Annotated in this window: 85 protein-coding genes (1 of these 85 running past the window's edge); 61 read left to right on the top strand and 24 right to left on the bottom strand. The window is 43.1% G+C overall.

The window, feature by feature from the left end; all coding sequences use genetic code 11:
* A protein-coding gene (gene proS, locus CHA01nite_RS10460) for a proline--tRNA ligase (RefSeq protein WP_146941262.1) crosses the window boundary here: on the bottom strand, window positions 1–1,076 show its 5' portion. It extends 400 nt beyond the left edge of the window; 1,076 of the gene's 1,476 nt are visible here — the first part of the coding sequence; the start codon lies at window positions 1,074–1,076; its stop codon lies off the left edge, out of view.
* Between the two features lie 147 nt (window positions 1,077–1,223).
* Here proS and CHA01nite_RS10455 point away from each other — a divergent pair, with 147 nt between their 5' ends.
* Window positions 1,224–2,321, top strand: coding sequence for a prolyl-tRNA synthetase (locus CHA01nite_RS10455; RefSeq protein ID WP_146941261.1), 1,098 nt, complete (start codon window positions 1,224–1,226; stop codon window positions 2,319–2,321).
* Between the two features lie 50 nt (window positions 2,322–2,371).
* On the top strand, window positions 2,372–3,754 hold the full coding sequence (locus CHA01nite_RS10450) for an OmpP1/FadL family transporter (protein WP_146941260.1): 1,383 nt from the start codon (window positions 2,372–2,374) through the stop codon (window positions 3,752–3,754).
* Between the two features lie 218 nt (window positions 3,755–3,972).
* Here CHA01nite_RS10450 and CHA01nite_RS10445 read toward each other — a convergent pair whose 3' ends face one another.
* On the bottom strand, window positions 3,973–4,701 hold the full coding sequence (locus CHA01nite_RS10445) for a ZIP family metal transporter (RefSeq protein ID WP_146941316.1): 729 nt from the start codon (window positions 4,699–4,701) through the stop codon (window positions 3,973–3,975).
* Window positions 4,701–5,429 carry an SAM-dependent methyltransferase gene (locus tag CHA01nite_RS10440; RefSeq protein ID WP_146941259.1) on the bottom strand — a complete coding sequence of 243 codons (729 nt, stop codon included), beginning with the start codon at window positions 5,427–5,429 and terminating at the stop codon, window positions 4,701–4,703. Before CHA01nite_RS10440 ends, CHA01nite_RS10445 begins: the two co-directional genes overlap by 1 nt.
* Window positions 5,430–5,551: 122 nt before the next feature.
* On the opposite strand from CHA01nite_RS10440, the gene CHA01nite_RS10435 reads away from it, so the two are divergent.
* Both CHA01nite_RS10435 and CHA01nite_RS10425 read left to right on the top strand, forming a co-directional pair.
* Window positions 5,552–6,712, top strand: coding sequence for a THUMP domain-containing class I SAM-dependent RNA methyltransferase (locus tag CHA01nite_RS10435; RefSeq protein WP_146941258.1), 1,161 nt, complete (start codon window positions 5,552–5,554; stop codon window positions 6,710–6,712).
* 683 nt (window positions 6,713–7,395) lie between these two features.
* The gene (locus tag CHA01nite_RS10425) at window positions 7,396–8,400 is read left to right on the top strand and encodes a glycosyltransferase family 2 protein (RefSeq protein WP_146941256.1); all 1,005 of its coding nucleotides are present in this window, start codon (window positions 7,396–7,398) and stop codon (window positions 8,398–8,400) included.
* A 155-nt stretch (window positions 8,401–8,555) separates the two neighbouring features.
* Here CHA01nite_RS10425 and CHA01nite_RS10420 read toward each other — a convergent pair whose 3' ends face one another.
* The gene (locus CHA01nite_RS10420) at window positions 8,556–9,782 is read right to left on the bottom strand and encodes an aminotransferase class I/II-fold pyridoxal phosphate-dependent enzyme (RefSeq protein WP_146941255.1); all 1,227 of its coding nucleotides are present in this window, start codon (window positions 9,780–9,782) and stop codon (window positions 8,556–8,558) included.
* A 155-nt stretch (window positions 9,783–9,937) separates the two neighbouring features.
* Between CHA01nite_RS10420 and CHA01nite_RS10415 the strand changes: the two genes are divergently transcribed.
* Complete coding sequence (locus CHA01nite_RS10415; protein ID WP_146941254.1) at window positions 9,938–10,396, top strand: Lrp/AsnC family transcriptional regulator; 459 nt, start codon at window positions 9,938–9,940, stop codon at window positions 10,394–10,396.
* 260 nt (window positions 10,397–10,656) lie between these two features.
* Here the strand turns inward: CHA01nite_RS10415 and CHA01nite_RS10410 are convergent, their stop codons facing one another.
* Both CHA01nite_RS10410 and CHA01nite_RS10405 read right to left on the bottom strand, forming a co-directional pair.
* Window positions 10,657–11,688 (bottom strand): bestrophin family protein, encoded by a 1,032-nt coding sequence (locus CHA01nite_RS10410; protein WP_146941253.1) that lies wholly within the window; start codon window positions 11,686–11,688, stop codon window positions 10,657–10,659.
* Between the two features lie 669 nt (window positions 11,689–12,357).
* Window positions 12,358–14,430, bottom strand: a complete 2,073-nt coding sequence (locus CHA01nite_RS10405; protein ID WP_146941252.1) for an alpha-ketoacid dehydrogenase subunit alpha/beta — start codon at window positions 14,428–14,430, stop codon at window positions 12,358–12,360.
* A gap of 545 nt (window positions 14,431–14,975) precedes the next feature.
* Here CHA01nite_RS10405 and dnaE point away from each other — a divergent pair.
* From dnaE to CHA01nite_RS10385, 4 genes are all read left to right on the top strand, one after another.
* The gene (gene dnaE, locus CHA01nite_RS10400; protein ID WP_146941251.1) at window positions 14,976–19,655 is read left to right on the top strand and encodes a DNA polymerase III subunit alpha; all 4,680 of its coding nucleotides are present in this window, start codon (window positions 14,976–14,978) and stop codon (window positions 19,653–19,655) included.
* Between the two features lie 343 nt (window positions 19,656–19,998).
* Window positions 19,999–23,211 (top strand): fibronectin type III domain-containing protein, encoded by a 3,213-nt coding sequence (locus CHA01nite_RS10395; protein WP_146941250.1) that lies wholly within the window; start codon window positions 19,999–20,001, stop codon window positions 23,209–23,211.
* A gap of 313 nt (window positions 23,212–23,524) precedes the next feature.
* Window positions 23,525–26,731 (top strand): fibronectin type III domain-containing protein, encoded by a 3,207-nt coding sequence (locus CHA01nite_RS10390; protein ID WP_146941249.1) that lies wholly within the window; start codon window positions 23,525–23,527, stop codon window positions 26,729–26,731.
* 175 nt (window positions 26,732–26,906) lie between these two features.
* A complete protein-coding gene (locus tag CHA01nite_RS10385) occupies window positions 26,907–28,841 on the top strand; it encodes a T9SS type A sorting domain-containing protein (RefSeq protein ID WP_170234719.1) in 1,935 nt (644 codons plus the stop codon).
* A 161-nt stretch (window positions 28,842–29,002) separates the two neighbouring features.
* Here the strand turns inward: CHA01nite_RS10385 and CHA01nite_RS20495 are convergent, their stop codons facing one another.
* Together CHA01nite_RS20495 and CHA01nite_RS10380 are read right to left on the bottom strand one after the other, a co-directional pair.
* On the bottom strand, window positions 29,003–29,161 hold the full coding sequence (locus CHA01nite_RS20495; protein WP_170234718.1) for a hypothetical protein: 159 nt from the start codon (window positions 29,159–29,161) through the stop codon (window positions 29,003–29,005).
* Between the two features lie 42 nt (window positions 29,162–29,203).
* On the bottom strand, window positions 29,204–30,031 hold the full coding sequence (locus tag CHA01nite_RS10380; RefSeq protein WP_146941247.1) for an ion transporter: 828 nt from the start codon (window positions 30,029–30,031) through the stop codon (window positions 29,204–29,206).
* Window positions 30,032–30,378: 347 nt separating this feature from the next.
* Between CHA01nite_RS10380 and CHA01nite_RS10375 the strand changes: the two genes are divergently transcribed.
* A complete protein-coding gene (locus CHA01nite_RS10375) occupies window positions 30,379–31,476 on the top strand; it encodes a Nif3-like dinuclear metal center hexameric protein (protein WP_146941246.1) in 1,098 nt (365 codons plus the stop codon).
* Between the two features lie 3 nt (window positions 31,477–31,479).
* A complete protein-coding gene (locus CHA01nite_RS10370) occupies window positions 31,480–32,256 on the top strand; it encodes a zinc ribbon domain-containing protein (RefSeq protein ID WP_146941245.1) in 777 nt (258 codons plus the stop codon).
* A 324-nt stretch (window positions 32,257–32,580) separates the two neighbouring features.
* Here the strand turns inward: CHA01nite_RS10370 and CHA01nite_RS10365 are convergent, their stop codons facing one another.
* Window positions 32,581–34,359 (bottom strand): AMP-dependent synthetase/ligase, encoded by a 1,779-nt coding sequence (locus CHA01nite_RS10365; protein WP_146941244.1) that lies wholly within the window; start codon window positions 34,357–34,359, stop codon window positions 32,581–32,583.
* A gap of 242 nt (window positions 34,360–34,601) precedes the next feature.
* Between CHA01nite_RS10365 and CHA01nite_RS10360 the strand changes: the two genes are divergently transcribed.
* The gene (locus CHA01nite_RS10360; protein ID WP_146941243.1) at window positions 34,602–35,741 is read left to right on the top strand and encodes an acyl-CoA dehydrogenase; all 1,140 of its coding nucleotides are present in this window, start codon (window positions 34,602–34,604) and stop codon (window positions 35,739–35,741) included.
* Between the two features lie 730 nt (window positions 35,742–36,471).
* Here the strand turns inward: CHA01nite_RS10360 and CHA01nite_RS10355 are convergent.
* Window positions 36,472–37,404: a DUF4349 domain-containing protein gene (locus CHA01nite_RS10355; RefSeq protein ID WP_146941242.1), complete on the bottom strand. Its 933-nt coding sequence runs from the start codon at window positions 37,402–37,404 to the stop codon at window positions 36,472–36,474.
* 790 nt (window positions 37,405–38,194) lie between these two features.
* On the opposite strand from CHA01nite_RS10355, the gene CHA01nite_RS10350 reads away from it, so the two are divergent.
* Both CHA01nite_RS10350 and CHA01nite_RS10345 read left to right on the top strand, forming a co-directional pair.
* Window positions 38,195–38,464 carry a hypothetical protein gene (locus tag CHA01nite_RS10350; RefSeq protein WP_146941241.1) on the top strand — a complete coding sequence of 90 codons (270 nt, stop codon included), beginning with the start codon at window positions 38,195–38,197 and terminating at the stop codon, window positions 38,462–38,464.
* Between the two features lie 58 nt (window positions 38,465–38,522).
* Window positions 38,523–39,290, top strand: a complete 768-nt coding sequence (locus tag CHA01nite_RS10345) for a GLPGLI family protein (RefSeq protein ID WP_146941240.1) — start codon at window positions 38,523–38,525, stop codon at window positions 39,288–39,290.
* 47 nt (window positions 39,291–39,337) lie between these two features.
* Here CHA01nite_RS10345 and CHA01nite_RS10340 read toward each other — a convergent pair whose 3' ends face one another.
* Window positions 39,338–40,933, bottom strand: a complete 1,596-nt coding sequence (locus CHA01nite_RS10340) for a peptide chain release factor 3 (RefSeq protein WP_146941239.1) — start codon at window positions 40,931–40,933, stop codon at window positions 39,338–39,340.
* Between the two features lie 602 nt (window positions 40,934–41,535).
* Complete coding sequence (locus tag CHA01nite_RS10335; protein WP_146941238.1) at window positions 41,536–42,723, bottom strand: MFS transporter; 1,188 nt, start codon at window positions 42,721–42,723, stop codon at window positions 41,536–41,538.
* Window positions 42,724–42,880: 157 nt separating this feature from the next.
* On the opposite strand from CHA01nite_RS10335, the gene CHA01nite_RS10330 reads away from it, so the two are divergent.
* The 8 genes from CHA01nite_RS10330 to CHA01nite_RS10295 all read left to right on the top strand — a co-directional run bounded on the left by CHA01nite_RS10330 (window position 42,881) and on the right by CHA01nite_RS10295 (window position 55,568).
* Complete coding sequence (locus tag CHA01nite_RS10330; protein ID WP_146941237.1) at window positions 42,881–43,708, top strand: CPBP family intramembrane glutamic endopeptidase; 828 nt, start codon at window positions 42,881–42,883, stop codon at window positions 43,706–43,708.
* A gap of 102 nt (window positions 43,709–43,810) precedes the next feature.
* Window positions 43,811–44,398: an RdgB/HAM1 family non-canonical purine NTP pyrophosphatase gene (rdgB, locus tag CHA01nite_RS10325; RefSeq protein WP_174771816.1), complete on the top strand. Its 588-nt coding sequence runs from the start codon at window positions 43,811–43,813 to the stop codon at window positions 44,396–44,398.
* Window positions 44,399–44,508: 110 nt separating this feature from the next.
* Window positions 44,509–45,423, top strand: a complete 915-nt coding sequence (locus tag CHA01nite_RS10320) for a ribonuclease Z (RefSeq protein ID WP_146941235.1) — start codon at window positions 44,509–44,511, stop codon at window positions 45,421–45,423.
* A 9-nt stretch (window positions 45,424–45,432) separates the two neighbouring features.
* Window positions 45,433–46,200, top strand: a complete 768-nt coding sequence (locus CHA01nite_RS10315; protein ID WP_146941315.1) for a TIGR02757 family protein — start codon at window positions 45,433–45,435, stop codon at window positions 46,198–46,200.
* A gap of 13 nt (window positions 46,201–46,213) precedes the next feature.
* Entirely contained in the window at window positions 46,214–46,744 is a 531-nt protein-coding gene (locus tag CHA01nite_RS10310) for a DUF1003 domain-containing protein (RefSeq protein WP_146941234.1), read from the top strand.
* A gap of 183 nt (window positions 46,745–46,927) precedes the next feature.
* On the top strand, window positions 46,928–49,294 hold the full coding sequence (locus CHA01nite_RS10305) for a choice-of-anchor L domain-containing protein (RefSeq protein ID WP_146941233.1): 2,367 nt from the start codon (window positions 46,928–46,930) through the stop codon (window positions 49,292–49,294).
* A gap of 198 nt (window positions 49,295–49,492) precedes the next feature.
* Window positions 49,493–53,068: a choice-of-anchor L domain-containing protein gene (locus tag CHA01nite_RS10300; RefSeq protein ID WP_228458394.1), complete on the top strand. Its 3,576-nt coding sequence runs from the start codon at window positions 49,493–49,495 to the stop codon at window positions 53,066–53,068.
* Window positions 53,069–53,186: 118 nt separating this feature from the next.
* Window positions 53,187–55,568: a choice-of-anchor L domain-containing protein gene (locus tag CHA01nite_RS10295; protein WP_146941231.1), complete on the top strand. Its 2,382-nt coding sequence runs from the start codon at window positions 53,187–53,189 to the stop codon at window positions 55,566–55,568.
* Between the two features lie 325 nt (window positions 55,569–55,893).
* On the opposite strand, the gene rsmA is transcribed toward CHA01nite_RS10295, so the two are convergent.
* Window positions 55,894–56,667: a 16S rRNA (adenine(1518)-N(6)/adenine(1519)-N(6))-dimethyltransferase RsmA gene (gene rsmA, locus CHA01nite_RS10290; protein WP_146941230.1), complete on the bottom strand. Its 774-nt coding sequence runs from the start codon at window positions 56,665–56,667 to the stop codon at window positions 55,894–55,896.
* A 92-nt stretch (window positions 56,668–56,759) separates the two neighbouring features.
* Here rsmA and CHA01nite_RS10285 point away from each other — a divergent pair, with 92 nt between their 5' ends.
* The 7 genes from CHA01nite_RS10285 to rluF all read left to right on the top strand — a co-directional run bounded on the left by CHA01nite_RS10285 (window position 56,760) and on the right by rluF (window position 61,680).
* Window positions 56,760–57,659 carry a cell division protein FtsX gene (locus CHA01nite_RS10285; protein ID WP_146941229.1) on the top strand — a complete coding sequence of 300 codons (900 nt, stop codon included), beginning with the start codon at window positions 56,760–56,762 and terminating at the stop codon, window positions 57,657–57,659.
* Between the two features lie 2 nt (window positions 57,660–57,661).
* On the top strand, window positions 57,662–57,961 hold the full coding sequence (locus CHA01nite_RS10280) for a DUF3098 domain-containing protein (RefSeq protein WP_146941228.1): 300 nt from the start codon (window positions 57,662–57,664) through the stop codon (window positions 57,959–57,961).
* A gap of 89 nt (window positions 57,962–58,050) precedes the next feature.
* Window positions 58,051–58,869, top strand: coding sequence for an undecaprenyl-diphosphate phosphatase (locus tag CHA01nite_RS10275; RefSeq protein WP_146941227.1), 819 nt, complete (start codon window positions 58,051–58,053; stop codon window positions 58,867–58,869).
* A 6-nt stretch (window positions 58,870–58,875) separates the two neighbouring features.
* On the top strand, window positions 58,876–59,649 hold the full coding sequence (locus tag CHA01nite_RS10270) for a hypothetical protein (RefSeq protein ID WP_146941226.1): 774 nt from the start codon (window positions 58,876–58,878) through the stop codon (window positions 59,647–59,649).
* Window positions 59,650–59,690: 41 nt separating this feature from the next.
* On the top strand, window positions 59,691–60,389 hold the full coding sequence (truB, locus tag CHA01nite_RS10265) for a tRNA pseudouridine(55) synthase TruB (RefSeq protein ID WP_146941225.1): 699 nt from the start codon (window positions 59,691–59,693) through the stop codon (window positions 60,387–60,389).
* Window positions 60,386–60,958: a hypothetical protein gene (locus tag CHA01nite_RS10260; RefSeq protein ID WP_146941224.1), complete on the top strand. Its 573-nt coding sequence runs from the start codon at window positions 60,386–60,388 to the stop codon at window positions 60,956–60,958. The genes truB and CHA01nite_RS10260 overlap by 4 nt, the downstream gene beginning before the upstream one ends.
* Window positions 60,958–61,680, top strand: a complete 723-nt coding sequence (rluF, locus tag CHA01nite_RS10255) for a 23S rRNA pseudouridine(2604) synthase RluF (RefSeq protein WP_146941223.1) — start codon at window positions 60,958–60,960, stop codon at window positions 61,678–61,680. Before CHA01nite_RS10260 ends, rluF begins: the two co-directional genes overlap by 1 nt.
* A gap of 30 nt (window positions 61,681–61,710) precedes the next feature.
* Here rluF and CHA01nite_RS10250 read toward each other — a convergent pair whose 3' ends face one another.
* Both CHA01nite_RS10250 and CHA01nite_RS10245 read right to left on the bottom strand, forming a co-directional pair.
* Window positions 61,711–63,045 (bottom strand): helix-hairpin-helix domain-containing protein, encoded by a 1,335-nt coding sequence (locus tag CHA01nite_RS10250; protein ID WP_228458393.1) that lies wholly within the window; start codon window positions 63,043–63,045, stop codon window positions 61,711–61,713.
* A gap of 100 nt (window positions 63,046–63,145) precedes the next feature.
* Entirely contained in the window at window positions 63,146–63,490 is a 345-nt protein-coding gene (locus CHA01nite_RS10245; protein WP_146941222.1) for a MerR family transcriptional regulator, read from the bottom strand.
* A 160-nt stretch (window positions 63,491–63,650) separates the two neighbouring features.
* Here CHA01nite_RS10245 and CHA01nite_RS10240 point away from each other — a divergent pair, with 160 nt between their 5' ends.
* Entirely contained in the window at window positions 63,651–64,532 is an 882-nt protein-coding gene (locus tag CHA01nite_RS10240) for an AraC family transcriptional regulator (RefSeq protein ID WP_146941221.1), read from the top strand.
* A 2-nt stretch (window positions 64,533–64,534) separates the two neighbouring features.
* On the opposite strand, the gene ccoG is transcribed toward CHA01nite_RS10240, so the two are convergent.
* Window positions 64,535–65,977, bottom strand: a complete 1,443-nt coding sequence (gene ccoG / locus CHA01nite_RS10235; protein ID WP_146941313.1) for a cytochrome c oxidase accessory protein CcoG — start codon at window positions 65,975–65,977, stop codon at window positions 64,535–64,537.
* A gap of 344 nt (window positions 65,978–66,321) precedes the next feature.
* Between ccoG and CHA01nite_RS10230 the strand changes: the two genes are divergently transcribed.
* Window positions 66,322–67,137, top strand: a complete 816-nt coding sequence (locus CHA01nite_RS10230) for an SMP-30/gluconolactonase/LRE family protein (protein WP_228458392.1) — start codon at window positions 66,322–66,324, stop codon at window positions 67,135–67,137.
* Between the two features lie 66 nt (window positions 67,138–67,203).
* On the opposite strand, the gene CHA01nite_RS10225 is transcribed toward CHA01nite_RS10230, so the two are convergent.
* On the bottom strand, window positions 67,204–68,511 hold the full coding sequence (locus tag CHA01nite_RS10225; protein ID WP_146941219.1) for a DEAD/DEAH box helicase: 1,308 nt from the start codon (window positions 68,509–68,511) through the stop codon (window positions 67,204–67,206).
* Between CHA01nite_RS10225 and CHA01nite_RS10220 the strand changes: the two genes are divergently transcribed.
* From CHA01nite_RS10220 to CHA01nite_RS10195, 6 genes are all read left to right on the top strand, one after another.
* The gene (locus tag CHA01nite_RS10220; protein WP_146941218.1) at window positions 68,496–70,556 is read left to right on the top strand and encodes a DNA methyltransferase; all 2,061 of its coding nucleotides are present in this window, start codon (window positions 68,496–68,498) and stop codon (window positions 70,554–70,556) included. The two genes, CHA01nite_RS10225 and CHA01nite_RS10220, sit on opposite strands and share 16 nt — an antisense overlap.
* 4 nt (window positions 70,557–70,560) lie before the next feature.
* Window positions 70,561–73,113 carry a DEAD/DEAH box helicase family protein gene (locus tag CHA01nite_RS10215; RefSeq protein WP_146941217.1) on the top strand — a complete coding sequence of 851 codons (2,553 nt, stop codon included), beginning with the start codon at window positions 70,561–70,563 and terminating at the stop codon, window positions 73,111–73,113.
* A 183-nt stretch (window positions 73,114–73,296) separates the two neighbouring features.
* Complete coding sequence (gene rpsA, locus CHA01nite_RS10210) at window positions 73,297–75,102, top strand: 30S ribosomal protein S1 (RefSeq protein WP_146941216.1); 1,806 nt, start codon at window positions 73,297–73,299, stop codon at window positions 75,100–75,102.
* Window positions 75,103–75,316: 214 nt separating this feature from the next.
* Window positions 75,317–77,908 (top strand): T9SS-dependent M36 family metallopeptidase, encoded by a 2,592-nt coding sequence (locus CHA01nite_RS10205; protein WP_170234717.1) that lies wholly within the window; start codon window positions 75,317–75,319, stop codon window positions 77,906–77,908.
* Window positions 77,909–78,036: 128 nt separating this feature from the next.
* On the top strand, window positions 78,037–79,014 hold the full coding sequence (locus CHA01nite_RS10200) for an EamA family transporter (RefSeq protein ID WP_146941215.1): 978 nt from the start codon (window positions 78,037–78,039) through the stop codon (window positions 79,012–79,014).
* Between the two features lie 126 nt (window positions 79,015–79,140).
* The gene (locus tag CHA01nite_RS10195) at window positions 79,141–80,079 is read left to right on the top strand and encodes an alpha/beta fold hydrolase (protein ID WP_228458391.1); all 939 of its coding nucleotides are present in this window, start codon (window positions 79,141–79,143) and stop codon (window positions 80,077–80,079) included.
* Between the two features lie 129 nt (window positions 80,080–80,208).
* Here the strand turns inward: CHA01nite_RS10195 and rplS are convergent, their stop codons facing one another.
* Window positions 80,209–80,565 (bottom strand): 50S ribosomal protein L19, encoded by a 357-nt coding sequence (gene rplS, locus CHA01nite_RS10190; protein ID WP_034709455.1) that lies wholly within the window; start codon window positions 80,563–80,565, stop codon window positions 80,209–80,211.
* Between the two features lie 283 nt (window positions 80,566–80,848).
* Window positions 80,849–81,229: a DoxX family protein gene (locus tag CHA01nite_RS10185; protein ID WP_146941213.1), complete on the bottom strand. Its 381-nt coding sequence runs from the start codon at window positions 81,227–81,229 to the stop codon at window positions 80,849–80,851.
* 551 nt (window positions 81,230–81,780) lie between these two features.
* On the opposite strand from CHA01nite_RS10185, the gene CHA01nite_RS10180 reads away from it, so the two are divergent.
* Window positions 81,781–82,482 (top strand): CoA transferase subunit A, encoded by a 702-nt coding sequence (locus tag CHA01nite_RS10180; RefSeq protein WP_146941212.1) that lies wholly within the window; start codon window positions 81,781–81,783, stop codon window positions 82,480–82,482.
* Window positions 82,483–82,867: 385 nt separating this feature from the next.
* On the opposite strand, the gene CHA01nite_RS10175 is transcribed toward CHA01nite_RS10180, so the two are convergent.
* Window positions 82,868–84,658, bottom strand: coding sequence for an ABC transporter ATP-binding protein (locus tag CHA01nite_RS10175; RefSeq protein ID WP_146941211.1), 1,791 nt, complete (start codon window positions 84,656–84,658; stop codon window positions 82,868–82,870).
* A 109-nt stretch (window positions 84,659–84,767) separates the two neighbouring features.
* Between CHA01nite_RS10175 and CHA01nite_RS10170 the strand changes: the two genes are divergently transcribed.
* A complete protein-coding gene (locus CHA01nite_RS10170) occupies window positions 84,768–85,421 on the top strand; it encodes a 3-oxoacid CoA-transferase subunit B (RefSeq protein WP_146941210.1) in 654 nt (217 codons plus the stop codon).
* 294 nt (window positions 85,422–85,715) lie between these two features.
* The gene (locus CHA01nite_RS10165) at window positions 85,716–86,810 is read left to right on the top strand and encodes an NAD(P)-dependent alcohol dehydrogenase (RefSeq protein WP_146941209.1); all 1,095 of its coding nucleotides are present in this window, start codon (window positions 85,716–85,718) and stop codon (window positions 86,808–86,810) included.
* Window positions 86,811–87,087: 277 nt separating this feature from the next.
* Here the strand turns inward: CHA01nite_RS10165 and CHA01nite_RS10160 are convergent, their stop codons facing one another.
* Entirely contained in the window at window positions 87,088–87,465 is a 378-nt protein-coding gene (locus CHA01nite_RS10160; RefSeq protein WP_228458390.1) for a nuclear transport factor 2 family protein, read from the bottom strand.
* A gap of 95 nt (window positions 87,466–87,560) precedes the next feature.
* Here CHA01nite_RS10160 and CHA01nite_RS10155 point away from each other — a divergent pair, with 95 nt between their 5' ends.
* Window positions 87,561–87,923, top strand: coding sequence for a winged helix-turn-helix transcriptional regulator (locus CHA01nite_RS10155; protein WP_146941208.1), 363 nt, complete (start codon window positions 87,561–87,563; stop codon window positions 87,921–87,923).
* Between the two features lie 294 nt (window positions 87,924–88,217).
* Here CHA01nite_RS10155 and CHA01nite_RS10150 read toward each other — a convergent pair whose 3' ends face one another.
* Window positions 88,218–89,018: a DUF4197 domain-containing protein gene (locus CHA01nite_RS10150; RefSeq protein WP_146941207.1), complete on the bottom strand. Its 801-nt coding sequence runs from the start codon at window positions 89,016–89,018 to the stop codon at window positions 88,218–88,220.
* A gap of 103 nt (window positions 89,019–89,121) precedes the next feature.
* Here CHA01nite_RS10150 and CHA01nite_RS10145 point away from each other — a divergent pair, with 103 nt between their 5' ends.
* The 20 genes from CHA01nite_RS10145 to gldG all read left to right on the top strand — a co-directional run bounded on the left by CHA01nite_RS10145 (window position 89,122) and on the right by gldG (window position 114,745).
* Complete coding sequence (locus CHA01nite_RS10145; protein ID WP_146941206.1) at window positions 89,122–91,380, top strand: glycoside hydrolase family 20 protein; 2,259 nt, start codon at window positions 89,122–89,124, stop codon at window positions 91,378–91,380.
* Window positions 91,381–91,402: 22 nt separating this feature from the next.
* Complete coding sequence (locus CHA01nite_RS10140; protein WP_146941205.1) at window positions 91,403–92,026, top strand: Crp/Fnr family transcriptional regulator; 624 nt, start codon at window positions 91,403–91,405, stop codon at window positions 92,024–92,026.
* A 77-nt stretch (window positions 92,027–92,103) separates the two neighbouring features.
* Window positions 92,104–92,898, top strand: coding sequence for a sulfite exporter TauE/SafE family protein (locus CHA01nite_RS10135; RefSeq protein ID WP_146941204.1), 795 nt, complete (start codon window positions 92,104–92,106; stop codon window positions 92,896–92,898).
* A gap of 173 nt (window positions 92,899–93,071) precedes the next feature.
* The gene (locus tag CHA01nite_RS10130; RefSeq protein ID WP_146941203.1) at window positions 93,072–94,484 is read left to right on the top strand and encodes an MBL fold metallo-hydrolase; all 1,413 of its coding nucleotides are present in this window, start codon (window positions 93,072–93,074) and stop codon (window positions 94,482–94,484) included.
* A gap of 261 nt (window positions 94,485–94,745) precedes the next feature.
* Window positions 94,746–95,342 (top strand): YeeE/YedE family protein, encoded by a 597-nt coding sequence (locus CHA01nite_RS10125; RefSeq protein ID WP_373869023.1) that lies wholly within the window; start codon window positions 94,746–94,748, stop codon window positions 95,340–95,342.
* A gap of 10 nt (window positions 95,343–95,352) precedes the next feature.
* Window positions 95,353–95,835, top strand: a complete 483-nt coding sequence (locus CHA01nite_RS10120; protein ID WP_146941201.1) for a DUF6691 family protein — start codon at window positions 95,353–95,355, stop codon at window positions 95,833–95,835.
* 92 nt (window positions 95,836–95,927) lie between these two features.
* The gene (locus tag CHA01nite_RS10115; protein ID WP_146941200.1) at window positions 95,928–96,923 is read left to right on the top strand and encodes an isoaspartyl peptidase/L-asparaginase family protein; all 996 of its coding nucleotides are present in this window, start codon (window positions 95,928–95,930) and stop codon (window positions 96,921–96,923) included.
* An 11-nt stretch (window positions 96,924–96,934) separates the two neighbouring features.
* Window positions 96,935–97,468, top strand: coding sequence for a hypothetical protein (locus CHA01nite_RS10110; protein WP_146941199.1), 534 nt, complete (start codon window positions 96,935–96,937; stop codon window positions 97,466–97,468).
* Between the two features lie 11 nt (window positions 97,469–97,479).
* Window positions 97,480–98,142, top strand: coding sequence for a copper homeostasis protein CutC (locus CHA01nite_RS10105; RefSeq protein ID WP_146941198.1), 663 nt, complete (start codon window positions 97,480–97,482; stop codon window positions 98,140–98,142).
* 408 nt (window positions 98,143–98,550) lie between these two features.
* Window positions 98,551–101,034, top strand: a complete 2,484-nt coding sequence (locus CHA01nite_RS10100) for a beta-mannosidase (RefSeq protein ID WP_146941197.1) — start codon at window positions 98,551–98,553, stop codon at window positions 101,032–101,034.
* 135 nt (window positions 101,035–101,169) lie between these two features.
* Window positions 101,170–101,784 (top strand): NHL repeat-containing protein, encoded by a 615-nt coding sequence (locus CHA01nite_RS10095; RefSeq protein ID WP_146941196.1) that lies wholly within the window; start codon window positions 101,170–101,172, stop codon window positions 101,782–101,784.
* A gap of 44 nt (window positions 101,785–101,828) precedes the next feature.
* Complete coding sequence (locus tag CHA01nite_RS10090; protein WP_146941195.1) at window positions 101,829–102,737, top strand: AEC family transporter; 909 nt, start codon at window positions 101,829–101,831, stop codon at window positions 102,735–102,737.
* An 842-nt stretch (window positions 102,738–103,579) separates the two neighbouring features.
* Window positions 103,580–106,027 carry a replication restart helicase PriA gene (priA, locus tag CHA01nite_RS10085; RefSeq protein ID WP_146941194.1) on the top strand — a complete coding sequence of 816 codons (2,448 nt, stop codon included), beginning with the start codon at window positions 103,580–103,582 and terminating at the stop codon, window positions 106,025–106,027.
* A gap of 162 nt (window positions 106,028–106,189) precedes the next feature.
* Window positions 106,190–107,662 (top strand): D-alanyl-D-alanine carboxypeptidase/D-alanyl-D-alanine endopeptidase, encoded by a 1,473-nt coding sequence (dacB, locus tag CHA01nite_RS10080; protein WP_146941193.1) that lies wholly within the window; start codon window positions 106,190–106,192, stop codon window positions 107,660–107,662.
* Window positions 107,663–107,746: 84 nt separating this feature from the next.
* Entirely contained in the window at window positions 107,747–109,669 is a 1,923-nt protein-coding gene (locus CHA01nite_RS10075) for a M1 family metallopeptidase (protein WP_146941192.1), read from the top strand.
* 86 nt (window positions 109,670–109,755) lie between these two features.
* Window positions 109,756–110,952 carry a glycine C-acetyltransferase gene (gene kbl, locus CHA01nite_RS10070; RefSeq protein WP_146941191.1) on the top strand — a complete coding sequence of 399 codons (1,197 nt, stop codon included), beginning with the start codon at window positions 109,756–109,758 and terminating at the stop codon, window positions 110,950–110,952.
* Between the two features lie 118 nt (window positions 110,953–111,070).
* The gene (locus CHA01nite_RS10065) at window positions 111,071–111,457 is read left to right on the top strand and encodes a toxin-antitoxin system YwqK family antitoxin (protein WP_146941190.1); all 387 of its coding nucleotides are present in this window, start codon (window positions 111,071–111,073) and stop codon (window positions 111,455–111,457) included.
* 235 nt (window positions 111,458–111,692) lie between these two features.
* Entirely contained in the window at window positions 111,693–112,244 is a 552-nt protein-coding gene (locus tag CHA01nite_RS10060) for a CopD family protein (RefSeq protein ID WP_146941189.1), read from the top strand.
* Window positions 112,245–112,341: 97 nt separating this feature from the next.
* Window positions 112,342–113,070, top strand: a complete 729-nt coding sequence (locus CHA01nite_RS10055; RefSeq protein ID WP_146941188.1) for an ABC transporter permease subunit — start codon at window positions 112,342–112,344, stop codon at window positions 113,068–113,070.
* Between the two features lie 4 nt (window positions 113,071–113,074).
* Window positions 113,075–114,745, top strand: coding sequence for a gliding motility-associated ABC transporter substrate-binding protein GldG (gene gldG, locus CHA01nite_RS10050; protein WP_146941187.1), 1,671 nt, complete (start codon window positions 113,075–113,077; stop codon window positions 114,743–114,745).
* A 128-nt stretch (window positions 114,746–114,873) separates the two neighbouring features.
* On the opposite strand, the gene CHA01nite_RS10045 is transcribed toward gldG, so the two are convergent.
* Window positions 114,874–115,104 carry a type II toxin-antitoxin system RelE/ParE family toxin gene (locus tag CHA01nite_RS10045; RefSeq protein WP_228458389.1) on the bottom strand — a complete coding sequence of 77 codons (231 nt, stop codon included), beginning with the start codon at window positions 115,102–115,104 and terminating at the stop codon, window positions 114,874–114,876.
* The coding region (locus tag CHA01nite_RS20490; RefSeq protein WP_170234716.1) for a hypothetical protein at window positions 115,095–115,343 on the bottom strand (249 nt) is incomplete at its 5' end. The genes CHA01nite_RS10045 and CHA01nite_RS20490, both read right to left, overlap by 10 nt.

The raw sequence follows: 115,343 nt of genomic DNA, 5'->3' as shown, positions 1-115,343 counted from the left end.
ACCGGCACGCCTTTCAGTTCATATTCTGCAAACTTCCAGCCCGGCTTGTTCTGGGTATCATCATCGAATTTTACGGAAATTCCCCTGGTTCTCAGCCTGGCCTGGATGTCCAGGGCCACTTCACTGATTTGGGCCAGTTGTTCTTCTCCTTTGAAAATAGGAACAATAACCACCTGGATCGGAGCCAGCGTAGGAGGTAGTACCAATCCGAAATCATCGGAATGGGTCATAATCAACGCACCCATCAGACGGGTCGAGGTTCCCCAGGATGTCGCCCATGCATGCTCGATTTTTCCTTCTTTATTGGTGAATTTAACGTCGAAGGCCTTTGCAAAGTTCTGCCCGAGGAAGTGGGACGTTCCGGCCTGTAAAGCTTTACCGTCCTGCATCAAAGCTTCGATACAGTAGGTTTCGTCAGCTCCCGCAAATCTCTCGGAAGGCGTCTTCAGTCCCTGGATGACCGGCATTGCCATAAAGTTTTCTGCAAAATCCGCATACACCTTATTCATTTTTTCCGCTTCTTCTACTGCTTCATCTTTAGTGGCATGCGCCGTGTGGCCTTCCTGCCATAAAAATTCTGCCGTTCTAAGGAAAAGACGCGTCCTCATTTCCCAACGAACCACATTCGCCCATTGGTTGATCAGGATCGGAAGATCCCTGTAGGACTGGATCCAGTTTTTATACGTATTCCAGATAATGGCTTCGGAAGTAGGGCGTACAATCAGTTCTTCCTCCAGTTTGGCATCCGGGTCCACAATCAGTTTGGAAGGATTATCAGGATCCGTTTTCAGACGGTAATGCGTTACTACGGCACATTCTTTAGCAAAACCTTCTGCATTTTTCTCCTCAGCCTCAAACAAGCTTTTGGGTACAAACAGCGGGAAATAAGCATTTACGTGACCCGTTTCCTTGAACTTCCGGTCCATTTCATCACGCATTTTCTCCCAGATTGCATAGCCGTACGGTTTAATCACCATACACCCCCGCACTCCTGAGTTTTCAGCTAAGTCGGCTTTCACCACCAACTCATTATACCATTTGCTGTAATCTTCGCTTCTTGAGGTTAATTTTGCCATTAATTTTTTTTTAATATTTTTAACTTATTCCAATTATTGTTATCTAAAAATAAAAATCTATTTTTGATAGATTTTTGTACCTGTGCTGATGGTACATTTTTGGTACAGACTGCAAATATAATTTAAATAAAAAATTTTTACGTTATCATGAAAAAAAATATACATAAAAATTTGCTTGGCATGCTGAAATCCAAAGGGATTCTTACCATCGCCGGCGGATTGATCTTAATGTCCTGCGGTGCCCAGATGGGTGGCTACAGCGAGACCGACGGTGTCTATTATGACCCGAATAAAGACACTCTTCCTGAAGGAGTAATTATCAATGACAGAGGAAACAGAGTAGGGGAAGAATACAATTATTATCAGGATGACACCAACGTGGTTCAGAATGCAGAAATGAATTCCAGAGAAGGAAAATATGATGCATGGAACAATTATTCTTGGAACAATACCGCAACCGATTCAGACTGGGGAAGCTATGCCGGAAGCCAGACAAATTATTATGGCAATTCCTGGGGCTGGGGTGGTCCTTGGGGCTGGGGCGGTATGTACGGCGGCTATAATCCCTACTGGGGCTGGGGCGGCTATGGCGGTTACGGCTGGGGTCTCGGACTTTCATGGGGAGGCTCATGGGGCTGGGGCGGCTACGGTGGCTGGAACATGGGATGGGGATATCCTTACGGTGGATGGTATGGTGCCTATAACCCCTATTGGGGCTGGGGTGGCTACGGCGGTTACGGCTGGGGCTACGGCGGCGGCTATTGGGGCGGCGGCTATTATGCACCGAACTACCGACGAAGCGGAGCCAATGGAAGAGGATTCAATACGTATAACGGAAGTTTTGCCAATAAGTATGGCGTAACCTCCGGAGGAATGAGAAGAAGCAATACCAATACAGGAGGCTTCAGAAACTCAGGTTCCGGGATGAATAACGGAGGATACCGCGGCAACAGCGGCGGATTCAGACAGGGGAATACCAACGGCGGCGGATTCAGAAGCGGACAAAGCGGAATGAGACCTCAGGGTGGTTTCCGTACCCAGGGACAGCCAAGACCAAGCTACAATTACCCACAACAATCCCAGCCGAGAAATGACGGAGGATTCAGAAACAATGGCGGAGGATTCAATAATTCCAACAGCGGCGGCGGCTTCCGGTCAGGAGGCGGTGGCTTCGGTGGCGGAAGCGGCGGTGGCGGCTTCAGATCCGGTGGCGGCGGTGGCGGCGGTTTCCGTGGTGGCAGATAATTACAAATAATAACTATTAAAAAATAATGTTAAAAAAATCTTTAGCAATAATGAGCATCTCTGCGGCATTTTTTGCACAGGCTCAAGATGTTTCCGTGATTAGAAATACCATAGACGTTTATTCTAATGCACCGAATGTAGGTTCTGCTAAGTTTAATGCGATGGGAGGTTCCAATGGAGCCCTGGGAGGCGATGCCAATTCGCTGCTTACCAATCCGGCCGGACTGGGTGTTGCTATTTCAGGAGAAATTTCAGGAACCTTATCGGTTACCAACAATAAAAATACCTCTTCTTATGCGGGTTCCTCTTACGGATACAGTATCAATAAAGGAGACCTTGGAAATTTGGGAGCGGTCATGACTTTTCAGCTGATGACGGAAAGCGCCTGGAAATTCATTAATATCGGGGTTAATTACTCCAACCAGTCAGTTGAAAATTATATCGAGACTCCTGGTAACAACAATCTGGTCTACGATTTTCCTGACGGCGGAAGTTCTTCATTCGGAAGACATGCTTACGACAGGTATGGCTATTTATCCAAGACGAGCTTTGGGGTAGGAGCAAACTACAATAACAGTTTTTATCTTGGAGCCGGCTTAAATTTCCTGAATACTTCTATCGATCAGTCGGATACAGCAATTTTTAATTCCTTGGCAGACGGAAGCTCAGAATACTTCAGCAAACAGAATACACCTTTTACCGAAAAGGCAAACGGATTTTCAGCTTCATTAGGAGTAATCGGAAAATTAAGCCCGAATTTCAGGGTGGGAGCTTCTTTGGAAACCCCTACTTTCTGGGATATCGACAGAGGGTATAACTATTACAACGATCCTATTTCCGGAGATGATTTCGGTACAGAAAACAGAAAGCTGACCACTCCGATGAAGGCTACGGTAAGCGCTGCATTCATTGCCAGCAAAAGCTTTGCATTAAATGTGGATTATACTTTGGGATTAACGAGACCTAAGTATAAAGTATATGGCGACGCCGAAACAGAACTGAACGATTTCTTTAAGGATCATTATAAAAATTTATCTGAATTAAAGATCGGTGCCGAATACAGAATCAAGCAGTTCAGGTTAAGAGGAGGGTATTCATATGCTTCCAGCCCGATTGATGCACTTACGGTAAAGGGAAGGTATAACAATGACGGAAGCATTACGGAAAACCAGTCCTATAGCAACCTGATCTTAAATGACAGAAATGCTTTGTCGTTCGGTTTAGGATATGATTTCAGGTCTTTCTATATTGATGCTTCCTATCAGAATATCTCTTCAAAATACAGCAACCCGTTCTTGTATGGAGAGGTAAACAATAATTACGAAGCAGGATATTATTCTCCGAACCGTCTGATCTCCAGCGATGCTTCTGCGGTATCGGATGTGAAGAATATCAGGAATAATTTCTTCCTTACATTCGGATGGAAATTCTGATTTAGACCATTCTTAATATCAAAACAAAAGGGTCCTGAATACAATATTCAGGATCTTTTTTATGTTCTAGATTTATTTTATCGATACGAATTAAATCAACTGTTTTCGTAAAGAACAGATAAGACTTACTATTCAAACCTTCGTCGATGTGCTGACTGATAAAACATCCATCCTTCAGCTCCCATCTTCCAGCCATCAATACTATGGCTTACATTAAATCAATGATGGTGCCCTGCATGAGGATGGCTGTGAAACAGGTGCATCACCAGTGCCAGGGAAACCCCTAAAATGACCAGTCCGATTTTTATCCAGTCAATATTGTGGTTTTTATTGCTTTCAAAAATAATGACGGATGAAATATGCAGGAAAATACCACCGACGATGGCCAGAAAATAAGGCTGCAGATCGGGATTAAAATAGTTTCCTAACAACATTCCCATCGGGGAAGCCAATGCGAATAAAGCAACAATCAGCATGGAAGGATAGGAGGGAGCTGATTTTGCTTCCTGCTTTCGGTTGAATAAAAAAGCACCCAGTATAAAGGAAATCGGAAGATTGTGGAAAACAATTCCCAAAAGGTAGGGTGAAAAATCATGCTCTTCGTTTGCCAGAGGGATCCCTTCAATAAATGCATGAATAAAAAGCCCGACCATCAATGCAGCCGGCAGAATATTATGCTCGCTGTGATGATGGAAGTGGCCGTGCTCAAAACCTTTGGTTAATGCTTCAAGAACCATTTGCAAAAGGACTCCGCCAATGACAAAGATCCCTAAATTGCTGCCTGTTTCAGAAGTATAGACCTGCGGAAAGACTTCATTAAGACAGATCGTAATCAGAAATCCGGCACTCAGAATAAGCAGGTTTTTTGCCAGCTTTTCTTTTTTACCGAAATGCTTTCCCAGAAATACCCCTGCCATGACACTGGCGATCAGTAAAAGTACCGTTATCATGATTTTTTTCTGAATAAATTAATGCAGCGCGTGGATGTTTCTTTATTAAATTCGTTAAGCTGATAGTCGCCCCAGGTTTTTATACTTTCAAAACCGCATTCAGCAGCGTAAGCATTAATGGCTTCCAGGGTATGAAGTTTTACCTTTTCAAAGAAATGAAAAGACCTGCCGTCTGCTTCAAACCGGATATCTTTTACAATATGCCGGCCTTCGATCTTTTTCAGGATTTTAAACTCGATGCCTTCCCGTACGACCGTAGCCTCCGGAACCATACTTTTCCGTACATATTCTTCATTCAGATAATCAAGGACAAAAAAACCACCGGGCTTCAATACCTGATACACCGACTGAAAAACTTTTTTATCATCATTTTCATTGTCAAAGTATCCGAAGCTGGTAAAGAGATTGAACACGGCATCCATAGGATCTGCATCAATCGGGTTTCTCATATCGTGAACATCAAACAACAGGGTCTGGTTTTCAAACTGCTTATCGAATTCGATGCTCTGCCTTGAAAGGTCCAGTCCCAAAACATCATAGCCGAGTTTATTGAGGAAAACCGAATGCCGTCCCTTGCCGCATGCCAGATCGATGATCCTGGATTTCGGGGGAAGCTGAAGATCCTGTGTAAGTTTCGTAATGAAGTTTTCTGCTTCCGTATAGTCTCTGTTGCTGTACAGTACATGATAATAAGGGGTATCAAACCAAGATTCAAACCATTCCATGCTGCAAAAATAGTGTTTTTTGCCCGACTGTCCATAGCGGTAAACCCACGGTTTTTACAGCTTGCCGTGATTTCTCTCATGGGTAAGCTGATAACCAACAACTAAAATCGTATTTTTGCATCATGAATACAGAAAATATAAAGATCCAGATAAAAACATTCTTCGGATTGGAGCAGATTCTTGCGGAAGAAATCAAAAAGCTGGGCGGACGGAACGTTGAGGTAAAAAACCGGGCAGTGAACTGCGAGGGCGATTTAGGCTTTTTATATAAAATCAATTATTCTGCCAGGACGGCACTGAAAATCCTGGTGCCGATCCATGAATTCAAAGCTTTCAACCAGCATCAGTTTTACGACCGGCTTTTCAAATTCAACTGGGAGGAATTCATGGATGTGGACCAATCGTTTGCCATTGATTCGACGGTGAATTCCGAGACGTTCAAGCATTCGCAGTTTGTGACTCTAAAGATGAAGGATGCCATTGTGGATTATTTTCAGGATAAATTCAAAAGACGGCCGAATGTGGAAACCCGCAACCCGGATATTAAGTTCCATCTTCACATTGACCGTGAGCTGGTGACCATTTCCCTGGATTCCTCAGGTGATCCTTTGTTTAAAAGAGGATACCGGCGGGAACAGGGTGAAGCGCCGATTAATGAAGTACTGGCCAGCGGCATGCTGCAGCTCGCCGGATGGGACGGGAAAGGAAATTTCCTGGATCCGATGTGCGGTTCCGGAACCCTTCTGATAGAAGCGGCGATGATTGCCCTCGATCTGCCTGCCCAGATTTTCCGGAGAGGCTTTGCTTTCCAGAACTGGAAAAATTACGACGCCGATCTGTTTAAGAAAATCAAGGAATTCCGGATCAACCGGGTAAAAGAATTTACCGGGAAGATTGTAGGGTACGATATCGATGCCCGCATGCTGAATGCTGCCCGGACGAATATAGAAGCGGCAGAAATGGAAGATGTCATCGAAGTGAGGAAACAGAATTTCTTCGATTCGAAGAAAGAACTCTTCCCGCTGCTGATGGTTTTCAATCCGCCTTACGATGAGCGGATTTCCATTAACGACGATGATTTCTACAAAAAAATAGGTGATACCTTCAAAACCCATTACCCGAATACCTTAGCCTGGCTGATCTCCTCCGACCTGGACGCCCTGAAAAAAATAGGGCTCCGTCCGTCAAGAAAAATCAAGCTTTTCAACGGAAAACTGGAAACCCGGTTTTTACAATATGAAATGTATGAAGGCACGAAGAAGGTGCATAAACTGGAAAATTAATATTGACATAACCTTTCGCATTGCGGAAGGTTTTTTTATTTTTGTTAAAACTTAAATCATGAATTGGGATTTTCTAGATGTTTTTGATATACTTACAGATGTTCCGGATTTATTGGGAAATACATCAGCTTCATCAGAAAGTAGCTGCGAACAAGAATCACCGGTAAGAAAGAAAACAAAGTACCTTACTGAAAAGATAAGTGCAGTACTGCTGTTATTTTCTGCCGTTCTGCTGTTCTTCGTTTTTAAAAATCCGTTACCTGCAGAAAATTATATACCGACCCTGATGGTTTGCTCATTGATCGGATTAGCCGTTTCACTTGTCTTTTTCTTTCTTTTGTATTCGCTGGAGAAATATTATTTTAAAAATATTTTTCAGTGGATTTTCTTCAGTGGATCGGTTATATTGTTTTCTGTTTCACTGGTTGGCTTTTTTTATTTTAAATCCGGGATATTTATCTGAATATAAACTTAATTCCGGTCAGTATCAACTCTATGTCATCCTGAGGTTCTCGAAGTATTTTACACCGCCGGCACCATTGAATATTGCTTCTTTATACAGTGATTGTAAAGGCTTCGAGAGCCTGACAGCTTATCCGAAAAAAAAAGTTTCTGATTTATAAATTATCATAAATGCTTTGCGCATTCCTCCGTGAATAAGTAATTTTGAAAAATTTTCAGATTTGAACCCTACCATTTCCATTGTTGTTGCTATCTTTAACCGAAGAGACGAACTTTTTGAACTGCTGACTTCTCTTACCGCACAGACTGACCGGGCGTTTGAAATTATTATTGTCGATGACGGATCGATGATCGACCTGAAACCGACGGTTGAAAATTTTTCAGGTTTCTTAAAAATAAAATATTTCCGGAAAGATAACTCAGGGCCCGGATTGTCCAGGAATTACGGTGCCAGGAGAGCGGAAAACGAATGGCTGGTTTTTGTAGACAGCGATGTGATCGTGGAGAAAGATTATATTGAAAATATTAAAAAAGACATCTTGGAAATTCCATGTGATGCCTTCGGAGGTGCGGATAAAGCCCATAAAGGATTCAACCTGATGCAGAAAGCGATTTCCTATTCCATGACTTCGGTTTTTACCACCGGCGGAATTCGGGGCAGTAAAAAGGCGGTTTCAAAATTCCAGCCCAGAAGTTTCAACATGGGAGTAAAAAAGGAAGTATTCGAAAAAGTGGGCGGTTTCTCGGAAATGCGGATCGGTGAAGATCCGGATCTATCCATGACGCTTTGGGAGAACGGTTTTACCACGGCATTTTTTGATGACATCGCAATTTATCACAAACGCAGGGTGGATTTTGGAAAGTTTTCACGGCAGGTGTACCAGTTCGGCTGTGCCCGTCCGATCCTCAACCAGCGGCATCCGGACTATGTAAAAATTTCCTTTGCATTTCCGACTCTGTTTCTTATCGGTTATATCATGGGGTTTGTGGAATATTTTATTCTTGGAAAAGGGGTTATTCTTGCTTTTTACGGGCTGTATACCTTCATGGTGTTTTTCCATGCTTTATGGGTAACAAAAAATATCAGCATTACCGGGATGGCCGTTATTTCCACCTATATTCAGATGTTTTCGTATGGTTACGGGTTTTTAAAATCGTGGGTGCTGCTTAATATTTTGAGAATGAAACCTGAAGAAGCGTTCCCGAACCATTTCCATAAAATTTAATTGTTATTTTCTCTGAATAAACTTAGTAAGCTTCTATAAGTGTAACGGCTTTGGAGCCTTAAAAGCAGTCAGTATTCAAAGAAACTTAGTGAGCTCCGTATTCGGCATCTTTCAAAGAAAAAAGCTGTCGAATCAACAACAGCTTTCTACAATAATTAGGATATGGAGATGGTTTCATGGTTGAGAACGCCTGTTTTGAGCATGCATTCCCTCATCTTTTCGTAGGTTCGTTCGATGTCGTGATCCAGCCCGATGGAGAATCGGATCAGTCCGTCGGAAATTCCCATGGCGGCGCGTTCTTCTTCCGGAATTTCGGAGGAAGTAGAGCTTCCGGAGCATGAGAATAAAGTTTTGTAAAAGCCTAAGCTTACGGCAAGGTAGCCGAGGTTTTCCTGCTGCATCAGTTCCATCAGCTCATTGGCTTTCTCTGTGGTACCGGCATCTAAAGTAAGCAGGCCGCCGAAGCCGTATTCTTCGTGCATCATGCTTTTCATCAGTTCGTGGTGCCTGTGGGATTTTAAGCCCGGATAAACCACGCGCAATCCGTCTTCTTCAAATCTCCGGGCCAGGAACATAGCATTGTGGCTGTGTTGTTTCATCCGGATATGGAGTGTCCTCAGATTCTTCAGAATGCTTGCCGAACGGAAGCTGTCCATGGTCGGGCCCAGCAGCATACAGGCGCCGCTGTTTACATTTTTGGTATCGTTGATAAATTCCTGGGTACCGCAATAGACCCCGCCTACCGTATCACTGCTGCCGTTAATGAATTTCGTCAGGGAGTGGATTACAATGTCTGCACCCAGTACAGTGGGAGAAACGGAAAGCGGTGAGAACGTATTGTCTACAATCAGTTTTAAGCCGTGCTTTTTGCAGATGTCGGAAAGTTTTCTTAAGTCGGCCACTTCCAGGAGAGGGTTGCTGACACTTTCGCAATAGATGATTTTCGTATGTTCATTAATGGAATTCTCAATAGATTCGAAATTGCTGATGTCTACGAAAGTTGTACTGATATTAAAAGGTGGCAGAAAATTCTTCAGAAAAGCATAGGTTCCGCCGTAAATCGTCCGGCTGGAAATAATATGGTCGCCGCTTTTGCATACCTGCATCAGTACCGAGGTGATCGCACCCATACCTGAAGCAGTTACATTGGCTGCTTCGGTATTTTCAAGCTTGGCCAGTGCCTGGGCAAGGTAGAGGTTCATCGGGGAGGAATGACGGGAGTAGAGATAACATCCTTCCGCATTGCCTTCAAAAGTATCGAACATCGTCTTGGCAGACAGGAAAGTGTAGGTAGAGCTGTCTGAAATGGAAGGATTTACTCCTCCGAACTCCCCAAAATACTGTAAATCCTGAATTTCGTTAGCCGCATTAAAGTCTTTCATATCGTCCTGTTTTTTTATGGTGTAAATATGATCAACCTTCTTACGAATTACAATATAATTTTAAAATAATGGAATATAAATCTAACAATGTTTAAATACATAGAAAAAAAGTTTATTACATTTGAATAAAATAAACTTTTAACAAAAATTTATCTATGCATTTTGACGAAACCGATAAGAAACTGCTGTTTTTTCTTCAGCAAGATGCCAAGCAGACCACCAAAGAACTTTCTTACAAGCTGGGATTATCAATTACGGCAGTCTATGAACGCATCCGGAAAATGGAAAATACAGGGGTGATTTCCAAATACGTAGCATTGCTGGACCGTCAGAAAATCAACCGGAATTTTATTGTACTGTGTCATATCAAGCTGGCACAACACAAAAAGGAATACGTGCTTCAGTTTGAAAAGGAAGTCATGAATCTGGAGGAAGTCACCGAATGTTTCCACGTAAGCGGCGACTATGATTATATTTTAAAAATCGGTGTAAGGGATATGGAAGATTACCGGAATTTTATGCTTTCAAAACTTACGACGCTGCAGCATATTGCCAGTACCCACAGTTCGTTTATGATCTCGGAAGTAAAGAACACTACCGCCATTGTGCTATAGTATCCTGCAGATTACATTTCCCACAGATTGCATGGATTTTAACAGATGATTACGTTTATTTTCAACCCATAAGTCACATTAAAAGCCCGGATAGCCTGGAAATATTTTAGAATACATCAGATTACTTGAATAACAAAAGTTCTAATTGATCATCAAGATCTCTGATGGCATCCTCAGAATGAGAAACTTCCGGCATCCAGCTTCCCTCTTCCAACCTGTTGATCCGAATTATTCTTCGGATTCATGTCAATTTTAAATTTCTAGATCAACACCCCGTTTTTAGAAGGGATCGGATCTGGCAGGTCGGTTTCTCCGGTCATCTGGAGGAGGTCAATTTCAATGGTCCGGCAGATGGAAAGCATCGGAATGTCAAACATCAGCCCTTCGAAAGGATTTTCGGAATAATCACCCACAAGTTCCATGATAATATAGATCCATCCGATGATGATACAGAACGGGATGGAAACCCAGATTCCCCAGTCTCCCAATTTGGCAAATTCACTCACCAGGCCTAAAGGAAGAAGCATGATAAAGATGATATTGAAAACAAAAGCCGTACTGGCAAACTGTCTGGGTAATGGGAATTTTTTAATTCTCTCGGCCTGCCCCTGCAGGGTGTAAAATTCATTAAGGCAATCCTGCAGCTGCTTTTGGTTGAAATCTGAAATCACCTTCCTGTTTTTCAGTTCGTTTACATCTTTCGCTTGCTGCGCCACCAGATACGTCGCAAAATTCTTGTATTGAGGCTGTACATTGAGCTCTTCTTCGGATAAATATTTGTTAAGGAAAATAGGGGTTCTGCCATAATCCGGGAAGCCTGCCCTGATTAGCCGGTTCCGTTTGTGGTCGATGCTTTTAAACTGCGCTTCCTCTACCTTGATATGTTCCCATTCGGTGGGAATCAGAAGCTGTTCGCGCAATTGGTACAGCCAGGCGATATGTCGGCAGACAATTTTCTTCCGGCGGTCTTCCAGGTCAGATGTTTCCGCCTCTTCGCTGTTGGTTTGAAATGCGTAGACCATTGATCCGAGCATCCGGCTGGAATTCACGATGCCGCCCCAGATTTTTCTGGCTTCCCACAAGCGGTCGTAGGCCTGATTATTTTTAAAGCCCACCAGGAAAGCTTCTGCCGTACCGATCAGTGCTACCGGGACCCATGGAATAATCATCCAGTCCCAATGGAAAAAATGAAAAAGTATGGCAATTAATGTACACCAAATGGAAATCATAATCATATGAAATCCCGATAAATTAAGAATCTGTTTGTAATTGACGTATTTTGTTGTAATCATGAGGGGTGTAAACTAATTGAAGTCAGCGAAACAGGAAGCAAAATAGATACCATGTTAAAAGGCCGGAGGAGGGCAGCCTGATGCCGGAAGCTTTCCCTGTTCACATCGTATCCCGGAAACCTGATGGCCAAATGATATTTTTGGGGAACCGGTTTGGAAAAATCCTCTTACCTATGATTCATGGAATCAGTGATTAAAATGAATTCAATAGATCTACCTTTTATTATTTAACGTGAATTCGACCGTATCAACATTATATTCAGCCGATTATTTAATTCAAAAATAAAAATGAGACTGATGCAGTCAGGATTTTAAATAATACTCATTTTGCCGGAACAAATACACGGTTTATGCTTCTGATAGGGTTTTATCCTATCCTGTACTAAGCCGTCCTTTCAGGACTTTAAAACAACAGAAATCTGTCCGTGATTGAAAAAAAAGGCCGGTTATTCAGGATTGAATAATAACCCCTCTGGTAAAGCGATAATTTATTTAGTTTGATGATCAGGATCTTTGATCCTATGACTGATAAGAGAAACTTCCGGCATCCGGCTCCCTCTTCCAGCCTTTATTTACGGTTTATACCTAAAATTCACGTTATTTAAATACAGAATTAAAAAAGGCCATAAAAAAACCTCCGGTATCCGGAGGTTGATTATTTCATCTGAATTAAGAGTTCAGCATTTCTTCAATTTTTGCGCTCAGCTTTTCTGCATTCGGCAGCATTTCCTTTTCCAGAACGAGATTGATCGGCACTGCCGGAACATCCAGCGACCCCATGGTTTCTACCGGAGCATCAAGGTAGCGGAAGCAGTTCTTGGAAATCCGGTGGGCGAAAGCTTCTGCGAAAGAATTGTTCAGTTGCTCTTCCGTGAGTACAATGCATTTCCCGTGGGCCTTCACTTTTTCAAAAACCAGTTCTTCATCCAGAGGAATCAAGGTTCTGAGATCGATTACCTCAACTCTGCCATTGAATTTTTTCACCGCTTCTTTAGCCCAGTAGACCCCCATTCCATACGTAACAATCACTAAAGTTCTTCCTTTTTCAGTTTCCTCCCTGTCGGCTTCGACGATAACTTTTCCTTTTCCGAAAGGCAAAATATAGTCTTCTGCCGGTTCGATGGTTTTGGCATCTTCAGTTCCGGGAACTTTGCTCCAGTACAGGCCTTTGTGTTCCAGCATGATGACCGGGTTCGGATCGTAATAGGCGGCTTTCAGCAAGCCTTTGAAGTCTGCGGCGTTGCTTGGATAAGCAATTTTAATTCCTTTGATGTTGGCTAAGATGCTTTCCACGCTTCCGCTGTGGTAGGGTCCGCCTCCGCCGTAGGCCCCGATCGGCACACGGATGATATTGCTGACAGGGAATTTTCCCTGGCTTAAATAACTTGACTTTGAAATTTCGGTAATCAGCTGGTTGAGGCCCGGATAGATGTAATCGGCAAACTGCACTTCTACAATCGGTTTCAGGCCGACAGCGCTCATTCCTGTGGTGGAGCCGATGATATAGGCTTCCTGGATGGCGGTATTGAAAACCCTCTTACTGCCGAATTTCCTGCCTAAAGTTACCGTTTCCCGGAAAACCCCGCCGATTCGTTCTCCGACGTCCTGCCCGTACAGTAAGGCTTCCGGATGTTTCCACATCAGCTCCTGGATGGCATGGATGGCAGCATCCACCATTACGATTTTTTCTCCGCCCTGGGGTTCGCGGGTCCCGCTTTCTTCGGTTATCGGCGTGGGTGCGAAAACATGCTGCATAACGGTTTCCGGCTTCGGGTCTTCTGCCTTCTGAGCTCTCTCGAAAGCTTCTTCCGCTTCCAGGCGGGCTTTTTTCGTAATCTGCTTCAGGAGATCCTCATCCACGCCCGATTCAATCAGGTGGTTTCTGAGGATTTCTCCCGGATCTTTGGACCGATGCTTGGTCAGGTCTTCTTCATCCCGGTAGAACTCGCGTCTTACCCCGGACGTATGGTGTCCGATCAGAACGGTTTTTGCACATACCACCAATGGTTTTCTTTCATTCCTTACAAAATCTACCGCTTTCTTCATCACCTCGAAACTTTCAATAAAATCGGTTCCGTCCACCCTCATTCTGCTCAGTCCGGTAAAGCCGGCTACAAATTCGTAAGCGTCACAGGTTCTTGCCTCATCTTTGGTTACGGAAATTCCCCATTCATTATCCTGTACCAGGAAAATGATAGGAAGCTGGTGAAGGGCGGAAAACTGAAGTGCTTCACTCACTTCGCCTTCCGTTACGGAATTGTCTCCCAGGCTGCAGATGACTACGGGATTGTTTTCAAACTGCTGCAGATTGAAATCCTGAATGTACTTGATTCCCTGGGCGACACCTGCTGTAGGGATCGTCTGCATTCCTGTTGCCGAACTCTGATGAATGATTTTCGGTTTGTCTTCATCCCGGCTTGAAGGATGGGAATAATACGATCTTCCTCCCGAAAAAGGATCATCAGCTTTGGCCAATAACTGCAGCATCAGTTGGTAAGGTTCGAAACCGATTCCCAGAAGAATGCTTTCGTCCCGGTAATAGGGGGACACCCAGTCTTCTTTTTTCAATTGATATGCGGTGGCCAGCTGAATGGCTTCATGTCCTCTTGAAGTACTGTGTACATATTTGGTAACATTTCTGTTCTCTTCATAAATGTCCGCCATCGCTTTGGCAAGCATCATATGGTTATAGGCCTTTAGCAGAATATCCTGAGAAACTTTTTCGTGAAGTGTATTTTCCATAGAAGGCAAAGATAAACAAAAAATTAAAACACTAACAACCGTTAGTGTTTTCCGGTTTTTAATGCGGTAAAAGATTTAAAATCTTTGATTTAATTGGTTTTTAAGTCCGTGTTCCGGACGGTTTTATTTTCCTGCAGCTTCATCCGTCTTCCGTTTTTCCCGTATGAATGAACGGGCATAGCCACCCGTCCATCTGAGGCTATGCCACGTGCCCGTCCATAGATACCCCACGCGTCCGTCCTCAGGCATACCACGTGTCCGTATAGGCCGGATCTGTCTTTCTGATATCAGCGATACGCGGATGTCAGTCAGTATCCGGAACGGCTTGTCAGAGAACGAAATTCTTTAAATAACCCGGTACAAAAGTCTGATGAAAGTAATGTCTAAAAAAGAATGGTTTGCAGGTTTAAACAACATCGGGGATTTGTCATTTCATTCTGGGACAAGTGTCATTATATCAATTAAAAACACCCCTGTTTTAACGGTAACATCAAAAAAATGAAGTAACTTTACATTCTCTTTTTAAATAAAAGCTGAAATAGTACATGTATTTAGTTTTTGACACAGAAACCACAGGGTTACCAAAGAATTTCAACGCTCCGCTTTCAGACTCAGACAACTGGCCAAGAATGGTCCAGATTGCGTGGCAGCTGCATGATGATAACGGAACGTTAATTGAAAATCAGGATTATATTATAAAACCGGAAGGGTACGATATTCCTTTCAACGCAGCAAGGATACACGGGATCACCACCAAAATCGCCAATGAAGAAGGGCGCGACCTGGAAGAAATCCTGCACGAATTTTCCAAAGTGCTGGAAAGGGTGAGGGTTGTTTCCGGGCACAACGTAGAGTTTGACTACAACATCGTAGGGGCCGAATTTTACAGGAAAAATATGAAGGACAACCTTCAGGAAAAACCCAGGGCCGATACCATGATCCTGGGAACCGATTTCTGCAAGCTCGGCGGCGGAAGAGGGGGGAGGTACAAATCTCCGAAACTGGAGGAACTGTATGAAAAACTGTACGGGCACAAGTTTGACGAAGCCCACAACGCGGCAGCCGACGTAAACGCCACGGCGCAGGTTTTCTTTGAAATGATGAGAATCGGGATTATCCCTGCCGAAGTACTGAAGGTTTCGGAAGACCAGCTGGCGTATTTCAAAACACTGCATCCGGATCCGGTTAAGCCTTTCAATATTGTGATCAGAAGGCAGGTTGCGGATTTCAATAATAAGAAAAAACAGAAGGATTTCGGTAATATCGATGAGATTGATCTCGGAAAATATTTCAATTTCAACAACCACAGTGTTTTTTCTACGCTGACTGCCACTTCGAGCATCAATGATTTAATTAAAAAAGCAACGGAAGAAAATTTCCCTGCCGTCGGTATGGTGGACCTTGGAAATATGATGGGGGCCTTCAAATTCGTTTCGGCGGTAGAAGGGGCCAATGGCGACCGTGCTAAAAAACATAAAGAATATTTGGCCAAAAAGCAGGAGGCGGAAGAAAACGGAACCGAATTCAATGAGCCGGAGCCGGTTTCACAACCCCTGATTCCTGTCGTAGGCTGCGAATTCTATATTTCGGAGCGTTATGAACAGAAGCAGTTTACCAAAGATGATCCCGACCGGAGGACACAGGTGGTCCTGCTGGCCAAGGATTTTAACGGATATAAAAATTTAGCCAAGCTTTCCAGTATCGGGTTCCTGAAAGGATTCTATTTCGGCGTGCCAAGGATAAGCCGGGATCTGATTGCCCAGTATAAGGAAGGGATTATTGCCCTGACTTCAGGAATCCACGGGGATATTCCCGATGCGATCCTGAATACCGGTGAACAGAAGGGGGAGGAGCTCTTCAGATGGTGGAAAGATACTTTCGGGGATGATTTCTATGTTCAGCTCCAGAATCATAAACTGCCGGAGGAAGAACATTTGAATGATGTATTGCTGCATTTTGCCGATAAATACAATGTAAAAATATTAGCCCAGAATGAAACGTTCTATACCAACAAGGACGATTCCAACATTCAGGATATCGTAAGCTGCATCAAGGATGGTGAGAAGCTGTCGACGCCTGTAGGAAAAGGTTTCGGGAAGAGAAGAGGGCTGGCAACGGAAGAGTATTACATCAAAAATTCAGATGAGATCAAAGAAGCTTTCCTTGCTTATCCGGATGCTTTTGATACCTATGAGGAATTTTTTGCAAAATTCAGTCCTTATACTTTAAAACGTGACGTTTTGCTGCCGAAATTCGATATTCCGCAGGAATTTATTCATCCCGAAGATGATGTGGACGGCGGAAAACGCGGAGAGATGGCCTATCTTACTTATCTTACGTACGAAGGGGCAAAAAGAAGATACGAACCCACAGGCGGAATTACCGATGAAATCAGGGAGCGTCTCGACTTTGAGCTGGAAGTTATTGCCAATACCGGATATCCCGGTTACTTCCTGATTGTTCAGGATTTCTGTAACGAAGCCCGGAAGATGGGCGTCTGGGTAGGGCCCGGCCGTGGTTCCGCCGCAGGTTCTGCCGTGGCCTACTGCATCGGGATTACCAATGTGGATCCTATTAAATACGATCTCCTTTTTGAGCGTTTCCTGAACCCGGAAAGGGTTTCCATGCCCGACATCGATATCGACTTTGATGATGAAGGCCGGGATAAGATTATCAAATGGGTGATTGATAAATACGGGCAGAACCAGGTGGCACAGATCATTACCTATTCCGTTCTCGGAGGGAAATCGGCCATTAAAGATGCCGGAAGGGTACTGGATCTCCCGATTCCCGATACCAACAACATCGCCAAGCTTATTCCTTCCGTTCCGGGGATGAATATCGCCAAGGCTTTGGCCAAATATGATAAATTAAGGCCTGAAGATCAGATGCTCGTGGATGAAATGCGGTACGTACTGGACAGTTCTTCAGATCCGCGGCACAGTGTGCTTGCCAGTGCCAAAAAAATGGAAGGCTGTATCCGGAATACCGGAATCCACGCCTGCGGGGTAATCATTACGCCGGAAGATGTGAGCAACCTGGTGCCTGTGACCATTGCAGCAAAAGATGCCGATATTCTGGTTTCACAGTTCGACAACTCGGTAGCCGAAAGTGCTGGTCTTCTGAAAATGGACTTCCTGGGTCTGAGGACCCTGACCATTATTAAGGATGCCCTGAAGCTGGTAAAAGAAAGGTACGGGCTGGATATCGATCCGGATGAGATTCCGCTGGATGATACCAAAACCTATCAGCTCTTTAAAGAAGGTAGGACCATCGGGATCTTCCAGTATGAAAGCCCGGGAATGCAGAAGTACATGCGGGAGCTGAAGCCAACGGTTTTTGCCGATCTTATCGCTATGAACGCCCTGTACCGTCCGGGTCCGATTAAATACATCCCGAATTTCATCAACCGGAAACACGGGATTGAAGAGATTGTCTACGATTTACCCGAGACCGAAGAATATTTAAAGGAAACCTACGGGATTACCGTCTATCAGGAGCAGGTGATGCTGCTTTCCCAGAAACTGGCCAACTTTACGAAAGGGGAAGCCGATACGCTGAGAAAAGCGATGGGGAAAAAGCAGATCGACGTCCTGAATAAAATGTACCCCAAATTCATCGAGGGCGGAAGAAAGAACAACCTTGATGAAGGCAGGCTGGAAAAGATCTGGAACGACTGGAAAGCTTTTGCCGAATATGCGTTCAACAAATCCCACTCCACCTGTTACGCATTCGTTGCCTACCAGACCGCTTTCCTGAAAGCCAATTATCCGGCGGAGTACATGGCCAGCGTCATGAGCAACAACATCAACAATACCGAGTCGATTACCATGTTCATGGAAGACTGTAAAAGTATGGGGGTGGATGTACTGGGACCTGATGTGAATGAATCGCAGTATAAATTTTCGGTAAACGAAAAAGGCCAGATCCGTTTCGGGCTCGGGGCCATCAAAGGAATCGGGGAGGGGCCGAGTGAAGCCATCACCAGGGAAAGAAAGAACGGAAGATTTAAAAATATCTATGATTTTTTCGAAAGGATCCTGCCTTCGCAGATGAATAAAAGGGTAGCGGAAAGCCTTGTGCTGGCCGGTGCTTTTGATGAATTGGATTCTTTCCACCGCGGTCAGTATTTCGATATCGACATGGCCGGAAAAACCAACCTCGAGCGACTGATCCGCTACGGACAGAGTTTTCAGGAGAGCAAGAACGAGATGGAATTTTCACTTTTTGCCGATTTTGCCGATGAAGTACAGATCGAGCAGCCCAAGCTTGCCCCATGCCCGGAATGGCCGAATATGCATAAGCTGAACAAAGAAAAGGAAACCATCGGCTTTTACCTGTCTGCGCACCCGCTGGATGAGTTTAAGTTCCAGTTCCGGTTCATGCAGGGCCAGCTTTCCAAAAAGGCAGTTCTGGAAAAGGAGGAGGAAGTTAAACTGGTAACGGATGAAGTTCCGGTTCTCGAACAGGAAACGCCTGAGGATGTTGCCGACCTGGTAGAAATTGTTTCCGACGAGCCGCTTACCGGGGAAGAGGAAATTATAGAAGAAGTCACGAAAAAAGCCGAGCCGAAAGGCGCCTTCCATTTCCTGAATCTCGATGAGGTGGATGCTTACAAAGAGCAGGCATTTGCCAACAAGCAGGAAGAGCTGTTTGAGGAAAAGAAAAAAGACTGGAAAACCATACAGAAAGAAAGGGAAAACGGCGGTGGCGGAAAAGAATACACGGTGGCCGGGCTGATTACGGAATATCGGGTACAGGACGGTTTCAGGAGCGGCGAAAAAGTAGCTTTTGTAACCCTTGAGGATTACTCGGGATCGTATTCTTTCCGTTTGGGTGACCGCGATTATATGAAGCTGAAAGAAAAGCTGGAAGTTCAGCGGTTCGTGATCTTTAAAATTAAATTTGCCCAGGTAAAAGACGGCAGGGTCTTCGTAAATGTAAATGAAGTGATTGAGCTGCAGGAAGCCTTTGAACGGTTTGCAAAAAGCATTTCGCTGGTCATGGATGTGATGGATTTCCGTCCGGAAGACCTCCAGTTTTTCAGAAACGTGCTGGAGAAAAACCAGGGGAACCAGAAGCTGAAATTTTACATTAAAAACGTAGAAGAAGATGCTGCGGCTGAACATCTCGAAGTACAGTCGATGAAACATTCGGTCAATCTCAGCGGTGAACTGATCAAAGAGATCCAGCTGCTGAACAAATATGAGTTCTATTTAAATTAAAAAAAACAATTCTGATTTAAATTTTTAATGTAAAAAGAAATAGTGACTAATATTGTCACTATTTTTTTTAGTTAAATAAAAAAACAAAAGCAATGCAGTGCATAATTTACAGGTGGCTGTATCATGCTAATTCTCAATTTTGGGATTAAAATACAACAGGCTTATTTGTAGTGATTTATAATTTTTACTTAAGTTGCGTTTTTATTAATAAAATCAAATGTTTGTTTGTTTTTAGTTTAAAATATTCTTCTTTATTTGGTGAATTAATAAAATAATTAACCATTAAGTAAATTAATTGTGGTTTATTCCTATCTTAGTAGCCCTAATTTTAATTTGCTAAATAATGAGAAAATTTCTACTCACCTGTGCGGTGGCTCTAGGCGTGGGGCTATCTGCACAGACCAACATTGCCGGCTATTCTTTTACCAAGAACACCGCGGCAGCTTACACTCCCATTACCGGTGGAACGGTTTTTACGTCGGGAACATACGATAATTCCGTTTCTCCCGCGATTACCCTGAGTTCGCCTTTTCCTTTCGGAGGGACTACGGTTACTACCTGTTACATCAGTACCAACGGATTCATCACTTTTGGTGCTGCACCGGCAGCTACGAATTATACCCCTTTGTCAACCCTGGAAACGGGTTCATTAGGTGCGGTTTCTGCTTTCGGACAGGATGCCGGGACAGATCCGACAACCAATACGACAGCCTCTCCTGAAATCCGGTATCAGGATCTGGGAACTGAGTTTGTGGTACAGTATAAAGATCACGCCAATTACTTTAATAAATCAACGGAAAAGTTAAATTTCCAGATTCATCTGGTGTACGCCACAGGTGAAGTTAATATCGTTTACGGAAACAACAGCAACCCGGGAACCACATCCACTTCCGGAACAACGCCTCAGGTAGGTATCAGAGGAAACTCTGTAACGTATACTACCAACGTTAATAACCTGATGATCGGCAATGTACCTGCCGGCACAACCTGTGACTGGTCGAAAGCCGTAACCGGTTATGCAAACAGCAGTACCATGCTTTTTTCCGGTACGACAAACGCTAACGTTAAAATTCCTACCGGACTGAAATATACATGGATGCCGGGAACCCAGTTGCCGGTGAGAACTTTTACCGCTACGTCAGCAGTTACCAATAACGGTGCAACGCTTAGCTGGACCGCTCCTGCCGGTGCTACGGGATACAATATCCAATACAGGGCACTGGGAAGCTGTGACTGGACAAACTTCAGCGGAAATCCCGTTTCGGCCGCTACTGCCACACTGACAGGTCTGGCACAGAATACTGTTTATCAGGTGCAGGTGCAGACTCTGAACGGGACTGCCCAGTCTATCTATTCTCACATTCCTAATGCGGCAGGTACGGGAAGCGGATATGCAACAGCCGGATCTTTCACAACATTGGCCAACTGTACCAGCACGGTTACCGGACTTGCCTCGTCTGCACTTACTCCGGAAACGGCAACCATCAGCTGGACCGCTTCAACAACTCCTCCGGCCAGCGGGTATGAATACTATTACAGTACTTCTTCTACTGCGCCTACCAACACCACTGTACCTTCAGGTTCAACAGGTGCCGGCATTGTTACGGCTAATATTTCGGGACTTACCCCAAGTACAACCTATAATTATTGGGTAAGAGGAAACTGTAATGGAACGGATAAAGGCGTATGGTCCAGCTCCGCCACATTTACTACACTTTCTTTATGTCCTACCGTATCAGCTCCTGCGGCGGCGGCTGTGGATGTAAGTACCAATCCAACGATAACCTGGACGGCAATTAACGGCGTAACGGGCTACAAGTTACGGGTAGGTACTACTGCAGGAGGAACGGATGTTCTTAATAATATAGACCTTGGAAATGTTACTTCCTATACTTTTACGTCTCCGCTGAGTTCAGCAACAAAATATTATTATTCGGTAAGCGGCTATACGGCAACAACGCCTGCAGCAACCTGCAGTGAAAGGTCTTTCACAACTGCATGCGGTGCTGAAAGTGCGCCGACAGCCAACCAGGCTTTCACCGCTTTCGTACCGAACTGCTGGAGTCTGGCTAAAGGCGATGTGACAGCCAATTCTACACTAACCTATGTTACCAACAAATGGCTTGCAGAAGCAGGTTTCGCAAACACAGGTTCTAATGCTGCCGTAAGAATCAATCTGTACGGAACCAATACCGGTGACTGGCTGATTTCCCAACCGATCAATCTTGGAACCACTGCCGGTCTTTACCGCGTGAAATATAAAATGGCGGTTACCAGCTATCTGGGTACCACTGCACAGACTAACCTTGGAACGCATCTGGTACGGATGATTATTTCTACCGATGGCGGAACCACATGGAGCAATGCCAACGTTTTAAAAACCTATACGGGTACAGGATCTTATTCAAATACAGGTCTGACCGAAACGGTAAATCTTACCGGTTACAGCGGAACGGTTAAAATCGCCTTTGTAGCAAGTACGAGCTCTACTTCGCCGGATATCGATTTCCATATTGATGATTTTGTTGTGGAAGCAATTCCTTCCTGTCTGGAACCTACCGCAATACTTGCAAATAGCATAACTTCCAGCGGAGCTACAATTTCATGGACTGCTCCGGCAACCGTACCGGCTAACGGATATCAGTTGTACTACAGCACTTCGAATACAGCACCTACAGGTACCACTACTCCTAACTTAACAGGTATTACAGGAAATTCGCAAGTGTTAAGCGGACTTGCTCCTGCTACGATGTATTATGCTTGGGTAAGATCCAACTGCAGTGCATCATCAACCAGTGCCTGGTCAAATGTTGTCAGCTTCACTACATCATGTACTGCTGTAGCTACATTAAATGAAAATTTCGATACGACTGCCACGGGAAGTCTTCCGGTATGCTGGACCAGTATAGGATCTACTGCCAGTTATGCAGCCGTAAACGCCAGCAGCGTAATGAGTGCTCCGAATGTTTTATACCTTTATACCAGCGGCAGTTCTACCGGTATGGCTGCTACACCTGAGCTTTCCAATTTACAATCGGGTAATTATACCCTTAAGTTTAAAGGAAGAGCCAATTTAACTGCCGGAGGAATCGTTCAGATCGGGTATCTTACAAATCCAGCAGATACTTTTAGTTTTGTAGCATTAGGAAGCTATACTTCCACCAGTACTACGGCTATCGATAATTATTCACTGGATATCACCGGAGTGCCTGCAGGGGTTAATAAACTTGTATTCAAGCATACCGGAGCACCTGCCAACAGTGTGCTTATCGATGATGTTACCTATCAGCTGAACCCTAACCTGGCAACTTCTGAAGCATCGGTGAAAAACAACAGTATTAAAACATATCCGAATCCGTTTTCCGATGTGTTGAATATTTCCGATGTTTCAAATGTGAAAAACATTATGGTAACGGATGTTGCAGGAAGACTGGTTAAGACCATCAGCAATCCTTCCTCTGAACTTCAGTTGGGAGAACTGAAACAGGGACTGTATCTGATAACTTTAGAAATGAAAGATGGTTCCAAACAAGTGATTAAGACCATTAAGAAATAAAATAAATTTTCAGATAGATATTTTAATTATCAGAATAGCGGCAGTTTTTGCCGCTATTTTTTTTGATTTGTCTAAAAGGGATAAATTCTTAATCGCTGTAAATCAATCATTTGTGATAAATATATAACTATTTGATTCATAGCGTATTATAAATTAATTAGAATTATTAGATATTCATCTTATTGTGATAAATTTTGTTATTTAATCAATATTTTACATTAAAAATTAATTAAAATTTAATATTATATAATTTATGGTGCTTTTTATTTAAAATTATTTAATAATTTTATGGTACTAATTTAATTTACATAGAATGAAAAAACTTTTACTCACGTGTATGATATCTTTAGGGATAGGGCTGTCTGCACAGACCAACATTGCCGGGTATTCTTTTACCAAGAGTACGGGGGCTGCGTACACTCCGATCACGGGTGGGACGGTTTTTGCCTCGGGAACCTATGATGATTCGGTTTCCCCTGCCATTACCCTGAGTTCGCCCTTTCCGTTCGGCGGAACTACGGTTACCACGTGCTACATCAGCACCAACGGCTTTATAACTTTTGGCGGTGCACCTTTAACTTATACGTACTCACCCTTATCGACTTTGGATACAGGTACGTTGGGAGCGGTTGCGGCTTTCGGACAGGATGCGGGAGCGGACCCGACCATGAATACGTCGGCTTCTCCTGAAATCCGATACCAGGATCTGGGAACTGAATTTGTGGTTCAGTATAAAGATCACGCCAACTATTATAACCGGTCTACTGAAAAGTTGAATTTTCAGATCCACTTGGTCTATGCTACGGGTGAAATTAATATCGTTTACGGAAACAACAGTAACCCGGGAACGGTATCCACTTCAGGAACGACTCCTCAGGTAGGTATCAGAGGCAATTCTGTTGCTTATGCTACCAACGTTAATAACCTGATGATCGGTAACGTACCTGCCGGAACTACTTGTGACTGGTCGAAAGCGGTAACCGGTAATGCGAATACAAGTACCATGCTCTTTTCCGGAACGGCGAATGCCAATGTTAAAATTCCGACCGGACTGAAATATACCTGGATGCCGGGAACCCAGCTGCCGGTAAGAACTTTTGCCGCTACAACAGGGGTTACCAACAGCGGTGCGACTCTTAACTGGACTGCTCCTTCCGGTGCAACTGCTTATAATCTGCAATACAGGGTTGCAGGAAACTGCGACTGGACCAGTTTCCTGGGAAATCCTGTTTCAGCCGCTACAGCTACACTTACCGGGCTTGCTCAAAATACTACCTACCAGGTACAGGTGCAGGCGCTTAACGGTAATGCCCAATCCATCTACTCTCATATTCCCGATCTGGCAGGTACCGGAAACGGATATGCGGCGGCAGGATCTTTTACAACCGTGGCTAACTGCCCGAGTGTAGTAACGGCACTTACCTCATCCAACGTCTCAACCACCACAGCAACAATAGGCTGGACTGCCCCTGCTTCCGTACCGGCCAGTGGTTATGAATATTACTACAGCACTTCACCTACGGCGCCGTTCAATACAACGCCGGCTTCCGGTTCAGTGGCAGCAGGAGCAGTTACCGCGAATTTATCAGGTTTAACGACGGCTACCCAGTATTATTTCTGGGTAAGAACAAACTGCAACGGTACCGATAAAGGTTCATGGGTAGGATCATCATCATTTATTACCTTATGTAATCCTTTTCCGATCCCATATTCTGAAAACTTCGATACTACTCCTGTAGGATCATCAACAAATACCAACGCCCCGACATGCTGGAAGTATCTTGAGCCTTCAGGCTGGGCCGGCTATGGCTATGTTTACGGCAGCTATTATACGTCTGCCCCTAACGGGTATTATATTTCCAGTGACGCGGCATCTACCGGTGGCGGAATGTTGGTTTCTCCTGTTACTACAAATTTAATGAGCGGTTCCAACAGGGTGCGGTTCCAGGCAAATGCCGGCGGTTCCGGATATACCATGGAAGTGGGAACACTGTCCGACCCGAATGATGCAAGCACATTTACAGCTATCGGAAGCCCTATTGCCTTAACGACAGCCTTCACTCAGTATGTGGTTAATATTCCTTCAGGAACCAGTCAGTATCTTGCATTCAGACATTCCGGAGGAGGAACGTACCGTTCAATCCGTTTAGATGATATCAATGTGGAGCCTGTACCTTCGTGCCTGGAGGTATCCGGATTAGCATCTGCAAATGTTTCCGCATTACAGGCCTCTTTGAGCTGGAATGCTTCCGCATCGGCTCCTGCAAACGGATATGATATTTATTACAGTACAGCCAATACGGCTCCTTCGTCCACCACCACACCTACTGTGAGTGCGAATTCCTCAACTACTTATACGGCATCAGGCCTTGCACCTTCTACTGCTTATTACGTTTGGGTAAGGTCAAATTGCAGTGCAACGAATAAAAGTATCTGGACCGGACCTGTTTCATTTACAACATCTTCTTTATGTCCTGCCGTAACTGCACCGGCTTCAGGTGCTCAGGGATTATCCACAGCTCCTACCATTACATGGGATGCCATGCCTTCTGCTACAGGGTACAGATTGACGGTAGGAACTACTTCCGGAGGTACCGATGTGCTGAATAACGTGGATCTTGGAAATGTAACTTCCTATACATTTGCGGCTCCGTTGGCTGCAAATACCAAGTATTATTATGTGGTAAATGCATATGCCGGAAATGCAGTATCCTCATCCTGTACCATCAGGAACTTTACGACTGCCTGCAGCAGTACAATATCAAGTCTTCCATGGACTGAGAATTTTGACGGTTTAACCACATTGGGCTCACAGATAGCGCCATCCTGCTGGGTAGTGGGTGCCGGTACGAAATCATGGACTTCCATGAATGCTTCATCGACTTCCTTTAATACACCGAAGTCAGCACCGAATTATATGACCCTACAATACGGATCAACGGATCCAAGCCAATTGTGGACTCCGATCTTCCAGTTGACGGCAAATACCTCATACACCTTCTCGTTCTATTATAATACCAACGGTACTTCATCCGGTTTCATAGGGTATACGGGAAATGTGGTTGTTAATAATACTCAGAGCATGACCGGCGCTACGGATCTTGGTACATTTATTACTGCGACCCAGGGAACAACCGCTTATACCCAATATACGGTAAACTTTACACCGTCTGTAAGCGGAAAATACACCTTTGGAGTGAATGTTTCTTCTACGGGAAGCCCTTGGTATCTGGGTGTTGACGACTTCAGCCTGACCCAGTCAACATTAGGGACTTCAGAAGTTGCGGCCAATGATAAAAATGTAAAAGTATACCCGAATCCTTTCTCAGAAATCTTGAATATCTCTGATGCAACAAATGTAAAGAATATCCTGGTAACGGATGTTGCGGGAAGATTGGTTAAAACTATTGCCAATCCTTCTCAGGAACTCCGTCTGGGAGAGCTGCAACAGGGAATGTATCTGATAACCCTGGAAATGAAAGACGGTTCGAAACAAACCGTAAAAGCAATTAAAAAATAAATTTTAATAAACGTATGATTAAAGCAGCAACTAAAAAAATCAGTTGCTGCTTTTTTTAATATTAAAATGAAAATTCGTTTTAATATTGAATTATTATTATTAATTTAGTACCTATCACAGAAATACTTTATAGTTTATGACAAAATTTCTACTTTCATGCTTATTATTTTTAAGTATGACTCTTTCTGCCCAGATCAGTCTTGGGGCCGGAAGCACCAACCTTGGAGTTGCTCCTGTAAGTACCTACTATGGGTATTCTTACGTGCAGCAGATCTTTACCAAACAGGAAATCAATGCCAATGCGGCAGGAAACATCACGGGACTTAAGTTCTATCTGGACCCGTCGGCCACGATCGCAAACTCGTCACAGTGGGTGATTTACTTGGGAATGACAACAAAATCCTCTTTTGCATCGGATTCAGACTGGATCCCGTCTACTCAGCTGACGCAGGTATTTTCAGGAACCGTAACCAATGCAAATGGGGTAATCAGTATTACTTTGCCTACCCCCTTCGCGTATAACAACTCTTCCAACCTGGTGGTAGCGGCGGAAGAAAATTCAGCAGGATATGATTCGAACAACAGCCAGGAAGCCATGTACGTTTATCCGGGTGCCCAGAATTCTACGCTCTGGTACCGGAACGATTATACCGATCCGGATCCGGCTTCTCCTCCGGCAGGCAATGAGAGAGCCAATTATAAATCCGTCATTACCATTGAAGGCCTTGCCCCGAATCCGATTCCTGCCTGCCCTGTTGTAATTTATCCTGATGCCAATGCCGGTTTTATACCGCTTACTCCAACCATAACGTGGGGTAACGTATCGGGAGCAACCAGTTATAAAGTATCTATCGGAACTACTCCCGGCGCAACGAATGTGGTTAATCAGGCCTCGGTAACTACTAACAGTTTCACGCCTTCTGCACCACTGGCAACGGGAACCAATTATTATCTTAAAGTAACGGCTGTGGGTTCGGGAGGCGAATCTGCAGGATGCAGCGAGAGAATGTTTTCTACCGTGCCGCCCCCGCCGTCCAATGACGAATGTGCCGCGGCCATTACCCTTACGGTAAATCCTGATCTTAACTGCGGAGCAGTAACTTCCGGATATACGTTGGGGGCAACGGATTCCAATGTGGATCCGGCTCCTTGTTACGGAACTGCAGATGACGATGTATGGTTTAAGTTTACAGCAACGGCCACCAGACATAGAATTTCTCTGCTGAACGTTGTTTCTACCGGAACCACCGTGGATACCGATACCTATTTCCAGGTATTCAGCGGAGGATGTGGTGCGCTAACCAGCGTCTTCTGCTCGGATCCTACTTCGGCTATGGTATCCGGACTTACCGTGGGGCAGACTTACTGGGTAAGAGTATATAGCTATTTCGGGGCAGGCAACAGCCAGGGCTTTGATATCTGTATAGGAACCCCTCCTCCTCCTCCTGCAAATGATGATTGTTCAGGAGCGCTTACGGCAACAGCTTTCCCTTATACTTACACCCAGAATGATGCTGCCGGTGCAACCAACAACGGAGGATTTGTTACGGTATGTACCAACAGCGGAATGAACGACGGAACCTGGTTTAAGTTTACAGGTGACGGGGATACTTATAATATTACGGTGACGATGCCGTCAGGAAGTACTTTCGATCCCAAAATCGGTGTATTCAGCGGAAGCTGTTCATCCCTGGCTTGCGTGGATACTAGAGATAATGCAGCAGGAGGCGGTACCGAAACCATTTCCATCCCTACCACAGCGGGAACTGTCTATTATGTGAATGTAGGACAGTACAGTGATTATATTGATGAGCCTGAAGATGTTTTCACCATCAACATGACCAAAGGAGTTTTGGCTGTTTCGGATGTAAAAGCAGATCTTAAGAATACCATCAAGCTGTATCCTAACCCTTTCAGCGATGTACTGAATATCTCGGATGTCGCCAAGGTAAAATCCGTCTCGGTATCTGATATTTCGGGAAGATTGCTGAAAACCATTGACAATCCTTCTTCCGAACTTCATCTCGGAGAATTGAAACAGGGGGTCTATATGGTAACACTTTCCATGAAGGACGGTTCCAGACAAACTGTTAAGGCAATTAAAAAATAAATAAATGATCTCATGAATAAAGGCGGCCCCCTCGGGGCCGCCTTTATTATTTAAGATATTCAGATGTTAAAATTACCGGTAGTCCGGTTTTAATAAATCGAAGAGCTGCATTTTTATCCTTGAGTCCTGTAACCTGAATAATTCAGATAAAATCTGCTGATTTATTTATCAGAAACAGGTTGTATATCCCCGGTACTGAGTCCTGAGAAAACGGCAGGAAAAAAGGTGACAAGGATAAAATAAATAACCACCATTAGTACAATTGCCGAAAACAGTACAACGACCAGCATATTCGGCTTATTTTTCTTTTTAGGTTCCATGATTCCGTAGTATTTTAATTAATAGATTACTGATATTTTCTATTAAGCTAATTTCTTGCCACATTGCTTGCAATACCGCGCATCGTCGTCAATATCCTCATTTCCGCACCGTTCGCATACCTTTTCAAGATTCTGTCTTTTGTTCCTCATCTCTGCCGTTACAATTCCCGTAGGTACGGCAATAATGGAATACCCGGCCAGCATCAGGACTACGGCAAAGAATTTTCCCAATGGGGTAATAGGGGAAACGTCACCGTATCCGACCGTCGTTACCGTTACCACCGCCCAGTAGATCGATTGAGGAATGGTTTCAAATCCCGGCCGTCCGCCTTCCACCATAAACATCAGCGAACCCACAATGACCGAGAAAATGATCAGGAACAGCAGAAAGATGTATATTTTCCGGGAACTGTTCCGCAATGCACGCACGATCACGGTCCCGTCGTTCATGAAATCCAGGAGGTTGAATACCCGGAATACCCTGAGCATTCTCAGCATCCTGAAGATCAGGAAATATTTGGTCACCGGAAAAAGAAAGCTTAGGTAGAAAGGGACCAGGGCAAAGAAATCGATAATTCCGAAAAAGCTGAAAATGTAGCATTTTTTGTTTTTAACGACGGCAATCCTCGAAAAATATTCTGCAGAGAAAAAGATGGAAATGATCCATTCCAGGATAATAAACGTATAATGGAATCTCTTATCCAGCTTTGGAATACTCTCCATCATGATAATGAAGGTACTGATGAGAATGAGTACAAGCAATATGATATCAAAAAGTTTTCCGAGCCTGGTGTCGGATCTGTAAATGATTCGGTATAAATGTCTTTTCCATAGCTGGTCTCCGGGAATCAGCTGATGCTCCTTTTCCATTCAGTAATTGTTTATCATAACGAAGTTAATCATTTTCGGAGGGAACATGATGAAGAAAACGGTGTTAATTTCTGAGGCTTGATTGCAGGCACTTCCTGCCGGATACTTTATTATAATCAGGCTGATTAATTAAAAAATTAAATTAAGGCTCATCCAGTCAGCGTTTTTAAATAGAATTTTCTTTAATAAAGTGAAAAAATGTTTGTCTGCTCATCAGGATCTTTGATCAAATTTTTGGTAAGAGAAGCTTCCCGCATCCAGTTTCCATCTTCGGACTTATTAATCCGGGTTCTTCTTCGGGTTCACGTTAAAAATTAATATCTTCGTCCTGTTACAAATAGTAAATCATGAAACTAAGAACAGTAATTTCAAAAATAGAGGAACGCATTAAAATAAGCCAGGCGGAAGATTTCGATAATGTGGGTCTGCTGTGCGGATCATGGGACCGCGATGTCAGCGGAATCCTGGTCTGTCACGACGCGCTGGAGCAGGTGGTGGAAGAAGCCATCCTTAAAAACTGCAACCTGATTGTATGCTTTCATCCGATTATTTTTTCAGGGTTAAAATCGCTTACCGGGAAAAATTATGTGGAGAGGGCTGTTATTAAGGCTATTGAAAATAAAATAGCCATTTATGCCGTGCACACGGCTTTCGACAATGATTTCTCCGGAGTCAACCGCGGAATCTGTAATCAGCTGGGATTAAAAAACCTGAAAATACTACAGCCTAAAAAAAATAACCTCAAGCAGCTTACGGTTTTTGTTCCTAAGGAATATTCGGGCAAAGTAAGGGAAGCGCTTTTCAGTGCCGGGGCGGGAAACATCGGTTTCTATGACGAATGCAGTTTTACCATAAACGGAGACGGCACTTTCAGGCCTGTTGAAGGTTCAAATCCTTTTTCGGGACAGCAAAACGTAAGGGAAAATGCGGATGAAGATATGGTGTCTGTGATTTTTGAAGATTATAAACAGGGACCGATCGTCAATGCCATGAAAACAGCTCATCCTTATGAAGAGGTGGCGCATCAGATCTACAGCCTCGACAATACCAACCCGTATTCCGGGCTCGGGATGTACGGCGATTTTGAGGAACCGATGGAGGAGCATGATTTCCTGAAATATGTAAAAGAAAAATTCGGGCTCGAAGTCATCAGGCATTCCGGCTTCAACAGCAAAAAAATAAAAAGGGTAGGGGTACTCGGCGGTTCCGGAGCCGGTGGTATCCGCTCTGCAATTTCCAAAAAATGTGATGCTTATCTTACGGGAGATGTCAAATACCATGATTTTTTCCTCGCAGAATCCAAAATGCTGATCTGCGATATCGGGCATTTTGAATCAGAACAATTTGTAACTCAACAATTATTTGAAATTTTATCACAAAAATTTAGTACCTTTGCAATCTCAAAATCTATTGAGAAAACAAACCCGGTAAATTATTTCATTTAAAATATGGCAAAAACCAACGATATTTCAGTTGAAGAGAAGTTAAGAGCTTTATACGATTTGCAGATCATTGATTCCAGATTGGACGAAATCCGAAATACCAGAGGAGAATTGCCAATCGAAGTAGAGGATCTTGAGATTGAAATCGAAGGTCTTGAAAAGAGAGCTGAAAAATTTCATGCAGACATTAAAGATCAGGACGACCAGATCAAAACAAAGCACGAAGTGATCAACCATGCAAGGACTTTAATTGAAAAATACAAATCTCAGCAGGACAGCGTAAGAAACAACAAGGAATTTGAAGCATTAAGCAAGGAGATGGAATATCAGGAACTTGAGATCCAGCTTGCTGAAAAGAGAATCAAAGAATTCGGTGCTAAAATTGCTCATAAAAACGAAACGCTGGACGAATTGAATTCCAAGATCGACGATCTGAAGAATCACCTGAAGTTCAAAAAAGAAGAGCTTGAAGGCCTGGTGGCTGAAACGAAGAAAGAAGAGGAATATCTGATAGAACAGTCTAAAGAATACGCCGGAAAAATCGATGAAAGATTACTGGCTTCTTACAACAGGATCAGAACCAACTCACCGAACGGTCTTGCCGTGGTAGGTCTTGAAAGAGGAGCTCCGAAAGGATCTTTCTTTACCATTCCGCCTCAGAAGCAGATGGAAATCGCCCAGAGAAAGAAAATCATCATCGATGAACATTCAGGGAAAATCCTGGTGGATGACGAACTCGTGATGGAAGAAAACGAAAGAATGAATGCGGTGATTAAATTCTAATTTAATTGCATTTTACAATATAAAATCTGCCTTAATTGAGGCAGATTTTTTTGTTTGCAGGATATCAAAAAACAAAGTCCGGATGATTGATTAATTTTCAGTCTGATCATCCGTATTATTGTCATTAATAAGGTCGAATCTACGATTTCTGTAGGAGAGAATCTCAACCCGAATCTTTCCATACGATTCTCTAATGCTATGGCTGGATTCCTGCGGAAATCGAAGATTCGACGAAGTCAATGACAAACAGTGCATTAGACTATGAAAAGCTTTTAATTTGAATTTAATCCAAAAAAAACCGCTCCGAAAGAAGCGGTATGTATTTTATTCACGATGCTCATACATCTTATTGTAAAGGCTGATGAACTTTTCCTTGATGGCTTTCCTTTTCAGTTTCAGCGTTGGGGTAAGCAGTCCGGTGTCGACGGCCCAGATTTCCGGGGTCAGTTCGATTTTTTTAATCTGCTCCCAGTTTCCGAGGTGCTCGTTGATGCCGTCGATCTCTTTCTTGATCCGGTCTTTCAGCTCTGCACTTTCTGCGATTTCCTGGGGCGTCGTACCGATGTTGAGATTATTTCTCATCGCCCAGCTTTTTGCAAATTCAAAATCCGGCTGGATCAGGGCACACGGCATTTTCTCACCGTCGCCGACCACCATAATCTGTTCGATGAATTTGGAAGCCTTCGCCTGGTTTTCGATGGTCTGGGGAGCAATGTACTTCCCGCCTGATGTCTTAAACATCTCCTTTTTACGGTCGGTGATCTGCAAAAATCCGTCGCTGTCGAGGTGGCCGATATCACCTGTTCTGAAGTAGCCTTCCTCGGTAAATACCTCTTTCGACATTTCTTCGTTTTTGAAATATCCTTTGAAAACCGAAGGGCCTTTCACGGTAATTTCACCGTCTGCCTGAATCTTAACATCCAGATTGTCCAACGGCAGCCCTACGGTTCCGATCTTCATCTTCTCAAAGCTGTTGACGGAAATCACCGGTGAAGTTTCCGTAAGCCCATAGCCTTCCAAAATAGGGATGCCTGCATTCTGGAACATCAGGTTCAGACGGGTGGATAAGGCGGCAGAACCTGACACCAGGGTAATGATCTCACCTCCTAGTCCTTCTCTCCATTTTTTGAATACCAGCTTATCGGCAATAATTTCTTTTAATCCCGAAGGTTTGGATACGGTTTTCTTTTTGGAAATCAGGTCCAGTGCCCAGAAAAAGATCTTCTGCTTAAGGCCTCCCGCAGAGGAACCGGTTGCATAGATTTTATCGTATACTTTTTCCACCAGTCTCGGCACAACGCTCATGTAATGGGGCTTTACCTCCTTTACATTTTCGCCCATCTTGTCAATGCTTTCCGCAAAATAGATGGAAAAACCGTTGTACTGGAAAAGGTAAAAAAGCATTCTCTCGAAAATATGGCAGATCGGCAGGAAGCTCAGCACCCGGGTGTCTTTGTAATCCAGGCTTTTCTTTTTGGGAATTCTCGGTACGGAACCCAGTACATTGGAAACGATATTGTGATGGGTGAGCATGACCCCTTTCGGTTTTCCGGTAGTTCCCGACGTATAGATAATGGTGGCCAGGTCTTCGGAATTAATGGCCTTCGAAAGGTCTTCCACTTCAATCTGGGTAGAGTCGTCTTCACCAAGATCAATGATTTCTTTCCAGCTGGCTGCTCCGGTAATGGGGTCGAAAGTAAAAATACCCTGTAATGACGGAATGTTATGTTTTACTTTCACCACTTTACCCAACAGGTCCTTATCGGAAACAAAGCAGTATTTGATTTCGGCATTGGTAAAGATGAATTCATAGTCTTCCGGCGAAATATTCGGATATACAGGAACCGACACCACGCCGATCTGGGAGATTCCGAGATCCATAATGGCCCATTCGGTGCGCGAATTGGTGGTAATTAAGGCGATTTTATCACCAGGCTTTATTCCAAGTTTCAGAAGGCCCCTTGAAATTTTGTTGGCCTGGTTGATGAATTCCTGCGTAGATGTTTTTTTCCACTCCCCATGATCCTTCGTCACAAACATGTCTTGCTTAGGATATTTCTCTAAAGCATGGTGTGGTATATCGAATAACCTTTTGATTGCCATGATTCTTATTATATGATTTTAATAATTTTAAATATAAGCATTTTTTTTAATTAAGGAAATCATAAATGTTAATTAGAAATTAATAAAAGGGAAGCCTTAATCGATTTAATAATTCAAACTTAATTTATATCTGATGAATATTTATAAATTACCGTTTTTCATTGTTATCCTCTAATTTATCATTCTGTTTTCAGATTTGATCAAAAAGTGTAAATTAGCGACCATCTAATTATTATTTTTTTATGGACTTTAATTTATCAGAAGAACAGCTGATGATTCAGCAGGCAGCAAGGGATTTTGCTCAGAACGAACTATTACCGGAGGTTATCGAGAGAGACCGCGACCAGAAGTTTCCTGCCGAACAGGTGAAGAAAATGGGAGAAATGGGTCTTTTGGGAATGATGGTGGATCCTAAGTACGGAGGTGCCGGAATGGACAGCGTTTCTTATGTTTTGGCTATGGAGGAAATTGCCAAGATCGATGCTTCTGCCGCTGTAGTGATGTCCGTAAATAATTCATTGGTTTGTGCCGGTCTGGAAAAATTCGCTTCTGAAGAGCAGAAAATGAAATACCTTACCCCGCTTGCAAGCGGACAGGTAATCGGGGCTTTTGCCTTATCGGAACCAGAAGCGGGATCTGATGCCACTTCACAGAAAACAACTGCTGAAGACAAAGGAGATTATTATTTGTTAAACGGAATCAAGAACTGGATCACCAACGGTGGAACGGCTACTTATTATATCGTGATCGCCCAGACGGATCCTGAGAAAAAACATAAAGGAATCAACGCATTTATCGTGGAAAGAGGATGGGAAGGTTTCGAGATCGGGCTGAAAGAAGACAAACTGGGAATCAGAGGAAGCGATACGCACTCTTTGATCTTCAACAATGTGAAAGTACCGAAAGAAAACAGAATCGGGGAAGACGGGTTCGGATTTAACTTTGCCATGGCAGTTTTGAATGGCGGGAGAATCGGGATTGCTTCCCAGGCATTGGGAATTGCTTCCGGAGCTTACGAGCTTGCACTGAAATATGCAAAGACGAGAAAAGCGTTCAAAACGGAAATTATTAACCACCAGGCGATCGCGTTTAAGCTGGCTGATATGGCTACCCAGATTACCGCAGCAAGAATGCTTTGCTTTAAAGCCGCTGTAGAAAAAGATGCCGGAAAAGATATCTCTGAAAGCGGTGCAATGGCTAAGCTTTACGCTTCTCAGGTGGCAATGGATACAACTATTGAAGCTGTACAGATCCACGGAGGATACGGATATGTGAAGGAGTACCATGTGGAAAGGATGATGCGGGATGCGAAAATTACCCAGATCTATGAAGGAACTTCCGAGATCCAGAAGATTGTTATTTCAAGAAGCATTGCAAAGTAATTGCTTAATTATACGGAAATAGTAAAAGGCTCTCAATATTGGGAGCCTTTTTACTTCACACGAACCACAAAATATTAATAATATATATCTTTTATTTTAAAATCAAATCTGATCAGCTTTATCTATTGGATGGCCATTTTTGCCGAAGGTTAAATTTTCATTTACATTTTTTTATCCGCCTCATGATTATGATGTAAAAGTAAGGATAAGAGTTTTTGTGAAAACGGATTTCTGATTAAAATATTATTAAAATAACATGAATCTGACTGTATCCACATCATATTCAGCCGATTATTTAATTCAAAAATAAAAATGAGAGTGATTCAGTCGGGATTTTAAATAATACTCATTTTGCCGGAACAAATACACGGTTTATGCTTCTGATAGGATTTTATCCTATCCTGTACCAAGCTGTCCTTTCAGGACTTTAAAAACAAGAGAAATCCGTCCATGATTGAAAAAAAAGGCCGGTTATTCAGGATTGAATAATAACTCCTCTGATAAAAGCGATACCCTATTCAGTTTGATGATCAGGACCTTTGATCCTATGCCTGACAAGAGAAACTTCCGGCATCCAGCTTCCATCTTCCAGCCTTTATTTACGGCTTGTACCTCGAATTCACGTTAAAATAATAGAATTTTTATTTAAAACTTTAAGATAATATCAGTGGAAACAGGCATTTCCGTTCAGAAACAGCCAAAACTTCCCGCTTCCCGCCGACAAATCGGGTTAATGAGGATCATGACGGTTTGTGCTTTTACCTCTTTTCTTATAAAAATAATAGCCGGCTCCGCCCAGTAAAAGCAGAGGCCAGAGCGGAAGGATAAACAGGAAAATGGACGTGATCACATTCCAGCCTGAAGAAACGGCCGCGAAGGATTTTTCACCGAAGGTTTCCGGCTCTTTCCGTACTCCATGATTTTCCTCTTTTCCATACAGTGTAATATCAATATCGCAGAGGGTGTTTTCCGCAACTTCCTGTCCGGTCACCTCAATGCTTTTGTTTTCAACGTCGCCTAAGTTATAGCTCAGATCGCTCATCAGGTCATCGAATTTCTGGAGCGGGACCCGTACTTTCAGATAAGCCATTTTTTTATCATCGCTGCTTACCGAAATATTTTCGCTCCTAATGAATCCTTCGTATTGGGCTACTTCTTCCTTTACAATTTCTTTTGCCGTTTCAGCATTGTTTACATAGAGCTCGAGCGTCCCTGTTTTTACCATTCTGTTTTTCGAGACCGTCTGTTCAGCATTTTCCTTTTCCTGCTGTTTTTTGTACACCACTTTGGTTTCCCGGATTACTTTTGGTGCTGGAACATTCACTACGATCTTCTGATTTTTTGCAGCGGAATCTTTCTTTTCCGATTTGGATTCCAGAGCCACATGGGAAATCTTATCCGACAGGGAGTCTACCATTTTTGAAGTGTTCTCGATTTTATCCCTTACCTCATTTTTGGCATTTTCAAAATCTCTGATCCTGACACCGGCAGAATCCAGGGCCGCATGTGCCTGATCACTTACTTTGTCCAATTGTTCAGAAGCTGCCGAAACGGTGCTGTCTGCCGAATGAATGGTGTTTTCCATATTGGAAGCTGCGGTTTCTCCTTTTTTACACATAATGAACGTACCGGATACCGCAACGAGTAAAATGAATTTTTTCATAACATTAATTTTTCGATGAAGTAAAATTAGGAGCGGGACGGTTGTAATGATTGTACAGGAGTTGTTTTGCTTATGTAAATTGATAAAGGATTGATTTTTAATGTTTTGTAAAATATAAGATAATCCTTTTACAAAATTTTTTGAAAAATACATCCACCAAATCTTATCTGGAATCTGATTTCGTTATTCTTCTTTTCAGAAATCGAAAATTTTCACTGAATATCTATCCATGAGGCTGAAGTGCTTAGAGATGATATCTTTGAGAAATGACATTAAAAGAAAAAATCCGCAGATAAACTCCTGCGGATTTAATAAAATAATCATTTAATTATTTTCAAGTTTATTTTTAATAACACTCACCAAGTCCTCAACGCTATTTTTGTCAGTAATAATAAGGATTGCACCATTTAAGATAGATGTTTCTTTACCTTCGTTGTGATTATTTTGAATAATTTCAATTTTGTGATCCGAATCATGGAACAGATCTTTTATTTCAACTTTAAAAATAGAGGCGAGTTTTGGAATGTATTCTGATTTTATATCATTTTGATCATTTTCCCAATTGACATAAGTTTCCTGTCAATATTAAGTAGATCAGCAATTTCTTGTTGAGATTTATTCTGACGTGTTCTCAGTTTTCTAATAGTAGATCCTACGCTCATATTTGTTAATTTTCGTCAAAAGTAATAAATATGTACGAAAAGTTCCACAAAATTTGTAGAACTAATTGTATATTAATTTACTGGACAGACAGCTATATTTGTAATGTTTAACATTAAAAATAAATACAATGAAAAAATTATTATTGTTTTCAGCATTTATGATTGCTGGAATTATTTCTGCTAAGGAAATTGCTTTATGTAGTTCCCATTCTAATGAACAAATTAAAAAAGATTTTGTTTTTAAACAATACAGAATTACCATCAAGACTGTATGTGGAACAACTTATCAGACAATTTTTGATGACCAGTTTGATTCTATAGATTGTCTTTATAATGAATGGGAAATGTATAACAATCAGGATTGTGGACATTCAAGCTATGAAAATCCGATGACTTAACAAAAAATAATAGGCTGTTTAAAAAGACAGCCTATTTAATGATATATTTTAAATATTTATGAAACTGCTTTTAAGAATTTTCCTTTCATTTATTTGTATAAATTATGCAAGGAGTCAAGTTAAAAAAGATTCTTCTGAAATTGAGGTAAAATATAATTACATTTTTGTGCAGGATACTTTAAACAGATCATCATCAATATATGAGCCGATGGTATTGCTTACTAACGGAAAGAAATCTATTTATTATAGTGAAAATTATAAGGAAGCTGTTGATGGTTTTGGAAAAAAGCTGGAAGATGCCATGAAAACAGGAAATGTTTTAGATCCAGGTGCTCTTCCAAGATCTAAGGTGAAACATAACGTATATAAAGATGAAATTAAAACTTATATATCAAATTATTTAGGAAAAAATTATTATACATACGAAAGCCCTGACAAACTTAATTGGAAAATCAATAATAATAGTATTTCTACTATTGGTGGTTATAAATGCTATAAGGCAATTGTTGAAGCGGGAGGAAAGAAATTTGTAGCATGGTTTACTTATGATATTCCTATCAGCGATGGCCCTTATAAATTTAGAGGTCTCCCTGGTCTTATTTTAAAACTTAATGAAATAAATAATTATATAAATTTTGAGTTGATCTCCGTCAATAAAAAAAGTTTGCCGATAGAACAGAAGAAAGGAATAACAGTTACAAAAGATCAATATTTATTAAAAAGAGAAGAGTATGTAAATGATCCGTATCAGGGAAAAGTTAATAATCCTGAATACCGGAAAATGGTTGAAGAAAACAAAAGAAAATATAATAACTCTTTAGAATAATAAATTTAATTTAGAGACCGTTCAAAAGCAAACGGTCTCTAAATTAATTAAGCATTCTGAAACTCACTAATAAAATGCAGCTTCACATTCGGGAATTTCTCCTGCGTCATGTGGATCGTGAATGAAGAATCGGCTAAGAAAACCAGTTGGTTGTATTTATCTCTTGCCAAAAACCGTTGCTTTAACCTCGCAAATTCCTTAAACTCCTCAGATTTTTCATCGGCTTCCACCCAGCAGGCTTTGTGCATGGAAAGCGGTTCGTAGGTACATTTTGCTCCGTATTCATGTTCCAGACGGTACTGGATCACTTCGTACTGAAGCGCACCTACCGTTCCGATGATCTTACGGCCGTTCATTTCCAGGGTAAACAACTGGGCAACTCCTTCATCCATCAGCTGATCGATCCCTTTGGCCAGCTGTTTCGCTTTAAGCGGATCGTTATTATTAATATACCTGAAATGTTCCGGAGAGAAGCTCGGAATCCCTTTGAAACTCAGCTTTTCACCACCGGTTAAGGTATCGCCGATCCTGAAGCTTCCGGTATCGTGAAGACCCACGATGTCTCCCGGGAAACTTTCGTCCACCACTTCTTTTTTATCGGCAAAGAAAGCATTCGGCGAAGAAAATTTCATCTTCTTGCCTTCTCTTACCAAAAGGTAATTTTCATTTCTTTTAAACGTTCCGGAAACAATCTTTACGAAAGCCAGACGGTCCCTGTGCTTCGGATCCATGTTGGCGTGGATTTTGAAAACAAATCCCGTAAACGTTTCCTCTTCAGGCTTCACCAGGCGGGTATCGCTTTCCTTCGGCTGCGGCATCGGGGCAATATCAATAAAGGCATCCAGCAATTCGCGGACCCCGAAATTATTTAACGCCGAACCGAAGAAAACCGGCTGCAGGTCCCCTTTCATATAATCTTCCCGGTTGAATTCCGGGTAAACCGATTGTACCAGGTCCAGTTCTTCCCTCAGGGTAGTGGCTGCTTTTTCACCGATCACCTCATCGATCGAAGCATCATTGATGTCGTCAAACTTAATCGCTTCACCTACCTTCTGCTTCTTCTCTTCCAGAAACAACTGGATGTTGTTTTCCCAGATGTTGTAGATTCCCTGGAAATCGCTTCCCATACCAATCGGCAAGGAGAGCGGGCAAACCGTCAGTCCCAGTTTCTGTTCCACTTCATCAAGAAGATCGAAGGCATCTTTACCTTCACGGTCCAGCTTATTGATGAACACCAACATCGGAATATTCCGCATCCGGCATACCTTCACCAGCTTTTCCGTCTGTTCCTCAACCCCTTTCGCCACGTCAATCACGACGATGACGGAATCTACGGCCGTTAATGTCCGGTAAGTATCTTCTGCAAAATCCTTGTGACCCGGCGTATCCAGGATGTTGATCTTGTGGTCTCTGTATTCAAAAGCCAGTACGGAAGTCGCTACCGAGATCCCTCTCTGCCTTTCGATTTCCATAAAGTCGGAGGTGGCTCCTTTTTTTATCTTGTTGGATTTTACCGCACCCGCTTCCTGGATCGCACCCCCGAAAAGCAGCAGCTTTTCCGTTAGAGTGGTCTTCCCGGCATCGGGGTGGGAGATGATCCCGAAGGTTTTCCTTTTCTCTATTTCTTTGATTAAGTCTGACATATCGTATTTTGAAGTTGCAAAAATCGTGAATTTTGTCGAATCCTGAAAATGGATTCCGAACTTTAGTTTTTTAATTAAACACGAATGGCACGAAGACTTTCAAAAATTTCACGATAAATAATCGGGTATATCCGTGAAACCATTCGTATTATTTGTGGTTCATTTGTTTGCTTTAAAATAATATGAATTCGCCTATATCTGATTTATATTAGTTGTTTTAATTGATTTAAAAATAAAATTAAGGTTCAATCGGTCATGATTTTTAACAGATTGCTTCTGGCAGGACAAATAAACGGTTAACTCTACTGACAGGATTTTGTCCTGTCCTGTACTAAGCCGTCCTTCCGGGACTTTAAGACCATGGTAAATGAAGCTGTACGACCAAATATTCAGTTTGATGAATAAAACCTTTGATCCTGTTTTGACGGGATAACCTTCCGGCATCCCGCTTCCATCTTCCAGCCTGTTAATCCATCTTCTTCTTCTTCGGGTTCACGTTAAAATATTTTAAGCTATCATATTTTCCGGACTCTGAATTCTTATGTTGCGGGAAAAACTTCCAGCCTCCATCTTCCCCCTTCCAGCCATTCATAGATTTCTGTTTAAATCTGCAAATCCGATTTCCTTTTCAGCAGATACGCCAGTCCCAGCCCGATAAAAACCATTCCGGCACTGAACGGGAAGATATACGCCATTCCATACACATCCGCCACACCGCCGATGAGCGGTCCGGCAACACCCAGTGAAAGATCGATGAACAGTCCGTATCCCGCTAAAGCAGAACCCTGGTTGGAAGCAGGAACGCTTTTGATGGCCACCACCCCCAGCGCAGGGAAGATCAGTGAAAAGCCAAGGCCCGTAACGCCGGCTCCTACCAAAGCGATTTCAGGATTGTTTCCGAAAGCAATAATCAGAAGACCGGTAGTTTCCACCAGAAGGCAGACCATCGCTACCCTGATTCCGCCGTAATTTTTAATCACATTGCTGAATACCAGTCTTCCGATAACAAACAGACCGCCGAAAACGCTCAGGCACAGAGCGCCGTTGTTCCAGTGGAAATAATTGTAATACAGTGTAATGAAGGTCGATATGCTGGCAAAACCCAGACCGCCCAATGCCAGGCACGCACCGAAGGGAGCCACTTTTCTTAATACCTTCCAGAAAGATTGTCCTTCCTGCGTATTGGGATTGGTTACATTCCTTTTGGTTCGCGCATACAAAAAGCCCGCAGTTCCCATCATAATGGAAAGCATGCCGATACCGTACAGGCTGAAATCATGCTCGATGAGGATGCCCAGAGAGGCGCCGATCGCCAGAGCTCCGTAAGAAGCTACGCCGTTGTAGGAAATGATTTTGGCCGTATGTTCTTCACCAACCGCCATTATAGCCCAGTTGATGGGACTTGCACCGACCAATCCTTCCGCACAGCCGGTAAGCAGGCGCGTAATGATCAGGAATATCAGACTGAGAGATGGCGAAGCTTTAAAATAATAGGCCATGATCAGGAAAATCCCGGTGAGGGAAAATCCCAGCATGCTGTACAGGACGGCGGGTTTCGGACCTTTACCGTCGATCATTTTTCCCGAGTAGGCTCTAAGAAAAAAGGTGGAAACATACTGAAGGCTGATGACCAAGCCGGCTACCACTAAGCTGAATCCCAGGCTTTTATTAATGAAAATCGGAAGGACGGACAGTGAGAGCCCTATGATAAAATATCCTAAGAAAGTAAAAGAGACATACGTAAGCAAGGATACATTAACATTCTCCGGCCGCTTCATTGTTTTATCCATGTTGAAAAATTAAAAGGCAAAGTTACTCGATACAAAAACAGATCCCATGATGAGGGACCATAAAATATATCAGGTTTTACAGGCAATTCCTTTGCCGGAATTCTCTTTTCCCATAATTTGATTTATCTTTGTTTGAATTTAAAATCATTGATACCCTATGGAAAATAAATATCCGAAGTATACCTTTACATGGATCGGAGGGCTGGTGCTATTGGCGGGATTATTTCTCGGCACCATGGCTACCTCTTTCTTTAATGTCTTCTGGATGTTTACCTTTAAAGAAAACCTTCAGTACAAAGATTGGTTTTTTATGCTGGCCAATGCAGCAGGATTTGTTACCGCTATAGCTTTCTTTGATTTTTTTATTGTGCGCAGGACCACCGGGAAAAAGCTGAATTTCAACTTTTCGCCGACCAACTTCTATACGTACCTTCTGATTTTTCCTATGATGACGGGGATGATGTTCATTGCGGAATTCATCACCTCGCAGATTCCAACCACGGGACCGTTTTTCGGGAAATACTATGAATTTTTTACCCAGCTGATGGAAAAACTCACCGATGATCCGATAGTCATGATGATTACAGCAGTAATCTGCGCCCCGATTTTCGAAGAAATTATTTTCCGGGGAATTATTCAGAAAGGATTGATGAACAAAGGGGTAGAACCCTGGAAAGCTATCGTTTCCGCTTCGGTTATTTTCGGCCTGGTGCATGGAAATCCGTGGCAGCTGGTAGGAGCAGTGTTGCTGGGCTGTATTCTGGGGCTGGTCTATTACAAGACAAAATCCCTGCTGCTGCCGATGCTGCTGCATGGTTTCAACAACCTATGTTCGACCTTGCTGATTACCTATACCAAAAGCGAAAGCTTTGCAGAGGCTTTTAAAATACCGGAATGGATGATCCTGGGAATGGGAGTGATCCTTTTTTCTTTATTCTTTTATCTTTTTATGAAAAAGTATAAAGTTCATTATTCTGAATTATAGATCCGGTATTATTAAATTTTTTGCTTCCTGTTTCACCGGCGATCTTCGTGTTCCCTGCGAAAATTACGGATGCATTTTGTGTTAAATAAAATATAAATTAAAATGAAAACGGAGATGGAATTACTGGTTGCCACACACAATATCCATAAAAAAGAAGAGATCCAGCAGATCCTGGGCGATAAGTTTGTTGTTAAAAGCCTTACGGATTACGATATCCATGAGGAAATCGTAGAAGACGGAGATTCCTTTAATGCCAATGCACTGATCAAGGCCAGATACTGTTTTGAAAAGACCGGTATTCCAAGCCTTGGGGACGACAGCGGACTGGTGGTGGAATCCCTGGACGGTAGGCCCGGAATCTTTTCCGCACGGTACGCCGGTGATCACGATTTTGCCAGAAATATTGAAAAGGTATTGTATGAAATGGAAGGGATCGAAAACCGGAAAGCCTATTTTATTACCGTTTTATGCTACTATGATGAAAACGGGGCGCAATATTTCGACGGAAGGGTTCACGGCAACCTGTTGAAGGAAAATAAAGGCTTCAAAGGTTTCGGCTACGACCCGATTTTCGTTCCCGAAGGCTACGGTATGACCTTCGCTGAAATGGATCCTCAGGATAAAAATAAGATCAGCCACAGAAAGCAGGCACTGGATTTGTTTCTGGAGTTTCTGAAAGATAGAGGCTAATACAAAGATAAAGGCGACGGATATCCGGCTTTCGATCTAAGGCTCAGCCTCTGCCTCAATCTTAATCTAAACCTTAATCCGTACCTTTGTGTATATAATAAACGATCAATTTGAGTACTTATCTAACAATATTAGGCTTTAATTCAGCCATTCCTACCGTCAATTCTTCCCCGACCGCCCAGTTCCTGGAAATGGAGGAGCGGTCTTTCCTGATCGACTGCGGGGAAGGCACGCAGGTTCAGCTAAGAAAAGCGAAGGCAAAATTTTCGAAAATCAACCATATTTTCATTTCCCATCTTCACGGGGACCATTGTTTTGGACTGCCGGGGCTTATTGCATCTTTCAGGCTGTTGGGAAGGGAAACGCCGCTGCATGTGTACGGCCCGAAGGGAATCAGGAAAATGCTGGAAACCATTTTTACGATTACGGAGACCCACCGTGGTTTTGAAGTGGTATATCATGAACTGGATAAGGATTATTCGGAAAAAATCTACGAGGACAACAGGGTGGAGGTGTATACCATTCCCCTGGATCACAGGATCTACTGCAACGGTTATCTCTTTAAGGAAAAACCGAAAGATAGGCACCTGAATATGAAGGAAATTGCCAAGTACAAAGAAATCGAAACCTGTGATTACCACAATATCAAAGCAGGAAAAGACTTTGTTCTTAGCGACGGTTACGTGCTTAAAAACGAAATTCTGACGGTTGATCCCGCACCGCCGGTTTCCTACGCTTTCTGCAGTGATACCCGGTATCTGGAAAGCGTCATCCCGATTATCAAAAACGTTACGCTCTTGTACCACGAGTCCACCTTTCTGCATGACCTGAAGGAGATGGCCGATTACACCGGGCATACGACCGCTCAGGAAGCAGCTGTGATTGCCAAAAGAGCAGAGGTTGGGAAATTGATATTGGGGCATTTTTCCAACCGTTATGGGGATCTGACCGTATTTACAGACGAGGCCAGAACGATTTTCCCGAATACCTTTTTACCGAAAGCCCTGGAGCCTGTAAAAATTTAGAATTTAATGATGAACTTTGAAGAATTGAAAATCTTCCTGGATGAAAAGGCAGACCGCTATAACCGGCCGGAATTTATAGAGCATGATCCCATCGGGATCCCGCACCGTTTTTCTTTACGACAGGATATCGAAATTGCAGGGTTCCTGGCCGCGACCATTTCGTGGGGAAACCGGAAAGCAATCCTTAAATCTGCAGACAAGATGCTGGATATTATGGGGAATTCACCTTATGATTTTGTGCTGAACCATTCTGAAAAAGATCTGAAAGACCTTCAGGATAAAAGCATTCACCGGACTTTCAACGGGGAAGATTTCGTCTACTTCATCAGACAGTTCCACAGGATTTATACTGAAAATGAAAGCCTGGAAGATCTATTTGCGGTGCATGATACCGAAACCAATTTCGGCCATGCCATCGAACGCTTCAGATCACGTTTTCTGGGGAGTGAAAAGCACAGGAGCCACAAGCACGTCAGCTCGCCCTACAAAAATTCTTCTACCAAAAGAATCATCATGTTTCTCCGGTGGATGGTGCGTAAGGACAAACGTGGGGTGGACTTTGGGATCTGGGAGAAGATCCATCCGAAACACCTGTCTATTCCGCTGGATGTGCACACCGGAAACATTTCGCGGAAGCTGGGACTGGTTTCCCGGTCGCAGAATGACTGGAAAACCGTAGAAGAACTGGACCTGGTGATCCGGAAGTTTGATGACCAGGATCCTGCGAAATATGATTTTGCCCTTTTCGGACTGGGAGTAACCAAAGAATTGTTATAAAAAACAGAACACAATGAAAAAGTACGAAGAAAAAACAGAGGTTTTAGAAAAAATTGCCAACGGCATTACCTGGTGGATCGGCTCCATCCCATCGCTGATTGCCCATACTTTATTTTTTATTATTTCCTTCCTCCTGCCGGTCCTTCACCTGGTGGAATTCGATAAGATGCTGCTGATCCTTACCACCGTAGTTTCGCTGGAAGCGATTTATCTGGCGATCTTCATCCAGATGTCGGTTAACAAAAGCCATGAAAAGATCGAAGATATCCAGGAAGACATCGAAGACATCCAGGAGGATATCGAAGAAATCAGTGAAGATATCGAGGAAATCAGCGAAGATATTGAGGAAATCAACGAGGACATTGAAGACATCCAGGAAGACATTGAGGAGATCAACGAAGAAGAGGATGATGAAGACCACAGCGAAAGGGCTAAGAATGTGATGCTGAAAAGCAATGTAAGTTCCAATAAGAATGAAATTAAAGCTTTAAAGGATAAAATTGATGAACTTCAGAACATGATTGATGAACTGAAAAAGGAATAAAACAATCTTTAAACGAAAAACAATAAGGAAAGGCTGATAATTTTTATCAGTTTTTTTCGTTTATACAGATATAATATCTTCTTCTCTGAATTTTTAAAGGGATTTACATTTTTAATAAAAATGAATATCTTTTTAGTAAAATTTTAATTTAAAAATCATTATTTTTGAACAAACAACATCAAAATGTTAAATTATAGATTAAAAAACTACTATTTTATCTTAGTCTTCCTAACTTTATCAGCCTCATTGCTGGGACAAAGGAAACCGCCAAAAAATCTAGTTACTTCGGTAAACAACAAAGCCGGTGTTTTTATTGATGTCAATGCTGCAAATTATACTCCGTCAGCCTATACGGCACAGCAGTTGGTTCAGCAGGTACTCATCAACGGGCAGTCCAACTGTTCCACGCCACTCGTATCCAATGTTACGGTAACACCGAATCAGCCGGTCACCAACAATGACAGATTCTGGGGATATTTCAATAAAGCAACGACCAACTTTCCTTTTACAGACGGTATCGTTCTCGTAACCGGTATGGCAAGAAAAGCCGGTAATACGGCATCTTCAGTAAGTGATCCCGTTGCAGGTGCCGGGATAAACGATCCTGATCTGCTGGCGGCGGTACCCAACCCAACTCCCAGTAACAATTATAATGATAATGTAATGCTGGAGTTTGATTTTGTCCCTACTTCCAATCAGGTGAAATTCAATTATATCTTTGCTTCCGAGGAATATACAAGCACTTATCCGTGCGAATATTCGGATGCTTTTGCCTTGCTGATCAAGCCTACTGCCGGAGGGCCGTACGTAAATGTGGCCGTGCTGCCCGGAGGGGCAGGACCTGTATCAATGACTAACATTCACCCGGCCATTTCAGGAATAGGAGGTTGCGCTGCAATCAATGAAACTTACTTTGCCGGATATAATTCCGCTTCGAACATCGTAACGAATTTTGAAGGGAGAACCGTTCCTTTAACAGCTACTGCCAATGTAACCCCGGGTGTATCCTATCATTTTAAAATGATTCTTTCCGATTATAGAGACAGTATATTCGATTCCGCCGTATTTATTGAAGGCGGATCTTTCGATATCGGAATCAGTTTTACGGATGGTGCGGGAACGGTTCTGCCCTCTACAATCAACATGTGTGATAATACACCACAGGTCTTAACGGCACAGGTTGTAACTTCTCCGGGGACAACTTACCAATGGTTTCTGAATGGGGTAGCCATACCCGGCGCTACCAGCAATACCTATACAGCTACCCAGCCCGGCGTATATTCCATTCAGGTGACAATTCCGGGGAACCAGTGTCCGGGTACGGCAGAAATTACTATCGTCGGAGGCACCACGCCGCCGGCCCAGGATGCTACGCTGAAACTCTGTACGACACCTACAGTACCGAATTTCAATCTGAATGATGCAACGCCCCTGATTACGACTTCCACAACAGCTGTTGTCCGGTATTACGTCAGCCAGGCAGATGCTACTGCCGGAAATAACAACTATCTCTCCGCAGCAGCGATGAGCAGCTACAACGGTACCGACGGACAAATCCTCTATGTCGTAGTTTCCAACGGGGCCTTCTGCCGTAAAATAGTAAATCTAACCCTTAGAAAAGAAGTTACCCCGGTTGCCCAGCTTACCGCTACCAGAACCAGAATCTGTCTTGGAGAATCTACAACACTCACCGCTGCAAACGGCGTAACCTATCAGTGGACCGGCGTCACGGGAACCGGTTCTACCTATACGGTTTCCCCGACACAGACCACAACTTACACGGTTTATCCTATCGGGGCTCAGGGATGTAAGCCGCAGCAGCCGGCTACGGTTACCGTCGAAGTGGTTCCTGCCATCAAATCAAATCTTTCAGGCGGGATGATCTGCCAGGGGGATGCAATAACTTTAGACGCAGGTGCCGGCCCGAATTACGTTTATCTTTGGAGTACGGGAGCTACCACGCAGACCATCTCCGTAACGACACCGGGAACCTATAAGGTAACCATTACCAACGGGGTATGTTCCAAAGATTTTACAACACAGGTAACGCAGGCCATTATTCCGGAAATCGTCAATGTAAATTATAACGAAAACGGAACAATGATCATCACGGCAAGCAATCCGAGTAACGGACCGCTGGAATATTCTATTGACAACGGCCTCACCTGGCAGAATTCAAATACCTTTGCCAATGTTCCGCGGAATAAAGTGGTTTCCATCAGGGTACGGGTAAAGAAAACAAGTTGTGTAGGCTTCCTGGAATACTTCACTTTCGTGATGCAGAACGTTATTACGCCGAACGGGGATAACATCAATGACATTATTGATTTCAGGGGCGTAAATGATAATAAGGATTTCAAGGCATCCATTTTCGACCGTTACGGAAAAGAAGTCTACCGGGAAAGCAAACTGCAGCCTTACTGGGACGGATATTTCCAGGGTAAGCGCCTTAATACCGCTTCATACTGGTACCAGATCAGTTTCGAGGATCCTGCAAGCAAACAGCCGGTAGTAAAAACCGGATGGATTCTCCTGAAGAATTTTGAATAATATGTAATTAGATGTAAAAAGGCCGACAATTTGTTCGGCCTTTTTCCGTTTTAAAAGAATGAAAATTAATCTTTTTACGATAAATTTAATTGTATTAACGGCAATGCAATTTGTCCGGAATTGAAATTCAATTAAAAAAAACAGTATTTTTGTTTAAAATAATATAAAATGTTAGATAGGAGGACAAAAAATTTATTTTTGGCTTTGTTTTTAGTTTTTTCAACAGGTTTCCTTTCTGCCCAGAACAGGGAAGGGAAAGGAATCGTCAGTAAAAAAACGTCGGAAAACATGAAAGCCGGAGCTTTCATCGATGTAAATACCGCGGCATACCCGGAATCCGGTTTCAGCATCAGCCAGCTGGTAAAAGACGTGCTGATCAGCGGAGGGTCTGCCTGTTCAGCAGCCAACGTAACCAATATTTCCGTTTCTCCGAATTTAGCAGTGTCCAACCAGAACAGAAGCTGGGGATATTTTAATAAGGCAACCACCAATTTTCCTTTTGCCAAAGGAATCGTGCTTACGACCGGATATGCCCGGAAGGCGGGTAATGATTTTCAGGGAACCCTGAGTGACCCTTTGGGTTCAGGAGGAGATGCGGATCTTGCAGCGGCATTGGGTGTTCCGAACAACCAACTGAACGATGCCACGTTTATCGAATTCGATTTTGTTCCGGCGTCTACCAAAGTGACCTTCAGATACCTTTTTGCTTCCAAAGAATACCAGACCAACTTTCCATGCACCATCAGTGACGGTTTTGCCCTGTTGCTGAAAAGAGTAGGAGATCCGTATACCAATCTGGCTGTCCTTCCCGGAGGGGCGGGCCCTGTAAGTGTAACAAATATCCATCCGGCCACCCAATATCAGACCGGTGCCCCTTTGGCCTGCGGCGCTGCCAATGTAGCTTATTTCGGTGGATATAATTCTCCGCAGATCGAGACTAATTTTAACGGGCGTACCGTTCCTCTTACGGCAACGGCGACGGTAATTCCCGGCCAGACGTATCACTTCAAAATGGTTCTGGCGGATTATCAGGATTCCAACTTCGATTCTGCAGTTTTCCTTGAAGCGGGCTCTTTTGATATCGGGGTTCAATTGCTGAACCCGGCAGGCGTTGCCCTTCCTTCATCCATCAATGTCTGTGACAATGCTCCTCAGACCTTTACCGCTTCGGTTCAGGGCGGCGGGGCCACGTACCAGTGGTATCTGGGCGTAAACCCGATTCCGGGAGCAACCCAGGCTTCTTATACGGCTACCCAGCCCGGAACCTACAGTGTTCAGGTATTTTTACCGGGGAATACATGCCCGGGAACGGCTTCCATAACCATTGTCGGCGGGACATCACCTACCGTTCAGAATGCAACGCTCACGTCCTGTTATACCCAGGGAAATGCCGTGTTTAATCTAACGTCCGCCCAAAGTACGGTCAGTACGACGCCGGGGGCTACTTTTTCCTATTATATCAACCAGTCCGATGCTTTGGCCGGTAACGGGAATACGATTGCCACGCCTACCGCTTTCCCAAGTGCGGGACAAACCGTATATGTACTGGTTAAAAACGGCTTCTGTTCAAGAATTGCAGAGCTGCAACTGGTAAAGGCACCTCAGATTACGGCAACCATCGCCGCACCGGGTGTTCTGACCTGTGCGAATCCGCAGGTTACCCTAAATGCTTCAGGATCCGTTTATCCTACGGGAGCCACTTTCAGCTGGACCACTACCAACGGGAATATTGTTTCCGGAGCCAATACCTTAAATCCTGTAGTGAATGCTGCGGGAACCTACACTTTAACCATTTCCAATACCTATCAGCCCGGAAATTTAACCTGTACCAATACCGCAAGTGTTACCGTTACCGGGGACAGTGCACCGCCTACAACAGGGGTGACAGCTTCCGGTACGCTGATCTGTGCAGGCCAGTCCGTAACATTAACGGCTTCCGGGGGCACCACCTACAACTGGACGGGGCTTACAGGAACCGGTGCCACCCAAACCGTCTCCCCGACAACAACAACTACTTATACGGTAACGGCTGTTGGGGCCAACGGCTGTGTTTCACAGACTCCGGCGACCATCACCATACAGGTGACCCAGCCAATCACCGTAAATAATGCAACTTTATTAAAATGCTATCAGCAAGGCGGAATCAATTATAATTTAACGGAAGCCCAGCCTCAGATTACGACGGCTTCCGGCGTTACATTTTCCTATTATACCAATTTTGCAGATGCCAACGCCGGAAATGCCAACACCATTGCAAATCCTGCCTCTTTTAACAGCGCAGGAGGGCAGACGATCTATGTTCTTGTGGTTAATGGCGGATGCCGCAATGTGGTAACGTTACAGTTGCTTTCAACAGCACAGACCACCTTAACCATCAATCCGCCGCAACAGATTACCTGTACGACCCCACAACTTACGCTGAATGCTACCACTTCCATTATTCCTTCAGGGTCTTCCATCGCATGGACTGCTACGGGAGGAGGGAATATTGTTTCCGGAGGTAATACGCTCACACCGGTGGTGAATGCAGGCGGAGTATATACCTTAACGGTAACCAACATCAATCAGCCGGGCAGCCTGAGCTGCAGCTATACGGCAAGTGTGACGGTAACCCAGAATACAACGCCTCCTGTGGCCTCGCTGACTTCTACTGCTGTGCAGGTCTGCGCGGGAGAATCGGTGACTTTAACCGCCTCAGGAGGAGTTACCTATAACTGGGGTGGTGGCCTTACCGGGAATGGCAATACCCAGGTGGTCTCACCGGCAAACACTACAACCTATACGGTATTTGCCGTAGGCGCGAACGGTTGTGTTTCTGCAAACCCTGCAACGGTAAACGTTACTGTAGGACCTCCGGTAGCCGTACTGGCCGCTTCGAAATCTAAAATATGCGTAGGGGAATCCGTTACTTTAACGGCTACCGGCGGTGTCACTTACGAATGGGTAGGCCTTCCGGGGAACGGCAGTACCCAGATCGTATCGCCGACCGTTACGACAACCTATTCCGTTTATGCTTTAGGTGGAAACGGCTGCAAAGTGGCCACACCGACTTCCATTACCATACAGGTTGTACCGGCGATCGTCTCCGGTTTGCAGGATGTATATGCCTGTGCCGGAGACAGTGGTGTCCTGGATGCAGGATCAGGGCCAAATTATACCTATCTGTGGAATACGGGAGCCACTACCCAGACCATCTCCGTAAGCACACCGGGAACTTACTCGGTAACCATCAGCAACGGGACATGTTCCAAAGTATTCTCCGCTCAGCTGATCAATCCGGCACTGCCACAGCTTACAGATGTTACCTATGAGAAAAACATCCTTACCATAACAGCAACGAATCCTACCAACGGAACACTGGAATATTCCATTAACGGCGGAATCAACTGGCAGGCATCCAATGTTTTTTATAATGTGCTGGACAATACCAACTACACCTTATTGGTAAGGGTAAAAGATGCAAAATGCTCTACATCTCTCTCATTCTTTACTTTTGTCGTAACGAATGCCATTACGCCGAATTCAGATGGTAAAAACGATACGGTAGACTTTACAGGCATCAGTACCTATAATAATTTTGCCGCTTCTATTTTTGACCGGTACGGGCAGGAAGTATTCAAAGCAGGTAAGAACAATACCTCCTGGAACGGAATGCTGAGGGGAAGCCTCAATCTTCCTACGGCAACTTACTGGTACCGGGTGCAATGGGAGAACCCCGCCAGCAGAAAACTGGAGCTCCGCAGCGGATGGATTTTACTGAAAAACCGGAATTAAAAGATAATTAAATTACAACCTCTCACTTTGAGAGGTTTTTTTATTATTTATTCATAAAAAAGGGATTTAGATATGCGATTTCTATAAAAATAATTTAAATTTGTTAAAACAAATTATTATGAAGAGATGCTTACTGATGTTTTCTTTAATTTTAGTCTCCTCGTCGAGTCTTTTTTATTCTCAGTCCTATATTCCCAGGAAAATTAAGAAAGAAGCAAAAACTGCAACTGCAAAAGCGGGGGCTTTTATTGATGTGAATGTTGCTACTTATCCTGCTTCCGCCTACACTGCCGAGCAGCTGATAAAGGATGTGCTGATTTCTTCGGGGACCAACAGCTGTGTAACCCCCAATGTTTCCAATGTTACCGTAAGCCCGAACCAGGGGCCCACCGTGGCTGACCGGGCCTGGGGATATTTCCATAGAGGAACGACCAATTTCCCTTTTAAAGACGGAATCGTATTGTCCACCGGATATGCCCGCAAAGCAGGAAATGCGCTGGAAACTTTTGCGCTGGGGGACAATCTTTCAACAGGCAGTGACCCGGATCTTGCCGCTGCCATCGGATCTACAGGATATCTGACCAATGCAGCCATCCTTGAATTCGATTTCGTGCCCACTTCTTCCCAGGTAAGATTCAATTACCTCATGGCTTCAGAAGAATATACCGGGGGCTATCCCTGCAATTTTGCCGATGCCTTTGCCTTATTGCTGAGGCCTACTTCTGGCGGACCCTATGTAAACATGGCCGTATTGCCTGCTCCGGGAACCGGACCGGTAAGCGTAACCAATATTCATCCGCAGAACAGCGATACGGGTTATGATATGGGATGCGGAGCTCCCAACGTTACTTTTTTCGGAGGATATAATACCGCAAATGTTGAGACGAATTTTAACGGAAGAACAGTTCCTCTGCAGGCTACCGCTACGGTAGTGCCCGGACAGTCTTACCATTTCAAGATGGTTGTTGCCGACTACGGGCAGTATGGTCCCGACAGTATTTATGATACAGCGGTTTTTCTGGAAGGGGGATCTTTCAACATTAATGTTGAATTACTGGATCCGACAGGAGCGACCCTGCCGGAGGAAATCAATGTCTGCGATGGCGTTCCTCAGGTAATTACCGCTTCCATTAGCGATCCCAACATGAATTACCAGTGGTATCTGAACGGCGTCGCCATTCCGGGAGCAACATCCCCGACCATTACTGCCACCCAGCCGGGGAATTATGAAATCCAGGTGATGTTTCCTGGAAGCCCCTGTCCGGGCAAAGCCAACATCAAAATTAACGGGGGAACCACTCCGGCGGCATCTGATGCTACTTTACTGCTCTGTTCCACCCCGGATGTCACATGGTTCGATTTAACGGATGCCATGCCGTCCATAAGTACGACGCCGGGCGCCGTGTTCCATTTCTATGTGAACCAGGCGGATGCAATTGCGCAAAACAACAATTTTATTACCGATATTCTTCATTATAACGGGACCGACGGACAGACCTTATACGTAGTTGTTTCAAATGGAGGCTTCTGTAGCAAAAGGGTTGAGCTTAAATTATTAAAAGAAGCAAGGCCTACGGTAACCCTTGTGTCATCCAGCCTTAAAATCTGTCCGGGAGATACGGTAAACCTTACCGCAAGCGGAGGCGTTACTTATGAATGGGCGAACTTTTCCGGAACCGGAAATACCCAGACCGCAACCATTTACAATACCACCACCTTCCAGGTATATGCTTTAGGAACAAAAGGCTGTAAATCTTTACTGCCGGCCAAAATTACCGTTGAGGTCGTGCCTGAAATCGTTTCCTCCCTGCGTGACGTAGAAATATGTGCAGGAGACCGGGTAACGCTTGATGCGGGAGCCGGCCCCAACTACACTTACCTGTGGAGCACGGGTGCGGTTACAAGAACCATCGATGTAGACCAGTGGGGCATCTACTCGGTCAAGATCAAAAACGGATTCTGTGAGCGGACATTTACGGCTAAAGTAATGGCTGCAGCATCTCCTTATGTAACGAATCTTGAATACAGCAACAATACCTTAACGGTAACTGCGGAAGTCCCGATGATCAACAATATCCCTCAGACGGCAGAATATTCCGTGGACGGTGGGATTACCTGGCAGCCGTCGAATGTATTTACCGGTCTTATCAACAATGCCAATTACAATATTCAGGTAAGAACGGTAGGGACACATTGCGTAGGCGCATTGGAGTTCTTTACCTTCAATATTGCCAACATCATTACCCCGAATCAGGATGGTATCAACGATACCCTTGATCTTACGGCTCTGGGGTCATTCAATAATTTCACGGGATCGGTTTATGACCGGTACGGATCGGAACTGTTCAGGTTCTCAAAACAGACCCCTGTATGGGACGGAACACTTGGAGGAAAAAGATTGCCGACCGCTACTTACTGGTATAAATTCAATTTCCAGTATCCTAAGTCCAAAGCCAATATGAACCACTCCGGATGGATCCTTCTGAAAAACAGGGAATAAAAGAATCAAATCAATCGATAATGCAAATACTCAAAGGCTGTCCGTGAAGGGCAGTCTTTTTTATGGAGACTATAAGCAAAAAAGAAAAGGCTGCCTGAAAATTTCAGACAGCCTCATGTATTTTAACGTGACCCGAAGAAGAACCCGGATGCGGGAAGTTTTCTCCTGAAAAAATACGATCAAGGTCTTGGTAATCAGACGAAAATTTTGCCATTTAACCAAGAGGAATTCTATTTGAAACCCTGACTGAATTAGCCTAATTTAATTTTTAATTAAGTAATTGAATTTAAGTTAAATACAATCGGAATCTCGTTATTTGCGTGCACTATAACCGGTTTTCCTTCCAGAGCCGGGTAAATGAAATAAAGTCGGCTACACTGAGTTCTTCGGCTCTTTTATCCATAAATTCATGGATTTTCAGAGCTTCTGGAATATCCAGGATTTTCAGTGCGTTGGAGAGCTTTTTCCGTCTTTGGTTGAAACCGGCTTTTACAATTTGCTTGAAAAGAATTTCATTTCCCGCCAGGCCCTCTTTAGGGTTCCTGGTGATCCGGATGACCCCGGATTTTACTTTCGGCGGCGGATTAAACACATTTTCATGAACGGTAAACAGATATGCCGTATCATAATAGGCCTGAATAAGCACCGAAAGGATCCCGTAATCTTTGGTTCTCGGAACGGCCGCCGTCCTCTCTGCCACTTCCTTCTGGAACATGCCGACCATCTCAGGAACCCGCTCATAATGATCGATGATCTTGAATAAAATCTGGGATGAGATATTATACGGGAAATTCCCGATAATGGCGATCTGCCGGTCTTGCATAAACTGAAAATCCTGTTTCAGGAAATCACCGACAAAAGTTTCTTCCGTAATTTTGGGATAGTGGTCTTTCAGGTATTCGATGGATTCTTTATCGATTTCTGCCAGGTAGACCTGCTGGTCTTTTTCCAATAGGTATTTCGTAAGGACGCCCATCCCCGGACCCACTTCCATAACGTTGGAGTAGCCATCAAAACTAAGGCCTTCCACGATCTTTTTTGCGATGTTTTCATCCGTCAGAAAGTGCTGACCCAGATGCTTTTTTGCTTTTACACTCAATGCTTTTTATGATTTTATTAACAGTGATTTTCTCTTTTTCGTTCCCAAATTTCGGAAGATTTTTTCTATTTTAGCCAAAAATTTTAATATTAATGGCTAAATCGGTAGATGAGTTTAATAAGAAAAGGCTTAGGTCCAGCAATATTACAGTAGTAATAAGTATTGCCTTAGTGTTATTTTTGTTGGGATTAATGGGGCTTATCCTGATCAACGCCCAGAAATATTCCGATTATATCAAGGAACAGCTGGTGGTAAATGCTTACTTTGACGAAAATTATGACGTTAAGGATTCTGTAAAAATTGCGAAAATGGAAACTGAGGTTTTCAAAGAAATTCAGACCCTTGCCCCGGTAAAAAAAGCCACTTATATTACGAGGGAAATGGCCTCCAAGGAAGCCAAAAAAGCAATGGGAATCGATACAGATGCGCTTTTTGAAGAAAATATATTCCCCTCATCCATAGAAATTGCCTTAAAACCCGAATATGTGGATCCTGCCAAAATCGACCAGGCGATCAAAGTCATCAAAGGGGTTCCCGGTATCATCGATGTGAAAAACGACAGTACCCTCATGGTGGATGTATACAACAACCTCAGCAGGATTCTGAAATGGATCCTTGGGTTTTCCATCCTGTTTTTAATCCTGGCGGTGGTGCTGATCAACAATTCCATCCGTCTGAAAATATTTTCCAAGCGATTTATCATTAAAACCATGCAGCTGGTAGGGGCGAAAAGAAGATTTATCCTGAAACCTTTTATTATCGAAGCGGTTATTCTGGGGGCTATCGGTTCCGTGATCGGGCTGCTGGCGCTTTTCGGGGTCTGGTATTATTTTACCAGCCAGATTGGATCTTCCTTCGTACAGGATAATAACCAATATTTCTGGTTGGTCCTGCTGGTGCTGGGTGTGGGAATTTTCATTACGGTCCTGAGTACGGTAGTAGCTACCTGGAGATTCCTCAGATCAAACGTTGACGATTTATATTACTCTTAACAATGAGCAAAAAAACAAATAAATTTTCCGCCGACAGCTTCGGAAAAGAAATAGCTGAAGTTCCGCAGGAAAACACATTTTACTTCGGAAAACAGAACTTTAAATGGATGCTGATCGGCTTCGCATGTATCGTTGTCGGTTTCCTTCTGATGATGGGACCGGATGCCAATACGGTAGACGGCAAATACGATCCCAATTCGTGGAACGAAGGGATTTTTTCCATCCGCAGGATCCGTATTGCCCCGTTATTCGTGGTAGTCGGTTTTGCGATTGAAGTATATGCCATTCTGAAAAGAAAGTAAAAATTAATTTTATTAGAGATTAAGAAGTTGAGAAATTCGGGCAGATCCGGGTTTCTCAGTTTTTTAGTCTTTTAATTTTTAAATACGTTATGGATTTAATCAAAGCGATCATCATTGCTATCGTAGAAGGACTTACGGAATACCTTCCGATTTCTTCGACCGCCCACATGGGATTTACGGCCAATTTACTGGGGCTGGAAGAAACCGAATTTCTAAAAATGTTTCAGGTTTCCATCCAGTTTGGAGCCATACTCTCGGTAGTGGTGGCGTACTGGAAGAAATTCTTCGACCTTAAAAACCTGCAGTTTTATTTCAAGCTTGCTTTTGCAGTGGTTCCGGCACTGGTCCTGGGCTATCTTTTTGATGATAAAATTGAAGCGGTGTTAGGAAACCAGATTGCCATTTCTTCGGTATTGGTTTTGGGTGGCGTTGTTTTGCTCTTTGCCGACCGATGGTTTAAAAACCCGACCATCGATGATGAAAAGGGAATAACCATTAAAAAAGCGGTCACCATAGGGTTCTGGCAGTGTCTGGCTATGATGCCGGGAACCAGCCGGAGTGCAGCATCCATCATTGGTGGAATGACCCAGGGCCTGACAAGAAAAGCGGCAGCTGAGTTCTCATTTTTCCTGGCCGTGCCTACGATGCTTGCCGTAACCGTATATTCGGTATTTGTAAAAACATGGGGTAAAGAAACCCCGAATCCGCAGAAAGGCTACGAAATGATCATGGAATCCCAGGAGCATATTACGGTCTTCATTGTAGGAAACGTGGTGGCATTTATCGTAGCTCTGATTGCCATTAAAGCTTTTATCGGATTTTTGAATAAGTATGGTTTCAGGCCTTGGGGCTGGTACCGGATTTTTGTGGGAATTGCTCTGCTGATTTATTTTTATTGGTTTCAATAAGGGATGATGAAAAAGTATTTACTTTTTTTTATGGTCATTTCTGAAATTATTTTTGCGCAGAACTGGAAAGATAAAGTGTTTGATCAGGTTATCCTGATCAAAGATGAAAATGTTTTTTGGTCAGGCAAATTGATCTTAATTGATATTCCCATAAAAATTAATGATCGGAAAGAATTGATTTTCTATAATGCCTCTCATCTTCCTAATAAATTATTCTTTGATAAAGAAGTTTTTTTACCCAGGGTTAATAAATTTACCTTGATTGCTCCGGATAAGGAATATTATGATGGTGTAAGAGATTTTGCCAATAAGATAAAAGGCTGCGCAGAACCTATGAAGACGGATAAATTTTATTTTGTCAACAGGAATGAAATAAAATGGGACAGTATTTCTTTAAATGACTCTGATTATCCGACAGTCAACTTTAAAAATCATCAGGTTGCCAAAAATGAGATAATCTCTTATTATGCGGAAGGATTTGGATCGGTTTGCTGTCCCCGGGACAGGAAGCGCGAATATCTGAAAGATAATGGCAATGCTGCCTTTTTTCGTAAACTTAAAGATAAAGGAATTGCTGTGAAAGAAAGCTATTCATGCTGTTTTGGTGAAGAAGGAGAATATAGTGCTTTTTATCCCCTTAGGGAATTTTCCAACGAGCAAAAAATGATTTTTATAAATGAACGGCTTGAATTTTTCCATGAGAATCCTGAAAACTACCGGATCCTTTTTCCGGAAATCATCAGTTACCCTAATTTAAAACTAAATACACTAAATTATTAAATGCATACTAAATTTAATAATCCAAAATTATTCATACCCGGATGACAGCAGAAGACTTACAGTCAGGACACGTTTTTTTACTCGACAAACCTCTGGATTGGACATCTTTCCAGGCGGTCAACAAAATGAAGTATAAGCTCCGGAGCGAGTTTAATTTACCGAAAAAATTCAAGATCGGCCATGCCGGTACCCTGGATCCGCGGGCAACCGGCCTTTTAATCGTATGCTGCGGGAAATTCACGAAGAAAATCCCTGAGATCCAGGATGCTCCCAAAGAATACCGGACGGAGATCAAACTCGGGGTGCAGACTGAATCGTACGATACAGAAAAGCCTGAGATTCTTCATCAGGATATTTCGCATATTACAGAAGAGCAGGTGAAGACTGTTCTGGAAAAATTCATTGGTGAAATCGATCAGACCCCGCCGGTATTTTCGGCGATTAAGATCGATGGGAAGAGAGCGTATGATCTGGCCAGAGCAGGAACGGAAGTGGAAATGAAATCCAGGAAAACCACGATTCTCTACATCAATAATGTTGTAATTGATTTTCCGCTGGTAAGTTTTACCGTAGGCTGCTCGAAAGGAACCTATATCCGGAGCCTGGCGCATGATATCGGGCAGGAATTGGGAGTGGGCGCCTATCTTACCCAGTTAAGAAGGACTAAAATAGGGGAGTACACCATTGAGAATGCGACATCTAACTTTTTGGATAATGATTTTAAATTTGACAGACCATGAAAAATCTGCTTTTAGTAGTTGCCTTAGCATTATTTACCGCTGCTTTTTCACAGGAGGCTAAGACTTCAAAACCTGTAATGGGATTTTATTTTAATCCGTCGGTACATGTCGGTCTTAAAGTGGCTAAAGAAAAAACGATTCCCAATAACACACAGTACATCCAGCCGGAAGCCACCCGGAAACTTACCTATGGAATTACTGCGATCGGAGGTTACCATTTTTTGCCTAACTTTGCCCTCGGAAGCGGTTTCCGATATACCTTTATAGAAAACAATTATCATCTGGTCTACCTGATGATCCAGCCGAAGTTTATATTCACACCGGGCGATAATCCTTTTTTTATCGAGTTGAATTACGGGAAGCAGCTTAATCACAGTACGGTTTCGGATTCCGAGCTTTGGGGCGGACGGATCGGGATGCAGGTCTCTTATTCAAAAAGGCTGAGCCAGGAAGGGGGAATCGTTTTTGAATCCCATAAAACCGGATATTCCAATCCTTTTTTTATCGGATTAAGTTACGGGATTACTATTTTCAGCAATAAAAATTATACCGGTTACGGGGAAGACTAATGGAAAAGACAAGGATCAACAAATATTTATCGGAAGTAGGTTACTGCTCAAGGAGAGCAGCGGATAAATTACTGGAGGAAGGCAGGATTACCATGAACGGTAAGGTTCCGGAAATGGGAACGAAGGTTTCCGACGAAGATGTGATCGAAGTAGATGGCAAGCCGATCCGTGAGCCTGAGGAAGATCATGTGTACATTGCCTTCAATAAACCGGTAGGAATCGTCTGCACTACTGACACCAGGCGGGAACAGAACAACATCATCGAGTACATCAACCATCCCAAAAGAATTTTCCCGGTCGGGAGGCTGGACAAGCCGAGCGAAGGGCTGATTCTTTTAACCAGTGACGGTGATATTGTGAATAAAATCCTCAGGTCGAGGAATAATCATGGAAAAGAATACATCGTAAGGGTCGATAAGCCGCTTACGCCGAAATTCCTGGATAAAATGCGCAACGGCGTTCCGATCCTGGATACCGTTACCAAAAAATGCGAAGTGGAGAAAATCGATGAGATGAATTTCAGGATCGTACTGACCCAGGGCCTCAATCGTCAGATCCGCAGGATGTGCGAATACCTCGGCTACGAAGTCAAAAAACTCAAAAGGATCCGGGTCCTGAACATTAAACTGGATCTTCCGGTCGGAAAATGGAGGGATCTTACGGAAGAAGAACTTTCTGCATTGAAAAAAATGGTAGAAGGATCCAGCAAGACTTTTGATTAATCGGAAGAAATCCGGAAAAGGTATAGAGTCTCATTTCAGATACAGTTTCATCCGGGCTTCATATTCAGGTTTTACCTTCAGCAGTTTCCATATTTTCCTTTCATCCTTTTCACTCAACCGGTAAAAGATGATTTTGTCTGCAGAATATTTAAAGTAGGGATGGTTTTTCAGCCATTCCTCGGGAGCTTCCGTCAAGGTGTATTTCTGTACATTCGACGTATTCAGCTGGGCTGTGGAAAGCAGTTTTTTTGTAAGTTCCGGGTCAATATTATACGTGGTAAGGATCTGTTCCTTCGTTACAAAGCCACCCAGCTTCTTACGGAAGCCGATCATCGATCCCGCCGCTTTTTCATCAAAACCGAATTCGATAAGCTGCCTGAAGGTAATGGAATTTAAATCCACTTTGGAAAAGTCCGTTTCTTCCTGCTGCCTGGTTTCCGGCTTCTGACGGGAAATATTGGCTGCGGTATCTGCTGTATTTAAGCGGATAAACGGTTTCAGCTCTGCAAATTTTTCCGGTGAAATCACAAAACATTTCTGTAGATCTTCTACACTCTTAAAGTTTCCTTTTAAATTCCGGTCACGGTAATTGACGATGGTCTGTGCCTGTCTTTCGGAGAAGCCGAATGCTTTCCATCCTTCCAGGTCCAGGGTATTCGGGTCGAATGCATAATACCGGATTTTACGGTTCCCTGAATTCATACTCTTCCCATCAGGACCGGAACCGGCCGGTGTTTTTTCAGGTAGCAGCAGATAAGGACTGATCTTCCTGAAATTTTCGTCACTGATGATAAAACATTCTTTGAATTTTTCTTTGCTGATAAAGCTTCCGCCCAGGTATGTTTTGTATTTCAGGATGGCGGCAGCCTGTTTTTCGCTGAAACCCATTTTCTGCCAGTCGGCAGCTGAATAACGGTCGGGATTAAAGCTTCCGGAAATGCTGATGGCTTTCTTTTCATGGTTGCTGAAATGATTTGATTTAGCTGCTTGGCCGGTTTCAGGCAGCAGGACATAAGGAGCAAGGATGGAAAATTTATCTTCGGAGATGGCAAAGCATTTTTTCAGCTGCTCTTTGGAAATAAACTTACCGCCGACTACTTTCCTGTAATTGAGGATGGTAGCGACCTGCCTTTCGGTAAAGCCGAGATTCTGCCATTGTCCGGCATCCAGCTCGTTCGGATCAAATTCCGTCAGGATGATTTCCGCAGGAGGCTCCGTGATGAATTTCACCCCGGAAAAGTCTTCTTTATCCCTTCCTGTGTAATATTGGAAAGTAAATAAAACGGTCAGCAGAATGCCCACGACGGCCAGCTTTGCATAATAGGTTTTTCTCATCACGGTAAACTTAATGATTTTACTAAGCATTCGCAATGAGGGTATTGCAATTGTATTATTTTATGATAGAAGTTTTTGGTTTTGTTTTAAAATATAAATTTAAACTTCTGATGGGGATGAATTATTTTAACTATTCCTCATCCCGCTCCGTCAGCGAATCCTTTAATTTCAGCAGTTCCGCTTTCACGAATTCCAGCCGGTCGATGAGGGTAACGGTTTCGGAGATTTTGCTATTGGTGGTTAAGGCGATCTTGGCACCGTCGAGGGTATAGCCTTTTTCTTTGACAAGGTGATAGATGATCTGGAGGTTTTTGATATCCTCCGGAGTAAAATAACGGTTGCCTTTTTTGTTCTTTTTGGGTTTAATGATCGGAAATTCCTGTTCCCAGTACCGTATCAGCGAAGTGTTTACATCAAAAGCTTTGGCGACTTCTCCTATGGAATAATACAGTTTATCGGGTAAGTTTATTTTCATTTCTGGAATCGTAATCTCCAAAGATAAATATTTTTTAAATTTTCTCAAAAATACAGAGGCTAAAAGTCGGTTTTTCAGTTGATCGGTCAGAAGTGAAAGGCATTTAATTCCGTAAAACAGTTTAGGTTTTATTATTTTTGGGGTTTAAATGATAAGTCTGATGAATTCCATTTCCGTTCTTCATATCGATCTTTTTCAGCAGGGTAAAAATACACCGGATTTTTATTTCAATACGTTGCGGAACCATTTGGCCACCAGCCACCGGCATATCGAAAAAGCCCACCGCCACGATTTTTACGCCACCATTCTTTTTACCAACGGAAGCGGAGTTCATGAAATCGATTTCCAGAAATATGAGGTTTCGGCGGGGAGTTTATTCTTCATGTCTCCCGGACAGGTCCACAGCTGGGAACTGTCGGATGATATCGACGGCTATATTTTCTTTTGCCTGCAGGATTTTTATGAGATGCATTATGTCAATCAGAAACTGAGGAATTTCCCTTTTTTCGGATCGGTGAATTTTCCGAGGAAATTGCAGCTGGATCCTGCTGAACTGGACCATGCCGTTAACCTGATGGTTGCCCTGCAGGAAGAATACCTTTCCCGGCACATGATGAAAAACGGACTGATGCTTGCTCTGATGTCACAGATTTTTATTCTCTCAGCCAGGCAGTTTTCCAAAGATCCCGGTCATCCGGCTTCGCCGGCCAGTCTTTCCTATTTTAAGCATTACCAGGAATTCGAAAGACTGCTGGAGGAACATTTCACAAAGGAAAAATCCATTGCCTTTTATGCTGATTTACTGAGTGTTACCCCGAAACATTTAAACCGTATTATTCAGACTGTGGTCCGGAAGAAGGCTACGGACGTCATTACGGAAAGGGTGATCCTGGAGGCCAAAAGAATGCTGATGTATCTGGAGGAGAGCCTGGTGGAAATTGCTTTCCGGTTGGGCTATGAGGAATATTCCTATTTTGTGAGGGTCTTCCGGAAAACATCCGGAATGACCCCCACGCAATTTATTAAAATATATAAATCCTGAATCTAAAAAGGCAGCTGGAAGGGGCCTTCAAAAATCGTTTCGAACGAAGCCGTCATATTTCCTTTTTCATCGAAAACCCCGATCGTCATATTCTGTTTCGAAAAACGGATCTCTTTTTCGGGAAATGTAATGTTGATATTCCCTTTCAGAATCTGGTCTCCTTTCAGAATAATCCGATCCGGACCGAAGAAATCGATTTCCGCATGTCGGGGAGCGATCACTTTGATCGTCAACTTTTTCTGCTCATTCGACTTGTTTAAAAGCGTATAGATAAAGGTATTGGTGATTTTCCCGTTTTTAACGAAGAACGTGGATCCTGCCGGTTTGATAAATTTGGCTTCCATGGATCCGCGGTCGTACATCAGGAATCCCAGGAATCCGATTAATAAACTTAACATCACGGTGGTGGCCTTCATTCTTGAAGTAAATCTGAAGGTATCCTGATTTTCAATTTCTGCTTCCGTAGCATAACGGACCAGCCCTTTCGGAAGTCCGACCTTTTCCATCACTTCGTCACAGGCATCGATGCAGGCTGTACAGTTGACGCATTCCAGCTGCTGGCCGTTCCGAATGTCTATTCCGGTGGGACATACCACGACACACTGTTGGCAATCGATACAATCGCCTTTACCCAACGTCTTCCGGTCTTCGTTATTTCTCCATTTCGAGCGGCCTTCCCCTCTTTTGAAATCGTAATAAACGTTGATGGTCTGTTTATCGATCAGAACACCCTGAAGCCTTCCGTACGGACAGACAAGCGTGCACACTTGCTCCCGGAGCCAGGCAAAAACAAAATAAAAGGTCACCGCAAAAGCAATCATCCCTAAAAACTGCAGCGCATGATCGGCCGGTCCTTCCATGATGATTTTAAAAACCTCTTCGTAACCGGCAATGTACATAAACATAAAATTGGTGATGATCACCGACAGGAGGGCAAAGACCGACCATTTGATCACCCGTTTCCTTATTTTTTCAGTATTCCATTCCTGACGGTCGAGCTTCATCTGCCTGTTCCGGTCGCCTTCGATGAGGTATTCTATTTTTCTGAAAACACTTTCCATAAAGATGGTCTGCGGACAAAGCCACCCACAGAAAATTCTTCCGAACACCACGGTAAAGAGCATGACAAAAATAACCGAAGTGACGGCTCCCAAAGCTAAAATGAAAAAGTCCTGCAGGTAAAAGGGCTGTCCGAGGATGAAAAATTTCCGGTCAATAACGTTAAACAACAGAAAATGGTTACCATTGATTTTTACGAAAGGAAGTCCGAAGAATAACGCAAGCAGAAGATAGCTGACATAGTTTCTGTAATTGGTATATTTCCCTTTCGGCTTCCGGGGATATACCCATTTCCGTTCTCCGGTTTCATGCATGGTTCCTACGGAATTTCTGAAGTCGTCGTATGGCGTTTCCGGAGCCTGAAACTTGCCGGACGGTGTGTTCATCATGATCGTATGTATTTTGGATAATTCCTGAGCGCTTTCAACAGATGAAGCAAATTCTCATTTTTTAAATTTCAGTCTTGAAAGTATCCCTGTACTTTCCGTCCCGCAAAGCTCTGAATTAAATAAATGCTGCACTAACAGGATCTGCTTCTGAAATAGGATAATCCGGACATTCTGAATTTTAATTTGAATTGATCAAACTGAGAAAATAAACTTTGAATCTTTTCCTGCATGTCGTAAATTGTACCCTTTAAAAATAACGTGGTATGAAAAATGTCTTGAAAGCCGGCTCTGTTGGTTTGGTTTTAGTATTACTGAACTGCAAATCAGTAAATACGAATAGTATGTTTTATGAGGATAAAAAGCCGGAGAAGATTTCGGACCAGTTTAAATTTACGGAAGGACCTGCAGCAGATGCGGAAGGAAACGTCTATTTTACCGATCAGCCGAATGATAAAATTTATTACTGGGACTGGAAAACCAATAAGGTTATTGAGTTTATGGACAAAACGGGACGCGCCAACGGAACACATTTCGATAAGGACGGTAACCTGATTACCTGCTCGGATCATCATGGTGAAATCTGGAAAATCTCCAAAGACAGGAAAGTAGAAGTGTTGCTGAACCATTTTGAAGGCAAAAGGCTCAACGGCCCGAATGACCTCTGGAACGATAAATTCGGGGGAATGTATTTCACCGATCCTCTCTATGAGAGGGGTTACTGGGTGGATTTCAAACATGAAACCCCGCATAAAAGTTTATATTACCGAAGCAAAGAAGGGAAGGTTACCAAAATCGAAACCTTTACCCAGCCGAACGGAATCATCGGAAGCCATAAGTTCAGCAAACTGTATGTTTCCGATATCGACGCCGGAAAGACGTATGTGTATGATATTTTAGGGGAAGGAAAACTGTCGGAGAAAAAGCTGTTCTGCGAAATGGGCTCGGATGGGATGACAATGGATAAACACGGCAATGTATATCTTACGGGAAAAGGCGTTCATGTTTTCAATAAGGAAGGAAAAAAGATTTACCACATTCCTATTGATGAAGACTGGACGGGGAATGTGACTTTCGGAGGAAAAGACCATGATGTCCTGTTTATTACGGCGAGCAAATCCGTATATATTTTGCCTACCAAAGTAAAAGCAGTGAAATAGATTCAGGTTCAGACAAAGGCTGGGAATAAGTTCATCATTATCTCAGCCTTAATCCAGATCTCACCCTTAATAGGCCACTTCCATTTTCACCTTTTTGCCTTTCAGCTTTTCCTGGGAAAGCTTTTTCAGAAGGGCATTCACTTTGTTTCTGGAAACTGCAACGTAAGAAGTCGTATCTTTTACTTCGATCAGGCCCAGTTCTTCTTTCTGAAGTTCGCCTTTTTTCATCAGATAGCCTACAATATCCACCTTATTCACCTTATCTTTTTTCCCGGCACTGATGTAAAGGGTCTGGAAATACGGTTTTTCAGGAACCTGAGTAAACCCGGCCACACTTTCTTCAGGAGTATCATTTTTAATGAAAGGGAAATTTTCTTCCGCAGTCATGATCAGGTAGGCAAAACCTTTGGCATTCATCCTGGCGGTACGGCCGTTACGGTGAATAAAAGCATCTTCCTTGTACGGCAACTGGTAATGGACGATCGATTCCACCTCCGGAACATCCAGGCCTCTTGAAGCCAGGTCGGTGGTAACTAAAATCCTGGACGAATCGTTTTTGAATTTCAGCAGGGCCCGTTCTCTCTCATCCTGTTCCATTCCGCCGTGGAAGGTTTCCCTGTCGATTCCTTTTTCGCGCAAAAGCTCTGAAATACGGTCAACCGCGTCCCGGTGATTACAGAAAATCAATGTTCTTTTATTCCCGATTTTACAGATGAGATTAAATAAAGTATCCAGTTTTTCTTCGGAAACCGTCATTACTTTTTTTAACTGGATATCAGGTCTTGCTTCGGCCAGTTTTAAAAAGTCAACCACTTTTTCATTTTTCAATCCGGTAAATTCAGGAATTTCATCCATCGCTGTTGCGGAAGTCAGAATTCTTTGTGAAATATTTTTTAAAGAATCGGAGATGAATTCCATGTCTTTATGAAAACCCAGTTCGAGTGCCTTGTCGAATTCATCCAGGACCAGCGTCCGGATCGTTGTGGGGTCGAAATTGTTGTTTCTTAAATGGTAGACAATTCTTCCGGGCGTTCCGATCAAAACGGCCGGGGCCTGAATGAGATTATTCACTTCAATTTTTTTATCGTGACCTCCATAGCAGACCGAAACTTTGAAATCAGTTCCCATCGATTTGAAGACCTGCTCAATCTGCAGACCCAATTCTCTTGAAGGAATTAAGATCAGGGTCTGAATGCCCGGCATCTCTTTTTTAAGATTCCGGAGCACCGGAAACAGAAAAGCCAGCGTTTTCCCTGAACCCGTAGGCGAAAGCAGCACGACATCCTGATTGTTTTCCGTTGTTTTATAGGTAGATTTCTGCATCTGGTTCATCTCCTGAATCTGCAGTTTCTTATAAATTGATTCTAATTCCATGCTGCAAAGGTAATGAAGAAATTCAAAATTTTATATTAACGGTTTGGTGTTTTACGGGAAGCCGTAATGAGAGGCCGGTTTTTGGTGATAGTTTTGAAGCAGGAAATTTAAAAAAAGCAATAACCATGAAACTTTACCAAACCCTCGAAAAGCAGTTCAGAAAAGAACCGAACTATATGTCGGATAACGGAGATATTAAAAAATGGGTGGTGCTCAGCAAAGCACAGAACCTTGATGAAGAACTTATCGGATTGCTGTTGGAGGATCCCGATTTAAAAGAAAAGTTTTTCATAAAAATAAAAGAGGTCTTCGTTTTTAAGCAAAGTCTTTTTATCCATTTTCTGGAACAGAAAAACTATCTCAACGACAGCTATACCCAATTTAAAAATAAAATAGGCTTAACGGTAGACGGGCAATACCTGAAACAGCGGAACGAAGTCGCTTTGGTATGGCCTTTCAAAGACTGCATTCTGGAAGGCGGACAGAGCCGGGAAGAAGACCGGCGCGAAGAAATATTCTTTAATGAAACCCTGGCCCAGGATGAAATCACCGAACTGCTGGATCCGAAAGTACTGACCAATGCCAAACGTTTTGATGCCAGCGGTGAACAGGAGTTCGACTGTTTCAACAGGAACGAGAACGGCACCATCACCGACAACCTGATCATCAAAGGAAACAATCTACTCGCTCTGCACTCCCTGAAAAAAGAATTTGCCGGAAAAGTAAAGCTGATTTACATCGATCCGCCTTATAATACTGGCGGGATGGGTGATACATTTACCTATAACAATAATTTTAAGCGTTCAACTTGGCTTACATTTATGTACAATCGTTTAGAAGCTGCAAAATCATTATTAAGTAAAGATGGTGCTTTAATAGTTGCTATTGATGAAAATGAACAACCTCATTTAGGAGTATTATTAAAAGATTTATTTCAAGATTATGAAGTTCATTGTGTAACCATAGTTCACAATCCAAGAGGTGTACAAGGAACAAATTTCTCATACACTCACGAATATGTTTTTTTTGTTTTTCCAAAAGGAAAAAAACTAATTGGAAATAGAATAATTGATGAAAGTGAAATTGATTATTCTAATCTAAGAAATTGGGGTGGAGAAAGTTTAAGAAGTGATGCAAGAAATTGTTTTTATCCAATAATTGTGAATCCAAAAACATCCGAAATTGTTGGTTTTGGCCAGGTTTCAGAAGATAATTTCCACCCAGAAAAAAGAGAATTGTTACGTAATGATTTGATTTATATTTATCCTATTGATAATAATAATGTAGAGCGAAAATGGCGATATGCGAGACAATCAGTTGAAGCGGTAAAGCACTTGCTTCGTGCAAGGAAAAAGAGCGGGCAATGGGATATTGAAATTGGGAAAAATTTTGGGCAATATAAAACAGTTTGGATTGACCCAAAATATGATGCAAATGAATACGGAACAAAGATTGTGAATAAGCTTGTGCCAAATAACAAATTCAGCTTCCCAAAATCATTATATAATGTAAGAGATTGTATTTATGCATTAGTTGGAAATGATAAAGAAGCTATTATTTTAGATTATCATGCAGGAAGTGGAACAACAGCACACGCCGTTTTAGAAATCAATAAAAAAGATGGCGGAACCAGGCAATTTATTTTGTGCGAACAGATGAATTATGTGGAAACTGTTACAAATAAACGAGTGCAAAGTGTAATTGAACAAAACAATGTAGGAAATTTCATTTACTTCGAACTCAAAAAATACAACCAGATTTTTCTGGAAAAGATTGAAGAAGCCACCGATACAGAAGAGCTTCTGGCCATCTGGGAGGAAATGAAAGAGAAATCCTTCCTGAATTATAACATCGATATTAAAAGGCAGGAACAGCATCTTGAAGATTTTAAGAAACTTTCCCTCAAAGAGCAAAAGAAGCATTTCTGTGAATTGCTGGACAAAAACCAGCTGTACGTCAATCTTTCGTCCCTTAACGATGCCGGTTTTGAATGTACAGAGGAGGAACAAAAAGTGACGAAAGCATTTTATAAGATCAAAAACTAAAGCCATGGAATTTTTACACGAACTTTTTAATAATCCTTTTGCGAAAAAAGCTTTATCTCAGGTAAGCATACCTAATGAAATTACGGATAATCTTAAATTCGGCATCCGTCCGTACCAGGAAGAAGCATTCCGGAGGTATTTATATACGGAACAGGAAAGTTTTGAAGGAAAACCGGAAAAACCACTGCATCTTCTGTATAACATGGCCACCGGAAGCGGTAAAACCATGGTCATGGCCGGTCTGATGCTTCACCTTTACGCCAAAGGCTACCGGAATTTTTTGTTCTTTGTCAACAGCAATAACATCATTCAGAAGACAAAAGATAATTTCCTGAGCCCGCAGACTTCAAAATACCTGTTCCGGGAAAAGATTGTGATTGACGGTAAAGAAGTTTTAATTAAGACCGTTGATAACTTCGACGAATCCGACCGGGAAAATATCAATATAAAATTTACCACCATTCAGCAGCTTCATACCGATCTGAATAATACCAAAGAAAACAGCATTACTTTTGAAGATTTTAAGAATAAAGAACTGGTACTCATTGCCGATGAAGCCCACCACCTGAACAGCGGTACAAAAAGAGGCCATCTTTTCGGAAGCTGGGAAGAAACCGTTCTTCAGGTGCTCCACCGGAATTTTAATAATGTTCTTCTTGAGTTTACCGCCACGCTGGATTATGAAAGCCGGCAGATTGTAGATAAGTACAGAGATAAAGTGATCTACAAATATGATCTTGCCCAATTCCGGAGAGATAAGTTTTCAAAAGAAATCCACCTCGTCCGTTCGATGTATGATGAAAGGGACCGGATGATCCAGGCATTGGTTCTTAATTTGTACCGCCAGGAGCTCGCGGCTTTTCATCAGATCAATCTGAAACCGGTAATTCTTTTTAAAGCGAAAAGAACCATCAGGGAATCCGAGATCAATAAAGAAAATTTTCATATCCTGATCAGGGATTTTTCCGAAACAATGGTGGAGCATATCAGAAAAACATCTACAGTGCCGGTGGTTCAAAAGGCTTTTCAGTTTTTCGATAAACGAAATATTTCACTAAAAGACATCGCCTGCCGGATACAGTCTGATTTCAGGGAAGAAAATTGTCTAAGTGCAAATCATGATGCAGAAGCAGAGAAGAACCAGATTTTACTGAACACCCTGGAAGATGAGAAAAATCCTGTCCGTGCAGTATTTGCCGTTCAGAAGCTGAATGAAGGCTGGGATGTGCTTAATCTGTTCGATATCGTAAGATTATATGAAGACCGCGACGGGAGAGACGGAAAACCCGGAAAGACCACTTTATCCGAGGCCCAGCTTATCGGGCGAGGGGCACGGTATTTTCCTTTTGCATTAAAAGAGGGAGATGAATTATACGTCCGGAAATATGATGATGACGTTTCAAATGACCTAAAGGTTCTTGAAGAACTTTATTATCATACCAAAGAAGACAGCCGTTATATCTCGGAGCTCAAAAGAGCTTTGGTGGAATCCGGAATTTACGAGGACGAAGCTAAGCTTGAAACAAAGAAATTAATTTTAAAACCAACCTTTAAATCATCTGAACTGTATCAGAAAGGCGTTATATTTTCCAATAGGAAAATACCCAAAAGCTTTGCCCATGTAAAATCAATCGACGATATGGGAATCACCAAAACCAATTTCCGGTACCGGCTGTCATCAGGCGGAGGAAGTGTTTCAGGCGTATTCCTTGATGAGGAAAATCCTGTTTCATGTGATCACAACATGAAACTTAAAGATATCAGCATCAGAGATATTCCGGCAAATGTTTTAAGATCTGCTTTGAGCCGGAATCCTTTTTATTATTTTGCAAATCTATGCCGTTACTTTCCGAACCTGATGTCGATAAGGGATTTTATGATCAGTAAAGAGTATTTAGGAGCCTTGGCCGTAACATTTCTGGGAACCGAAGTTCGTCTGCAGGAAATTTCCCATTCCGATTATCTCCGTGCACTTACCGGTTTATTACATAATATAGAAACGGAAATCAAAAGCAATACCGCTGAATTTGAAGGATCGGGATTTTATCCGCAGCTCATCCGTCAGGTTTTTAGAGATAAGGAGATCAGAGTCGGCAAGGGCAGTCCCAGGTCAGAAGGCCAGGAAGATCTGCTTTCAAATGAATCCTGGTATGCCTACAATGCAAATTACGGAACAACGGAAGAGAAAAAATTTGTTGAATTGTTTGCCAGGAGGTTCGAAAGCCTGAATCAGAAGCTGCATCATATTCATCTGATCCGTAATGAAAGGGAAATTAAGATCTACGATAAGAAGGGCCGCGCTTTTGAACCTGATTTTATCCTGTTTTGCAGCCGGCGGGAAGATCAGCAATTGACCTATCAGGTTTTCATTGAGCCGAAAGGGGTATATCTGACAGGATATGATCAATGGAAAGAAAATTTCTTAAAGGAGATTGAACGCGAACATAAAGCGATAGAAATCCACACGGATCATTATTTAATTAAAGCCGTTCCTTTTTATAATTATGGAAATGAAAATGAGTTTAAAAGAATTTTGGATGAAACTTTGGCTATCTGATTTCTGTAATGATCTGATGTTTAATAATTTTAGGTATTGTCGTTAAAATTCATTATCTTTGCACCCACTTTTGGGGTAGCCAGGTTTGAAAAGTAAACAACTTACAATTAATTACTTCCGTATTTTTTAACCCGCATTTATTCAAACCGTTAAAAGAGAAGGAATACAAATTTTTATCAGAAAATGTCAAAAGAGACAAATTCAGCAGAGGTTTTATTAAACCAAAACGTAGCACCGGAACAATTTGACTGGGATTCTTTCGAATCTGGTCTTGATGCAGATGCGAGAAAAGAAAAAAGCGATCTTGAAGAAATCTACAACGGATCTTTAAACAACCTTGACGATAACGACGTATTGGTTGGTAAAGTGGTAAGATTAACCGACAAGGAAGCGATCGTAGACATCAACTTCAAATCCGAAGGTGTTATTTCTCTTAACGAATTCCGTTACAACCAGGGTCTTAAAGTAGGAGACGAAGTAGAAGTAATGGTAGACCGGAGAGAAGACAAAACCGGACAATTGCAGTTATCTCACAGAAAAGCAAGAACGCTTAAAGCTTGGGATAAAGTAAACGAGCTTCACGAAACAGGTGAAATCGTAAACGGTTTTGTAAAATCAAGAACCAAAGGAGGGATGATCGTGGACGTACACGGAATCGAAGCATTCTTACCAGGTTCTCAGATCGACGTTAAGCCAATCAAAGATTACGATCAGTTCGTAGGAAAAACTATGGAGTTCAAAGTTGTGAAAATCAACCCGGAGTTCAAAAACGTAGTGGTATCTCACAAAGCATTGATCGAAGCAGATATCGAAGGTCAGAAAAAAGAAATCATCGCGCAGCTTGAAAAAGGACAGGTTCTTGAAGGAACCGTTAAGAATATTACTTCTTACGGGGTATTCATCGACTTAGGAGGTGTTGACGGATTGATCCACATTACAGACCTTTCCTGGTCTAGAGTGAACCACCCGTCTGAGATCCTTGAGGACGGACAGACTGTAAAAGTGGTTATCCTTGATTTTGATGATGAGAAAACAAGAATCCAGTTGGGTATGAAGCAATTAGAGGCTCATCCTTGGGATGCTCTTTCTGCTGACATGAAAGTGGGCGACAGAGTAAAAGGAAAAGTAGTGGTTCTTGCTGACTATGGTGCATTCGTAGAAATTGCTCCGGGTGTTGAAGGTCTGATCCACGTTTCTGAAATGTCCTGGTCTACACACCTGAGATCTGCAGGTGACTTCGTAAAAGTAGGTGATGAAGTGGAAGCTGAAGTACTTACCTTAGACAGAGAAGACCGTAAAATTTCTTTGGGTATCAAGCAATTGAGCAAAGATCCATGGGAAAATATCGAAGCGAAGTATCCGGTAGGATCCAAGCATGTAGGAACGGTAAGAAACTTCACTAACTTCGGTGTATTCGTAGAATTGGAAGAAGGAATCGACGGATTAATCTACATCTCTGATCTTTCTTGGACCAAGAAAATCAAGCACCCGTCTGAGTTCTGTGCAGTTGGTGATAAATTAGATGTTATCGTTCTTGAACTGGACATCCAGGCTAGAAGATTATCTTTAGGTCACAAACAACTGACTGACAACCCTTGGGATGCATTCGAAACGAAGTATGCTGAAGGAACCATCCACGCCGGTAAAGCGGTAGAAGTACACGATAAAGGTGCTTCCGTACAGTTTGAAGATGCTGAGGTTGAAGCATTCTGCCCTTCAAGATTATTAGAGAAAGAAGACGGATCTAAAATCAAAAAAGGTGAAGAAGCTGACTTCAAAGTAATTGAGTTCAACAAAGAATTCAAAAGAGTAGTCGTTTCTCACACAGGAATCTTCAGAGATGAAGAGAAGAAAAACATGAGAGAATCTTCTAACAACAGATCTAACAATAACAATATGTCGTCTTCTTCAAACAATGAAGAAAGATCAACTCTTGGAGATATCGATGCATTGGCAGAATTGAAAAGAAAAATGGAAGAAGGCAAATAATTCCTGACTTCATTTCACTTATATAAGCCGCTCTTTTGAGCGGCTTTTTTATGGTAATCTTCATTAAATTTTAATTCTATATTCAGTAAAATTAAATCATCATTTTAAGATAATTAAACAGGTATCGGATAAAATAGATTTGTCTTTAAATAATTTTAAATTTATTGTTATTTTGTTGTTAATTATTTGTAGATTAGCGCCTTTATTAGTGTATATGAAAAAAGTAGCTTTACCCCTGTTATTTGCAGTATCTGCAATCTTTCCTTCCGTTCTTTTCGGACAAGATAACGAGAGATTAATTAAAGATTATATTTCTCAAAACAAGATTAAAGAATATAAGAAATCTGATCTTGCTAACTTTATCATTGATAATGTAGATGAATCAAAGTCATTAAATGGAAATGTTGTAAAATTTCAACAGACCTTTAACGGGCTTCCTGTGTACAATGCAGGAGGGACCATGCTGGTAAGAGATAATAAAATTATTTATTATACCGATACTTTTTTAAAAGATTATAAAACGGCTGCATCTTCAGCGATATCGATAGCCAGAACGGCTGCTCTGAAGAAAATTGCTCAGAATCTGCAGAAGCCCCAAATAGAAAATTATCCTATTCTCAGTTTCAGTGATGCTGATCCTGCAGACGGAAAATTTGCTAAACAAAGATTGGTTTATGTAGAAGATGCTGAAAACCTGAAACTCGCGTATGAATTTTCGGTTCCTGAACCTTCTTCTCCAAGTTACTGGAATATTTTGGTAGATGCTTCCAACGGTGAAATTTTGCGTAAGCAGGATTTAAATTTATCCTGTAATTTCCACACTGATGCCTATGGCCATGATCATTCTCAGGCACAGAACGAATTCATAGGGCCGATTAATAAAGTCTCGTCGACTGCCGCTTTCTTCCTTGCCCCTGATAATGCTTCTTATAACGTTTTTCCTTTACCGGTTGAAGCGCCGACTTTCGCCTCCAGATCTATCGTAAACAATCCATGGATTCTTGCAGCATCTCCGGAGGGATGGCATTATGACGGTACTACAAGATATACTACGACCAGAGGAAATAATGTATATGCTTATGAAGATACAGCTGCTGCAAATATTGCCGGATATTCTCCTGAAGCAGGAGTAACTAGGAATTTTAATTATCCTTTTAGTATCAATGCAGACCAGTTTAATAATTTAGATGCATCCATTACCAATTTATTTTATATAAACAATAAAGTCCACGATATTTTTTATACCTTCGGCTTTACACCGGCAGCAAAAAATTTCCAGAATACCAATTTTGGTCTAGGTGGTGCTGGTAACGATTATGTACAGGCGGAGGCTCAGGATGGTGGTGGTACCGATAACGCAAACTTTTCGACACCGGCAGATGGTTCAAAACCGAGAATGCAGATGTACATGTGGAGTACAATTAATAGACTATTTTTCTATAATGCACCGAGTTCCGCTGTACCGCGGCAGCCAGTTGCGGGAACTGCTCAGTTCGGTAATCCTTTGGATGCTACCGGAGTTACAGGTAATGTTCAGTTGTCATCCGTGTTAGATGGCTGTACAGCTATTCCGGCAGGATCACTGGCTGGTAAAATCGGGTTGATCGAAAGAGGAACCTGTGCATTTACCGTAAAAGTGAAAAATGCCCAGGATGCCGGAGCAACTGCTGTTATTATTTATAACAATATTGCGGGTGCTGTTGGTGGAATGTCAGGAACCGATACAACCATTACTATTCCATCGGTATTTATTACGGATACTGAAGGGGCTTATATCAAAAGCCAGCTTGCGGCTAACACAACTGTCAATGTCACATTAAAAAATGACCCGGCTGCCAGTGTAACGCCTGATGGAAGCTTTGATAACGGAATCGTAACCCATGAATATGGACATGGTATTTCCACCCGTCTTACGGGGACCAATGTAGGATGTCTGAGTTCTTCATCGGACAAAGAACAGATGGGAGAAGGATGGTCGGACTTCTTCGCATTGATGCTGACAAATAAACCGGGAGACAACGCTTCTGTTCCAAGGGGGATCGGTACTTATGCGGTAGGACAGGCTACCAGCGGCGGAGGAATCAGACCTGCTAAATATTCTCCGGACTTTACCATTAATGACTATACTTATACAGATACCAACGGTATGGAATATACGAATTCCAGCGGACAACTTGTTCCGGATGTTCACTCCATCGGATTTGTATGGGCAACCATGCTTTGGGATCTTCACTGGCAGTATGTTGCTAAGTACGGATACTCTTCTGATGTAACGGCTAATACCACCAATGGAAGCTCAAGAGTACTTCAGCTGGTAACGGATGCTTTGAAGTTACAGCCTTGTTATCCTACCTTCGTAGAAGGTAGAGATGCGATATTAGCTGCTGATATGGCCACCACCCAAGGGGCTGACCGGTGTATGATCTGGAGAACTTTTGCCAAGAGAGGTTTAGGAGTTAATGCAAGTGCGGGTTCCAAAACAAATATCAATGACCAGGTTCAGGATTTCTCGGTACCGGCAGGCTGTGCGCTTGCTACGGATGAAGTGAAAGTGGTTAAAAACAACATCTCGATTTATCCGAATCCGGCGAAGAATGAATTCTTCATCAATTTCCCAGGCAATACCTTAGGAAAGGTAAGCGTTGAAATTTATGATATGTCAGGAAAACTGGTATCTTCTGAAGATAAAATTTCTCCGGATGCTAAAAAAGCAATCTCTACGGACAAACTGATCAACGGAACCTATATGGTGAAAGTAAAAGGAATCGGTATTGATGCGGCTTCAAAAGTTATCGTAAGAAAATAATTTAACATACAGATTAATTTAAATATCCTGTGCGAGCCAAGCTCACACAGGATATTTTTTATTCATGCTCCTGATCTGCCCATTTTCAGAATAAATTGTACCTTTGCAGGCTGTTAAAAAAATGAATTATGCAGAAGAAGAATATATTGAAAGGAGTTTTATTTGTAGGAATCGGAGCAAGCATCTACGGAATGCTCGCAACTTTTGTAAAGTTGGCTTATCAGGACGGTTTTACCACATCGGAAGTTACCACCTCACAATTTTTACTGGGACTGATTGGACTTTTGGTTTTAAATTTTATTCAGACTGTAACGTCCAAAAAAGCTTTACCATCGCCAACTTCAAAGGAAGTAAGAAACCTGATGCTCGCAGGAACTTCATTGGGTTGCACCAGCTTGTTTTATTATATTGCCGTTCAGTATATTAACGTATCCATTGCCATTGTGTTACTGATGCAGTCGGTTTGGTTCAGCGTAGTAGTGGAGAGTATCCTTACAAAAAAATGGCCCAACACGAGAAAAATAGTATCGGTAATCATTGTGTTGGCAGGAACGGTTCTCGCCACCAATTTAGTCAATGAGAGCCTGGATCTAGACTGGAAAGGGATTTTCTGTGGGTTGATGGCAGCGGCTTCCTATACACTTACCATGTTTACCTCCAATACGCTGGCAACCCGTCTTCCGGTTTTCAGAAAAAGCATCATCATGCTTTCCGGCGGGTCTGTTATTATTTTCGGATTTCTGTTTTTTGCCCAGATCGGCCCATTGCATTTTGAAGGATTAAAATCATTTTATCTTAACTTTACCGGAAATACAGAACATATCCACGCCTTCAATTATTCCATTTTTTGGACGTACGGACTTATTCTGTCTTTATTCGGAACAATCATTCCGCCTATACTGTTCAACATCGGGTTTCCGAATGCGGGCCTTGGGTTGGGAAGTATTGTTTCTTCCCTCGAACTTCCCGTTTCGGTAACCATGGCTTTTGTATTATTGGGTGAAAAAGTTATCTTTATTCAGTGGGTCGGAATCGTTCTGATCCTCTTTGCCATTATTCTTATGAATCTTCCTAAAAAAGAAATCAGGATAAACGAAATGTCATAAAATGACAAATCAATATTGATGAACCGTTTCTTTTGGAACGGTTTTTTAATTTAAATATCTCAAAATAAATCTATGACATATTATAAAAATACAGTCCTCATAATACTCTTTTTGGTGTCTGGCCTGATGTTTTCCCAAATCAGACCTTTGGATGCGGAACTGACGAATTACCCGTATCCCTTCGAAGTCCGATTTTTAAATCTGAAATCCCAGAATAATGATCTTAAAATGGCTTATATGGATGTAAAGCCTAAAACGGCAAACGGAAAAACCGTCATGCTGCTTCATGGTAAAAACTTCAACGGCGCTTATTGGGAAAGAACGGCAAAAGATCTTTCGTCTAAAGGATTCAGAGTCATTATTCCGGATCAGATCGGTTTCGGCAAATCGTCAAAACCTCAGAGCTATCAGTTTTCGTTTTCACAGCTGGCAAATAATACCAAAGCTATTCTGGATGAACTTAAAATTGACAAAACTATTGTTCTCGGTCATTCAATGGGTGGGATGGTAGCCACCCGGTTTACTTTGCTGTATCCTGAAAGAGTAGAAAAATTAATATTGGAAAACCCGATCGGACTGGAAGATTACAAAACTTTTGCATCCTATCAGACCATTGACCAGGCTTATCAGTCGGAACTTAAAAATACGGCAGAATCATACAAGAATTACCAATTGAAATTCTATTATGATAACAAATGGAAGGCGGAATACCAGCCGTGGCTCGACCTGATTGCCGGCTGGACCTTACATCCCGATTATCCGAAAGTGGCCTGGGATGCCGCTTTAACTTCCGATATGATTTACAACCAGCCGGTCTGCTATGAATTTCAAAACATTAAAGTCCCGACTCTACTGATTATTGGAACCAGGGACCGGACAGCAATAGGAAAAGACCGGACGCCCAAAAATCTGCAGCCGAAAATGGGGCAGTACCAGGAATTGGGGAAGAAGGCCCAACAGCAGATTGCCGGTTCAAAATTAGTAGAGCTTGAAAATGTAGGGCACCTTCCGCATATTGAAGTATATGATCAGTTTTGGAGTGCCTTATACAATTTTATAAAATAAATTCAAGATTCCTATTTAGCTAAAAAGAAAAAATTCACCATTCACTTACGAAAAAAAATTCACCATTTACCAAATAAAAAGAGACCGCTTAAAATAAACGGTCTCTTTTCGTATGTATTGTTGTCTGAATTATTTCTTCTTGTAAGCAGCGTCTTTAATTCTTGCTTTTTTACCTCTAAGGTCTCTGAAGTAGTAGATTCTTGATCTTCTAACTCTACCTCTTCTGTCAACTTCGATTTTCTGAAGGGCAGGCATATTGATAGGGAATACTCTTTCTACACCCACATCACCGGACATCTTTCTGATGGTGAAAGTTTTTGTAGAACCGGTACCTCTTAATTGGATAACCGTTCCTTTGAAGAACTGGGTTCTTGTTTTTTGTCCTTCTTTAATCTCGTAATACACCGTGATGGTATCACCGGCTTTGAATTCAGGGAATTCTTTTTTTGTAATGTACTTGTCTTGTACGTACTTTAATAAATCCATTATTAAATAAATAAAATGTTAAGGCTAAGCAACTTACACGGACTTCGTCAGAGGTTGAATAACAGGTTGCAAATGTACAAAACATTTTTTTAATTTCCCAAATAATTTATCAGTAAATATTTAAAAACTCAGACAATTTCAATCGGGTTATATTCTGAAATTTAAGAGAGTAGAAGAGACGTTTATTTTTGTCCGGTATGCAAAATATAGATAAGTCGAACGAATAAAAGTGGTTAAAAAAAGCGGGAAAATTCAAATCTTCCCGCTTTCTATTTCTGCCAGTCTATTCTTCATCTGTGGATTTCAGTGCCCAGGCAATCAGCGGGCCCTGCATAAACAGCCTGCCGAGCCTGGCGTTGTCGGTATTTAATCCGAAAGAATCCCTTCTGTTTTTATACTGGGCAATATTTCCCGGGAATACCGCAGCAAAAAATCCGGCAACCACTTTCCCCATAGTTTTTCGATATTTCTTTGGCGTTACAATCATTGCCGTCCCCAGCGCAATCTCTGCATAGCCGGAATAAACAACCGTATCGTCCTTATCCAGCGGTACCCATTCCGGAACCTGTGCCTGAAAGGCTTTTCTTGCAAAAGTAAGGTGCCCGATACCGGCCGTGATCAGAAATGCGCCTAACGCAACTCTTGAAATGTCTTTCGTTTCCATATAACGTAATTTAATTGGTGTAGCATACCACAACCAAAATTCAGACCACGTTTTTTAGGATTGTCATAACATGAAACAATGATATTGGCAGACCGGTTGAACCATCTTTTTAAGGAGCTGTTTCCGGCTCTCCGCTCATACTCCTCGCACCGATCCTTTCCCTTCTTTCCATCTCCAAAACCCATCCGCTCCCAATCGATCCAACGCCGCTGTGGGGTAACCGCTGCGATCCGGGCTAGGGCAGCAGACTTTATTTTTTACATCAGGCCTTTAATTGTTATCCCGGTAGAGATATGAATTATCTTTTATGGTCATAATACAGTTGAAACTTCAATATTTGGAAACCTTTACAAATAAGTTTGTGTTTTGATATTGACTGAAAAAAACTTCCAGCCTCCGGCATCCCTCTTCCAGCCTTTTGAATAAAAACAATTGGTATTAATTTAGCCGTTGATCTCCTGAAATTGATCCTTCTTCAATGAAATGATTTCCCATTCGTCGGGATATGGGAAAAAGTATTAAATTTAGCCAACAGAAAAATCTGATAGTTCATGATAGATAAAAGAGTACAGAATGCAAAGGAAGCCATCGCAGGAATTGAGGATGGTATGACGCTGATGCTGGGCGGTTTCGGCCTTTGCGGGATCCCGGAGAATTCAATCAATGCCCTGGTGGAAAGCGATGTAAAAGACCTGACCTGCATCTCAAACAATGCCGGAGTGGATGACTTCGGATTGGGGCTGCTGCTTCATAAAAGGCAGATCAAAAAAATGATCTCGTCTTACGTGGGAGAAAATGCCGAATTCGAAAGACAGATGCTTTCCGGTGAACTGGAGGTGGAGCTGACACCTCAGGGAACACTGGCTGAAAAATGCAGGGCGGCACAGGCAGGAATTCCTGCCTTTTATACACCGGCCGGTTTCGGAACCGAAATAGCAGAAGGAAAGGAAGTAAAAGATTTCAAAGGAAAACCGCACATCCTCGAATTTGCCTATGAAGCCGATTTCGCTATCGTCAAGGCCTGGAAAGGCGACCACGCCGGAAACCTTGTTTTCAAAGGCTCGGCCAGAAACTTCAACCATCCGATGGCCGGTGCCGGGAAAATTACCATTGCCGAAGTGGAAGAACTTGTAGAACCGGGCGAACTGGACCCGAACCAGATCCATATTCCCGGAATCATGATCCAAAGAATTTTCCAGGGTGAAAAATTCGAAAAAAGAATCGAGCAGAGAACCGTAAGAAAAAGAGATTAAAATAAAAGACCGTGAAATTTTCATGGTCTTTATTCTTTTTATTTGATATTAAAATGGCTGGAATCGAAAAGCTGCAAAGTTTTAAAGAAGATAATGTTTAAAGGCGCAAAGAATTCAACCCAATGAATTTCAGTGCCGTTTAATCTCACTTCCATCTGAGTATCCGCAAAACCTGACGGAGATTCCATTTCCAGTTAAAGGTAAATGGTACTTACAATTTTATCCTTAATAAAATCCTCGCGCCTTTTAACCTCCAATAAGGAAAATTCTCTTTTGCCATTACGTGTTCCAATCTTCAAACCGTTAATAAAACAGGCAGATGCAAAACTTTTGGAGTAACAGACAATTCCTAACATCTGTCATCCATCTTCCAGCATCCCGCCTTTTACACCGTCTTTCTTTCCCCGATCTGCTGTCTCCACATCGCGTAATACAGCCCTTTTTCTTCGATAAGGTTCAGGTGCGATCCGGTTTCCACAATCTGTCCGCGTTCCAGCACATAAATCCGGTCGGCATGCATGATGGTACTCAGACGGTGGGCAATCAGGACGGTAATCTGTTCTTTTTCTTTGGAAATTTCTTTGATGGTTGTTGTAATTTCTTCTTCGGTGATGCTGTCCAGTGCGGAAGTCGCCTCATCAAAAATCAGAAGATGTGGCTTGCGCAACAGAGCCCTGGCAATGGCAATCCGTTGCTTTTCACCGCCGCTCAGCTTCAGTCCGCCTTCTCCGATCACTGTTTCAATTCCGTTTTCAGCACGTTCCAGAAGGCCGGTACAGCTGGATTTTTTCAAGGCAGACTGCAGGTCTTCTTCGGTAGCCGCCGGATTCACAAACAGAAGGTTCTCCCGGATGGTTCCCGCAAAAAGCTGGGTATCCTGGGTTACGAATCCGATCTGGTTCCTCAGCTCATCAAAATCAAACTCTTTTCCATCCACATGATTGTAAAAAATGGAACCTTCCTGCGGCCGGTATAAACCGACAAGCAGTTTCACCAGCGTACTTTTCCCGGAACCGCTCGGCCCGACGAAAGCAATGGTTTCCCCGTTTTTAACCTCAAAGGAAATCGAATTGAGGGCTTTGTACTGAGCCGTCTGATGCTGGAAAGAAACCTTCCGGAATTCCAGTTCCTCAATGGCTCCTATTTTCTTCGGCGTCAAAGGCTTCGGCTCCACTTCTTTTTTCATCACCCGGTCAAAATTATTAAGCGAGGCCTGTGCTTCACGGTAGGAAATAATGATATTCCCGATCTCCTGCATCGGCCCGAAGATAAAGAACCCGTAAAACATCAGCGATAAGTATTGCCCCGGCGTAACAATATTTTTAAAAATCAACAGCAATAAGGTGAACGTAATCATCTGCTGTAAAAAGTTTACCAGTGTTCCCTGTACAAAGCTCAGGGAGCGGATGCTTTTTACCTTTCTCAGCTCCAGGTTTAATATTTTATAGGTATTGTTATTCAGCCGTTCCACTTCCTGATTGGTAAGGCCTAAACTTTTGACAATCTCGATGTTCCGTAAACTTTCCGTGGTGCTTCCCGCCAGGTCGGTAGTTTCCTTCACAATGCTTTTCTGGATGGTCTTTATCCTTCTGCTCAGCAGGTTGGTAACAACGGCAATAAAGATGATTCCCAGAACATAGACCGGCATGATCGACCAGTGCAGACGGACTGCATACACCGAAACGAAAATGATGCTCACCAGAATTCCGAAAAAGATATTGATGAAATTATTGATGAACTTTACGGTATCTTCACGCACCTTGGTCAGGATCGAAAGCGTTTCACCGCTCCGCTGGTCCTCAAATTCATGATACGGCAGCCTCATGGAATGCCTTAAGCCATCAGTGAAAATTTTAGCTCCGAACTTCTGGATGATCACATTCACCACATAATCCTGGAAGGCCTTGGCGATACGGCTGATCATCGCTGTCCCGATCAAAAGCCCCAGGAAATAGAAAACACCATGGTAAATATCGGTGCCATAAAGATAGTCATCCATCGTTCTCGGAATGGTTTTCTCCTTATCGAAGAAATTAGGATGGGTCACCAGCCGGTCCAGGATATTTCCGGTAATCGCGGGCGAAAACAGTGAAAAAACCTGGTTTACAGAGGCTAAGAGCAGGGAAATGAAAATCAGGAGACGGTAGGGTTTCAGGTAATGCAGTAAAACTTTCATAAGATGACAAATTTACAACAAATTGAGTACTAAAATTTACCATAGGATAAGAAAGAAAATATTTCGTAATTCTGAAAAAATGGCTAATTTGGCGGGATAAGATTAAGCTATGCTGACTAAAGAACAAATTGCACAGAGAATTTCCAGAGAAGTGAAAGACGGATATTATGTAAACCTGGGAATCGGGATCCCTACATTGGTGGCCAATTATGTGCCGGACAATCTTTCCGTAGAATTCCAGAGTGAAAACGGCGTACTGGGAATGGGGCCTTTTCCCTTCGAAGGGGAAGAAGATGCAGACATCATCAATGCCGGAAAACAGACGATCACGATCCTCGACGGAGGCTCCTTTTTCGATTCAGCCTTCAGCTTCGGAATGATCCGTGCGCAGAAAGTGGATCTCACCATTCTCGGAGCCATGGAAGTCGCCGAAAACGGCGATATCGCCAACTGGAAGATCCCGGGAAAGATGGTGAAAGGAATGGGCGGTGCAATGGACCTGGTTGCCTCTGCCGAAAATATTATCGTGGCGATGATGCACGTGAACAAAGCCGGGGAAAGCAAAATCCTTAAAAAATGTACGCTTCCCCTGACGGGAGTAAACTGTGTGAAAAGAGTGGTGACCGAGTTGGCAGTATTGGATGTAACACCGGCAGGATTCAGGCTGGTGGAAAGAGCACCGGGCGTTTCCGTAGAACATATCGTAAAATCAACGGAAGCCGGGCTAATCATTGAAGGTGAAGTACCGGAAATGCAGTTTTAGAAGACTTATAGCTATTGGCTTTTAGCTTTTAGCTTCTGGCATTATATAACAATTAATACGTAAAGGCTGTTTTTTTGAGACAGCCTTTCTTCTTGCCGTTTATTTATATCTGATGAAAGTGTTGAATATGACCGCTGGTTCTAAGTATACTGTTTTTCGGTAATCTGATTTCTGATGCATGATGCTTTAAAGGCTTCAATAAAATGATTGGTCTGAAAATTGTGAGTTCAGAAAGTATTTAAAAATTAGCTCCAGAGCTGATAATAATTTCACACCACACAAAATCGTATTATTATGGAAAAAAGTATTGTACATCATGACAATAAATTCAGTGTAAAAGGCTTCGGAGCTTCCGGCAGCCTGATCAACGGGAAATCATTGAAAGAAATGGATGTTGTCCGCGACAATCCGAAAGCAGATGAAGTGCTTATTGAAGTCCTTTATTGCGGGGTTTGCCACAGCGATATCCATCAGGTGAACAACGACTGGAAAAATACAAGATACCCATGTGTTCCCGGTCATGAAGTAATCGGTAAAATTGTAGAAATCGGTGACGGGGTTTCGGATTTTCAGACAGGCCAGCTGGTAGGCGTTGGCTGTATGATCGACAGCTGCCAGACCTGTGAATCATGTAAAAGCGGAGAAGAACAGTTTTGTCTGGGAGAACATGGAGCGACAATGACTTATAACGGGTATTTCAATGATCCTGAGTCGGATTACAATACCTTCGGAGGATATTCAAGCCATATCATTGCAAACAAAAATTTCTTACTGACGCTTCCTGAGAAACTGGAAATTTCAAGCGCTGCACCGATCCTGTGCGCAGGGATTACCACGTACAGCCCTCTTAAAAAGGCAGGTATTAAAGCAGGTTCCAAGGTAGCCATCGTAGGGATCGGCGGTTTGGGCCACATGGCTGTACAGATTGCAAAAGCAATGGGAGCCAATGTAACGGCCATTACCACAAAGGAAGAAAAACGTGAAGAAGCGTTGAAGCTTGGTGCCGACCGTGTGATTATTTCAGACAATAAAGAAGATATGAAGGCCAACGAACTGGCTTTTGATTTTATTCTGATTACGATTCCTGATGGTTTCGATATTAATCTTTATGTGCCTCTTTTGGGAGTGAAAGGTTCCTTGGTAACTGTGGGCCTTCTGGGAAATTATGAAAAGCCTCTGGACAATATGGAGGTGGCAAAATATGGACGGTCTGTCGGAGGATCACTGATCGGAGGCATTGAAGAAACCCAGGAAGTTCTGGATTTCTGTGCAGCCCACGGGATTGCGCCGGAAGTGGAAATGATTCCTGTTGAGGACATCAACGATGCTTTTGATAAAATTAAAAACGAAGAGGTACGCTTCCGTTATGTCATCGATATGAATAAGTAAGGAATGTCGGGAACAGGGTCGGCCGGCAACATCAGAATAAAATAATGCTACAGGCGGGTTCTGTTGTAGAAAAACATTTACTGATAATAAAGAAGGATCCTGAAATTACAGCTTCAGGATCCTTTCTTATAAGATACATTACCGGTCTAAGTTAAGTTCATATCAATACATCTTTAGCAACCTGAAATCGGGTCATCGATGATCTCAGTCCGGTGGTAACTGCCTGTTTATATTTATATGGGATCAGAAGTTTAATTCTGGCAGAAAAAGTAGACAGCTAACTCTTTTTTTCAATAACATACGCTTTCAAAGCCGCAATTTTCCCGTTTTCAAATCGCCACACATCACAGTAATCATAATGGTGACCGGTGCCGCTTTTATCCTTCAGCGTAATCTCACCGGTTACGGCTACGGAATTACCCTCCTCAACGGTCATATCGACACTGAACACCGGCGGTTCCAGATAGAATTCTTTCATATATTCCCTTACCGCTTCCTTGCCGGAAAGGATCCGTTCGCCGATGAAAACCCACCGCGTATCCTCCGTACAGTAGGCTAAAAATTTTTCATAATCTCCTTTCTTTACGAATTCGTTGGCTTCATGCAACAGGGCTGCATTACTCATTTCTGCCTCGTTTTTTGTTTGATTATTCATTGCGTTAAATATTTTTTATAAAGCAAAAATAGCATGTTCACAGCTAATAACGTATATTGGCAGCGAATTGTAAGGTACTATCAAAAAAGGAAGTAATGGGAAAAATCAAAGAAACGTCCACCCATTTTGAAAATAAAAAAATGCTGGCGGATGAATGTTCCGAAGTGTATGCAGCAGGAATCATCGGCGGACAATGGTCGCTGGTCATCTGCTCATGGTTAACCAACGGTAAAATGCGGTTTGGAGAACTGAAAAAAGCAATCCCCAATATCACCGAACGTATGCTGACCATGCAGCTGCGAAAACTTGAAAAGCACAGGATCCTCACAAGGACGGTATATGCCGAAGTGCCTCCGAGAGTGGAATATGAATTAACCGAAATAGGGTATGAACTGAAACCGATTATCACTCAATTGGAACAATGGGGAGAACGGCACAAAAACTTAGATATAAAATAAGAGCGGGTACCTTTCCGGTTGTTTTCAGAGGTAAATAAACCGGGAATGCAGTCTTACTGTAGATTTACAATTTATGGGGAAAATCCCTTTCGACCTGGAAAATTTTGGAGCATGAGGAAAATAAACCCTGAATCCGTTAAGAAATTCCCTCTGTCCGAAGCGCGGGATAAAATTCGAAACGGAAAACCAGTTATGAATTCGCGCAAGTTTGGGAATTTTAGGTTTCAGGTTTTATTTTTAGCGGAAAGGTTCAAGTCTTGAATTTTTGTTTCTTTTGTTTCAAGACAAAAGAAATCAACGTCCGTCCTGCGCTCCGAAAACTTTCTTCAGAATGCCTGTCGTTCTCATGGCCGGCGTATTGCGGATGCCGCTTTCTTTTTCAGCCACCATCTTGAAGACCCCGTTGATGGTCTCCGTCGTTACATACGCATTCAGGTCGGTCGTTACCGATTGTCCGGTGAAGGTGTTGTATTTCGAGATCAGGTTAGACCATACTTTGTCGGCACCTACTTTCCCCAATGAAGCTTTTACCTTGGGCTGAAAGGCGGCAAACAGCTGGCTCTGGGTTTTTCCCTGAAGATAACTGGTGGCCGCATAATCATTTCCCAGCAGGATATTTTTGGCATCGGTAATCGTCATTGAGGTAATGGCATTGGTGAAAATCGGGGCGGCTTCCGTTACGGCATCCTCTGCTGCGCGGTTCAGCAGCTTGACGCCCTGATCAGCCAGGCTTCCCAATCCCACAGAACGTAAAGTCGCATCAATTTTCCTCAGTTTTTCAGGCATCAGGATCTTTACGGCTTCATTTCGGAAGAATCCGTCGGTTACCCCCAGCTTTTTCACGCCTTCATTAACGCCGAGGCTTAAAGCTTCCTTCAGTCCCGATGAAATCTGCAGGGAGGTAAGGCTTCCCAGATTGACCGAAGCATTAGAAGAACCTGAAGATGCAGGATAAGAACTGCTATTGGTCGTTTTAGGCTGGTTCAGGTCGATTCCCGTTTTATCTTTCACGGCATTTTTAATGGCATCAAAGATCTGTGCCTGCGAAGACACGGAAAATAAAAGCCCGCCAAACAATAATAATGTTTTTCTCATCGTCTATTTTTTACAAAATTAGATGTTTTGAGGTTTAATAAGTTAAAGGGTTCTGTAAATTTTCAGAAAATAAGTATATTCGCCTAAATCTTAAATCCATCAGATGCAGCGTTTTTTACTGGTATGTTCGGTATTGCTTTCATGCGTATTCTTTGCCCAAAACAGATTGAATTTAATTCCTTATCCTCAGAATGTGGAATGGCTAAAAGGAGAATTTATTATTCCCAAAAACTTTAAGCTTGATCAGGATCTTCCCCGGCAGGAAACCGAATTTTTCAAAAAGCAGACCCGCAATCTGCTGGCATTCGGTACCGGAAAAAAGGAAACGGCGCATCTGGTGAACGTATTGTTTGCACCGCAATCCGAAGGAAAACCGAGGGAGAATGAAAAATATGCTATCGAAATTTCCCCACGGCAGATCATCATCAGCTCCAATACGAAGCAGGGATATTTTCTGGCCCTTCAGACCTTAACTCAGCTCCTGAGGCAATATAAGGATTCAGGAAAAATTCCTGCAATGAAGATTGAGGACAAACCGAAATTCGCATGGCGCGGAATGCACCTCGATGTCTGCCGCCATTTTTTTACGGTGGATGAGGTGAAGCAATACATCGATTATCTCGCCATGTACAAACTGAATACCTTCCACTGGCATTTAACCGATGACCAGGGCTGGAGAATTGAAATCAAAAAATATCCGAAGCTGACGCAGATTGGTTCCAGAAGAAAAGAATCCATGATCGGGGCGTATGTGGATAATACCTTTGACGGCAAACCCTACGGACCGTATTTTTATACCCAGGATCAGATCAGAGAAGTTGTAAAATATGCAGCGGAGCGCCATATCACTGTAGTTCCGGAAATTGAAATGCCGGGGCATGCCTTAGCGGCTCTTTCCGCTTATCCCGAACTGGCCTGTACCAAAGGGCCTTTTGAACCGGCAACCCAATGGGGCGTGTTCGATGATGTGTTCTGCCCGAAAGAGGAAACCTTTGCTTTTCTGGAAAATGTATTGAATGAAGTAATGCAGCTTTTTCCTTCCCAGTACATTCACATAGGGGGCGACGAATGCCCGAAAACAAGATGGAAAGAATGTGCCCACTGCCAGGAGCTGATCAGGAAAAATAACCTGAAGGACGAGCACGGTTTACAAAGCTACTTCATCCACCGGATTGAAAAATACGTCAACTCGAAAGGCAGAAAAATCATCGGCTGGGATGAAATCCTGGAAGGCGGGCTGGCCCCGAATGCAGCCGTTATGAGCTGGACCGGCATTAAAGGGGGTGTGGAAGCGGCCAAATCCGGACATTTCGCCGTTATGACTCCGGGAGCCTATTGCTATTTCGATCATTACCAGGGCGATCCTGCTACGGAACCCAATGCTTTCGGAGGATTTACCCCGTTGGATAAAGTCTATTCTTATCAGCCGGTTCCTGAAGAACTGAATGCAGAACAGGCAAAATACATCTTAGGTGTTCAGGCCAACCTCTGGACCGAATATATCCTGGATTTCAAACAGGTGCAGTACATGATCTTTCCGAGATTAATGGCCCTTTCCGAAGTTGCCTGGGGAACTTCAGACCCGAAAAACTACAAGGAATTTGAAGGCCGCGTGATCAATGAGTTCAGGACGCTGGATGAAATGGGGGTGAATTATGCAAAAAGTATTTACAACATCAACGGCAAGGTGATCCCGGCCGGTAATGGAGTGGCTTATGAACTTTCTACCTCACAGAACCCGTCAGGAATCAGATACACAACCGATGGCACAGAACCGCAGGCAAACTCACAGACCTATAGCAACCCTGTTCCCGTTTCAAAATCCATGACCATAAAATCCGGCTATTTTGAAAACGGACAGCTGAAAAGTGCTGTTTCTTCACAGGGTTTCATTGTTTCAAAAACCACCGGTAAAAAAATTGATCTGGAACAGCAGCCGAGCGAAAACTATTCTTTCGGAGGGGCCTTCACCTTAGTCGATGGGATTATCGGGAACCAACGGCAGCTGGGAAAAACCTGGCTGGGCTTTCAGGGGAAAGATGTGGTGGCTACGATTGATTTCGGCCAGGCAAAGCCGTTTTCGGAAGTTTATTTCAATACGCTGGACAACAAAGGGAGCTGGATCCATTTCGCCAAATCCGCCCAGGTATTCGTTTCAGATAACGGGACCGATTTTAAAATGATTAAAGAAACCGGCAAAGAGGAAATTCTTGCCGCTAAAGGAAAAATCAGGTTGCAGGTCGGAAATCAGAAAGCGAAATATTTAAAAATAAAAATAGAAAACGCCGGAATCATTCCTGCCGGAAATCCGGGTGCCGATTCCAAAGCCTGGCTGTTTGTAGACGAAATCGGAGCGAACTAAAATTAATATGACAAGATAAATTATGGATGATTCGGTTCTTTCTTCAGAATTCGCTTCTTCGCCGGACTTGGTGAAAAAACTCCGCGGAAACGGAATGATGAAAACCTATCATGAAGGGGACGTTATCCTCGATGAAAATTCATCCATCCGCTCCATTCCGATCGTGATGAAGGGAATGATGAAAGTCATCCGCACCGAGGAAGACGGCCGGGAAATCCTGCTTTATTACATCAGGGCCGGCGAAAGCTGCATCATGTCTTTTCTCGGCGGGATGCACAACGAAAAAAGCATCGTAAAAGCCGAAGTGGAGGAGGATACGGAAATCCTGTTCCTTCCCGTAGATAAAGTTTCCTTGTTCATTAAAGAGTACCCGGAATGGCTGGATTATATTTTCAGGCTGTACCATAAACGTTTTGAAGAACTTCTGGACATCGTCAATGCCATCGCTTTCAAAAAAGTAGATGAAAGGCTGCTGAATCTTTTAATGAAGAAATCTGAAATCCTGGAGACAACAACCTTGATCATTACCCATGAGCAGCTGGCTAATGAACTTGGAACTGCCCGGGTGGTGGTCTCCCGTCTCCTGAAACAGCTTGAAGATTCCGGTAAGCTCCGGTTGGGGCGGAATAAAATCACCCTGTTGTAAATTCCTGCGTTATGTAACAAAAGTAGCGGTACACCTATTTCCCTTTCTGCAATTTTGCATTATAAAAATTCAGAAAAATGGAGATGTTCGGCTATTTCGCATCGGTTTTAATTGGGATTTCATTGGGTCTAATCGGCGGCGGCGGCAGTATTCTTACCGTTCCCGTTCTGGTCTATCTTTTCGGATTAAATGCCCTTGCCGCAACGGAATATTCACTTTTTATCGTCGGGATCAGCAGCCTCGCCGGTTCCGTTTCCTACCTGAAAAATGGATGGGTGAATCTTAAAACGGCTTTTATTTTTGGGATTCCGTCAGTTATTTCAATTTTTATCACCCGGAATTATATGTTGCCACTGATCCCGGATGAGGTATTTTCCATAGGGCATTTAATCGTAACAAAAGAGATTCTCCTGTTGTCGATCTTTGCCGCGCTCATGATTACGGCTTCCTGGAAAATGATCCGGAAACCTAAAGAAGACCCTGCAGAAAGCGGTGATCGTCAGAAGCATTATACCATGATGATTGCAGGACAAGGTTTGATGGTGGGTGTTTTAACGGGCCTGGTGGGGGCGGGCGGTGGATTTATGATCATTCCCGCGCTCGTCAATCTCCTTAAAACCCCGATGAAAGTAGCCATCGGAACTTCGCTCATCATCATTTCCTTCAATTCGCTGATCGGTTTTTTCTCGACCATGCATCACGCAGCCATCGACTGGAAATTATTGTCCACCATTTCATCAATTGCCGTCTTTGGAATCATCATCGGGTCACAACTATCCAAGAGCATCGACGGGAATAAGCTGAAGCCTGCTTTCGGATGGTTTACGCTGATGATGGGCATTTACATCATCATACGGGAATTTGCATCCTGAATTTTAGGGCAAGTGAGAAGAGCCTCCTCAAGCCGGATTACGGGAGATCAGCGGTGAAAGATACATCCGTGATTCACGGGAACCTTATGTAAGAAAAGTGGTGGTACAGAAAAATTCAAATCCGGAAATTTGAACCTGATAAAATAATAGTCAATACATAAAAATCATAAAAAATGAAAATAGAACAGATGTATACAGGATGCCTTGCCCAAGGCGCTTATTATATTGTTTCAAACGGGGAAGCGGTTATTATCGACCCGTTGCGGGAAACCCGGCCGTATCTCGAACGGCTGCATAAAGACAGCGTCTCGCTGAAGTATATTTTTGAAACGCACTTCCATGCCGACTTCGTAAGCGGACACTTGGATTTAAGCAGGAAAACAAAAGCACCTATCGTTTACGGACCGACGGCAAACCCGGAATTTGAAGCCATTGTTGCAGAAGACGGTCAGGTTTTCGAAGTAGGGAATGTTAAGATAAAAGTACTTCACACGCCCGGCCACACCATGGAAAGCTCATGTTTTCTCCTGATGGATGAGAATGGAAAGGAAACCGCTCTGTTCAGTGGGGATACTTTGTTTTTAGGCGATGTCGGACGCCCGGATCTGGCTCAGAAGGCAACGGATATGACGCAGGAGGAACTGGCAGGTTTGCTTTATGACAGCCTGTATCACAAAATCTTACCTTTGAATGACTGCATTACCGTTTATCCGGCGCATGGAGCAGGTTCAGCCTGCGGAAAAAATATGCAGAAGGAAACAACGGATTCACTGGGCAATCAGAAGAAAACCAATTATGCGCTCAACCAGGAAGATAAAGAACATTTCATCAAAGCTGTGACCGACGGGCTTCTGCCTCCTCCGGCTTACTTCGGAATGAATGTGGCCATGAACAGAAAGGGCTACAGCAGTTTCGATGAGGTACTGTCAAATGGTTTACAGACACTTTCCCCGGAAGAATTTGAAGAAACGGCAGAACATTCGGGAGCGCTGATCCTGGATGTGAGAAGCAACGGGGATTTTGCCAAAGGGTTCATCCCGCAATCCGTCAACATCGGTCTCGACGGTGACTTCGCTCCCTGGGCAGGAGCTTTGATCATTGACGTACTACAGCCGATCCTTTTGGTTACCGGTGAAAATGAACAAGAAGAAACAGTCACCAGGCTGAGCCGGGTAGGGTTCGACCATATTTTGGGATTTCTGAAAGGCAGTTTCGATGCCTGGAAGAAAAGCGGAAAGGAAACCGATTCGGTAAACAGGATTTCAGTACGGCAGTTTAAAGAAGAAATCAAAAATAAAGAGGTAAAGGTGATCGATGTCAGAAAGGAAGGCGAATACAATGCTCAACATGTGAACAGAGCAGAAAATAAGCCTTTGGCCTATATCAATGAATGGATCCGCACGATTGATCCGTCGGAACATTTCTACCTGCATTGTGCAGGAGGGTACAGGAGCATGATGGCAGCAAGCATTCTTCAGGCAAGGGGTTACAGGAATTTTACGGAAATCGAAGGCGGTTTCAGTGCCATTGCCGTGACCGACATTCCTGTAAGTAATTTGATCTGCCAGAGTAAATCTATGAAATAATCATATAAAAACAGGATCATAAAACAGTAACCAAGCTTAACGTGAACCCAAAGAAGAACCCGGATTAACAGGTTGGAGGAGGGATGCAGGATGCGGGAAGTTTCTCTTGTCAGAAATACGATCCAGGGTCTTGGTGGTCAGACGAAACCTTCTGTCGTTCTGTTAAAGGGAATTCCATTTAAGATCCTGACTGAATTCACCTTAATTTTATTTTTAAATTAATTAAAAAACTAAATACGGATTGGATACGGTAGAATTCACATTAAATTTAAACAACCTAAAAAATATAAACCCATGTTAGAAATCATAAAAGAACCCTGGCCGTGGTATGTTGCGGGTCCTCTGATCGGCCTCACCGTTCCGGCCCTGCTTATTCTGGGGAATAAATCTTTCGGGATCAGCTCGTCACTCAGGCATATCTGTGCCGCCTGCATTCCTGCAAACCTAAGCTTTTTCAGCTACGACTGGAAAAAGGAAACCTGGAATCTGATCTTTGTTTCCGGAATTTTTTTAGGCGGAATCCTTGCTTCCCAATTTTTAATGAATCCGGGAGATATATCCGTCAATCCTCATCTTAAGGCCGAATTGGCAACCTACGGAATTACGGACTACAGCCATCCTGTTCCGGTACAGCTGATGAGCTTTGAAAGCCTCCTGACGCTGAGGGGGTTTCTTACCATGGTAATAGGTGGAGTGCTGGTCGGTTTCGGGACACGTTACGCAGGAGGGTGCACGAGTGGCCACGCCATCATGGGACTGTCCAGTCTTCAGTGGCCGTCCCTTGTAGCCACCATCTGTTTTATGGCCGGTGGTTTTCTGATGGCCAATCTGATTTTACCGCTGATCCTTTCAATTTAAATATACTGGAATGACAACAACGACAAAACAGCTTCAGCAGGACAGCATCTGTAATAATGTAAACCCGGTTCAGCAAAAATGGCATCATCAGCTAAGATACCTGATCACAGGAATTGTATTCGGAATCGTATTCGTAAAGGCAGAGATCATCAGCTGGTTCAGGATCCAGGAAATGTTCCGTCTTCAGTCTTTCCATATGTACGGAGTCATCGGGAGTGCCGTTCTTACAGCAATGATTTCGGTTTTCATGATTAAAAAATTCAATATTAAAACGGTTGATGGGGGAAAAATATCCATTGCGCCGAAGAAATTCAATAAAGGGCAGATCTACGGCGGACTGATTTTCGGATTCGGCTGGGCCATTACCGGAGCCTGTCCGGGGCCGCTGTTTGCACAGATCGGAACGGGAGCTTTTGCGGTAACGGTTACTTTGTTAAGTGCCGTTTCCGGAACCTGGATCTACGGCTATTTCAGGGAAAAACTGCCACGCTGATTTAATAATCATTTATCCGGCGATAGAAAATCTATCGCTTTTTATTTCGCACCAGAAGGAAAATCCTTAATTTGGGGCCAAATAAATCTGATATGCAAAGTAGGAGGAAATTCCTTAAAAAATCGGCGATCGCTTCAATAGCTCTGGTGGCAAATCCATTGGATGTATTCGCCGGAGATCTGACTGAAAGTAATCATAAAATCATCAATAAGCCCATCGTTCTTTCCACCTGGGATTTCGGATTGAGAGCCAATGAAGAGGCCTGGAAAATCCTTGGTAAAGGGGGGAGCGCTTTGGATTCTGTAGAGAAAGGAGTGCGCTTGGTGGAGGATGATCCCACCGAGAGGAGCGTTGGCTATGGCGGCCGGCCGGACAGGGACGGAAGAGTAACGCTGGATGCCTGCATCATGGATGAAAACTACAACATCGGTTCGGTAGCCTGCCTCGAAAATATCAAAAACCCGATTTCAGTAGCCCGGGCAGTGATGGAAAAAACACCGCACGTCATGCTGGTGGGCGACGGAGCCCTACAGTTTGCCATTTCCCAGGGATTTAAAAAAGAAAACCTGCTCACGCCCGAATCTGAAAGGGAATGGAAAGACTGGCTGAAAGACAGCAAATACATGCCGGTTGTGAATATTGAAAACCATGATACCATCGGGATGATCGCTCTGGATTCCCAGGGAAATCTTTCCGGAGCCTGCACCACAAGCGGAATGGCCTTTAAAATGCATGGCAGGGTAGGCGATTCCCCGATTATCGGTGCCGGTTTGTTTGTGGATAACGAAGTAGGGGCTGCCACGGCAACCGGCCACGGCGAAGAGGTCATCCGGATGGTAGGAACCCATCTCGTAGTGGAGCTGATGCGTCAGGGGAAAACACCGCAGCAGGCGTGCAAAGAAGCCGTGGAACGAATTGTACAGATTACCAAAAGAAGAAATAAAAACCTTAAAGACATCCAGGTTGGCTTTATTGCCCTCAACAAAAAAGGAGAATACGGTTCTTACTGCATCCAGGACGGGTTCAGCTTTGCCGTACACGACCAGAAAGGAAACCGCCTGGAAAAACCCGGATTCGCTTTGAAATAAAATTAGAGGCCATGAAGAATTTATTTATTCCTTCTTTGTTTTTTATTTTCAGTTGTCAGAATACTGTAAAAGAGAATGTTAAATCGGAAAAATTTTCATTTGAAGAAGTGGTGGTACAGAATAATGCAGGCGCAGAAGAGGCAAAGAGATGGCTGGAGAAAAGTATCGCTGAATATTTTAAAGCTGATATTTCCGAACAGGATAAAATGATGAGAGATATGACCACTAAAAAATATTATGAATTTAAAACAGACGCTACAAACGTCGATTTAAATGGTAGTCTCACATTAAAGAAATTTAAAGAAAAGTGGGAAAACGATTATGATACAAATTTTGCCGGAATAAACACTGGATTTCTTATTTCCGCCCAGGATTGGATAAATGTTGAAGTAAGAAAATGTGAAGTACAAACAGCATTGCTCAATGTTTACACTTTTAATGTGATTTTAACTGACGATGGTTTTAAAGCAAAATACAACAGGAATATCAAAGTTATAAAAGAGAATGATAAATTTCTAATTGACGGAATAATAGAATTAAATTAAATCAACATTAAATGTCAAAAATAGAAATAGCCTGCTTCAACCCGGAATCCGCCATCACCGCTTTTGAAAACGGAGCCGACCGGATCGAGTTGTGTGACGGGCTAAACGAAGGCGGAACCACCCCGGCCTTTGAAACCGTAAAACAGCTGCGTGAAAAAATCAGTATTCCCATCTTCGTAATGATCCGTCCGCGCGGGGGAGATTTTACGTATTCCGGTGAAGAATTCGCACAGATGAAATCCGATCTGACCCGTTTGAAATCATTACAGGTGGACGGATTTGTATTCGGGATCTTAGATGAAAACGATGAGGTAGATACAGCACAAAATAAAGAACTGGCGGATCTGGCTAAACCTTATCCCTGTACTTTCCACCGGGCTTTTGACCGCGCAAGGGACCTGCAACAGTCCCTGGAAAAAGTAATTGCCTGCGGGTTCAAAACCATCCTCACTTCCGGTCAGCAGCCCAATGTTTCCGAAGGGAAGGAAAACCTGAAAAAGCTGGTGGAATTGTCTGCCGGAAGAATCGAAATCCTCGTCGGCGGCGGCCTGCGCTCAACAAACATCGAAGAAATCAGGAAGTATACCAAAGCACAGTATTTCCATTCATCCGCCATCACAGACGGCGGGGCTTTTGCCAGTGCAGAAGAGATTGTGGCTTTGAAAACTATTTAACCACAAAAGTCACAGAAGCTTTTAACACATGAGAAAGATAGGATTTAAAGATTTGTTTTTCGCATATTTTAGAACACATGAGAAGAAAACCAAGATTTTCAATTGGGTTGAATTCAACGTATGGTCTATTATTGAAATTCTCTAAGCCCGGGCGGCTGAGCGGGACCGAAGCTACTTATTATTTGGGAAATTTTTTATAACAAAAACTTTCTAAAACATTAAGAATAAAGATGGAATTTTTAAAACAGGAATAGCTTCGAATGCCTCAGTCACCGAACAGCAGCTAAGTTTAACACAAAAATCTTTGATTTTTCTTCTGTGTTCTAAACATATTTTCAAAGCACGAAACTCTGATCTTATGTGACTCATGTGTTAAAGCTCAAAACAGTGCTATTCAAACAATTTATAATGAACAAAATTTTACTTCTTTCTTTTCTTTTTATCCGGCTTCTGGTCTATGGACAGGCTTCGGAGCGTTCTTTGTCTTCTCAGGATTGGCAGTTTAAAAACACAAAAGACCGCACGTGGCTACCTGCCAAAGTTCCGGGGACCGTTCACCTGGACCTGATGAACAACAATCTCATTCCTGACCCTTACAAAAATGAAAACGAAAAGAAAGTGCAGTGGGTGGAACATGAAGACTGGGAATATCAGACTGTATTCAACCTGTCTTCACAGGAAATGCAGCACAAAAATATCGATCTGGTTTTCTCCGGACTGGATACTTTTTCTGAGATATATCTCAATGGGAAATGGGTGAAAAATACGGATAATATGTTCAGGACATGGACGATTCCGGCAAAAAATTATTTAAAGCGGGGCGAAAATATCCTCCAGGTAAAATTCAGGTCTGCCGTAAACACAGGAAAAGAATTAGCCGGAAAAATTCCTTTCACCCTGCCGGAATCACCGAGAAGTTTTGTGAGAAAAGCACAATACCAGTTCGGGTGGGACTGGGGTCCAAGGTTGGTGACGGCAGGAATCTGGAAAGATGCCAGCCTCAGGTTCCGGGATCTGGCTCAACTCGAAACCGTAAAGATCGAACAGGTAAAACTGACACCACAGAATGCAGAGCTGGCCGTTCATGCAGAAATTTTTGCACAGGAAGCCGGAAATTATACGCTTTCCATCAATAATCACACTCAGGATATCGCTTTAAAATCAGGATTGAACACCATTTCGGCACCGTATCATATCAGGAACCCGAAGCTCTGGCAGCCGAACGGTTGGGGAAAACCCACACTGTATGATATTAAAATTACCTTGCAGAAAGCGTCAAAGGTCATCACGGAAAAAACAGAGCGGATCGGACTGAGAACGGTGGAGCTGGTTCAGGAAAAAGATGCAGAGGGAAAATCGTTTTATTTTAAAGTAAACGGCCAGCCGATGTACGCCAAAGGAACAAACTGGATCCCCGGGGACAGCTTTTCTCCGCGCATGACCAAAGAAAAATACAGGAAGCTGATCCGTGACTGTAAAGAGGCCAATATAAATATGATCCGTGTATGGGGCGGAGGGATTTATGAAGACGATGAATTTTACAAAGCCTGTGATGAGAACGGAATTCTGGTCTGGCAGGATTTCATGTTTGCCGGAAGCTTCTATCCGGCCGATGAAAATTTCCGGGAAAATGTAAAAGCGGAAGTGAAAGATCAGATCGAAAGGCTTCAGAATCATCCTTCTCTGGCTTTATGGTGCGGAAACAACGAAATCGATGAAGCCATCGTCAATTGGGGTTACCAAAAGCAATTCAAATATTCGAAAGACGATTCGCTGCAGGTCTGGAAAGATTATAAAACCATTTTTCATGAAGTCATCCCCGAGGCCATCAAAGAATACGCAACGGCTGATAAGCAGATCTACTGGCCGAGTTCCCCGTCCATCGGCTGGGGCCACAAAGAAAGCCTGACGGAAGGCGACTCCCATTACTGGGGCGTTTGGTGGGGTGAGCAGCCTTTTGAGATCTTCAACGAAAAAATACCGCGTTTCGCTTCGGAATACGGCTTCCAGGGGATGCCTACACTGGAAACCGTAAAATCGATGTTCTCAGGAAAAACGGAACTCAGCTTACAGAACGGAACGATCAAAGCCCATGAGAAACATGCAAGAGGTTGGGAGATTATCAACAACTATATGAAACGCGATTATATCGTGCCGGAAGATTTTGTGAAATACAACTATGTCTCCCAACTGCTTCAGGCACGCGGCATGCAGATCGCCATTGAAGCCCACCGCCGCGCCAAACCGTACAATATGGGAACCCTGTACTGGCAGCTGAACGATTGCTGGCCGGTCGTTTCCTGGTCGTCCATCGATTATCAGGGCAATTGGAAAGCCCTGCATTACCAGGTGAAAAGAAGTTTTGAAAACCAGGTGATTTTAACGGAGGAAAAAGACGGGATGCTGAATTTTTACGGAGTTAATGACGGATTGGATAAAATTGGAGAGGTAACTTTAGAGTTTGAAGTCAATAATTTTAAAGGTGAAAACATTCTTACAGCAGTTTCAGATCAAAAACAGAATTTGGAAGGAATAGTGAAGTTCAATCCTTCAGCTATCACAGAACTGGTCGGCGATGCTGATAAAAATGAATTGTTTTTAAATATAATTTTAAGAGGCAGATATAAAAAGGTAATTGCCGAAGCAAACTATTTCTTTGCAAAGCCAAAAAATTTAAAGCTAACAAAACCGAACCTCAGGATCAAAAAAATCTCCGCCACGGAAATTGAAATCTCCACCGATGTCCTGGCAAAAGATGTTTACCTTATGGGAGATACCCATTTCAGCGATAACTTCTTCGATCTGATGCCGAATACTTCCAAAAGAATCATCCTTTCAAAACCGTTAGGAAAAATTGATGCAATGAGTCTTTGGGATACAATGCATGAGTAGGATTCGGAAAAATTCAAACCTCACAGGTTTTCAGAAACCGATGAAGTTTATACAAAAAATCATCTTATCAAGCCCATGGAAACAATCGACATAGTGAGGCTTTGGGATACGATGAATTAATAATGCAGACTGTTTATGAAAATAATAGAAAAGATTTCCGGTTTCCTTTTTATGATGTTTTTCCTGGTATTCATACCGGAAATGGTGACAGCATGGACCGATTTTAAAATAAAAACCGAACTGCCCATTAACGGTTTCGCCGGTTTTGTTGTTGACAGTCAGCAGAATATCTATATAGGCGACAGTTTCTATTCAATCATCCAGAAATATGATAAAGCAGGAAAATTCATAGGGTCTTTTAAGGTGAAAGATACATCGGGGAAACCTTTTCATCTGAGCATCGATACCCGGGATAATATTGTGATAACAAGACAAAGGGATAGAAAAGTCATAGTATATCCTTCTTCCAACCGGGAAGAAAGCTTTAGTTTTTATGCTGATGAAACAGGTAAAATGAAGGAAGCCAATACATTTTTCATTACCCGAAACCATGAAAAATATGGGAATCTGGGGACCCGATTTCCGGCGATCTGGAAATTATCAGGTACCAAAGAAAAAATAGTGGAGCAAAGTCTTTTCCTCCGGTTGCTCAGTTTTCCATCGATGATCGTGGTTATTCTAACGGCGGTCATTCTGAAGCTCATGGTATTCATCACAGAAAAATGGAGGAAACTTCGATCCGGAACTTAAAGAACTGAAATTTCAGACGTACCTTTGCGGCAGATTTCTGAAGTATGGTCAATTTTGTTCTGATAGCAGTATGCATTATCGCGGGAATGGTGTTCAAGGCGACCAAATCCATCCACCCCGATGCACACAAAGGCATCAACACCTGGATCCTGTATCTCGCGCTTCCGGCCGTTTCGTTTAAATACCTTCCGAAAGTACGGTGGACCGCCGACATGCTCTTTCCTGTTGTCGCTACCTTCCTGATTTCGGTGGTCTGCTTTTTCTTCATAAAACTATACAGCCGCTACAAAGGCTATTCCGGGCGATCGCAGGGTACGCTGGAACTGGTCAGCGGCTACAGCAATACGTCATTCATCGGTTTTCCGCTGGTAGCTGCATTTTATGGGGAAGGCCTTTTAAGCATTGCCGTGATCTGCGACCAGACCATGTTCCTGGCGCTTTCCACGCTGGGCATCATCGCTGCGGTAAAAGGTGGCAGCCGGTCCGGGAAAGTAAGTGCCGGGTTTATCCTGAAAAGGCTTGTGACCTTTCCGCCGCTCATCGGATGCGTTGCAGCACTGGTGCTGTCAGGGTTTATCGATTTTTCAGCGGCAGAGCCTTTCTTCGACAAACTGGCAGCCACCGTCAGTCCGATGGCCCTTTTTTCAGTGGGCCTGCAGCTCAAATTCAACGGCTGGAAAAAACTCGTTCCCCAGATGTCCGTTTCCATGCTCTATAAGCTGATCCTGGCGCCGGCAATGGTATTGGGCTTTGCGCTGTTGGCCGGCATCAAAGGCGATATCGCAAAAATTACCGTCTTTGAAGCGGCGATGCCCACCGTCGTCACCTCCAGCATCATCGCCGAACAGTTCCGGCTCAACACCAAGCTCACCAATTTAACGATCGGCTTCAGCATCATCGTCGGACTTTTCACTTCCGCCATCTGGTACCAGTTGACGCAATTCTTCTTTTAACCAAAAATAAATCTCCATATCCAGAACAAAGCCATCCGGATCCGGCAATTCAAAACCACCCGGATTCTCCCGTTATCCAGTTCTTTCACTTTTAGCCCTCTCAATCTCAATCTCACTCTCAGTCTCTCACTCTCTGACCCTCCAACCCTCCAACCCTCTTCTCTGATAAGGAGCTTCATCCGGCTATCCACTCATACTCCTCGCACCACCGCCATTGCCTCCGCCTGCTGTGGGGTAACCGTTTCTATCCGGGCTAGGGAGTCTGCCTCTGTTTTGCATGTTGTGTTAAGATTAAACAGAGACTGAGTAAGAACTTAACTGACGGGGCTGGATGCTGAAACACGGATGCCTGAAGTTTTTTATGTCAATATCACAACCCCGGATCTTTAGTATTGAATCAGGCAAGATCTGAATACAAATACATCTGCAAAATCTGCTTAAGATCTATAAATTTACACCTTTACTCAATTGCTGAACGAAGTGCCTTTGCGACCGAAAGAATAAGCGCGACAATATCAAACAAACCCTTTGCGAACCCCTGCGTTATTAAATATCGTCGTCTTTAGAAAATAAAGACATACCGTTCTTATTGGTGCCAGTTCATTCCGCCATCGCTTGATATTTACGTCACAGATTTAACAGAAATAAGCTTATCGGTTCTGCTCAATTGCTGAACGAAGTGCCTTTGCGACCGAAAGAATAAGCGCGGCAATATCAAACAAACCCTTTGTGGTCACGGCGTTTAAAATAAATCACATCTATTCCAAAAATATCTCATTTACCTCCGTTAAAAATTGCACTTCTCTCCGGAAAATTTTAATTTTACACTTTAAATATTACCCTTGAATTACGCCCAGATTATTTTACCGTTGAACCTGAAAGGGTCTTTCACCTATAAAGTTCCTGAAGAACTGATAGCCGGAATCCGGATCGGAATGCGGGTTTTGGTTCCGTTTGGCGGAAAGAAAATCTATACGGGAATTGTATTTGAGCTTCACGGCAATGCGCCCGAAACGTTTATTGCAAAAGAAGTCATCAGCCTGCTGGATGACCAGCCGATCGTTCCCCGGGAGCAGATCCGATTCTGGAACTGGCTGTCCGACTATTACCTGTGCGGACTGGGTGAAATTTACCGTTTTGCATTCCCTTCTTCCCTGAAGCTGGAAAGCGAAACCTACCTGAAGCTGAAACCGAACGTCACCGTCGATTTTGAAAACCTCGATGTCAACGAAATGTACCTCATCCAGGCACTGGAAGTCCGTCAGCTGATCAACCTGACCGATATCGAAGCCTTCATTCCCAAAAAAGACATCGTGAAAACCGTCAATTCATTAATTGATTTGCAGTACATTGAAATCGATGAAAAGATTGCGGAAAAATACAGGGCGAAAGAAGTTGCTTACGTGAAAATTAAGGACGGCGTCCTGGAGAATGAGAACCTGACCGGGATCCTCTTAAGATTAAACAAAGCCAAGAAGCAGAAAGACCTTTTCCTCCACATCCTGGAAAAGCAAACCGAAAATCCGGACCTTCACCTTAAAAAATCGGATCTTTTTGAGGACGGTTATTTCGGGAGCTCCCATCTGAAGGCCCTTACCAATAAAGATCTGGTGGAGGAGTATTATATGCAGAAAGACCGTCTGGAAAGCTATGAAGGTGAAATCGAGGAACTCGAAGAACTTTCCGAAGCCCAGAAATCAGCAAAATCGGAAATTGATGAAGCCTTTGAAGAAGGCAAGAATGTTCTGCTTCACGGGGTCACATCATCGGGGAAAACCCACCTGTATCTGGAGAAAATCGAAGAATGCATCAGCGAAGGCAGAAATGTCCTGTTCCTGCTTCCTGAAATATCCCTGACCAAACAGATTACCCGGCGGCTGGAAAAAAAATATGGCCGTCAGCTCGGTTTTTACCATCAGAAGCTTACCGATTTCGAAAGGGTGGAAGTATGGCGGCGGATCCGCCAGAACGACATCAAAGTTCTGATCGGAACCCGGAATGCCCTGTTTCTGCCGTTTAAGAATCTGGGACTGATCGTCGTGGATGAAGAACACGATTCCGCTTACCGGCCGAGGGAAGTATCCCCGTATTTCAATGCGAAAGATGCCGCCTTAGTGATCGGGAATTTTTATGGTGCCCGGGTGATTTTAGGCTCGGCCACACCGTCTGTTGAGAGTTATTACAATGCCCGCAAAGACAAAATGAAATATATTTTCCTGGAAGAACGCTTCGGCAACGTCAGTCTTCCGGAATATGAAATCATCAACTTCAAAGAAGCCCAGGATTCCAAAAAAGTATCCGGTAATTTTTCACTGCATCTCATCGATGAGATCAAAAAAGTGCTGGAAGAACGGAACCAGGCCATTGTGCTGCACAACCGCAGGGGATACGCCAATGTGGTGGAATGCGAAACCTGCGGCTATGTAAACTACTGTTCCAACTGTGACGTGGTCATGACCTATCACAAGGCCGCCAATGAAATGAAATGCCACTACTGCGGCCAGCGGGCTTCCAAGCCGAAGACCTGCCCGAAATGCTACTCCGAAAACCTCAATGAAAGGGGCGTTGGGGTGGAACAGATCCATGAAGAGGTTTCCAAGCTGTTTCCGGATAATGAAGTGGACCGGATGGACGTAGATTCGATGCGGAAAAAGTTTGCCTATGAAAAGCTGTATGAAAAAATCGAGGACCGGGAAACGGATATCGTCGTGGGAACCCAGATGATTTCCAAAGGACTGGATTTCGATCATATCGAGCTTGTTGCGATTCCAAAAGCGGATTCTTTATTATATGTTCAGGATTTCCGGGCGGAAGAAAGGGCTTATCAGCTGATCACCCAGGTTTCCGGAAGGGCGGGAAGGGTTTCCGGAAAAGGAAAAATCCTGATCCAGACCTTCAATCCCGAGCATTCGGTTTTTCAGCTGATTAAGATGCACAATCCTGCCAGAATTTATAAATACATCCTGACGGAACGCCAGAAATTCCATTATCCGCCTTTTACGAAGCTGATCATGATCGAGCTGAAGCACCGCCGTGAAGACAAAGCGAACCGTGCTTCCCAGTTTCTGGGTTCCATCCTCCGGAAATACCTGCCGGAAGACTGTATCCTGGGTCCTGAAAAAGCGCAGATTGCCAGACTGAACAACTTGTATCAGTTCCAGATTATGCTGAAGCTTCCGAAGGGCAAAAAGTACGAAGAATATAAAAAACTGGTGCTGGCCAGCATCAAGGAATTTGAGGAAATCCCTGCCTATCAAAGTATTAAAAAAGACGTATTTGTGGATTTTTAACAGTTTTTAACAAAATTTATAGACTTTTTATAATAGTCTACTGAACTGCCATACAACAATATTTTCTACATTTGGCCGTTGATTATATGTTTGGTGTTTAACTTTCCGATTTAACCCATTGGCTGTTATTCTATCCAAAATATAGCAAAAACGAAAGAATAGATGGTAAATTTCAGAAAATATATTTCAAGTGTTGCAGTGCTGGCCTCAGGGTTCTTCCTGGCACAGTCTACCGTTTCTACCGTTCTGTACTCTCAGGCTTACGAAAATCAGAAAAGCAGTTTAAATCTGCCTTCTCCCATCACGTCGGTGGTGGAGAAGACGATTCTGTCGGCCAAAGAACTTGTAGATATCAATGTAAACACGATGATGGCTGATCCGGTGCTGAAAAATGCAACCTGGGGATTCGTCGTGTACGACCCGAAAACGAAGAAAGTAATCTCTTCGTACAACGAAAATACCCCTTTGGTCCCGGCCTCCACCACCAAACTGCTGACGACGGAGACCGCCATGAGCATGCTGGGAGAAAATTACCGCTGGAATACCCAGCTGGAATACTCAGGGAGCGTGGATGAAAGCGGTGTGCTGAACGGAAACCTGTATATCGTCGGCAGCGGCGATCCTTCATTGGGTACCAATAAAGCGGGAGCCTGGGCTTACCGGGACATCGTACAGGATTTCAAAGAAGGGCTTTCCCGTGAAGGAATCAAAAAAGTAAATGGTGATATTGTCATCCAGACCGCGCTTTTCAAAGGCACAATTTCGAGGCTTCCGGAAAATGTGGTCTGGCTGGAAAACAACAATTACTATTTACCGGCAGGAACCACCCGTGAGATCAATCCGGCCAATGAAAGACTGATCGTAAAAAAATCAGCCGGTCTTTCCGCAGAGAAAAAATTCTTCTACGTTTCGCCGTACAACAACCAGATGGTGTATGCCGATAAATATGAAGGCAATGGAACTCTAACCACCAAATTGCCTGATGCACCGGCTTACCTGGCCAATACCTTCAGGACTACCCTGGTAAAAAGCGGGATTCCCGTTACCGGAAAAGTTATTCCGAAAATGACGGATGCCAATCCGGAAGGCAGAAAAATGGTTTCGGTATACAAATCGCCTACCTTAGCGGATATAATTTTTTACACCAACCAGCACAGTGATAACGGACTGGCTGAAGCTCTGCTGAAAACAGTAGGTTTCCAGAATCTGGGCGACCAGACCACCGAATCCGGCAGGAAAGTGGTGACGGAGCATCTGAAAAACCACGGGTTTGATATGCTGGGCCTGAATTATATTGACGGAAGCGGACTCTCAAGAAGCAATAACGTAACACCGATTGCCCAGGCTAAATTCCTCACTTCCTTAATGGATGAAAAATTTTATAAGACTTATCTGAATTCCTTACCGGTAGGAGGACAGTCCGGAACTTTGAAAAGAATGTTCAACGGTCTGGGAAACGGACAGGTTTTTGCCAAGACGGGAACACTGAATAAAGTAAAAACCTTGGCAGGATATATGAAGACGAACACCGGGAAAACCCTTGTTTTTTCCTTGATGGTAAACAATTATGCAGGATCGGTGGATATGGTGAAGAAGAGGATGGAAAAAATCCTGGAGCCTGCACTGGATTTATAGAAAAATTAAAATTTAATTAATATAAAAGCCTTTTAATCAATGATTGGAAGGTTTTTTTATATCTTTGATACAATTATCTTAAGAATGAGAAAAATTTACTTTTTGATGCTGAGCGTCTTTGTTTTCCAGCAGTTTTGTGCTCAGAATGAAAACACTGAGCGGAAAGCCATGAGGATGAAAGAAATGAAATCCTTTACCCAGAAAATGGCGGTAGGGAATACCAATCCGAATACATTGAATTATGACCTGCAGTATCAAAGGCTTGATTTAACGATCAATCCGGCAGTCTATAATGTTTCGGGTTCCGTTACCTCGCATTTTAAGCCGAATCAGAGCATGAGTAATATTTACTTTGATCTCGACAATCAGCTGACGGTTTCACAGGTCCAGTATCACGGTAGTACGCTGGCCTTTCAGCAGCTTTCTACAAAAGAAATTAAAATTAATTTCCAGTCGGCCCTGGCTGCCAATGTGCTGGATTCTCTTACGATTACCTATTCGGGAGCACCGGCTACAGCCAATAATGCATTTTTCAACGGAACTCAGGGCGGGACGTCCGTACTTTCGACTTTAAGTGAACCTTACGGAGCACAGGACTGGTTCCCGACGAAGCAGAGCATGAATGATAAAATCGAAAGGGTGGATGTAAAAATTACCACACCTTCCCAATACAGTGTAGCCTCAAACGGAAAGCTGATGTCTGAAACAGCTTTAGCAAATGGGCAGAAGCTTACCTTCTGGCGTACCCAATATCCTACCGCCGCTTATCTGGTTGCATTTTCCGTAACGAACTATGTAAAACTGACGGATACGATGGGAAATCCCCCTTTCCCGTTTATCAACTACATTTTCCCGTCCACTTCCACGAATACGACCAGTATGAGCAACATCGACTGGACCAAAACCGTGATGAATACCTTTGAGACCTATTTCGGGCCTTATCCATTCAGAAACGAAAAGTACGGGCATATGGAATTCCAGGCCGGCGGCGGCATGGAGCATCAGACCATGTCGTCCATGGGAGCATGGAGCAGGGGACTGATTGCCCACGAGCTGACCCACCAGTGGTTCGGCGATAAGGTAACCTGCGGCGCATGGAATGACATCTGGCTGAATGAAGGGTTTGCCACTTACGGAGAACATCTGGCCAATGAGAAACTGCTGATGTCGAATGCGGACTTTTTAAATTACTTACTGGGCCAGAAAAATTATATTACCAGTGCCACCGGAGGAAGTGTATATGTTGCGGATGCCAATTTAACGAATGTGGGAACGATCTTTAACGGAAGGCTGTCGTATTCCAAAGGAGGTTACGTTTTAAGAATGATCAAATGGATTTTGGGCGATGCCGCTTTTTACCAGGCCCTTCAGGATTATCATTCCAGACCGGCCCTGGCCTACAACTATGTGAAGACGCAGGATTTCAATGCATCGTTATTGACGTCTACCGGAAAAGACTTTACTGAATTTTTCAACGACTGGATTTACGGTCAGGGCTATCCGACCTATGACATCCGCTGGAAGCAGGTCGGCAGTACCGTGACGTTCAGGGCTGCACAGACGCAGAGCAGCAATACGGTAAGCTTCTTCGAAATGCCGCTGCCGATCAAAGTAAACGGAACCGGAGGACAGGTCGCTTATTTTGCTTTAAACAATACTTCCAACAACCAGTATTTTTTACAGACCGTAAACTTTCCGGTAGCGAGTGTGGAATTCAATTATGAGTACCAGATCCTGGAAAAAAATTCTACGGTAGCCCAAGATAATACATTATCTGTTTCCGAAGCCGGCAAAGACACATTTGCCCTGTATCCGAATCCTGCTAAAAATGAACTCAACCTGAAAGGGATCGGTCAGCCGACGGATTTCACGATTTATTCCATTGACGGAAAACTCGTGAGGAAAGAAACCTACCAGCCGGAAAAACCGGTTAACATTTCAGAACTGGTTCCCGGAACTTATGTATTGAAGATTAAAGATAAGAATGTTAAGTTTTTAAAGAAATAAAATCTCCGGAAATAAATTACAAAGCCGTTTCGTAAAGTGGGAACGGCTTTTTTTATTAAATTAGCACATCATAAAAATTACTAGAAATGATTTCTGAAAAGTATCTTGAAAATTTACGGAACGAACTACAGAATATTGAGAATGACGGGCTTTATAAAAAAGAACGGATCATTACTTCACAACAGAGCGCGGAGATAGAAGCCAACGGAAAGAAACTTCTGAACTTCTGTGCCAACAACTATCTGGGATTATCCAACCATCCGGAAGTGATGAAAGCGTCTCAGGATATGATCGGATCCCACGGTTACGGAATGTCTTCGGTACGTTTTATCTGCGGAACCCAGGATATCCACAAACAGCTGGAGCAGAAGATTGCCGACTTTTTAGGCCTTGAGGATACGATTCTTTATGCGGCCTGTTTTGATGCGAACGGCGGGGTTTTCGAACCTCTGTTCACGGAGGAGGATGCCATTATTTCGGATGAGCTGAACCACGCTTCGATCATCGATGGGGTACGTCTTTGTAAAGCAGCAAGATACCGTTATAAAAACAACAACATGGAAGACCTGGAAGCCCAACTGATCGCTGCTTCTGAAAAAAATCACCGGTTCAAAATCATTGTGACGGACGGGGTCTTCTCCATGGACGGAATTGTAGCCGATCTGAAAGGCGTTTGTGACCTGGCCGATAAGTATGATGCCCTGGTAATGGTGGACGATTCCCATGCTACCGGTTTTATCGGAAAAACAGGCCGTGGAACCCACGAAGCCAATGACGTAATGGGTAGGGTAGATATCATTACCTCGACCTTAGGAAAAGCGTTGGGCGGTGCGCTGGGCGGATTTACTTCCGGTAAGAAAGAGATCATCGATATGCTGAGACAGCGTTCCAGACCCTACCTGTTTTCCAATTCCCTCGCTCCGGGAATCGTAGGAGCGGCACTGAAAGTATTGGATATGATTTCCGGAGATACTTCGCTTCGCGATCAGGTAATGGAAAATGCAGAATACTTCAGAGCGGAAATGAAGGCCAGAGGGTTCGATATTCCTGACGGTGACGCTGCCATTGTTCCGGTAATGCTTTACGATGCGCCTCTGGCCCAGAAAATGGCAGAGAAGCTGATGGATGAAGGAATTTATGTAATCGGGTTCTTCTATCCTGTAGTACCGAAAGGAAAGGCAAGAATCAGGGTGCAGCTTTCAGCGGCCCATACCAGGGAACATCTGGATAAAGCCATTGCCGCTTTTGAAAAAGTGGGGAAAGAGCTGAACGTGATTTCTTAAAAAATAAAAGCTCTACATTTGTAGAATAAAAACAGGATTTCCTATATTTGTGGAAATCCTGTTTTTTATGAATAAACTGTATATTGCCGGTTTAATAATGATGTCTTTAATGTCCTGTATGACAAAAATTAATCAGTATGTGCAGGATGACCATAAAGTGAACAGGAGGCATGGGGCTTGGATAGAAGAATATTCAGCAGATGAGGGAATTCTGATTGCCTCCGGAAGATACAGGAATGGGGAAAAAGTGAAAACCTGGAAAACTTCTCTCAACGGCAGAAAATACCAGAAGGAGGTGATCAGAAAAGAAGTAACCAAAAACACAAGGTATTTTCCCAATGGAAAAATTATGGAAAAAGGCCGGTCCAGGATGGAAGTCTCAGACCGTGAGCGGCATTGGTTTTATTTCGGCCCATGGAAATATTTTGGCGAAAACGGAAAGCTGCTTTATATCAAAACTTACCGGCAGGGACAGAAAACAGACAGTATTTCAATGGTATTGTAGTAAATTTATGCCGGATGAGTAAGACCTACAGGTATGAGGAAAATTATTCTGCTGACAGGCTGAAATCATTTTAGTCCCTACAGAAAACTCTTTTCATTCCGTAAAATCCGGTTTGCGCCTCTAATCTGCACTGCATTTTTAAGTTGTTATTGATCACCCTTATTTTACCATCATTTTTCGGTATTAACCCTTCTTTTTTTGTGAAATAACTTATCTTTGCAAACAAATTTTTAAGATGCCTTACACCATCATCAAAGCGCTTCATATCATCTTTATGGTCAGCTATTTTGCAGGGATTTTTTACCTGGTAAGAATCTTTGTGTATTATAAAGATACCGACGCCTTTGCAGAAGATAAAAAAAGGATCCTGAGGGAGCAGTATATTTTCATGGCCCGGCGGCTGTGGAACATCATTACCGTTCCGGCAGGAGTCATCATGGCTGTCTGCGGGCTGGTCATGATTTTTCTGAATACCGGACTGATGAAAACCCCGTGGTTCCATCTGAAGCTCACGTTTTTGGTCGGGCTGGCTATTTACCACTACTGGTGCTGGAAGAAGGTACTGAAATTAAAAGAGCTGAACGGCAATACCCTTGAAACCACCAACATTAAGCTGCGGCAGGCCAATGAAATCGCAACCTTTATTCTATTCCTGGTTGTTTTCACAGTAATCCTGAAATCGCAGGTGATCGAATACTGGTGGCAATTAATTGCCGGATTTTTCGTTCTGGTATTTTTGATCATGATGACGGTAAAGCTGGTGAATAAAAACAAGAAAAATAAATAATCGGTTGACCGTTACCATTTATGATTAAATATAAAAAATCTAAAATGATCAGCAATTAACTGACAACCATTAACAATCAACATCTGATAATAAAACTATGATTGCAATTTTAAAAAAGGAACTCTGGAGCTACTTCGGAAACTGGAGCGCATGGATCATCATCGCGGCTTTCAGTCTGATCGCTACCCTGTTTCTGTTTTTTTTCGAGAATGATTCCAACATTTTCGATATCGGAATGGCCTCCCTACAGAGTTATTTTGTTCTGGTACCGTGGCTGCTGATGTTTATCATTCCGGCGCTTTCCATGAAAACTTTTGCAGAAGAACAGCAGACCGGAACCCTGAACTGGCTGTTTTCCCAGCCTTTAAAAGTTTCGGACCTCGTAGTCGGGAAATTCCTTTCGGTATGGATCGTCGGGATTCTCTGCCTGATTCCTTCATTGATTTATCTCTACACCGTTTACGTATTGGGTGTTCCGGAAGGAAATATCGATCTGGGCATGACGTTGGGGAGTTATGTGGGATTAATAATACTTATCGCTGCATTTTCGGGTGTCGGGATCTTAGCTTCATCGCTTTCCCAGAACCAGATCATGGCTTACCTGCTGGGGATGTTCATGTGTTTTATCCTGTATTTCGGGATTGAGCAGCTGGCCAGTTACAAACTGTTGGGCGGTGCCGATTTTATTTTGCAGAACATCGGTTTTTACCAGCATTTCATGGGATTCACCAGAGGGCTTATCGATTTCAGGGATGTTGCTTATTTTGTTTTCATCATCGCGGTTTCCTTAGTATTGTCCAATCATTTCATCAATAAAAAAAAGTAGAATTATGAAGAAGATCCCATTTAAGTCTCCGTTAGGAATTTTACTTTTCGCAGTCCTGCCTCTGGCCATTGTTCTTGCCGTTTCCGGCATCAGGCTGGATCTGACCAAAGAAAAAAGATATACACTTTCCGATAATACCGTTAAAGTATTGGAGTCGGTCAGCAAACCCCTGGTCGTGGATGTTTACCTGGAAGGGGATTTCCCGGCAAGCTTCAAGCAGCTGCAGGGGGAAACGAAATTCATGCTGGAAGAATTCAGGAAAATCAATCCGAAGATCGATTTTAAGTTCATTGACCCGATCAGGACCAAAATGTCGAAAGATACCCTGATGGCGATGGGCATGCAGCCTTCCATGCTTCCGGATATCAAGGACGGAAAGGTTTCCCAGATCATGCTTTTTCCGTATGCCGTGGTAAAATACGATAAAAAAGGGGTTTCCATTCCTTTAGTGGTACAGCAGACGGGAATCGATGCCGACCAGCAGCTGACGAAATCCATCGAGAACCTGGAATATAACCTGGTCTCCAATATCAAAAACATTTCTGCCAACAAAAGAAAGAAAATCGGAATTCTCGTGAACCAGGACGAACTGAACCCAAGGGAATTCCAGGGCTTTATGCAGCTGGCTACCGAAAGTTACGATGCCGGTCCGGTTATCCCTAAAAACCAGACCGAGCTTACCTTAGCCGACCTTCCTACCTTGAAGCAGATGAATGCCCTGGTGATTGCAAAACCGAGAAAGGCGTTTACCGATGGTGAAAAGGTAATCCTTGACCAGTACATTATGAACGGCGGAAAAACCCTCTGGATGATTGATGCCGTGAATGCCGAAATGGATACGCTGATGCGTTCCCAGAAAGTGATGCCTTTTCCGGTAGACATCAACATGACCGATTTTTTCTTCAATTACGGAGTGAGAATCAATCCGGCTTTGGTGAAGGATGTGAAAAAGTTTGCCTTGTTGAGGCTGGTGACCGGAGAAGTGAGCGGAAATCCACAGTACACAAGCCTTCCATGGCCGTATTTCCCATTGGGAATTGCGGAAAAGGACAACCCGGTCACCAAAAACATCAATCCGGTAAAGTTTGAATTCCCGACGTCCATTGATACTTTAGGCGGAAGAAAGAACATTAAAACCCGAGTGCTTTTTGAATCCAGCGAACGTACGTTGCTGAAGCAGGTTCCGAATTATGTAGACCTGAAAGAAATTTCCAGTGTCGACAGTCTTGGACAAATGGAAAAACCAAGCACGCCGAAAATTTATGCCGTGTCCCTGGAAGGGAAATTCAATTCGGCGTATGCTTCGAGAATCGAAAGAAAATCATATCCGGGATTCAGAACAACAAGCCCTGAAAATAAAATGATCGTTATTGCCGACGGAGACGTAGGGCGTAACAAGGTCCTGAAAGGCGAGCCGCTTCCATTAGGCGTCGATCTGCTGACCAACGAACAGTTCGGAAACGAACAGTTCCTGAGAAACGCCTTAGACTATCTTCTGGACGACAGCAACCTGATGGAACTCCGGAACCGGAATATCGAAGAAAGGCTGCTGGACCGTCACCGGATTACCGAAGAAAAGACCAACTGGCAATGGTTCAACCTGCTGCTGCCTTTGGCCATTATCGGAATCCTCGGAGGATTATTCTTCTGGCTGAGGAAGAGGAAATTCGAATAAATGATATTGAAAAAGAGAAGCCCAAAAGCTTCTCTTTTTTATTCCGTATTCCGTGTTTCATCGATTATTTTAATGGGATTTTGCCTGGTATCAAAAACATCGTTGATTTCAATTCTGTTTTTTCATTATTAAACCAATAAATAATTTTTATAGATAAGGTATCTGAAATTTTCTTTTCTTGATGAAAGCAGTTCTTCTCTTTGTCCTGCTTCTTTCTGAAATTCAAGAGTTTTTGTTTTTTCAACGATTCCAGCAACCAGATCTCTAGCTATTCTTTGATTTGCTTTTATTTTGTAATAATCAAAAATATTCTTTAATTGATCCTTAGCGAAATTTGTCCAGAATACTTTCATTGCCATTGCTTTATTTCAGAAAGTAAGTCATTGGATTCCGTTACGTTATTGCTCTCGGAATCCTCCAGTGATTGATCAATTCTATTATTCAGTTCGGTAAGCGAAAGAGGCTTGAGGTAATCTTCTTTTTTTACTTTTGATAAAATATAGGCTTCAATTTTATCGAAGAAATGCTCATCCTGTATTTGAGCAAGATAAGTGATTAAATTTAATTTTCGAGTTTGAAGATCCATAACTAAGAAGCT

The sequence above is a fragment of the Chryseobacterium hagamense genome, from assembly GCF_007991455.1.
In the GTDB taxonomy this organism is placed as follows: Bacteria; Bacteroidota; Bacteroidia; order Flavobacteriales; family Weeksellaceae; genus Chryseobacterium; species Chryseobacterium hagamense.
Note: the sequence above shows the minus strand (reverse complement) of the source record. Positions and strands in the feature narration are given on the sequence as shown.

Bases quoted from the DNA above. Each gene is read 5' to 3' on its own strand.
- CHA01nite_RS10450 (WP_146941260.1), top strand. From the start codon at position 2,372: ATGAGCATCTCTGCGGCATTTTTTGCACAGGCTCAAGATGTTTCCGTG.
- CHA01nite_RS10140 (WP_146941205.1), top strand. From the start codon at position 91,403: ATGGATGATTCGGTTCTTTCTTCAGAATTCGCTTCTTCGCCGGACTTG.
- CHA01nite_RS10215 (WP_146941217.1), top strand. From the start codon at position 70,561: ATGGAATTTTTACACGAACTTTTTAATAATCCTTTTGCGAAAAAAGCT.
- CHA01nite_RS10415 (WP_146941254.1), top strand. From the start codon at position 9,938: ATGCATTTTGACGAAACCGATAAGAAACTGCTGTTTTTTCTTCAGCAA.
- CHA01nite_RS10205 (WP_170234717.1), top strand. From the start codon at position 75,317: ATGAAAAAAGTAGCTTTACCCCTGTTATTTGCAGTATCTGCAATCTTT.
- CHA01nite_RS10135 (WP_146941204.1), top strand. From the start codon at position 92,104: ATGGAGATGTTCGGCTATTTCGCATCGGTTTTAATTGGGATTTCATTG.
- CHA01nite_RS10310 (WP_146941234.1), top strand. From the start codon at position 46,214: ATGAAAAAGTACGAAGAAAAAACAGAGGTTTTAGAAAAAATTGCCAAC.
- CHA01nite_RS10195 (WP_228458391.1), top strand. From the start codon at position 79,141: ATGTTTTCCCAAATCAGACCTTTGGATGCGGAACTGACGAATTACCCG.
- CHA01nite_RS10230 (WP_228458392.1), top strand. From the start codon at position 66,322: ATGTTTTATGAGGATAAAAAGCCGGAGAAGATTTCGGACCAGTTTAAA.
- CHA01nite_RS10065 (WP_146941190.1), top strand. From the start codon at position 111,071: ATGACAAAAATTAATCAGTATGTGCAGGATGACCATAAAGTGAACAGG.
- CHA01nite_RS10420 (WP_146941255.1), bottom strand. From the start codon at position 9,782: ATGAAAGACTTTAATGCGGCTAACGAAATTCAGGATTTACAGTATTTT.
- CHA01nite_RS10055 (WP_146941188.1), top strand. From the start codon at position 112,342: ATGATTGCAATTTTAAAAAAGGAACTCTGGAGCTACTTCGGAAACTGG.
- CHA01nite_RS10225 (WP_146941219.1), bottom strand. From the start codon at position 68,511: ATGGAATTAGAATCAATTTATAAGAAACTGCAGATTCAGGAGATGAAC.
- CHA01nite_RS10200 (WP_146941215.1), top strand. From the start codon at position 78,037: ATGCAGAAGAAGAATATATTGAAAGGAGTTTTATTTGTAGGAATCGGA.
- dnaE (WP_146941251.1), top strand. From the start codon at position 14,976: ATGTATTTAGTTTTTGACACAGAAACCACAGGGTTACCAAAGAATTTC.
- CHA01nite_RS10385 (WP_170234719.1), top strand. From the start codon at position 26,907: ATGACTCTTTCTGCCCAGATCAGTCTTGGGGCCGGAAGCACCAACCTT.
- CHA01nite_RS10105 (WP_146941198.1), top strand. From the start codon at position 97,480: ATGTCAAAAATAGAAATAGCCTGCTTCAACCCGGAATCCGCCATCACC.
- CHA01nite_RS10380 (WP_146941247.1), bottom strand. From the start codon at position 30,031: ATGGAAAAGGAGCATCAGCTGATTCCCGGAGACCAGCTATGGAAAAGA.
- CHA01nite_RS10315 (WP_146941315.1), top strand. From the start codon at position 45,433: ATGAACTTTGAAGAATTGAAAATCTTCCTGGATGAAAAGGCAGACCGC.
- CHA01nite_RS10165 (WP_146941209.1), top strand. From the start codon at position 85,716: ATGGAAAAAAGTATTGTACATCATGACAATAAATTCAGTGTAAAAGGC.
- CHA01nite_RS10170 (WP_146941210.1), top strand. From the start codon at position 84,768: ATGCTGACTAAAGAACAAATTGCACAGAGAATTTCCAGAGAAGTGAAA.
- truB (WP_146941225.1), top strand. From the start codon at position 59,691: ATGACAGCAGAAGACTTACAGTCAGGACACGTTTTTTTACTCGACAAA.
- rplS (WP_034709455.1), bottom strand. From the start codon at position 80,565: ATGGATTTATTAAAGTACGTACAAGACAAGTACATTACAAAAAAAGAA.
- CHA01nite_RS10345 (WP_146941240.1), top strand. From the start codon at position 38,523: ATGAAACTGCTTTTAAGAATTTTCCTTTCATTTATTTGTATAAATTAT.
- CHA01nite_RS10090 (WP_146941195.1), top strand. From the start codon at position 101,829: ATGGTCAATTTTGTTCTGATAGCAGTATGCATTATCGCGGGAATGGTG.
- CHA01nite_RS20495 (WP_170234718.1), bottom strand. From the start codon at position 29,161: ATGGAACCTAAAAAGAAAAATAAGCCGAATATGCTGGTCGTTGTACTG.
- CHA01nite_RS10270 (WP_146941226.1), top strand. From the start codon at position 58,876: ATGAAAAAGTATTTACTTTTTTTTATGGTCATTTCTGAAATTATTTTT.
- CHA01nite_RS10375 (WP_146941246.1), top strand. From the start codon at position 30,379: ATGAAACTAAGAACAGTAATTTCAAAAATAGAGGAACGCATTAAAATA.
- CHA01nite_RS10360 (WP_146941243.1), top strand. From the start codon at position 34,602: ATGGACTTTAATTTATCAGAAGAACAGCTGATGATTCAGCAGGCAGCA.
- CHA01nite_RS10100 (WP_146941197.1), top strand. From the start codon at position 98,551: ATGAACAAAATTTTACTTCTTTCTTTTCTTTTTATCCGGCTTCTGGTC.
- rluF (WP_146941223.1), top strand. From the start codon at position 60,958: ATGGAAAAGACAAGGATCAACAAATATTTATCGGAAGTAGGTTACTGC.
- CHA01nite_RS10305 (WP_146941233.1), top strand. From the start codon at position 46,928: ATGTTAAATTATAGATTAAAAAACTACTATTTTATCTTAGTCTTCCTA.
- ccoG (WP_146941313.1), bottom strand. From the start codon at position 65,977: ATGAACACACCGTCCGGCAAGTTTCAGGCTCCGGAAACGCCATACGAC.
- CHA01nite_RS10350 (WP_146941241.1), top strand. From the start codon at position 38,195: ATGAAAAAATTATTATTGTTTTCAGCATTTATGATTGCTGGAATTATT.
- CHA01nite_RS10245 (WP_146941222.1), bottom strand. From the start codon at position 63,490: ATGAAAATAAACTTACCCGATAAACTGTATTATTCCATAGGAGAAGTC.
- CHA01nite_RS10295 (WP_146941231.1), top strand. From the start codon at position 53,187: ATGAAGAGATGCTTACTGATGTTTTCTTTAATTTTAGTCTCCTCGTCG.
- CHA01nite_RS10175 (WP_146941211.1), bottom strand. From the start codon at position 84,658: ATGAAAGTTTTACTGCATTACCTGAAACCCTACCGTCTCCTGATTTTC.
- CHA01nite_RS10160 (WP_228458390.1), bottom strand. From the start codon at position 87,465: ATGAATAATCAAACAAAAAACGAGGCAGAAATGAGTAATGCAGCCCTG.
- CHA01nite_RS10075 (WP_146941192.1), top strand. From the start codon at position 107,747: ATGAGAAAAATTTACTTTTTGATGCTGAGCGTCTTTGTTTTCCAGCAG.
- CHA01nite_RS10275 (WP_146941227.1), top strand. From the start codon at position 58,051: ATGGATTTAATCAAAGCGATCATCATTGCTATCGTAGAAGGACTTACG.
- CHA01nite_RS10370 (WP_146941245.1), top strand. From the start codon at position 31,480: ATGGCAAAAACCAACGATATTTCAGTTGAAGAGAAGTTAAGAGCTTTA.
- CHA01nite_RS10390 (WP_146941249.1), top strand. From the start codon at position 23,525: ATGAAAAAACTTTTACTCACGTGTATGATATCTTTAGGGATAGGGCTG.
- CHA01nite_RS10240 (WP_146941221.1), top strand. From the start codon at position 63,651: ATGAATTCCATTTCCGTTCTTCATATCGATCTTTTTCAGCAGGGTAAA.
- CHA01nite_RS10455 (WP_146941261.1), top strand. From the start codon at position 1,224: ATGAAAAAAAATATACATAAAAATTTGCTTGGCATGCTGAAATCCAAA.
- CHA01nite_RS10060 (WP_146941189.1), top strand. From the start codon at position 111,693: ATGCCTTACACCATCATCAAAGCGCTTCATATCATCTTTATGGTCAGC.
- CHA01nite_RS10145 (WP_146941206.1), top strand. From the start codon at position 89,122: ATGCAGCGTTTTTTACTGGTATGTTCGGTATTGCTTTCATGCGTATTC.
- CHA01nite_RS10395 (WP_146941250.1), top strand. From the start codon at position 19,999: ATGAGAAAATTTCTACTCACCTGTGCGGTGGCTCTAGGCGTGGGGCTA.
- CHA01nite_RS10150 (WP_146941207.1), bottom strand. From the start codon at position 89,018: ATGAGAAAAACATTATTATTGTTTGGCGGGCTTTTATTTTCCGTGTCT.
- CHA01nite_RS10340 (WP_146941239.1), bottom strand. From the start codon at position 40,933: ATGTCAGACTTAATCAAAGAAATAGAGAAAAGGAAAACCTTCGGGATC.
- CHA01nite_RS10260 (WP_146941224.1), top strand. From the start codon at position 60,386: ATGAAAAATCTGCTTTTAGTAGTTGCCTTAGCATTATTTACCGCTGCT.
- CHA01nite_RS10130 (WP_146941203.1), top strand. From the start codon at position 93,072: ATGAAAATAGAACAGATGTATACAGGATGCCTTGCCCAAGGCGCTTAT.
- dacB (WP_146941193.1), top strand. From the start codon at position 106,190: ATGGTAAATTTCAGAAAATATATTTCAAGTGTTGCAGTGCTGGCCTCA.
- CHA01nite_RS10115 (WP_146941200.1), top strand. From the start codon at position 95,928: ATGCAAAGTAGGAGGAAATTCCTTAAAAAATCGGCGATCGCTTCAATA.
- CHA01nite_RS10185 (WP_146941213.1), bottom strand. From the start codon at position 81,229: ATGGAAACGAAAGACATTTCAAGAGTTGCGTTAGGCGCATTTCTGATC.
- CHA01nite_RS10355 (WP_146941242.1), bottom strand. From the start codon at position 37,404: ATGAAAAAATTCATTTTACTCGTTGCGGTATCCGGTACGTTCATTATG.
- CHA01nite_RS10045 (WP_228458389.1), bottom strand. From the start codon at position 115,104: ATGGCAATGAAAGTATTCTGGACAAATTTCGCTAAGGATCAATTAAAG.
- CHA01nite_RS10410 (WP_146941253.1), bottom strand. From the start codon at position 11,688: ATGATTACAACAAAATACGTCAATTACAAACAGATTCTTAATTTATCG.
- CHA01nite_RS10335 (WP_146941238.1), bottom strand. From the start codon at position 42,723: ATGGATAAAACAATGAAGCGGCCGGAGAATGTTAATGTATCCTTGCTT.
- rpsA (WP_146941216.1), top strand. From the start codon at position 73,297: ATGTCAAAAGAGACAAATTCAGCAGAGGTTTTATTAAACCAAAACGTA.
- CHA01nite_RS10365 (WP_146941244.1), bottom strand. From the start codon at position 34,359: ATGGCAATCAAAAGGTTATTCGATATACCACACCATGCTTTAGAGAAA.
- CHA01nite_RS10435 (WP_146941258.1), top strand. From the start codon at position 5,552: ATGAATACAGAAAATATAAAGATCCAGATAAAAACATTCTTCGGATTG.
- CHA01nite_RS10330 (WP_146941237.1), top strand. From the start codon at position 42,881: ATGGAAAATAAATATCCGAAGTATACCTTTACATGGATCGGAGGGCTG.
- CHA01nite_RS10405 (WP_146941252.1), bottom strand. From the start codon at position 14,430: ATGGAAAATACACTTCACGAAAAAGTTTCTCAGGATATTCTGCTAAAG.
- CHA01nite_RS10110 (WP_146941199.1), top strand. From the start codon at position 96,935: ATGAAGAATTTATTTATTCCTTCTTTGTTTTTTATTTTCAGTTGTCAG.
- CHA01nite_RS10095 (WP_146941196.1), top strand. From the start codon at position 101,170: ATGAAAATAATAGAAAAGATTTCCGGTTTCCTTTTTATGATGTTTTTC.
- CHA01nite_RS10440 (WP_146941259.1), bottom strand. From the start codon at position 5,429: ATGGAATGGTTTGAATCTTGGTTTGATACCCCTTATTATCATGTACTG.
- gldG (WP_146941187.1), top strand. From the start codon at position 113,075: ATGAAGAAGATCCCATTTAAGTCTCCGTTAGGAATTTTACTTTTCGCA.
- CHA01nite_RS10250 (WP_228458393.1), bottom strand. From the start codon at position 63,045: ATGCTTAGTAAAATCATTAAGTTTACCGTGATGAGAAAAACCTATTAT.
- CHA01nite_RS10285 (WP_146941229.1), top strand. From the start codon at position 56,760: ATGGCTAAATCGGTAGATGAGTTTAATAAGAAAAGGCTTAGGTCCAGC.
- CHA01nite_RS10155 (WP_146941208.1), top strand. From the start codon at position 87,561: ATGGGAAAAATCAAAGAAACGTCCACCCATTTTGAAAATAAAAAAATG.
- kbl (WP_146941191.1), top strand. From the start codon at position 109,756: ATGATTTCTGAAAAGTATCTTGAAAATTTACGGAACGAACTACAGAAT.
- rdgB (WP_174771816.1), top strand. From the start codon at position 43,811: ATGAAAACGGAGATGGAATTACTGGTTGCCACACACAATATCCATAAA.
- CHA01nite_RS10280 (WP_146941228.1), top strand. From the start codon at position 57,662: ATGAGCAAAAAAACAAATAAATTTTCCGCCGACAGCTTCGGAAAAGAA.
- CHA01nite_RS10120 (WP_146941201.1), top strand. From the start codon at position 95,353: ATGACAACAACGACAAAACAGCTTCAGCAGGACAGCATCTGTAATAAT.
- CHA01nite_RS10180 (WP_146941212.1), top strand. From the start codon at position 81,781: ATGATAGATAAAAGAGTACAGAATGCAAAGGAAGCCATCGCAGGAATT.